Source organism: Bradyrhizobium sp. U87765 SZCCT0048 (genome assembly GCF_018131225.1).
In the GTDB taxonomy this organism is placed as follows: domain Bacteria; phylum Pseudomonadota; class Alphaproteobacteria; order Rhizobiales; family Xanthobacteraceae; genus Bradyrhizobium_A.
In genome coordinates this window covers 1545840-1658196 of the sequence record NZ_JAFCMM010000001.1, presented here as the reverse complement: position 1 = coordinate 1658196, position 112357 = coordinate 1545840, and the positions used below count along the sequence as shown (strand labels likewise).

Sequence of the window (112357 nt, the reverse complement as noted above, 5' to 3'; positions counted from 1 at the left end):
TGCCGGATGGAAAATCGCGCGGCTTCACCTGGGCGATCGACGCCAAGTCGGTCATCACCTTCCCGTGCCCCGAAAAGCCGCTGAGTGGCCCAGGGCTCTATGAGATCCGTGGTCTCGCGTGGACCGGCGCCGGCAAGGTGCGCGAGGTGCATGTCTCCGTCGACGGCGGCGTCAACTGGCAGAAGGCGGAGCTCAAGGAGCCGGTGCTGTCCAAGGCGCTGACGCGCTTCACGTTGCCGTGGCGCTGGGATGGCCGGCCGGCGCTGCTCGAGTCCCGCGTCATCGATGAGACCGGCTATGTGCAGCCGACCATCGCGGAGCTGCGCAAGGTGCGCGGCGTCAATTCGGTCTACCACAACAATGCGATCCAGACCTGGCAGGTCAAGGCGGACGGGAGCGTGTTCGATGTCCAGACCGCGTGAGCTGTCCTTGCGCCTGTTCGCCGGTGCGGCCATCGCCGGTGTGCTGCTGGCCGGCGGCGCGGCGAGGGCGGGTGAGCCGCAGCCGTTCGGCTACGGCCGCGCGCCGACCGCTGCCGAGATCGCCGGCTGGGACATCGACGCCCGTGGCGACGACGGCAAGGGGCTGCCGCCCGGCAAGGGCAGCGCGACACGTGGTGCCGATGTCTTCGCCGAGCAGTGCGCGGTGTGCCATGGCACGTTCGGCGAGGGCGAGGGGCGTTTCCCCAAGCTTGTCGGCGGCAATGGAACATTGACCGGCGAGAGGCCGGAGCCCACGGTCGGTAGCTACTGGCCGTTCGCGGTCACGTTGTGGGACTACATCAACCGCGCCATGCCGATGCCGACGCCGCACACCTTGTCCGCCGACGATGTCTATGCGCTCACGGCGTACATCCTCAGCCTCAACAACATCGTTCCCGACGACTTCGTGGCGGACAAGGACAGCCTGCCGCGGGTGAAGATGCCGAACCACGACAGCTTCACCTGGACCGATCCGCGTCCGGATACGCAGACCGCGCCGTGCATGACGAAGTGCGTCGATCCGAAGACCGTCACCGTCGTCTCGACCGCCGAGGGGCGCAACCTGACACCGCGCACCACCGGGCCGCTTGACGACATGCAGCCAAAGTGATCCGAACAGGGCCGACGATCGTGAAAGGCGGGTGGACATGAAGGGGATGCGGATATTGGTCATCGCAGCGGCGTTCGTGGCGACGACAGTCGCGCACGGCCAGTCGTCGGCCCAGCCGCAGGCGGCGAGCAAGATGCCGGCCTGGGTCGAGCCGTCGGCCGCCGAGGGGCGCGCGCTGGCGTTCGACCGCGGCAAGGGCAATTGCCTGTCCTGCCACGAGATCAAGGGCGGCGAGCTGCCCGGCACCATCGCACCGCCGCTCAGCGACATGAAGGCGCGCTTTCCGGATCGCAACGAACTCGTTGGCATCGTCACCGACGAGACACGGCGCAACCCGCAGACAGTGATGCCGCCGTTCGGACGCAACCTCATCCTCACCGACAAAGAGATATCGGCGGTGGTCGATTTTCTCTACACACTCTAGGCCAGACAAACCGCAACCAGGGATCGCATACCGGCCGTAAGCCGGGATCGAACAACTCACCGGGAGAGAACCGATGTCCACCCTGAGATCCAGCCTGACAAGGACGCTGTCCGGGGGCGGCGCGCGCGCCTCCCGCCGCACGGTGCTGCGTGGCGCGGCACTCGCCGCGTTGTTCGGTATCGGACTGAACGCGATGAGGGCCGTCGCCGCTTTTGCGGCCAACGCGGCCGGCTGGCCGGCTGATGCGTTCAAGCAGAAGTCCGACGCCGACGCGCTGAAGTCGCTGTACGGCAAGGCCGCCGAAGTGTCCGACAAGGTCAAGCTGGAAGCGCCGGAGATCGCCGAGAACGGCGCGGTGGTGCCGATCAGCGTGTCGACCTCGCTGCCGAATGTCACGTCGATCGCGATCCTCGTCGCCGAGAATCCGAATGCGCTGGCGGCCTCCTACAGGATTCCCGAGGGAACAACGCCCGCAGTGTCCAACCGCCTGAAGATGGCCAAGACCAGCAACGTGATCGCGGTGGTCGAGTCCGGTGGCAAGCTGTTCAGCGCCACCAAGGAAGTCAAGGTCACCGTCGGCGGCTGCGGCGGCTGAGCAGGGGAGAGACATCATGGCATCGACCATCCGCGTACGCGCCACCGCCGGCACCGAGACCACCGAAGTCCAGGCGCTGATCCAGCATCCGATGGATTCCGGATTCGTCAAGGACGCCAAGGGCGACTTGATCCCGCCGCACCACATCGAGACGGTGACCTTCGAGACCGGCGGCAAGGTGGTGTTCACCGCCCTGTGGGGCCCGGCGGTGTCGAAAGATCCGTTCGTCAAGTTCGCCTTCAAGGGCGGTGCCAAGGGCGACGATCTCAAGATCACCTGGGTCGACAACAAGGGCGCGACCGACACGCTGACGGCCAAGATCGGCTGACGAGCCGGCGTGCCCGCGGCCGCTGCATGCCAGCGGCCGCGGGCGAGCCTTCCTCCTCAGGGTGAGAGGGCGCGTCGGCGCCGTTTCGAACCAGGAGGCCTCATCCTTCGTGGCGCGGGCTTTTCCCGCCGTTGCGGGACGGGGATCATGATCAGCGAAGGGAGAAACAATGGTGCGCAACGTCGCGATGCTCGCAACGATCGCCGCCGTGGTGGCCGGGTTGGCGGCAGGTCTCGTTCTGCGCCCGGCGATGGCGGTCGACAAAACGACGCCGGAGCAGGAGTCCAGGGCGTTCCGCGAGTTTTTCGTCAAGAAGTTTCCGAAGGTGCCGCTCGACGATTTCGTCAACGGCCCCTATTCGATGAACGAGGACATGCGCAAGCAGTGGATCGAGAAGGAGGACTTTCCGCCTTACGATTTCGCTGTCGACCGCGGCAAGGAGCTGCTGGCGCAGCCGTTCAGGAACGGCAAGTCGCTCGCCGACTGCTTTCCCAATAAGGGGCTCGGCATTCGCCAGGACTATCCTTATTTCGACAAGGACAAGGGCGAGGTGGTGACGCTCGAGCTTGCGGTCAACCGCTGCCTCGAGGCCAATGGCGAAGCGCCGTACTCCTATGTCAAGGACGACATGGCCGCCGTCACCGCCTACATGGCGATGACCTCGCGCGGCAAGCCGTTCGCAATCAAGATTCCGGACGATCCGCGCGCGCTCGAAGCCTACGAGGCCGGCAAGCAGTACTTCTACCAGCGCCGCGGCCAGCTCAACTTCTCCTGCGCGAGCTGTCACATCCAGAGCCCGGGCGAGCGCATTCGCGCCGAGGTGCTGGCGCCGGCGCTCGGCATTCTCAACGCCATGCCGATCTATCGCTCCGAATGGGGCGGCATGGGCACCATCAGTCGCCGCTTCACCACCTGCAACAGCCAGGTGCGGGGAACGCCGCTGGAGCCCCAGGCGCCGGAATACCGCAACCTCGAATACTACCTGTCCTATCTCGCCAACGGCCTGCCGATCTCCGGCCCCGGAGCGCGGCCATGAGGTGTGCGGCCAAGAGCTATGTGCCTCATCCTGAGGAGCGGCCGTTTGGCCGCGTCTCGAAGGATGAGGCCCGGGCCTCATGGTTCGAGACGGCGCTGGCGCGCCTCCTCACCATGAGGAGGGGAGCACGTGCAGGAGGGGGCGGGCGCATCGATGCCTTCACCGGGAGAAACACCGCCATGCTGCGATCCGCTGTCGTGATCCTCACCGTCGCGCTCGGCCTCGGGCTGTCGCCGCTGCATGCGCAGGCGCCCGACGCCGCGTACAAGGCGGCGCTTGCGGATGCCGTCGCCACCAACAAGCGTGCCGGCGAGCTGCGCAACCAGTGGACGCCGACCGACGCCGCGCTCAACGCCGCCCGCAAGGCCGGCGAGGCCGGGGACTTCGACAAGGCGACTGCGCTTGCGAAGGAAGCCAAGGCCCTCGCCGAGGCCTCCATCGCCCAGGCGCTGCGCGAGAAGGATGCCTGGCGTGACGCGGTGGTGCGTTGAGTTTTGATGGCGCCGTTCGTCGCTTGAAGCGTCGGGCGATGCAGCAGCCTGATCACGGCCATGCGTCTCCCTACATGGAGCGTCATCACCGGGCTTGACCCGGTGATCCATCTGATTGGCCGTGCGTCGAGGACGACGCTGGAGGGCCGGGTCGAGCCCGGCCATGAGGAAGAGCGGACTTAGCTTCTGGTGAGGCTCTTGATCCGTCACCCTGTGGTGGTCCCGCGGAGCGGGACCCTCGAAGGGCGACGGCCCGGGTTTCCTGGACATTGGCCGTTCATCCTTCGAGGCTCGCGGAGCCTGTCATCGGGCCGCGCTTTGCGCGGACCCGTTGGCTCGCACCTCAGGATGACGGGGAGGGCGTGGTGGTCGAGGACGACGAATGACTGACAACCCAAAGGCTATCGGATCAACGAGGACCCCCATGCCGCTTCACCGACGTGATCTTCTGAAGGCCGCGCTGGCTACGCCGGCGGTGATCGGGTTGCCGCGCTTCGCCGCTGCCGCGGACGGCAGCGACATCTACGATCTCGCGCCGTTCGGCTCGGCGCGCATCCTGCACATGACCGACACCCATGCGCAGCTCGTGCCGGTGTATTTCCGCGAACCGTCGATCAACATCGGCGTCGGCGCCATGCGCGGCCGCCCGCCGCATCTCGTCGGCGAGGCCTTTCTCAAGCAGTTCGGCGTGGCGTCCGGCAGTGCGGACGCCTACGCCTTCACCTTCCTCGACTTTGCGGGCAGTGCGAAGCGCTTCGGCCGCATGGGCGGCTTCGCCCATCTCAAGACGCTCGTCGATCGCCTGCGCGCGGCGGTGCCGGCGGGACGCTCGCTGCTGCTGGACGGCGGCGATCTCTGGCAGGGCAGCGGCCTCGCCAACGCCATGCAGGGCGCCGATATGGTGCAGGCCGCCAACCTCCTCGGCATCGACGCGATGACCGGCCACTGGGAGTTCACCTACGGCGAGAAGGTGCTGCGCGACAATCTCAAGGCCTTCAAGGGCGAGTTTCTGGCGCAGAACGTGTTCCTCACGGAGGAAGCGGCGTTCAACGACGCCGAGGCTTTCGACAAGGATACCGGCCGCGTCTTCAAGCCGTATATCATCCGCGAGATGGGCGATCACCGCGTCGCCATCATCGGCCAGGCCTTTCCCTATGTGCCGATCGCCCATCCCAGGCGCTTCACGCCGGACTGGACGTTCGGCGTGCGCGACGACGAGCTGCAGAAGCTGGTCAATCGCCTGCGCGACTCCGAGAAGGTCGATGCCGTGGTGCTGCTGTCCCACAACGGCATGGATGTCGATCTCAAGCTCGCCAGCCGCATCACCGGCATCGACGTCATTCTTGGCGGCCACACCCACGACGCCGTGCCGCAGCCGGTCGCGATCAGCAATGCTGCGGGCCGGACGCTGGTCACCAATGCCGGCTCCAACGGCAAGTTTGTCGGTGTGCTCGATCTCGACCTGCGCAAGGGCGGCGTCAAGGACGTGCGCTATCGCCTGCTGCCGGTGTTCAGCGAGCGGCTGAAGGCCGATGCCGATATGGCGGCGCTGATCGCGAAACTGCGCGCCCCCCATGCGGCGGCATTCGACACGCAGCTCGCCACCGCTGACCGCCTGCTGTTCCGCCGCGGCAACTTCAACGGTTCGATGGACGAACTCATCTGCGACGCGCTGCGGACGGGCCTCGATGCCGAGATCGCGCTGTCGCCGGGCTTCCGCTGGGGGCCGACGGTGCTCGCGGGGGCGCCGCTCACCATGGGCGATCTGCTCGGTCAGACGGCGATGACCTATCCCGAAGTCTACGTGCAGCCGATGACCGGCGAGCAGCTCAGGGCGGTGATGGAGGATGTCTGCGACAACCTCTTCAATCTCGATCCGTATTACCAGCAGGGCGGCGACATGGTGCGTCTCGGCGGCCTTGCCTACAGCTGCGCGCCGGCGGAGACCGTCGGTCGGCGCATTTCCGACCTCAGGCTTGCGAGCGGCGCGGCGGTCGAAGCCGGCAAGACTTACAAGGTCGCCGGCTGGGCATCGGTCAACGAGCAGAAGGGCGCTGCGGTGTGGGACACCGTCGCGGCCTATCTGTGCGCCGGCAAGCCGTCGGCGCCGGCCGGCAAGCCCTCCGTGACCATCAGCGGTGTGGCCGACAATCCCGGCTATGCGGCGCAAGGGTGAGAGGGACGGGGCGGGTTCACAGGCGGTCGATTACGCTTGAAGCGACAAATTCGTGTGGGGGCAAGATGCGTGCGATCTCCCTCTGCGTCATCACCGGGCCGGCGCGGAGCGCCGAGACCCGGTGATCCAGCTCTCGTGTGTTCGGCGCAAGCTGGATTGCCGGGTCAAGCCCGGCAATGACGAGGAGAGTGTGAAACGCTCTGCCATGGCACTGCAGGCCGAAACACCGTAACCTGTTTCGAGCAGGTGCGCGGACGGTGACGATAAAATGCAGGTGACGTTCATGTTCGATGTGACAACCAGTGCCCACCTTCTGCTCCGGCAGACGCTTGTCGATCTGCGATCCGGCCTCGCACCGGCGGCGGTCGTCTTCGCGCTGGGCCTCGCGACAGTGATGCCCGCTGCCGCCCAGAACGTGCCGCCCCTCGACAAGCCGTTCGCCGAGCACAAGCTCGCGCTGCAGCTCTCCGACAGCGATCCGAAGAAGGAAGGCCTCGTCATCAGCGTCGCCTACAACCTTCTGAAGTTCTACGGGCCGGACAAGGTGGCGATCGAGGTCGTGACCTTCGGTCCGGGCATCGATCTCCTGAAGGTCGACAACGCCAACCGCACGCTGGTCGACAGCCTGGTGGCGCAGGGCGTACGCTTCGATGTCTGCGGCAACACGCTGGACACCATTGCGCGCGACAGCGGCAAGCGCCCGGACATCAATCCGCATGCGGTGGAGGTCGAGGCCGGCGTCGCCCAGCTTCTCACATTGGCCGAAACCGGCTACACGGTGGTGCGCCCCTGACGAACGAAGCACGGGCCACGGGGAGGAGAGAGCGATGGGAAGACTGATCAGGGCTGCGGCCGGCCTGCTCGCGCTGTGCGGCCTTGCGCTGGCGGCCTCCGGCGCGCTGGCAGCCGGCGAGGCGAAGAGCGAAGGCAAGACCCACCGTGTCGCGATCCAGGTTGATCAGAGCGATCCGGCGGTGATGAACCTGGCGCTCAACAACGCTGCCAACATCATGGAATACTACAAGGGTAAGGGTGAGGACGTGCAGATCGAGGTCGTCGCCTACGGTCCCGGCCTCAACATGTTCCGCGACGACACCTCGCCGGTAAAGGACCGCCTTCGCGAAATGTCGGAGTTCGCCTTTCCCTCCCAGGTGAAATTCTCCGCCTGCAACAACACCAAGGAAGGCATGGAGAAGCGCGAGGGTCATCCCATCGCCATCGTGCCGCAGGCGAGCCTCGTTCCGTCGGGCGCGGTACGCCTGATGGAGCTGCAGGAACAAGGCTGGACGTATCTCAAGCCGTGAGAGCGCTGCTTCCGTCATCCTGAGGTGCGAGCAGACTCGAGCCTCGAAGGATGAACGGCCGAGGAGTCGCCTGGGAATACGGACTTGTGGCGAGTGGAGTGCTCGATGATCGCCAGTGCGGGCCGTCGCCATTCGAGGGCCGCGCCATGCGCGGCCACCTCAGGGGACGGATCGCGAGATTCTGTTCCGCTCTTCGAGCCTGATATCAAGGACGCTCTGATGAAAGCTCCGCTGTTCGCCGCCGCTCTGGTCTTCACCGCTTCGCTTGCCCCTGCGCGCGCCGAAGACGCCACCGTTACTTACAAGTCGCTGTCACCGGACGTGGCGCTCGAAGCCGCGCAGGCGGCGCTGAAGCGCTGCCGCACCGATGGCTATCAGGTGGCGGTGGTGGTGCTCGATCGTTTCGGCGAACCGCAGGTGTTGCTGCGCGATCGCTTTGCCGGCCTGCCCGCATCGCGCACGGCGACCGACAAGGCCTGGACCGCGCTCGGCTTCCGCGCCGACACCGCCGTGCTGTCGAAATCGGTCCGGGATGGCCAGCTCGATGCGCGGCTCGGCAGCCTGCCGCGTGTCACCTTCCTTGGCGGCGGCCTGATCGTCGAGGCCGGCGGTACGCTGCTCGGCGCGATCGGCGTGTCCGGCGCGCCAGGGGGCGACAAGGACGAGGCCTGTGCCCGCGCCGGCCTCGACGCGATCCGCGACAGGCTCGACTTCTAGCCCGCTCGCTTTCCGTCCCGTCGCTGCGGCCGGCCTTGCGCAAGGCTGGCGTATGCACGGCCGCGTGCCCGGATTGCGCCGCATCCATTAGCCGGGATTTAACGACTGATCCTTACAAATTTACCAGAAGTTTAACGACCCTGTCGGCCTCAACTGGAACTTGTGATGCGCATCAGGACTCTCTTCACGCTCTGCATGTCGGCACTTGCGGTGACCACCGCGGCGCTCGGTCTCTACCTGCTGGCCGAGGCCGTGACCCAGTACCGGACGGCTGGACGCATTGCCGAGGTGGTCGAGGTTCGCAGCCGCCTGCTGTCGCTGATGGAGAAGATCGCCGCCGAGCGCGTCGCCATGCTCGACAGCCTGGTCGCACCGGAGCCGGTCAACGATCAGGGCAAGGCACGTATCCGCACCGCCGCGGAGGCGACCGACGGGGTGCTTGCCGCGGTCGAGCAGAACATCGCTGCCGCGGCGTCACCGACCACCGCACGGCAGCTCGACATCCTGCGTAAGCTGCGTGCATCGCTTGTCAATTGGCGCGGCAAGGTCGCCGATACCAACATCAAGCCGCCGGCGGAGCGCGATAGCCAGTTGTTCCCGACCGTGCTTACCGCGCTCGGCGCCAAGGCCTCCGCCGACCTCGACGAGGCGATGGATCTCGGCGACACCACCGCGCTGCTGCAGGATGCGGCGGTGCTCGACCTCACCGAGCTGGCGCGCCGCGCCTGGCAGATGCGGGTGTTCACTGCCGGCCGCACCGGCCCGCTGCTGGTGGTGATGAACGCCAGGAAGCCGTTCAGCCCGGCGCTGCTCGAAAGCATCAACGGTGTCGATACCTCGATCAATCTCAACTGGAATGCGGTCGACTCCATCGTTCGCCGCCTCGCCGGCACGGCCGACCTGTCGGCGATCGCCGCCCAGGCGCGCAAGGCGATGGACGACACCATGCCGATGTACCGCGAGGTCGTCGATGCCGGCCGCAAGGGCGGCAGCTACACCATGGAGCCGGTCGTGTTCGGCAATCGCCTGGTCGATGGCGCGTTGGCATCGCTCAAGCTGCGCGATGCCGCGCTGCAGTTCGCCCGCGACCATGCCGCGGCGAACGCGCGCTCGGCGGCGATCAGCATCGCGGTGATGTCGGCGCTGGTGGTCCTGCTGCTGCTCGGCACGGTGTTCGCGCTGAGCCTGCTGACCCGCCGCATCGTCTCGCCGGTGGTTGCGATGACCGGCGCGATCGAGCGCATCGCCCGCCACGACTACGCCGTCGAGGTGCCGGCGCGCGACCGCAGCGACGAGATCGGCCGTATGGCGGTGGCGATGGAAGCGCTCAAGCAGGGGGCGATCGAGGCCGAGGCGATGGCTCGCGCCCAGGAGAGCGAGCGCGGCGCCAAGGAACGTCGCACCGCGAAGCTCGACGCGCTGCTGACCGATTTCGAAAGCCGCGTCGGCAGTCTTGTCGAGCGTCTTGCGGCGTCATCGACATCGCTGGAGACGACCGCGCGGGGCATGAGCTCCAACGCCGCCGAGAACGGCCGCCAGGCCGAGGCCGTCGCCGGCGCCGCGGCGCAGGCCAGCGCCAACGTCGAATCGCTTGCCGCCGGCGCCGAGGAACTCAGCGCGTCGATCGGCAACATCTCCAGCCAGGTGGCGCAGACTGCGCAGATGGCCGGTACTGCGGCGAGCGAAGCCAGCCGTACCGACCACACCGTGCGGGCGCTCGCCGATGGCGCGCAGCGCATCGGCGACGTGGTTGGTCTGATCACCAGCATCGCGGCGCAGACCAACCTGCTGGCGCTCAACGCCACCATCGAGGCCGCGCGCGCCGGCGACGCCGGACGCGGCTTCGCGGTGGTCGCCGCCGAAGTCAAAACGCTGGCGCAGCAGACCAGCAAGGCCACCGATGACATCACGGCACAGGTCGCGCAGATCCAGGATGCGACGCGCGATGCAGTCGCCGCGATCCAGAGCATCACCTCGGCGATCGGCGAGGTCAGCTCGACAGCCAGCAACATCGCCCATTCCGTCGAGCAACAGGGCGAGGCGACGGCAGAGATCGCGCGCAACACCCAGCAGACTTTTGACGCCGTGCACAAGGTGACCAGCACGATCGGCGGCGTCAGCCAGATCGCCGGCAGCACCGGCGCGGCGGCCCAACATGTTCTCGATGCCGCCGGCGACCTGTCACGTCAGGCCGAGGATCTCGCCGAGCGCTTCAAGGGCTTTGTCGTCGAAGTCCGCGCCGCCTGACGACAGCGAGCCGCGTGCGCCCCGTCGTCGAGGACCGCTCCATCGGAGGCGTCATGGTCGGGCTTGTTCCGGCCATTTTCGTTTCGCGCGTCTGCGGCGACAGGCCGTGGTGGCGCTATTTGACCGCGGACGCCTGAACTTCGAGATGCGGATCGCTGGCAGGCTCGCGGGCGGCGGTCATCGCTGCGTCGCCGTCGAACCGCACGCGGTAGACCTGCAGGTTTTCCATCACCCGCTGGACGTAGTTGCGGGTCTCGGCGAAGGGAATGCGCTCCACCCAGTCGACCGCATCGACATTCGGGTCGCGCGGGTCGCCGTACTGCTTGATCCACTGCTGTACCCGTCCGCGCCCGGCGTTGTAGCCGGCGAACGTCATGATATGGCAGCCGCGATATTCGCGCAGCAAGGCGGCGAGTTCAGCCGCTCCCATCTGGGTGTTGTAGACGGGATCCGTCACCAGCTTGTTCCAGTCATAAGCGACGCCGAACCGCTTGGCGGTATCGCGACCGGCGTCCGGCGTGACCTGCATCAAGCCGACCGCCTTGGCCGGCGACTTGTCGCGCTGGTCGAAGGCGCTTTCGGTGCGCGCGACCGAAAAGATCACGCTGCGTCCGATATCCGGTCCGATCGGACGATGCGCCGGGATGCCGATGTCGGGAAACGCGTAGTGGTCGAGCGCAAGCCCGCGGGCGAGTGCGGCCTTGCCGATCTCGAGCATCGCCCGGGCGTCGTTGCGCCGGGCGGTGAGGTCGCCGAGTGCTGCCAGGGTCGTGATGTTGCCGTTCTGCTCCGCAAGATCGCTGACGAATCCGAGCACCAGGTCGCGCTCGCCAATGGCATAGAGCATGTCGGCAGCGCGGACGCGGTCGTCCGCGGGCGCCGGGCTCAGATCCGGTTCGATCGGCGGCAGCTGCCGCAGCGCGAGGCGGTCGATGCCGAGCTTCACGCGCGCGAGCTGGCCGTAATAGGCGGTCGGGTGGCTGGCGGCAGTCTCGAAGTAGGCGTGCGACGAATCGGTGTCGCCGAGCGCCTCGGCGGCGCGGCCGCGCCAGTAGTTGGCCCGCGCCAGCACGATCGGGTTGCGCGAGCCGTCGTCGATGTGCGCGAATTGTTCGCGCGCCGTCGCCGGATCGTTGCGATAGCGCAGCGCGATCCAGCCGGCCATGAAGCGGGCCTCGGCGCGATAGTTGTCGTTGGCCGGCGGCGCGGCGTCGCGCACCACGCCATAGGCGGCCTCGGCGTCGCCGAGATCGAGCAGCTTGCGGGCGAGCACGCGCCGCTCGCGCCACCACTGGTCGGTGTCCTGCAGCGCCATCTCCTGCTGTGGTGCGGCGATCATCACCTTGCCGGCGTCGGCAAAACGCTCCCTGCGCATCAGCCACTGCGCGCGGCACAGCACGTAGCCGAGATCCTGGCGCAGATCGGTGGCTACAGCGTCGAGCAGGGCGGCTGCATTGTTCGCGCCGCCGCTGACGGCCGCGCAGGCCTTGACCAGCGCCTGGGCGTCGCCGCCGAGCCGCCTGGCGGCGCGCATCGCGCCGGCGAAATCCTTGGCGCCGATGCGCCGGTCCATGCGCAGGCGATGGTCGTCGCGGGAGAGCAGGGGCTCGAACGCCGCGTATGCGTCGCTCTCGAGCCGCTCCGACAGCTCCTGTGCACGCCACACTGCACGAACCTGCTGCAGTGCATTGTCACGCTCGCCTTCCGCGAGAAGAACGCGGGCGAGGGCCAGTCGCCCCTTGCTGCTGACGGGCTGGTCACCGGTGAAGCGATGCACCGCCGCGGCGTTGCCGCGCTCCTGCCACAGCAGGCCTTCGGCGCGGCCGCGCAACTGGCGCAGGCCCGGCCACTCCGGATTGTCGCCGACGAATGCAGCGATGCGGGCGACGCTCGCCTCGCCGTCGACATTGCGCAGGATCAGCCATTCGACCAGGGTCTGCGCGACGGGATCGCCGAGCGATGCCTTCAATGCCGTCGCGTCGCGCGTTCTGCCCTTGCGGATGAGGTCGAGCGCCTGCTTCACCACGGCAAGGTCGCCGGACAGCGCCGTCGCCGCGGCCACCGGTGGTGCAGCCGGCGCTGGCGCGGTGTCGTCGAGTGATGGCCGTGATCGCGGCAGCGGGATGGACGAGGTGGCGACGTGCGCTGCGTGGCGTGTCCGGCCCGCTTTCGTGGCCGCGTGCGCGACCTTCGCGCGCGTGGTGTGGATGGAGGCGTGAGATTGTCGGGCGCGGGCGCTCGCGTCGTGTGGCGTCGCCGTGATCGCGAGCACAGTGAGCGTGACGGCGCTGGTCACCGTTCGCATGCGTTGGTTCATTGCGTGTTCCCCCACGGGAGACCCCGGCACCAACCATCAGACGGCACGACTCCATGCCGCACGAACTGACATCGAGCGTATCACGCAGCCGTTTAAGAACTGTCACGCATCCGCAACACGACCCGGAAAACGCCGCCCTCATGGATATACCGTGCCGGGTAATGCTGCCGGGGAACCCGAGGGAACCGCGACACCCGTCATCTGAGAGCCGTCCGCTCGCTCAGGCGAGATGCCTGCGAAATAGGTCGACCACGCCATGCGGTGCGGTCTCGTCGAAGAACCGCGCGAGGTTCCGCGCAGTTTCATCCGCCACCGCGGTGCTGCGCGAGAAGAGATCGTTTTCATAGGCGGCGAGCGCGGCCTCGATGTCGTCGGGATGGGCGATGAGCGCCCGTGCGAGTTCGGCGCCGTCGTAGAGAGCGAGGTTTGCTCCTTCCCCGGCGAAGGGCGACATCAGGTGCGCCGCGTCGCCGAGCAATGTGACGCCTGGCGTGCGCTTCCACTGGTGTCCGACGGGCAGCGCGTGGATCGGACGCAGCACGGGCGTGGTGTCGCTGTTCGTGATGAGGCTGGTGAGGTGCGGCGCCCATCCGCTGAACTGTTCGGCGATGCCGGCGAGAGAAGCTCTCGGGTCGCTGAGGTCGAGGGATTTGATCCAGTCCTCCGGCCTGTTGAGGGCTGCATAGGTATGCAGCGTTCCGTCTGCGCAGCGGTGCGCCAGGATGCCTTTGCCCGGAGCGACAGCCATCAGCGTGCCGCTGCCGATCGCGTCGGCGCTGGCCTTGTGGCGGGTGTCGCCGTCGAACAGGAACGTTTCGATGAACGAGGTGCCGGTGTAGATCGGCCTGGCATCTGAAAGAAGCGGCCGGACCCTGGACCACGCGCCATCGGCGCCCACGAGGACACTGCAAGTGATCCTCGATCCATCGGCGAAGATGATGTCGTGCCGTCCATCCCCGTGCGCTACTGCCGAGGCGACCTTGTGACCCCACCTGATCGTGTCGGGTGGAAGCGCGTGAATGAGCATGCGCCTGAGGTCGCCCCGGTCGATTTCCGGGCGCTGGCCCGTGTCGCTGCCGGGGTGATCGAACAGAACGGTGCCGTGGCGATCGACAATGCGTTTGGCATCCTCGCCGGGGCGAACCAGACCCAGGAATGTGTCGAACAGCCCTGCAGCCTTGAGGGCGATCTGGCCGTTATACGGGTGAATGTCGAGCAGGCCTCCCTGAGCCCGCTCGCTCGCCGAGGCTTCGGCTTCGTAGATCGTTGCCGGGATGCCATGAAGATGGAGGACACGCGCGAGCGTGAGGCCACCGAGGCCGGCGCCATTAATCGTGATCGGATGTTGCATGGTTGCGCTCCAGTAACCGCGATCATGCCGCGCCTGTCGACGCTGATGACTGCGATGGCCTGATGGTCGTCAGGCGGTTGCTTTCGGAGACGCTGGCCGAACCGCGCAGGGCGCGCGGCTGACGTGTACGCGACGGCCAGGAAGCTGGCGGTCGTTTTTCGCGACGGCCGGGACACTATAGCCGCCTGCCGGGCAAAGCAAGATCGATGCTCGCTTCATCGGGGCAGCGGGGTCAGCGGCCCGGGATACGACGCCGTCCGGAGCAGGCCCGGTGTTCCGATGCTTCAGTTCGAGCGTCTGCGGCCCGAAGCCTTATCGCCTGCGCTTTTCCCTGGCGCGATGGTGCGCGACGGATCCCGCGCCACCGCGTGCGGCGTCTGTCCGAACGCGGCCTTGAAGGCGCGGCTGAAATGCGAGGGATCGCTGAAGCCGAAGCTGAGCGCGGCGTCGATCACCTGGGTGATGTGCCCCTCCGCCAGCGCCTTGTAGCTCGCGGCCAGTCGCTGTTGCCACAGCCAGCGGATCGGCGTGGTGCCTTCGGCCGCGAACAGGCGGTTGAGCGTTCGCGGCGCCATGCTCTGGCTGCTGGCGATGCGCGCGATATCGAGATCGGCGTCGTCGAGATGGGCCATCAGGTAGCGCTTGACCTGCTCGAGTTGCCGGGCCCTGTGTGGTATCGGCGTCGATGTGTCCTTCAACTCGGCTTCGATGGTGGTGGCCAGAATGTCGAGCGCCGACGCGCCGATCCGCAGCGCGACGTCCGGATCGGTCGTCGCGGCCATCCGGCTGATCTGTCCGATCATCGAGGCGGCGAGCGCGCCGACCGGCGTTCCCGCCGCGATGCGACGCGCCACGCATCGCCGCGCCGTCGGCATGCGCGAGATCAGCAGCGGCCGCGGGATGGTCACCATGATCGCGCAGTGGTTCTCGCGGAATTCGAGTTCGAAGGGCTGGGTCTGGTCGTGCAGGACGAGATCGCCCGGGCGCATCTGCGCGGCGCGCCCGTCCTGCGCAATGGTCGCGGAGCCTTCCAGCGTCAGCCACAGCATGATGTCGTCGCGCGCATCCTTGCGGATGTGCGCGCCATGCCGGCTGACATGGAGCGGCTCGTCGGGCACGGTGGAGCACACCATGTCGCTGACCAGCAGCGGGCCGAACGACTTGACTTCGATACGCGCGCCGAAATGCGCGTCGCTGGTCAGCTTGCAATCGGTGGTCGAGTAATTCCGGCAGGTCGCTTCGTGCCAGAGCTCGAAGCTGTCGCTCGGCTTCACCGCGGCAAGGTCCGCGCCATGCATCCGACATCACTCCAGTGCTGTACCGTGAAACGGGCGCTCTGCGCGTTCTCGCGAGGCACGCAAAGGCTACCCGCGGTACTCAGTTCTGGCAAGCCGAGTCCATGGTCTGGCACGCCGAGGCAGGCCGGTCCGCGGCATCTGCCGCTACAGTCGAGCGATATCGTCGGTGCAGTCCGCACGGGCGCGTCAGTGCGCAGCCGGCAGGATCGGCTGCGCTGCCACACGCACGGCCAGGCTACCTGCAATCAGAAACGGTGAGCATGCGCCGCGTGGCGGCTGGCAACACCTGGGTGAGGAAACGTATGACCATGTCCGAGCGGGGCCAGCACGATGCCGTCGCCATCGCTGAATTGACGGCAACAGAAGCGGTTGCGCACTTTCGCGATGGCAGCCTGACGGCTGAGGCCTACGCATCCGCGCTGCTGACGGTCTGCCGCGCCAATCAGGATCTCAATGCCTTCACTTATCGCGACGATGCGCGGGTGCTGGAAGCCGCGCGCGACGCCGATCGCGCCCGCAGCCGTGGCGATGTCCCGCGAGACCTCGCCGGCATTCCCGTGGTGGTCAAGGACAACATCGATACGGAGGGTTTTCCCACCTCGGCCTCGACGGCTGCGCTGAAAGGTCACAATCCCGGATGCGACGCGCCGGTGGTCGCTGCGCTGCAGCGTCGGGGGGCCTATGTGTTCGCCAAGGCGAACATGCATGAGCTCGCTGGCGGCGGCACCTCGTCCAATCCGACGTTCGGCGCCGTCGGCAATCCCTATGACCGCGCCCGCGTTGCCGGTGGATCGAGCGGCGGCACGGCGGCGGCGATCGCTGCCCGCATGGCGCCGCTGGGACTGGGCACCGATACCGCGGGATCGGTGCGCATTCCCTCGGCCTTCTGCGGCACGGTGGCGCTGCGGCCGACCTCGGTGGGCGGCACGCGCTATGCGCTCGACGGCGTGGTGCCGCTGGCCGCCGATCTCGATACCGTCGGCCCGATGGCGCGCAGCGTCGCGGATCTCGCGCTGATGCACTCCGCGATCGCCGGCGCGCCATCGCCGACGCCGGCCCGTCTTGCGGATGTGCGCATCGGCATCCCGCGGCAGCACTATTGGGAGGGCCTCGATACGGAGGTCGAACGGGTGACGCGGGCGGCACTCACCCGCCTGCAGGAGGCCGGTGCGACATTGGTCGATGTCGATGTCAGCTCGTATCTGCCGGACACGGACGCGACATTCTGGACGCTGATCAATGCCGGCATGCGCGAGGACCTCGCCGCCTATTTCCGGCGCCATGCCATCGATCTCGACGCCACCGTGGTGATCGATGCCATCGCCAGCAAGGACACCCGCCGCCTGTTCCACCTCGCGCGTGAGGCCTCGTTGACCGGCGCGGAGGTGGCTACCGCCCGCGGTGCCGGGCGCGCCCGGATCGGCGCGGCCTACAGCGCGATGTTTCGCGCGCACGGTCTCTCGGCGATCGCGTTTCCGACCGAGCCGCTGGTCGCGCCGCTGATCAGCGCCGCCGGCGATACCTTCGAGGACGAGGTCGAGGTCGGCGGCAAGCCCGTCAGCAAGCTCGAGAGCCTGATCCGTCAGACGCGCTTCACATGTGCGCTTGGCGTGCCCGGACTGAGCCTCGCGGCGGGGGTGACCGCCGCAGGGTTGCCCGTCGGCCTTGAGTTCGACGGCCTTGCCGGTGGCGATGTCGATCTGCTGGGACTGGGTCTCGCCGCCGAGGCCGAACTCGGGCGGCTGCCGCCGCCGGATCTGCGGCTCGGATCGTAGAGACAACGGACGGGGCGAACCGTCGCCGTTCCGAAGCAACAGCAAGCGCCTTTCGCGCGCAGGGGGAGGGATCATGATCAGCAGACGCGACGTATTGAAGACGGTGACGACCGGGGCCGCTGCCGCCGGCTTTGCGCAGGTCCTGCCGATGCGCACAGGGTATGCTGCCGACAGCATCAAGGTCGGCTGCCTGATGGACCTGTCGGGGCCGTTCCAGGTGTTCGGCCAGCCCAAGCTTCATGCGCTGCAGCTCGCGGTCGACGAGATCAACGGACGCGGCGGTCTGCTCGGCCGGTCCGTCGAGCTCGTGCATTACGACACCCAGTCGGACAACAAGCTGTATGCGCAGTTCGGCCAGCAGCTCGCGCTCAAGGACCGCGTCGTCGCCGTGCACGGCGCTATCACCAGCGCGGCCCGGGAGGTGGTCCGGCCGATCTTCGGCCGTGCCAAAATTCCGTACTTCTACGACATGATCTACGAGGGCGGTGTCTGCGATCGCAACACCATCGTCACCGGGCCGACGCCGCCGCAGTTGCTCGCCAAGATGATCCCCTATGTGATCCAGAAGGCCGGGCGCCGGATCTATACGGTCGCCGCCGATTACAACTTCGGTCATTACTCGGCCAAGTGGGCGGAGCAGATCGCCGCCGCCAATGGTGGGCAGGTCGTCGGCGCCGATTTCGTTCCGCTCGACGTCAACAATTTCGGCGCCATCATCAGCAAGATCCAGCAGGCCAGGGCCGACGTGGTCTACGGAGTGTTCGTGGGCCCGGCACATGAGGCGTTCTATGGCCAGTGGGCCGCGGCGGGACTGAACAAGACCATCCGTCTCGCCGGCCACACCTTCGGCGACGCCGGCGAGAATCTGCGCCTTCCCAGGGACGTGACCGAAGGCATCATCGCCTGCAAGAACCTGTTCGACGAGGTCGATACACCAGCGAATCGTGCGTTCCAGGCGCGCTGGAAAGCGAAGTTTCCGTCGGATGCGTTCATCGGCACGCTGGCGCCGGCCGACTATCAGGGCATGCTGCTGTGGGCCGAAGCGGTCAGGACGGCGCAGTCGACCGATCGCGACGCCATCCTCAAGGCGCTCGCCGGCGGTGCTGCGATCGATGGTCCGAGCGGCAAGGTGCGGCTCGATGCGAAGACCAACCACTGCCTGCTCGACATGTATCTCGCCGAGGTCAAGGACGGCGCCTTCGTCGTGCAGCAGAGCTGGCAGCAGGTCGCCCCTGTCATCGACGACGAGCGCTGCGATCTCGTGAAGACGCCCGGCACCAACCAGCAGTTCGGTCCGAAGAGCTGAGCGCGCGGCGATGGAGCTGACCCTCATCACGGCGATCCACGTGCTGTACGCGGTCGCCAGCCTGTTCCTCATGACCGCAGGGCTTGCCGTCATCTTCGGCATGATGGGCGTCATCAATTTCGCCCATGGCGAATTCCTGATGGTCGGCGGCTTCGCCTTCATTCTGGCGGTGCGCACCGGGGTCAATATCTGGCTCGCGATGTTCGTGGTCGCGCCGCTGGTATGCGTGATCCTCGGGGCGGTAGTGGAGCGGCTGATCATCCGCCGCCTGTACGGGCGCACCGTGGATACCATTCTCGCCACCTGGGGCCTCAGCCTGCTGCTGATCGGGATCGCGTCGGTGACGCTGGGCTACGATCAGCGCGGCGTCAGCCAGCCGTTCGGCTCGATTGCGATCGGATCCTATCGCGAGGGCGGCTACACCTTCTTCGTCATTGCCGTTGCAGCGGTGGTGATGGTGGGGCTCTACGCACTGTTGCGCTGGACCAGCTTCGGTCTGGTGGCGCGCGGCACCATGGAGAATGCGGCGATGGCCGGGGCGCTCGGCACCCATGTGCCACGGGTCTATGCGCTGACCTTTGCCCTCGGCGCCGCCCTGTCCGGAATCGCCGGCGCGGTGTTCGCCCCGGTCGCCGGCGTAATGCCGGTGTCCGGCACGATCTATATCGGCAAGGCGTTCATTACGGTGATTTCCGGCGGCCCGCTGCCGCTCGCCGGCTCGGCGCTGGCGGCGAGCTTGCTTGGCACGGTCAGCGAGTTGACCACGATCGTCTCGACGCCGGTGGTCGGACAGGTGGCGCTGCTCGCCACGGCTGTCGTCCTGCTGCGCATCCTGCCGTCCGGGATCACCGGGCGCTTCTTTCGGGGCGGCGTGTGATGGTGCGTAAGCTCGCTGCCGGGGCGCTCATCGGCCTCGTCCTGCTGTGCGGGATTCCGCTGCTCGTCGAAACCTACACGCTGTTCAACCTGACCGTGTTCGCGATCATGGCGATCTTCGCGCTCAGCCTCGCGCTGGTGTGGGGCTTCGCCGGCATCCTCAGCCTTGGCCAGTCGGTGTTCTTCGGTCTCGGCGCCTACGCCTATGCGATCACCGCGATCAATTTCGCCGACAGCACGCCGGCGCTCGTGGCCGCGATCATCGTGCCGGTTCTGCTCGCCGCGCTGATCGGTTACTTCGCGTTCTTCGGCCGGGTGACGGATGTCTACTTCGGGGTGATTTCGCTGACCGTGTCGCTGATCTTCTACAGCCTGGTCAACAGCACCTCGGGACAGTCCTTCACCATCGGCAACGCGCCGCTCGGCGGCTACAACGGCATTCCGTCGGTGCCGCCGGTGAACTGGCCGTTCGCGCCCGACGCAGCATTCGGCTTCCATGGCATGTACTATCTCTCCGGAGCGGTCCTGCTGGCAGTCTATCTCGGGCTGCGTCTGCTGCTGGCGTCGCCGTTCGGGCGGATCTGCATCGGCGTGCGCGAGAGCGAGGCGCGGGCCGAACTGCTCGGCTACGACGTGCGCATGTACAAGCTCGGCATGTTCTGCATCGGCGCTGGCGTCGCGGGCCTCGCGGGGGCGCTGTTCGCGGCGTGGGGATCGTTCGTCGGGCCGGATTCGTTTTCGGTCGGCTTCGCGGCGCAGGCCATCATCTGGGTGATGTTCGGCGGGCTCGGTACGCTGATCGGGCCGGTGGTCGGGTGCATCATTCTGCAGGCGGTCACGACCTGGCTCGGCCAGGCCAAGCTGACGGATCCCAACATCGTGCTCGGCATCATCTTCATCGCCGCGGTGCTGTTGTTGCCGCAGGGCGTCGTTCCGGCGCTCGATGCCGCCTGCCGACGGCTGCTGCGGCGTGAGCCGAAGCGGGGGACGCGATGATTCTGGAAGCGCGTCAGCTCTGGCGCCGGTTCGGTGGCGTCGCCGCCGTCGCGGGCGTGGATTTTCAGCTCGCGGAGGGCGAGGTCCGCTGCCTGATCGGCGCCAATGGCGCCGGCAAGAGCACCTTCTTCAAGATGCTGACCGGGCAACTGCGGCCGACCAGCGGCTCGATCTCGCTGATGGGGCGGGACAGCACGCGGATTGCGCCGTTCGAGATCGCGCGCCTCGGGGTCGGCATCAAGATGCAGGTACCCTCGCTGTTCAATGGCCTCACCGTGCGCGAAAGCCTCACGCTCGCCGCGCACCGCTCGCTGGGGCGGCGACGGGCCGCCGCCGCGGCGGAGGCGATGCTGGCGGAGATCGATCTGGAAGCGGAGGCGGGGACGGAGGTCGAACTGCTGTCTCACGGCCAGCGCCAGTGGGTGGAGCTCGGCATGGTCCTGACGTCCGATCCGAAACTCGTTCTGCTCGACGAGCCGGCGGCGGGAATGACCCATGGCGAGGTTGAAAAGACCATCGCGCTGATCGGCCGGCTGCGCGGCCGTCGCACCGTGGTGGTCGTCGAGCACGACATGCACTTTGTCGGCCGCATCGCCGAGAAGGTCACGGTGTTTCATCGCGGCCAGGTGCTCGCGGAAGGCTCCATGGAGATGATGCTGCGCGACCCGCGCGTGCGCGAGGTCTATCTCGGACGAAAGGCCGGCGGACACCATGACTGATCCGGTGCTCGACGTGGCCGATCTGCGGGCGGGCTATGGCCGCGTGCCGGTGCTGCTCGGCGTGACCTTTGCGGTCGAGGCGGGCGAGATCGTCGGCATCCTCGGCCACAACGGCATGGGCAAGACGACGCTACTGAAAACGGTTGTCGGCCTTGTACCGGTGACCGGCGGGCGCATCACCGTCGCCGGCGATGATGTCACCATGCAGCCGGTGCACCGGCGCGTGCGTCAGCGCATCGGCTACGTGCCGCAGGGGCGCGAGATCTTTGGCAAGCTCACGGTACGCGAAAACCTGTTGTTGGCAGCGCGCGTTGCCGGGCTGCCTCCGCAACCGGCCGTTGCGGTCGCGGTGCGGGACTTTCCGATGCTCGAGGAATTGCTCGAGCGCAAGGGAGGGGCGCTGAGCGGCGGCCAGCAGCAGGTCCTGGCGCTGGCCCGCGCGCTGTGCGGCAAGCCCGATCTGCTGCTGCTCGACGAGCCGACCGAAGGCATCCAGCCGTCCATCGTCGAGGAGATGGAAGGCCATCTGCTGCGTCTCGCCGCCGGCGGCCTTGGCATTGTCGTGGTCGAGCAGGATCTCGACTTCATCGCCTCGGTCGCAGGCCGGGTGCTGATGCTGCAGAAGGGCGCGATCGTGCGCGAGGTGGCGCCGTCGGCGCTGCGCGATCCGGCAATGATCGACGCGTTCATGGGAATCCGGCCGTAGCGATCACGCGACCGCCGGCTAGCCGGCGGCGCGGAGGTCTGTGACCTAGCCTTCGCAGGGCTGCATCAGGTTGAGCGATTGCAGCAGTCCGGTGAATGGATTGCCGGACGGCTGGCACGAGCGGTTGCTGGCGACGGTCCGCTGCGGGGCCGGTTTGGCGGCGACACGGTGCGGCGACGGCGGCGCATGACGGACATCGGCCGGCGGCCGCAGTTCCTGACGGGCCGCGACAATGGTCGGCTTCGGCGGGGCCGGCGGGTGTGCGGCGAGCGGCGCGGGCTTCGGATGTGTCGGGGTGTGTGTGGCGGCCGTGACCGGCTTGTGGACCGCAGGCGCGGCGGCGGGCTTGCCCTCGACCGCGCGGGCATTGGCATTGTCCCAGCGCGCCGCGACGGCGGCTTGGCCTGGTCGCGCCGGGGGCGGGACAGGCGCGTTCGCGGCGGCGACGCCGCCTGTGGTGGCCGGTGCGGCAGCGGGGGCCGGCGCCGGCTGCGCGTCAGTGGCGCGCTCGGCGATGTCGAGGCGATCCGTCTTGCTCAGCGCGTTGCTGTCCGGAGCCGGGACAGGGACCGGAGGAGTGGCGGTGCGCGCCACCATGGCGAGCTGGTCGGGCTTGGCCGGCGGGCGCGGTGTTCCCTGGCTCGGGTCGGTCGTCATACCGACCATGACGCCGAGACCGGTGAGGAACGCGATCGCAAACCACGCGGCCGTGAACTTGCCGGTCGTGAAGAAAGCAGGCGTGAAGATGTCAGATCGGATCATCATCGCTCGTCCCCATCGTCGGTCTCGCGCCGGAGGCACGTGTCCCGGCCGACCGTGAGGTCGTCCATCCCGGATGAAAAGCGTTGCGATCAATTCGGGCGGACTTTCGGCATCGTGCCGAAACCTGGCGCCTCGCGGGGAAATTCAATGAATCGAAGTTAATGAAAATTACCAGGGTCCCGCTTTGCGGAACCCCGGATGCCGGAGCCCGTCATGTCCCACAGAAGGTCTGCAGCACACGCTCGTCCGGCTGCGGCGGCTCGGCGTAGCCGGCGAAGGCCGGCTGGTCGTCATAGGGGCGTGCCAGCACGGTGGCGAGAGTCTCGAACGGGCCGTAGTCGCCGCGCGTTGCCGCAGCGATCACCGCCTCGATGCGGTGGTTGCGCGGGATGAAGGCCGGATTGATGGCGCGCAACGCCGCAGCGTCCGGCGCCTGCGGGCCGCGCTGCGCCCGCCAGCGCGCCAGCCAGTCGTCGAGCGCGGCGGGCTCGGCGACCATGGCGCGCAACTCCGATGCGTCGCCATCGGCGGCAGTGCTGAGCCGGCGGAACGTCAGTGTGAAGTCCATCTCGTGCTGCGCCATCAGTTGCAGGAAGTCGCCGATCAGTTCGTCGTCGCCGTCATAGCCGGCGAGGCCGAACTTGGCGCGCATGCCCTGCGTGTAGGCGGTGTCGAACGCCGGCGAGAAGCCGGCGAGGATGTCCTTGGCGATTTCGATGGCGGTGTCCTGATTGTCATCGAACAGCGACAGCAGGCATTCGGCGAGGCGGGTCAGGTTCCACAGCGCGATGCGGGGCTGGTTGGCGTAGGCGTAGCGGCCGTTCTGGTCGATCGACGAGAACACCGTGGCGGGGTCGTAGGCGTCCATGAATGCGCACGGGCCGTAGTCGATGGTCTCGCCGGCGATCGACATGTTGTCGGTGTTCATCACGCCATGGATGAAGCCGATCAGCATCCAGCGTGCGACGAGATCGGCCTGACGGGCGATCACCTGCGCCAGCAGCGCGCGGGCCGGATGCGCATCGCCGGCGATGGCCGGATAATGCCGCGCGATGACATGGTCGACGAGCCGGCGGATGGCGTCACGGTCGTCGCGCGCGGCGAAGAACTGGAAGGTGCCGATGCGGATGTGGCTCGCCGCGACGCGGGTCAGCACGGCGCCGGGCAAGAGGGTCTCGCGCTGCACGCGGTCGCCGCTCAGCACTGCCGCGAGCGCCCGCGTGGTCGGGACGCCAAGCGCAGCCATTGCCTCGCTGACCAGATACTCCCGCAGCACCGGGCCGAGCGCGGCGCGGCCGTCGCCGCGGCGCGAGAACGGGGTGGGGCCGGCGCCCTTGAGCTGGAGGTCGCGACGGCGGCCGTGACGGTCGATCACCTCGCCGAGCAGAATGGCGCGGCCATCGCCGAGCTGCGGCACGAACTGCCCGAACTGGTGGCCGGCATAGGCGGTGGCGATCGGGTCGGCGCCGCCCGGCAGGCTGGTGCCGGCGAGCATGGCGATCCCCGCGGACGAGGCCAGCCATGCGGCATCGAGGTTGAGTTCATCGGCGAGGGCGACATTGAGCTTGATCAGCCGCGGCTCCGCCACCGGCGTCGGCGCGACGCGGGCATAGAAGCGGTCGGGCAGGGCGGCATAGCTGTTGTCGAAGCGGATCTGCATCGTCCGGATATAGGGCCGGTCGGATGCGCGGGCAATCGGACCGGGGGCGCGGTGGGCGGGTTTTCGGCCGCATGGCACCGCGGCAGGTGCGTGCGAGTGCGATCGGGAACGGTATCCCGTGGCGCATGGCGTGGGGAACTGTCATGATAATGGCCGGCCGGTATCGCGGCCAGCTGCGAACGGCGGCGGCAGGGCCGCGGGGCGCGCGCGTTGATCCATTGCAGGCCGGCCGACGCCGGAGCCATGTAATTTGAGACCAACCGATTTTCAGACCATCGAAGGCCGACCATGCCATTGCGTCATGCGGGCCACCCCCGTTCCAGCCGTATCCTGGCCGCTGTCGCGGCGCTGACATGTGCCGCCGCGCTTGTCGGCCTCATCGTTCCCGCTCGCCCGCAGGCGCCGACCGCGCCGGCCCAGGCCTCCGCCGCCGGCTTCTCCACCCTGGCGTTCAGCGACGAGTTCACGGCCGACACCTACACCGGCGCGGCGACCACGCGGCTGTGGTGGGGCAACTTCTGGTTCTTTCCGCCGCCGGTCGGCAGCGCCGCGATGCTGTCAAGCACCGATATCGTGCGTATTACCACGCCCGGCACGACGCCGGGGACTCATCTGGTCAATCACCCCATCAACAGCGATCCTTATGGCCCGAACTATGTGTTCGGCTATTTCGAGGCGCGCATGCGCTTCTCGGCCGGGCCGGGTGGCGACGTGAAGAATTCCTGGGGCGCGTTCTGGCTGCTGTCGAAGCCGGCGATCGAGAACCAGGTCACCGACGCCAGCGGCAACAAGGCGTGGTGCGAGATCGACGTCGCCGAAATGTTCGGCCACGGCCTGCTCAACACCACCATTCATTCCTGGGTGCAGATCGGCAGCGGCACCCCGACGGACACCATCAATCCAGCGCACCTCAATACGGTGACCGCTGATCCCATCGACGGCAACTGGCACACCTTCGGGGTGCTGTGGCAGGAGGGGGTGGTGACCTGGTTCCTCGACGATGTTCAGGTCGCGACCTATTCGCACTCGTTTTCGGTCTGCAACACCCAGGCCATGACGCCGATACTGTCGTCGCAGAGTCTTGCCGGCGATTCCCAAATCGCCGACGTCGACTGGGTCCGCGTGTGGCAGTAGAGCCCCGGCGAACCGGTATTTCGAAAAGCGTTAATCTTGCCAATGGCTTAAACACGCCAAGTTTGTTGCGTAAATGTCACACGCGGGTTCCAATTCGCCGGGATAACGATCGCAATGATTGCCAGCGGGAACCGGACGTGGTGATAGACCGCCATTGACGTTTCTTTTTCCGGGAATACACGCAAATGAAGAAGTTTCTGCTTGCCAGCGCCGCCATTGTCGCGCTCGCGTCGTCCGCCTCGGCCGCTGACCTGCCGGCTCGCGCCTACACCAAGGCTCCGGTCGCTCCGATTGCTCCGATCACCAACTGGTCCGGCTTCTACGTCGGCGGCTTCGGCGGCTACGGCTGGAGCGGCAGCAGCAACAACAACCTCGACCTGAAGGGCGGCTTCGGCGGCGGTACCGTCGGCTACAACTTCCAGACCCCGGGCAGCCCGTTCGTGTGGGGCATCGAAGTCGACGCCGCTGGCGCCAGCATCCGTCAGTCGGCCGGCGTGATCGGCCTCGTGACCGCTGAGGACAAGATCCGCGCGTTCGGCACCGTGACCGGCCGCGTCGGCTACGCGTTCGACTCGGCGCTGCTGTACGTCAAGGGCGGTTACGCCTGGGCCGACAACCGCTTCTCGGTGAACGTCGCCGGCGTGAACTTCTCGGACAGCAAGCTGCACTCCGGTTGGACCATCGGCGGCGGCCTCGAGTACATGTTCCTGCCGAGCTGGTCGGCCAAGGTCGAGTACCAGTACATGGACTTCGGCAGCCAGACCTACTTCGCCAACCTCGGTGGCATCAGCTCGGGCAACCAGCAGATCCACACCATCAAGGGCGGCATCAACTACCACTTCAACTGGGGTGGTCCGATCGTCGCGAAGTACTGATCGCGCCGTATTCTCCATCTGACATCCGACTTGAGCCCGGCACGCATGTGCCGGGCTTTTTTCGTGTCGCGCGAAGAGACTTCTACTGGCCCGTCTGCCGCCGCCACGCGGCTGGCGTGATGCCGGTCACGCGCTTGAAGATCCGGGTGAAGTGGGCGTGGTCGGCGAAGCCGACTGCTTGTGCGATAGCCGCGATCGACAGCCGTGCATCGTGCAGCAATGCACGTGCCCGGCGCAGGCGCGCGCGCACCAGCCACTGATGGGGCGTCGTGCCCGTGGAGTCGCGGAACGCGCGGATAAAATAGGGCCGCGACAGGCGGTTGAGCTGAGCCAGCTCGATCACCGAGACACTCTCGGTCATGTGCGTCATCAGATAATCGACGGTCTGCGCCAGTTGCCGCGGGCTCAGGCCGCCGCGGCGTGGCGCCCTGTCGGGCGTGCCGGCGAAGCGCTGCAGCAGTGCCAGCGCCAGGGTATCGCCCTGCAGCGTGTCGGTGGTTGCGTCCGACAGGCATTCCAGCTCGAACAGCCGCGCGAGTTGCAGGATCACCGGATCGAAGAACATCAGCCGCGGCGCGAGGAAGCGGTCGACGCAGATGTCGTCGTCGATCAGCGAGGCGATCGTCTCATGGTCGAAGGTGAACGAGATGACGCGAAAATACTCGGTGTCGTTGGACGCTGCCCAGACCGCCGAGCGCGCCGGCGCGTAGTTCATCTGGTGGATGGTGTCGAAGGCGATTGGCGTCGGCCGCGCGATGCTGTCCCGCGCGTCGGGTTGGCCGCCGGAGAGGTCGAGCACGATGCTCAGCCGTGCGCAATCATGGGTGATGTCGGTGCAGAACGGCGCGAAGAAGCGCACGCCCTTGACATAGACGCCGACGCCGCTCCACGACCGCGCCGCCAGCGCGACCGGCGCGGCGCCGGCGTAGTCCGGCATGAACGGGCGCGTCCAGGCGGGCGGGATTGCGGGCAGTGGCAGTGTCTGCCCCATGGTCAGCGTCGGGGTCGGTCGGTGGGGCGGGGTCGGAGGCAGGAGGCGAGGACAGTGGGCGCGGGCATGGTCGTCGTCACGTGGCTGCAGCGCTCCTCTGGCGCGGGACTGTTTCGGGCCGCCGCATATGACAGCCTAGCAAAACCGGAACCCGGGTAAAGCACAGCGCCCATTCCCCAATGGTCGTAGATCGCAGAGCTTGCGGCGGCCTGCAACGCAGCGGCGATTCGACTGTCGCTCTCGCGTCGGTCCACGGTGCGCGAAACAGGCCGAAATCGCTTTCCCTGCCGCTCCGTATCCCCTAAACACGCGGCAAATTTCCTCATTTTGCGCGTGCCATGATCCGTCTCGACACCATCAGCAAGCAGAACGGCCACCAGATCCTGTTCATCGAAGCCGCCGCGGCGCTTCAGCGCGGCGAGAAGGTCGGCCTCGTCGGCCCCAACGGCTCCGGCAAGACCACGCTGTTCCGCATGATCACCGGACAGGAGCTGCCCGACGAGGGCCAGGTGTCGGTCGATCGCGGCGTCACCATCGGTTATTTCAGCCAGGATGTCGGCGAGATGGCCGGCCGCAGCGCGGTCGCCGAGGTGATGGACGGCGCCGGTCCCGTCAGTGAAGTTGCGGCCGAGCTCAAAGAGCTCGAGGTCGCGATGGCCGATCCCGAGAGCGCCGACGAGATGGACGACATCATCGCGCGCTACGGCGAGGTGCAGGCGCGCTTCGAGGAGCTCGACGGCTACGCCCTCGAAGGCCGCGCGCGCGAAGTGCTCGACGGCCTCGGCTTCAGCGCCGAGATGATGGACGGCGACGTCGGCTCTCTCTCCGGCGGCTGGAAGATGCGTGTCGCGCTCGCCCGCATCCTGTTGATGCGACCCGACGCCATGCTGCTCGACGAGCCGAGCAACCATCTCGACCTCGAGAGCCTGATCTGGCTGGAGCAGTTCCTCAAGGGTTATGAGGGCACGCTGCTGATGACCTCGCACGACCGCGAGTTCATGAACCGCATCGTCGGCAAGATTCTGGAGATCGACGCCGGCTCGCTCACCACCTATTCCGGCAACTACGAGTTCTACGAGCAGCAGCGCGCCGTCAACGAGAAGCAGCAGCAGGCGCAGTTCGAGCGCCAGCAGGCGATGCTGGCCAAGGAAATCAAGTTCATCGAGCGCTTCAAGGCGCGTGCCTCCCATGCCGCGCAGGTGCAGAGCCGCGTCAAGAAGCTGGAGAAGATCGAGCGCGTCGAGCCGCCGCGCCGCCGCCAGGCGATTGCGTTCGACTTCCCGACCGCGCCGCGCTCGGGCGAGGACGTCGTCAGCCTCAAGGGCGTGCACAAGGGCTATGGCAGCCGTCGCATCTATGATGATCTCGACTTCATGATCCGTCGCCGCGAGCGCTGGTGCGTGATGGGCGTCAACGGCGCCGGCAAGTCGACCCTGCTCAAGCTCGTCGCCGGCGCATCCGAGCCGGACCAGGGCTCGGTCACCGTCGGCGGCAGTGTCAAGATGGGCTATTTCGCCCAGCACGCGATGGAGCTGCTCGACGGCGAGCGCACGGTGTTCGAGGCGCTGGAAGACGCGTTCCCGCAGGCCGGCCAGGGTTCGCTGCGCACGCTCGCCGGCTGCTTCGGCTTTTCCGGCGACGATGTCGAAAAGCGCTGCCGCGTGCTGTCCGGTGGCGAGAAGGCGCGGCTCGTGATGGCCAAGATGCTGTACGATCCGCCGAACTTCCTGGTGCTCGACGAGCCGACCAACCACTTGGACATGGCGACCAAGGAAATGCTGATCGCAGCGCTCGCCGACTATGAGGGCACCATGCTGTTCGTGTCCCACGACCGGCACTTCCTCGCGGCGCTGTCGAACCGCGTGCTCGAGCTGACGCCCGAAGGCATTCACCAGTACGGCGGCGGCTACACCGAATACGTCGCCAGCATCGGCCACGAGGCGCCGGGCCTGCGCAGTTGAGGACGGAGCGCGCAGTCAAGGCAGGGCTGCGCAGTTGAAGCAGGCCGCGCAGTTGAAGCGGACTGCTCGGCAGAAGCAGGGTTTCGCCTCTCGTTAGAATATGCCCGGCCTCGTGCCGGGCATTTTTACGTCTCGGGTCGGTCGCCCGATTGGGGGGCGGCGAATCTGGCGCGCGCCGCACCCACCGCGTCATTGCCGGGCTCGACCCGGCAATCCAGCTGTCTCGCGCCGCCGCGGGTGTCTTCAAGCTGGATCACCGGGTCTCGACGCTTGGCGTCGGCCCGGTGATGACGCAGAGAATGAGGCGGTGCTTTGGTTCGTCATGGCGAGGAGCGCGGCATGACGTGGTGAGCGTGCGTTGACGGCACACCGAGCCTCGTTCGCGCCGCCCCGCCCGCTCACCCCTTCTTTCCCGCCTGCTCCTTCTTCAGCGTCGTCTCGAAATCCGCTTTCGCCTTGCTGACGAGGCGGCCGAGCAGGGCGGGGTCGACGAAGGCGTCCTTGTCGCCCGCCTTGAGTTTTGCCGCGCGGCCGAACACGTCGACCACCTCGGGATGGCCGGTCAGCACCACGTCGGCTTTCATCGCACCGAGCCGCGCGAAACTCTTGTCGAAATCGGCGACGATGCCAGGATAGCTCTTGTTGCCGACGAGTACGTTGCCCGCCACCGAAATACTGCAGGGAAACACGACCTGCAGCGTGCGGCCGCCGTCGGTCACCGGCATCGCGAACGACGTGCAGCCCCTGGTGTGGCCCGGCGTCAGCGTCGCGGTGAGGCGGATGTCGCCGAGGCTGATGGTCTCGCCGTCGGTGATGACGCGGTCGACCGCGACCGGCGGGAAGGTCAGGTGCTCGTATTCGCTGTCGCCTTCATGGTGGCCGTGCTCCAGCGCCGAACGGTCCTCGGCGCTGGCGTAGACGGCTGCGCCGCTGTCGCGCTTGAGCTGGGCGATCGCGCCGGCATGATCGAGATGGGCATGGTTGTTGAGGATGATCTTGATCTCGTCCATCCGGTAGCCGAGGGCCTTGATGCTGGCCTCGATCCGCTGCGCGTTTTCCGGCATCGTGCCGTCGAGCAGGATCGCCTGGCGCCCGGACGTGATGAGGTAGGCGCCGAGGCCCTGCGTGCCGACATAGTAGACGCCCCCGATAATGCGGAACGGCGCCACTGGCGCAAACCATGCCTGCGGCGCGGCAAACGGCTCGGCCTGCGCGCAGGGTGAGGCGGCGATCAGCAGCGCGGCGACGGCGGCGCGCGCGGGCAGGGAACTCATCGTCATCTCCTGAGACAATCGGAATGCTGCGAGCGTTAGCGGCGCGTCGCCGCGGCCACAAACGATCAATGTTGGGCCGAGCCATGAGAAAAATTTGCAGCAGCGCACCCTGGCGCCGCCATCATCGCTTCTCGCGGCGTGACGGCGTCGCGTCGGCCAAACCACAGGTTTCGCGGGTGTGACGTTGCGGCGTGACGGAAAATCGGCGACAATGCGCATGCTCCCGCGCATCATGAACATGCCCGGCGTCGCCGCTGTGCGCGGCGTGCGCGATGCATGCCGTTGGCTGGCAACGCGCTGACCGCGCGGATATTTTTCGGCGAGCATGCGGCGGCTCGAGCAACGTTTCGGCCGCCGTTGCGGCAACACCCCCAGCGTCAAAACAGATTCGGAACAGAGGCAGAGCAGGCGTCGGAAACGGCTGGGGTCGCGCCATGCGCCGGAGAGCAAGCCATGAAAGATCCATCCCGCTACCGCCGGACCGTTCTCGACCGCATCAGCTTAGGCATCAGCCGCGGCCGCACGCTGGAGAGCCTGTGTGGCGCCGACGGCGTGCCGTCGCTTGCGACGCTGCTGCGCTGGGCCCGGCTCGACCCCGGGGGCTTCGGCGCGGCGTTCCGGCGCGGCCGCGCCTTCGACCTGCAGGCGCGGCTCGATGATCTCGTGGAGATCGCCGACGACAGCCGCGACGACTGGCGGCCACGCGCCGCGCCTGCCGGCGCTGAAGCCGTGTTCGATCCGGATAGCGTCACGCGGGCGCGCCTGCGCATCCGCGCCCATGGCGCCGATCTCGCGCGGGCGCTCGCCAAGACGGACGACCTGGCGGTCGACGATCTCGCCGAGCTGCTGCGCACGATTGCGGCACGCTCCGCGCCGCGGGATGATGCCTAGCGGCGCGGAGCGATGTCCGCGGTGCGCCGGCCGTGTCGTCCGTCGTCTGGTGAGGGCCGGCCTTTCGCGGCGAAATAGCCGCAGAACATATCGCCGAGGATGGCCGCCTTGCGGGCCACGTCGGCATCCGAATGATCGGTGGTCACGCTGTCGCCGACCGCGCCCATGACGGTGGTGATCATCTCGGCCATCACCGCGCGCTCGCGCCGCGGCGCGTCCGGCATCAGCTCGCCGAGGAAGGTGGTGAACATCCGCGTGCCGTGTGTCTCCATCGCCACCGCCTCCGGCGCGTCGCGGTACAGCGGTGCGGCGTCGTCGAGCGCGGCGCGCAGCGAGGCCTCCTCGCGCTCGGTGCGCAGGAAGGTGTCGACCAGTGTCCGCAGCCGCTGCTCCGGTGGATGGCTGCGGTCGGTGAGGATGGCGCGCAGCACGGCGCTGGTGCGCGTCCACTCGTCGACCTGCAGGCGGAACAGGATCGCCTCCTTGTTGGGAAAGTACTGATAGACCGAGCCGACGCTGACGCCGGCCCGCTCGGCGACGCGGGCGGTGGTGAAACGCCGTGCGCCATCGCGCGTCAGAACGTGAATCGCGGCCTCCAGGATGTCGGCGACGAGTTGTGCGGAGCGCGCCTGTTGTGGTGCTTTTCGCAGGGAAATGCGGGGTTTCGTGCGTGCGGGCATGGCGGCTTCCGAATGCGAATGGCGAATGCGACGAATTATTCGTATTTTATCCCGGCGCGTCGATGACGTCACGCCTTTCATGACCACGGAGTTTCTCATGACCACACTGACCACGGCGCCGCTGGCGCCGATCCTCGCCCGCCTGCTCGATGATGCCGACGTCTCCAGCGCCGCGCTGAACGTCGAGTTCGCGAGCATGACGGAGCAGGAGCGCGCCCAGCTGCATGATCCGGGGCAATACCGCGCGCTCTATCACCGCGCCCGTGACCATCACCTCGCGGTGTCGCGCGACACCGGCAGGCTGCTGTACATGCAGGCCCGTGCGGTGCGGGCGCGCAACATCGTCGAGTTCGGCACCTCGTTCGGCGTCTCGACGCTGCATCTTGCCGCGGCGCTGCGCGACAATGGCGGCGGCCGGCTGATCGGCAGCGAGTTCGAGCCCGCCAAGGTCGCCCGCGCCAGCGACACCGTCGCGGCGGCCGGCCTCGCCGATCTCGTCGAGATCCGCGAGGGCGATGCGCTGGAGACGCTGGCGCACCACATGCCGGAGCCGATCGATCTCGTGCTGCTCGATGGCGCCAAGCCGCTCTATCCGGCGGTGCTGGCGCTGCTCGCGCCGCGGCTGCGCCCGGGCGCCGTGATCATTGCCGACAACGCGGACTGGAGCGAGGAGTATCTCGCGATCGTGCGCGACCCGGTCGGCCGCTACACGTCGCTGGCGTTCGGCGAGGACGTCGAGCTGTCGGTGTTCACCGGCTGATGCGGCTTCCTCAGGCCTCCTCGCCGTCGAGCGGCGGGTTCATCCATTTGCGGTGCTCGGCGAAGCGCTCGGCGAGGAGGTCGATGAAGGCGCGGACCTTGCTGGAGAGGTGATGACGATGCTGATAGATCGCGTTGATGATGAACTCGACCGGGCGGTGGTTCGCGAGCAGCCGCACCAGCCGGCCGTTCTTCAGGTCATCGGCGATCATGAAGCTAGGCGCCAGGAAGATGCCATGGCCGCCGAGCGCCAGCATGCGCAGCATTTCGCCGGAATGAGTGACGACGTTGCCGCCGACCTTGACCATCAGCGGCTGGCCGTCGCCGTCCTCGAACCGCCACTCATTACCATAGGGGTAATGGGCGTAACGCAGGCAGTTGTGCGCGGCGAGGTCGGCCAGTTCCTGCGGGGCGCCATGACGCTCCAGATAGGCCGGCGCGCAGCAGACGAGATGACGCCATGGTGTCAGCTTGCGCGTCACCAGGGAGGAATCCTCGGAAGGAATCATGGTCATGATCGCCAGATCGATGCCCGTCTCGACCAGATCGATCATGCGCTCGCCCCCGGACGACTCCACCGAGACCGACGGGTAGAGCGCGAGGTACTCGGCAATCACCGGCGTCAGGAACCGCACCAGCGACGGGTTGGCGTAGATCCGCAGCGTGCCGCGCGGCGTCGCGTTCATGGCGTCGGCGATGCGGTCCGCCTCGTCGAGATCGCCAAGGATCTGCCGCGTGCGCTCGTAATAGGCCTGGCCGATCTCCGTCAGGCTGACCTTGCGGGTGGTGCGGTTGAGCAGCCGCACGCCGAGATGATCCTCCAGCGACTGGACGTGGTTGCTCACCATGGTGACGGACATGTTGAGCCGGCGTCCCGCGGCAGAAAAGCCGCCGCTTTCGACCACCTGGCCGAACACGGTCAAACTGGTGAGGCGATCCATAAGTGGCTCGATTGCTTGGTGAATTCCAAAAGTCCGGGGAAGGATTATCCAGCCTGAGCGGATAATCCTTCCCATCCTTCCGAGATTATCAGATCGAGCGGGAAATCGCATGTTCCCCCACGACGAATTGATGGGCCGGCCCGGCCGGCCACAGGAGACGACAATGGTTGAAATGCCCCGCCCCGAGAGTTTTGCCACGGCCACCGAAGGCTCGGCCGCTGCATCCGCCGCCCCGGTGTCCCGTCGCCAGATGCTCCGCCGTGGCGTGCTCGCGGTCGTGCTGATGGCCGGCACGGCGCTCGCCGGCGTCTATGGCTACGACTACTGGACCAGCGGACGCTTCCTGCAGTCCACCGACGACGCCTATGTGAAGGCCGACTCGACGATCATCGCGCCCAGGATCGCCGGCTACATCGCCGACGTGCTGGTGCAGGACAATGCCGAGGTCGCCGCCGGCCAGGTGCTGGCGCGCATCGACGATCGCGACTATCGCACGGCGCTCGCCCAGGCCAGGGCCGATGTTGCCGCCACCGGCGCGACCATCCGCAATCTCGATGCCCAGATCGTGCTGCAGCAGTCGCTGGTCGATCAGGCCAGGGCGTCGATCGAGGCGACTCAGGCCTCGCTCGATTTCGCGGTGTCGGACGCCGCGCGCTATCGCGACCTGATGCAGACGGGCTCGGGCACCATCCAGCGGGCGCAGCAGACCGAGGCCGTTCGCGCCCAGACCGCGGCGCAGCTGCAGCGTGACAACGCCGGTCTCGTCGCCGCGCAGAAGAAGGTGGCGGTGCTGACCACCGAGCGCGAGCAGGCGCAGGCCCAGCTTGCCAAGAGCGAGGCTGCCGCGCGCCAGGCCGAACTCAATCTGTCCTACACCACCATCACCGCGCCGGTGGCCGGCCAGGTCGGTGCGCGCACGCTGCGTGTCGGCCAGTTCGTCACCGCGGGCACCCAGCTCATGGCCGTGGTGCCGCTGCACGCCGCCTATGTGGTGGCGAATTTCAAGGAGACGCAACTGACCTATGTGCGCGACGGCCAGCCGGTCGAGGTGCGCATCGACAGCTTCCCGGATCTGCGCCTCAAGGGCCATGTCGACAGCCTGTCGCCGGCCAGCGGCCTCGAGTTCGCGCTGCTGCCGCCGGACAACGCCACCGGCAACTTCACCAAGATCGTGCAGCGCATTCCCGTCAAGATCGTGCTCGACGATCCCGCCGACGCGGGCCTTCTGCGCGCCGGCATGTCGGTCGAGCCGACGGTGGACACCAAGGCCACGGTGCTGGCCGCGCGCAACGCCCCGACGGGCACCGCCACCGCTGGGCGCCGTGTGCTCCGTCCCACCCGCAATGCCGCCAACGACGCCGGCGGCATGATGTAGCGGCGACGGCGGTGGCTCGCCCGACCTCCGCGAGCCATCGTCTTGCCGCGACGACAGGCGGCGACGCTTTGACCCCCACTGCGTCCCCGTCGCGGCCCGGCGATCCGGCACAAGAGCTCGGCGTTGTGTTGCCACGAGCCGGCCGGATCGCCGGGTTGAATTCATTTGCCGAGCGGCGTCGAACGTCTCGAACTCATGGTTCGCGAAGCGGCCCGCTGGGCCGCTCCTCACCATGAGGAGGCTGATCGCGGAAGTGGATGCCGAAAATGTAAAGGCGCCTTTGCCTCTTCTCTGCGTCATCACCGGGCCGGCGCGCCGGCGCCGTGACAGCCCGAGCCCGATGTTTCGGTTTTGGGTCATCAAAGAACGCAACTCGGTATCGCCGAGTTGCTATGGATCCAGATTCAAGCGTTGCGACACGCGGCGCGCAAGCTGGATGCGCGGGTCTGGCCCGCGCATGACGCCGAATGTGATGGCCCGCTTTTGGTTCGCAATCGAAGCCTCGCCTGCTTCACACCTTCCACTCCCGCGGGATGATCCTTTCCACCTTTCCGCGATTATCGCTGCGCAGATCCTGCGGCATGGTCATCGCAACACACCGATGGAGTCCGGTCATGTCGACCCTCACGCTTACCCCCCCGCCCAACGCGCCGTCCGCGCCTGCGGCCGCGCCGGCGGCGCCGGGCACGCTGAAGATGTGGACGGCGGTTGCCGGCTCGACGCTCGGCGCCTTCATGGCGGTGCTCAACATCCAGATCGTCAACGCTTCGCTCGCCGACATCCAGGGTGCGATCGGCGCGGGCATCGACGACGGCGGCTGGATTTCGACGTCCTACCTGATCGCCGAGATCGTGGTCATTCCATTGTCGGCCTGGCTTGCGAGAGCGTTCTCGATCCGCGTCTACCTGCTCACCAACGCGATCCTGTTCCTGGTGTTCTCGGCGGCGTGCGCACTGGCGCAGAACCTGCCGCAAATGATTGCGCTGCGGGCCGTGCAGGGCTTCTGCGGCGGCGTCCTGATCCCGATGGCGTTCACCATCATCATCACCATGCTGCCCAAGGCCAAGCAGCCGATCGGCCTCGCGCTGTTCGCCATCTCCGCGACCTTTGCACCGGCGATCGGCCCGACCATCGGCGGCTATCTCACCGAGAACTGGGGCTGGCAGTACATCTTCTACGTCAACCTCGTGCCGGGCGCGATCATGGTCGCGATGCTGTGGGCCTCGCTCGACGCCAGGCCGATGCAGCTCCATGTGCTGCGCCAGGGCGACTGGCCGGGCATCGCCACCATGGCGATCGGCCTGGCCGCGCTGCAGACGGTGCTGGAAGAAGGCAACAAGGACGACTGGTTCGGCTCGACCTTCATCGTACGGCTGTCGATCATTGCCGCGGTGGCGCTGACGCTGTTCGTCATCGTCGAGCTGCGGAGCGATCGGCCGCTGCTCAACCTCCGGCTGCTCCTGCGGCGCAACTTCGGCTTCGGCGTGCTCGCCAATTTCCTGCTGGGCGTTGCGCTCTACGGCTCGGTGTTCGTGCTGCCGCTCTATCTCTCCCGCATCCAGGGCTACAATTCCGAGCAGATCGGCTTCGTTCTGGCCTGGACCGGCCTGCCGCAACTGGTGCTGATCCCGCTGGTGCCGCGGCTGATGAAGCTGATCGACGTGCGGCTCCTGATCGCGTTTGGTCTCGCTCTGTTCGCTGTCAGCAACTTCATGAACATCTACATGACGGTGGACTATGCCGCCGACCAGCTGCTGTGGCCGAATATCGTGCGGGCGGTCGGGCAGGCGCTGTGCTTCGCGCCGCTGTCGGCGGTGGCGACCGCAGGCATCGAGCCGGAGAACGCCGGCTCCGCCTCGGCGCTGTTCAACATGATGCGCAACCTCGGCGGCGCCATCGGCATCGCCATGCTGCAGACGTTCCAGACCAAGCGCGAACAGTTTCACTCCAGCATCCTGAGCCAGCCGGTGTCGCTGCTCGGCGAGGCGACGCGGGCGCGGCTCAGCCAGCTGACCAACTATTTCCTCAGCCATGGCGTGTCCGATGTCGCCGCCGCCCAGCACAAGGCGATCGTCGCGATGGCGCTGCGGGTGCGCCAGCAGGCCAACATCATGGCGTTCAGCGACACCTTCTATCTGCTCGGTGCAGCGCTGATCGTCGCCATGGTGGCGGCGCTGCTGCTCAAGCCACCGGCCCAGCTGTCCGGCGGTGGGGGGCACTGACGGTCGTGTACGTTCCACTGGGAGAGACGGCAATGACCATGATCCTGAGCCATCCGCATGTCGCAGCCCGCACGCCCCTGGCGGCGGCGCTGCTCGGCTGCGTCGAATGGATGTCCGGGGACGAGTGCCATGATCTCGACGACGCCGGCCTTGTCGCCGGGCTCGGGCGGCGGCTGCGCGCAGCCGGGCTGCCGGTCGATCGTCTTGCGCTTCACCTGCGTACGCTGCATCCGGAAATTCTCGGCCGCACGCTGGCATGGTCGCCAAACAGCTCCGTCGAGATCTACGACCGCTCCCATGGCATCGAGACGTCAACGGATTTCGTGCACAGTCCGGCGCGTTTTGTCATGGACCATGGCGAGCCGCTCGACGTGCGGCTCGATCGCCGCGAGGCCCGCAACTGGACCCTGATCGACGTCTACCGCGATCGCGGCCTTGTCGATATGATGGTTCGTCCGCTCAACACGACTGACGGGCCGGTCAGTGCGGTGACGTTCTGTACCGCGCGCCCCGGCGGCTTTACCGCCAGCGAGCGCGTGGCGATCGAGCGTATCGTGCCGGCGCTGCGCAACCTGTGCGAGCTGCGCACCCTGCGCAAGGTCGAATTGACCCTGCTCGACACCTATGTCGGCCCGATCACCGCGCAGCGTATTCTCGGCGGCCGCATCCGGCGCGGGCAGGTCGAGACGCTGGAGGCGGCGTTGCTGCTGTGCGACCTGCGCGGCTTCACGGCATGGTCCGGTGCGCAACCCTGCGCCCAGGTGATTGCGATGCTCAACGGCTATTTCGACCGTGTCGTGCCGGCGATCACCGACGCCGGCGGCGAGGTGGTCAAGTTCATGGGCGACGCCGTGCTGGCGTTCTTCCATCACGAGGATGCAGCTGCGGCCTGCGCCGCTGCACATGACGCGGCGCAGGCGGCGCTCGGCAACCTTGCTGGCGGCATCGGCGGCGTCGCCGTCGAGGCCGGAATCGCGCTGCATTACGGCGAGGTTAGCTACGGCAACATCGGCTCCGGCCGGCGCATGGATTTCACGGTGATCGGCCGCGACGTCAATCTCATCAGCCGCATCCAGTCGGTATGCGCCGACGGCGGCCATCCGCTGCTCGCCTCGCCCCGCTTCGCCGGGCTGCTGCCGGACGCGCGCGCCGCCAGCATCGGCCCGTCGCAACTCAAGGGGTTTGCCGATCCCGTCGAGCTGTTCCGCCTGCCGGTGGGGTGACGGCGACAGGTTCGTCGAGGACCTGCGCCTTGGGCATGGCCGGGCTGGCTCGATCTCCACGACGACATTGCGGCGCGCTTCCATACGAGACGGCGCGTCGATCGGGGAGGCGCACAAGAAGCCGGATCACCGGGTCTCGGCGCTGCGCGCCGGCCCGGTGATGACGCGGGAGAGGGACGGACGGGGCATCTATCTCTATATTTATATATCTCTACCTCTACCTCTCTATCTCTCCAACTCTATCCAGCGATCTCTTTCTCTCAATCAAACCATCTTCTTTCCCGATGCGCTCCCACACCCGCTGCGTCATGGCCGGGCTTGACCCGGCCATCCAGCTTCGCGCGATCGTGTGTGCAAGGCTTTCATTGTGCGCGGCAAGAATCTGTAACTGCCGGTCTGCCGCCGGTCGCCAGCCACACCCACTGCGTCATGGCCGGGCCTGACCCGGCCATCCAGCTTTGCGCGATGGGCGTGCGCAGCTTCATTACTCACTGCGAGAATTGGTGCTTGCGCCGCGCACGAGATGGTTCAAGATATCCGCATGAGCTATTGGGTCTACATGCTCGCGAGCGCGCCTGGTGGCACGTTGTATGTCGGCGTGACGAACGATCTCGTTCGTCGCGTCTACGAGCATCGCGAGGATGCCATCGATGGCTTCACCAGGCGCTATGATGTCAAATCTCTCGTCTACTTCGAGGCCCACGACACTGCGGTTGCGGCGATCCAGCGCGAGAAGAACATCAAGCACTGGCCGCGTCGCTGGAAGGTCGATCTGATCGCTAGGGACAATCCGGGCTGGATCGATCTCTACGACGATATTGCGGCATGATCCCCTGCGAGGCGACATGTCGATCCCGCAGAGTTGCAGAAGAAAGCTGGATCACCGGGTCTCGGCGCTGCGCGCCGGCCCGGTGATGACGCGGGAGAGGGACGGACGGGGCATCTATCTCTATATTTATATATCTCTACCTCTACCTCTCTATCTCTCCAACTCTATCCAGCGATCTCTTTCTCTCAATCAAACCATCTTCTTTCCCGATGCGCTCTCAGACCCGCTGCGTCATGGCCGGGCTTGACCCGGCCATCCAGCTTGACGACGCTTTCGCGTCGACGGCACTGAGCTTGAACCCGTGGGCGCGCTGCGTTGACACACGATCGTCACTGGCGAAGATGCGCTTTCACGGGACCTCGATCATGATGGAACGCAGGACTATGTTGCTCACCCTGTTGGCGGCGACGGCAACGGCAACGGCGGCCGTGATCGCCGGCATCGGTGGCGCCTGCGCCGACGACCTGCCCGAAACAGTCCGCTTCGCCGGGCCCGATGGCGTCACGCTCACGGGCTATCTGTTTCATCCGCGTGGAAGCGCCCGCCGCACGCCCGGGATGGTGATGATGCATGGCCGTGCCGGGCCGTACTCCAGTCTGGCCGATGGTCGCTTCGATGCCACGACGCTGTCGCAGCGTCACCGCGCCTGGGGCTGGCACTGGGCCGATCTCGGTATCGCCGCACTGCTGGTCGACGGCTTCGGGCCGCGCGGCTTTCCAGCCGGATTCCCGGTGCATTCCTACGACGATCGTCCCGACGCGGTGAACGAGGTGACGGTGCGGCCGCGCGACGCCTATGCCGCGCTCGCCTGGCTGCGTGGCCGTGCCGAGATCGACGGTCGCCACATCGGGCTGCAGGGCTGGTCGAACGGCGGCAGCGCCACGCTCGCGACCATGGCCGACGTCACGCTGCGCCAGCAAGGCCTCGCGCCGCAGGACGGCTTCGTCGGCGCGGTCGCGTTCTACCCGGCCTGCGGGCTGCACGGCGTGTTCGAGGCAGGTTATCGGCCCTACGCGCCGGTGCGGGTGTTCAGCGGCGATGCCGACGAGGAGGTGTCCGCGAAACGTTGCGCTGCGCTGGTCAACAGGAGCCGCGCCGACGGTGGCGATATCGCCATCACCGTCTATCCCGACGCCACCCATGATTTCGACGATCCCGGCCGTCGCCGTCAGGGCGTCCCCGCCAACGTCGCCGCCCGCACCGATGCGGTGCCCCGCGCGACCGACTTCATCATGGGGCTGTTCGCGGCCAAGCGATGAGGGACGTTCGCTTTTGCGGCTGACGATCGCGCGTCGTTCGCTGTCTTGCGCCCCATCCTTGCCCTCGTCGTTCGGGGCAAGCTGGATTCAAAGCAACCGGGCTGCGCCGATGGGCGTTCTTTCGGGCTCCGACCCGGAAACATCCGGCCTGGTCTGTCTCGGCGCCTGCGCGTCAGCCTGTTGCTGACGTTGAAGAACGGCGTCTCCCTTCATTCCACGTCATGGCCGGGCTCGACCCGGCCATCCAGCTTGCGCGACGACGTGCATCTCGGGATGTGAAAGCCACCCGCGATAGCGCCCGCCAGTCGCAGGCGAAACCTCTACGTCTTCGCTTGCGCGCGCAGCAGCGCCTCGGTCTCCGCGCGGTGCGGCATCGCCGTGGCGGCGCCGGGGCGGGTGACAGAGATGCCGGCAGCGGCGGCGCCGAAGCGTGCGGCGTCGAGCGGATCCTCACCGCGTGCCAGCGCCGCGGCGAAACTGCCGACGAAGGCGTCACCGGCGCCCACGGTGGCGACGACCGCGCCGGCGCTGACCGGCGGAATGTGCACCGAACGCGTTTGGGTGTGGAACAGCGACCCGCGCTCGCCCAGCGTGATCAACGCGGTGCCGGCGCCCTTGGCCAGCAGCGCGTCGCCCGCACGGCGGGCGCCGTCGAGATCGGTGACGGCGATGCCGGTCAGGGCCTGCGCCTCGCTCTCGTTCGGAACGACATAGTCGCTGAGGGCGTAGAGCGCGTCGTCGAACGGGCCCGCGGGCGCCGGATTGAACACCGTGATCGCGCCAGCCTCGCGGGCGATCGCAAGGCCGCGCGCCGCCGCCGCCGCCGGCTGCTCGAGCTGGGTGACGAACACGCCGGCGCCACGGATGGCATCGGCCGCGGCATCGACGTCGGCGGCGCTGAGCTCGCCGGCCGCGCCGGGCACCACCAGCACGGCGTTGTCGCCGCGGCTCTCGTGAATATAGATGAAGGCTGCGCCGGTCGGCGTCTTGGTCTCGATCACCCGCGGGTTGATGCCTTCGGCCTTCCACATCGTCAGCGCGAGTTCGCCGAACGGATCGTGCGCCAGACGCGAGATGAAGCTGACCCCGGCGCCGGCGCGGGCCGCCGCCACCGCCTGGTTCGAGCCCTTGCCGCCGGGGCCGATGGCGAAGCCCGAGCCGATCAGCGTCTCCCCGACTGCCGGCATCCTGCTGGCGAGGAAATTGAGGTCGGCGACGAAGATGCCGAGGATGGCAACGCGACCCGTGGTCATCGGCGGATCTCGCAGGCGAGGGGGGCACACGGGCGATGTTGCGGCCGGATCTCGATCGTCATGGTCATCGTGGACTAGGCTTCCTCTGCGTAGCGGCGAAGGCGGGTGGCCAATATACCCAACATTTCGTCGCGGGTGGCATCCCGCGTGCCGCGGACCCACGCCGCGGCAAGGGGGAGAATATCGCGGCCGCCCCCGCCCGGGGTCCGCAGGGGGATATAGCGCACGCCGGGCACAGCCATCCGCGAGGTCCAGCGTGGCACCAGCGCGATCCCGAGCCCGGCGGCGACCAGGCTGACGATGGTCTGCTTCTCGGCGGCAATCTGGGCGATCTGCGGCGGCAGGCCAGCGCGCGCGAACAGCTTGATGGTGAGGTCATGGCTGTGCGGCCGTGAGCGGCGATCGGGCACGATCAGGGCTTCGTCGGCCAGTGCGGCGATCGTGAGGGTCTTGCGCCGGGCCAGGGCATGGCGCGCCGGCAGCGCCACCACCACGCTTTCGTGGAACAGCGGCCGCATCTGTAGCTGGCGTGCGGGATGCTCCGGCGGGCGCACGATGGCGAGGTCGAGGCGGCCGGAGATCAGCCGCGGCAGCAGGCGGATGGTCTTGTCCTCGACCAGTTCGACCGTGACCCCGGGAAGGCGGTCGCGGAAGTCGTGCAGCAGCATCGGCACGAGGCCCGCGGCGGCGGTATCGATGGCGCCGAGCCGCAGCGTTCGCCGGTTCTGGCGGCCGCGCTGGCGGAACCGGGTCGCCAGCGCGTCGGCGGTTGCGATCAGGTCGCGGGCTTGCGTCAGCAGGGCGGCGCCATCCTCGGTCAGGGCGACGTTGCGCGTCGTCCGTGTCAGTAACTGCAGGCCGAGGTCGTCCTCGAGCTGGCGCACGTAACGCCCGAGCGCGGCTGGCAGGATCTCGAGCCGGCGCGCGGCGCGGCCGAAATGCAGGTCTTCCGCGACCGCGACGAAGCAGCGGAGATGATTGAGATCCATCGGTTGGTCGGCGCCTTCTTGCTCGCGGCGAGATTATATCAATATTTTATATAATCCAGTGTCGATTGAGCGCTGGCCCATACCACCCCTAGGTTGCCCAACGCACGGCGCTGCGCTGCGCCGGCCAAACGAGCTCGTCCGAACGGGCTCCATCAATCAGGCTCAAGGCCGATGCAGGGGAGACGTCGATGGACAACAGGCTCGAACGGCGGGTGATGCGCAAGGTGTCGTGGCGCATCGTGCCCTTTGTCATGCTGCTGTACTTCGTCGCCTACATCGACCGCGTCAACATCGGTTTCGCGGCGCTGACCATGAACAAGGATCTCGGCTTCACGTCCGCGGTGTTCGGTTTTGGCGCGGGCATCTTCTTCTGGGGCTACTTTCTGTTCGAGGTGCCGTCCAATATCTTGCTCGACAAGGTCGGCGCACGCATCTGGATCGCGCGTGTCATGATCACCTGGGGCCTCGTGTCGGGTGCGATGGCCTTCGTCTGGAGCCCGGCCAGCTTCTATGCGCTGCGCTTCTTGCTCGGTGCGGCCGAGGCCGGCTTCTTTCCCGGCATCATCCTGTACCTCAGCTACTGGTTTCCGGCGCGCCGCCGGGCCGCCGTCACCTCGCTGTTCATGGCGGCCGCGCCGCTGTCGGTGGTGCTGGGCTCGCCGGTATCGAGTGCGCTGCTCGAGATGCATGGCCTCGGCGGCCTCAGGGGCTGGCAGTGGCTGTTCATCATCGAGGCGCTGCCGGCCGTGCTGCTCGGCTTTGTCGTTCTCGCCTTCATGACCGATCGGCCGGAGAAGGCGCACTGGCTCGGTGATGACGAGCGCGCCTGGCTGGTCCACGCCATGGCTGCGGAGCGCGCCGGCGCGGTGGGCGCATCCCACGGCAGCATCTGGCGCGGCCTCGCCGACATTCGCGTGCTGGCCCTCGCACTGGTTTATTTTGGCACGTCCGCCGGCCTCTACACGCTCGGGATCTGGGCGCCGCAGATCATCAAGAGCTTTGGCCTGTCCAATCTCGAGGTCGGCCTGCTCAACGCCGTGCCGCCGACCGTGGCGGTCGTCGCCATGTATCTTTGGTCGTGGCATTCCGACCGCACCGCCGAGCGCACCTGGCACGTGGTGCTGCCGTGCCTCGTCGCCGCGTTCGGCCTGCTGCTCGCGGGTGTTTCCGGCACGGTGCTCGCCGTGGTCGCGGCGTTGACGCTGGTCAACGTCGGCATCAGCGCGGCCAAGCCGCCGCTGTGGAGCATGCCGACACTGTTTCTCGCCGGACCTGCCGCTGCGACCGGCATCGCAACCATCAACTCGATCGGCAATCTCGGTGGTTTCGCCGGGCCGGCGATGATCGGCTGGATCAAGGACCAGACCGGCAGCTACGCCGGCGGTCTTTATTTCGTCGGCGGGCTGCTGATGCTGTCCGCGGTGCTCACGCTCGTTCTGTCCCGATCATTGCTGCGGCCGGCGGCCACGAATGTCGTGAAGGCCTGAAAATTCGTTCCCTATACGGAGAGATTGTGATGAAGACCTACAGGATCGCGGCTATTCCCGGTGACGGCATCGGTGGCGAGGTGATTTCCGCGGGCGTCGAGGTGCTGCAAGCGCTGGCGCAACGCGAGGGCCGTTTCGGCGTCACGGTCGATACCTTCGACTGGGGCGGCGAGTATTACAAGGCCCACGGCCGGATGATGCCGGAGAACGGCCGCGATCTCATCCGCCACCACAATGCCATCCTGTTCGGCTCGGCTGGCCATCCCGAGATCCCGGATCATGTGACGCTGTGGGGCCTGCGGCTCGCGATCTGCCAGCCGTTCGACCAGTACGCCAATGTGCGGCCGACCCGCGTGCTGCCCGGCATCACCTCGCCGCTGCGCAATGTCGCGGGCGGTGAGCTTGACTGGGTCATCGTCCGCGAGAATTCCGAAGGCGAGTATGCCGGCGTCGGCGGACGCGTGCACCAGGGGCTGCCGATCGAGGCGGCGACGGACGTCTCGATGTTCACCCGCGCCGGCGTCGAGCGCATCATGCGCTTTGCCTTCCGTCTCGCGCAGTCGCGCCCGCGCAAGCTGCTCACCGTCGTCACCAAGTCCAACGCCCAGCGTCACGCCATGGTGATGTGGGACGAGATCGCGACCGCGGTTGCCGCCGAGTTTCCGGATGTCGCCTGGGACAAGATGCTGGTCGACGCCATGACGGTGCGGATGGTGATGAAGCCGCAGACGCTCGACACCATCGTCGCCACCAACCTGCACGCCGACATCCTGTCGGACCTCGCCGCGGCGCTCGCCGGCTCGCTCGGCATCGCGCCGACCGCCAACATCAATCCCGAGGGCGCGTTTCCCTCGATGTTCGAGCCCATTCACGGCTCGGCCTTCGATATCACGGGCAAGGGCATCGCCAATCCCATCGGCACGTTCTGGTCGTCGGTGATGCTGCTCGACCATCTCGGCGAAGCCGCCGCCGCGCGCCGCCTGATGGCTGCGATCGAGCGCGTCACCGGCGATACCCGCTTCCACACCCCCGATCTCGGCGGCCGCGCCCGCACCGCCGACGTCACCGCTGCCGTGATCGACGCGATCCAGGGCGCGAACGACTGAGGGGCGGGGGGCACGGGCGTCCCGATCTGTCCTCCTCATCCAGGTCTTTCCCCGCATCCGGGTCTGTCCCTCATCCGGGTCGCCCCCCTCGTCCTGAGCAGCCCGCGCAGCGCTCATCCCCTCATCCTTGTAACTGTCGATTTGTCTCCGTCATGCCCGGCCTTGTGCCGGGCATCCACGTCTTTACAGCCTGTCAGCAGGGAAGACGTGGATGGCTGGGACAGGCCCGGCCATGACGAGTGCAACGAAGGCCGAATTTCATTGGCTTCTTTTGGAGTTAGGCTCCGAGGAGCCCGCGCAGCGGGCGTTTCGAAGGATGAGGCCCGGAACGGTCTTGCAAGGAAGCGAGCGTCTCGGCCTCATGGTTCGAGACGCGGCCCGCTGGGCCGCTCCTCACCATGAGGCGTAGAGGCGGGCGTTGCCGTAACCATGAGGAAAAACCGCCGGTCTGCAGTGCCCGCCGGGCCGCCCACGACGTTTGTCATCGCTCCGCCGCGGTCGCTGTGGCAATGTCGGCGCCGCCGCGTCGGGTCGGCGGCCATACAGATACAGGTGGGGCAATGAACGGCGAAAATTGTCTGTTTTGTCGGATTGCGCGCGGTGAGCTGGCGTGCCATGCGGTGCATGAGGACGACGACATCGTCGCCTTTCTCGACATCCATCCGGTCCGCCCCGGTCACACCCTGATCATCCCGCGGGCGCACTATCCCTGGTTCGAGGACCTGCCCGCCGATCTCGCGACGCGGATCACCACCGTGGCGCAGCGCCTCGCACGCGAGATGAAGGCGCTCTATGGCGTCGAGCGCGTGGCGATGGCCTATACCGGCATTCATGTCGCGCACGCCCATGCCCATGTCCTGCCGATGCACCAGCCCCATGACGTGACGTCGGCGGTCTATCTGCGCAACGGCCTCGACAGCTTCGCCATGCCGCCGCAGGCGAGCGCGCAGGAACTCGGCGAGACGGCGAGCGTTTTGCGGCAGCGGCTGGTGCAATAGCGGCGGAGGAGGGCGGCTCTGTTCCGCGTCATTGCCGGGCGGACGTGCTTGCCGCGATGGGCGACGCTGCTTGCGGCGACCTTCGGCTCATCTCCTCATCCTGAGGAGCCCGCGCAGCGGGCGTCTCGAAGGATGAGGCCCGGAGCGGCCGTGCAACGGAGGCGAGTGCCTCGGCCTCATGGTTCGAGACGGCGCTGGCGCGCCTCCTCACCATGAGGAAAGCCGCGCTACCCTTTTCCGCGTCGCCAGCCTCACCGCCGCTCGCCGCGTATTGACGCGCGGCCGGCCGGCGCCGCGTTGCCATGACGAAACGTTTCGGCCTGCGTCTGCAGCCAGCCGCGAAATGACGTCAGCAGCGCGTCGCCGGTCTTCTCCTCGGGATAGGCGAAGTAGTATGCGCCCTCGCTCAGCACCGACAGGTTCGACAGCACCTTGAGCTGGCCGGCACGCAACTGGTTGGCGACCAGGAAGCGCGGCAGCAGCGCGACGCCGAGGCCGGAGCAGGCGGCGCTGATCAACATCGACTGGATGTCGAAGCGCGGTCCGCGCAGCACGTTGACGTCACCGATTTCGGCGTCGTTGCACCAGCGTCGCCATGCTTCCGGACGCGTCACCAGATGCAGCAGGCGCTGGCGTCCGATCATGTCCGGCGTCATGCGGCTGAGACGGCCGAGCAGTGACGGACTGCCCATCGGAAACAGCACCTCGTCGAACAGATAGTCCGCGCGTGCGCCGGGCCAATCCGGCTGGCCGAAATACAGTGCGCCGTCGAGCGCGCTTTCGCTGAAGAAGAAACGCCGGTTGCGCGCGCTGACATGTACGGTGACGCCGGCCTGGCGCCCATAGAAGTCGGGCAGTCGCGGGATCAGCCATTCCGCGCCGACGGTCGGCAGTGCGGCGACCTCCAGCATCGAGCCGTCGGCCTCATAACCCATCACCTCTTGGGTGTCGCGTTCGATGCGCTCGATCATCTGCACCACGCGGGTGCGATAGGCCGCGCCGGCGCGCGTCAGAGTGATACGCTTCTTGATGCGGTGGAACAGCCGCACGCCGAGCTGGTCCTCGAGCTGCGAGATCTGGCGCGACACGGCGCTTTCCGTCAACGCCAGCTCGTCGGCCGCGCGGGTGATGCTGAGATGGCGGGCTGCCGCGTTGAACGCCGTCAGTGCCGAAATGCTGGGCAGTTTGCGTCGCACGGGTTCATCCCGGAAACGAGTTCATTCCAAAAACTCAAGATGTCTCCAGAATATATCGTTTGCGGGCATGGTCACAAGCCGCCATTGATCGGACCCGGCCGATCGAGGCGGCAGGTGGCAGTGGCGGATAGTTCGCCGGAGCCGTCCAAACGCACTGTCCTCGTGGCTGCGAAGAGGCGTCCGACTGCGCGGCGCCGTCTGTCGGCAATGTCATGAAAGACTGCGGCGGCGTCGCTTGGTGACGGGCCGCTTCCCGGATTTTGCGAGAGGATTGTCGTGGCCATCAACAAATTGCACGATGAGTTTCACACGCTGGACATGTCCGGCGGCTGGCAGCTTCCCGAAGGGTACGATCCAAAGTCCGGCGCGCTGGAAAAAATCCTGTCCGGCTCGCTCGACCTGGTGAACAAGCGCGGCAGCCGCACGCGTCTCCTCAAGTTCCCGCCGGGACTTTTCACCACACAGGCCATCGTCCACGACTTCTGGGAAGAGGTTTTCCTGGTGTCCGGCGATCTGACCGTCGGCAACGACGCCAATGGCGAGGGCGGTACGGCCTTCTCAGGCCATACCTACGCGGTGCGCCCGCCCGGCGCCTGGCATGGTCCGTTCAAGTCGACCGGCGGCTGCCTGCTGCTCGAGATCCACTACTACGATCCTGCCTGATCGGATCATCAGTCCGTCTCCGGCGCGGCTGCCCGCACCGCGCGATCGCCGTCCTGCCGGCGGCGCGGTCGTTCGCCTTCCACACGTCTGAAGCTTGAGGTTTGATATGAGCAGTGCAAAGCATCCGGTGATCGTCGCGGGCGCGGGACCCGTCGGGATGGTTGCGGCGGCGAGCCTGGTGCGCCAGGGCATTCCGGTCCTGGTGCTGGAGAAGAGTGGCGATCTCAGCCGCGAATCGCGAGCGTCGACTTTCCATCCGCCGACGCTCGACATGCTCGACGATCTCGGCTTCGCGCAGGCGCTGATCGCCCAGGGCCTCAAGGCGCCGACGGTGCAGTACTCTTCGACCGCCGACGGCCTGCTCGGCACCTTCGACTTCTCCGCGATTTCCGATCTGACCCGCCATCCGTTCCGTCTCCAGGCCGAGCAGTTCAAGCTGACGCGCATCGTCCTCGAGGCGCTGCGCGACAATCCGTTGTTCGCGATCGAATTCGAATGCGAGGTGACCGGCATCGCCCAGACCGCCGATGGCGTGAAGATGACGGCGACCCAGGCCGGCCTCGAAGTGGTGTTCGAATGCGATTGGCTGATCGGCGCCGACGGCGCCAACAGCATCGTGCGCCGTGCGCAGGACATTCCCTTCGAGGGCTTCACCTGGCCGGAGCGTTTCCTGGTCATGACCACGCCGGTCGATTTCACCGCGCTGCGGCCCGGCGTGTCGTCGGTCAGTTATGTCGCCGATCCCGAGCGCTGGCACTTCCTGCTGCGCATCATCGGCGCCTGGCGCGTCATGATGCCGGTGCCGAACGACATGAGCGACGAGACCGCGTTGTCGCCGGCCTACGTCGAGGAATCGATCCGCCGCGTGGTGCCGCCGCAGATCGATGCCGCGATCCAGCACACCACGCTCTATCGTGTCCATCAGCGTGTTGCGACTTCATTCCAGAAGGGGCGCACATTCCTGGTCGGCGATGCCGCCCACATCAACAATCCGCTCGGCGGCATGGGCATGAATGGCGGCATCCACGATGCGCTCAATCTGACCGGGAAGCTCGGTCCGGTGATCAACGGCAGCGCCGACGCGAGCCTGCTTGCGGACTATGATCTGCAGCGCCGCACCGTGACGATGCAGGCGATCCAGGGCGACACCATCCGCAACAAGCGCAATCTTGAGGCGAAAGATGAGGCAGATCGCGCCCGCTTTCGCGATGAGATCCGCGCCGCCGCGGCGGATGGCGAGAAGGGGCGTCAGTTGCTGCGCCGGATTGCAATGCTGGATTCGCTGGCGCGCGCAGCGTCATTGCACGCGGCCTGAGCCCTGCGAATTGCTGGCATGCGCGGTGCGCGTAGCGGACACTGGAGCGATCAATTCGGCGGCAAGAGGTGACCACGACTTCGTCTTGACCTCATTTCCGGCCGCGGACTATCTGAAAATTCAGAGATACGAGGAGAACGTCGATGACCGCCAGCCATGTGTCCCGCAGGGCATTCACCGGAGCGCTTGGTCTGGGCGCTGCGTTCGCGACTGGGCTCTTGCGGCCGCAGTCTGCGTTTGCGCAGGTCAATCGTTCGGGCGCCGGCGGTCTCGCACCGCCATCCAACGGCTCGTTCCTGGTGCCGATCATTCGCAAGCTTGAGCTCGACAAGAAGGACGGCCTCGACTTCGACATCAACCTCTATAGCGATCCCTCGACGCTGTATTCGGATCTCGCCGCGGCGCGCACCAGCCACATCTTCGGCGCGATCTACAACTGCGCCAACTTCTATGTCCGCGGCGTGCCGCTGAAACTGCTGTTCACGATCTCGACCGCCAACCACGCCTTCATCGCCAGGGATCCGAAGATCATCCGGGCGGCTGATCTCGAAGGCAAGACCGTGGCGGCGACGACGAGCTCCGGATTTTATGGCATGGCGGTGCTGTTCCTGAAGCAGAACGGCCTCGACCCGCGCAAGAACCTCAATGTCATCAACTCGCCGCCGTCCGCGGTGCAGACCCAGCTGATGGCCGAGAAGGCCGATGCCGGCCTGCTGTTCGATCCCGCGCTGTCGAGCATGCTGACGCAGGGTTATCACCTCGTCGGCAACATGAACGACGGCATCCGCGATCATCTCAGGATGAAGCATGGCGCACCAGTCTGGTATCTTGGCGCCTACGCGCGCAAGGACTGGGTCGATGCCGATCCCAGGCGTGCGGCGGCGACCATGAGGATGTGGCAGGAGGCGGCGCAGTTTTACAACCAGAGCCCCGATGAAGCCGACAAGATGATCTCCGAGTTCACCCACGTGTCGCGTGAGGCGCTGGGACTGAGCCGCACCCTCGGTATCACTCAGTTCGAGGTCCAGCCGGCGATCGAGCAGAAGGCCAACCTCGACGCGCTGTTCGGCGGCTTCAAGGAGGTCGGCTTCCTCAACGACCTTCCTGATGACGGCATCTACCACCAGTGGGCGAGCTGACCATGGCGAGCGCGACCAGCCCCGCGCCGGGCAGCAACGGCGCTCTCTCGGCCGGATCCGTGAAACCCGCGGTGGTGGCGAAGCGTGGCCGCGGCCTCGTTGGCCGCGTACTGCGCGCGGTGCTGCCGTTCGTGGTCATCGCCATCATCTGGCAGATCGCCTCGCTCTATACCAAGCCCTACCTTTTTCCGGGCCTCGGCAGCGTTGCGAAGAGCTTCTGGACCATCCTGACCACCTGGGACCTGCTGTCCCAGGGCCTGGTCACCTGGGCGCGCCTCGTGGTGGCGGTCGCCGCGTCGCTGGTGATCGGCATTCCCATCGGCCTTGCTATCGGCCTGTCGCGGCGGGCAGACGAGTTTCTCCGGCCGATCGTCAAGTTCATCATGGGCGTGCCGGCGCTCAACTGGGTGATCATCGTCATCATCTGGTTCTCCAGCACCGAACTGCGCATCGGCTTCGTGCTGGTGGTGCTGTGCACCCCGGTGACGGTGTACTGCGTCTATGACGGCGTCCGCAGCATCGACCGCAAGCTCACCGACATGGTGCTGGCGTTCGGCGCCAACCCGATCCAGCACGTCCGGCTGCTGCTGTGGCCCTACGTCAAGGCGTCGGCGTTCACGGCGGCCAAGCTCAATGTCGGCAACGCAGTGCGCACCGTCATCGTCGCCGAGCTCGTCGGCGCGCCGCTCGGCATCGGCAAGGAGCTCGATCTCGCCAAGAACGTGTTCGACATGGCGACGGTGCTGGCCTGGACCATTGTCCTGGTGCTGATGGCGCTGATCATGACCCAGGGCATCGAGGTCGCCGAGCGCGTCACGCTGCGCTGGCGCGGCGAGAGCCAGGGCCGGGACTAAAGGGGAGAACAGGGATGACCATCGCAACGTCCACCGGCGCGATCGCCGCTGCCGCTCCCAAGCTCACGGTCGAGCACGCCCGCAAGAGCTTCCGCCAGGCCAATGGCGGCGATGTCGCCGCCATTGCCGATCTCAGCTTCACCGTGCGCGCGGGCGAATATGTCGCCATCGTCGGGCCGACCGGTGCCGGCAAGTCGGTGCTGCTCGATTGCCTGCTCGGTCTGAAGACCCTCGATGCCGGCCAGATCCTGATCGACGGTCGGCCCGTTCAGAATTTTGTTCGCGAGAAGAAGGGCCACATCACCCGCATCTTCCAGGAAGATCGCCTGCTGCCGTGGCTGTCGGCCACCGACAATGCCGCGTTCGGCCTGCAGATCCAGGGTGTGGCCGAGAAGGACCGCCGCGCCAGCGCGGCGAAGTGGCTGGAGGCTGTGGGGCTATCCGGCTTCAAGGAGGCGCTGCCGCGCGAACTCTCCGGCGGCATGCGCCAGCGCGTCAATATCGCCCGGGCGTTCGCGCCCAATCCCGAGCTGGTGCTGCTGGACGAGGCGTTCAGCGCCCTCGATGACGTCACCGCGACGCGGTTGCGGCAGGATTTCAAGACGCTGGCGCAGGCCCAGTCGACGACGTTCCTCATCGTCACCCACAGCATCGACGAGGCGATCTTCCTCGCCAATCGCATCCTGGTGTTCGGCGCGCCGGCCCGCCTGATGGCCGAAATCGCGGTCCCGCCCCACGCCCACGAGGACCGCGTTCTGTCGGACCGGATCAAGGACGAGGTGCGCACACTGATCGCGGCGGGCGCCCGGGTGCATTGACGCATCGATGGTGCGGGGGCCAGTGGACGGCGGTATCAGGGCAAGGGCGGTGGCATCCGGGTACGGTCGCCCGGCCGCCTCAGCGCGCCGCCGAGCGCGTTCCCGCAGATTTTCCCCCAATGTGGCACGCCTTTTTAATCGGCAGCGGGTATTTTCGATTCCGGCGCAGCCATGGCGCGTGCGCGCGGTCTGGTTGTTTTGGATTGTGGTGATTGTCGCGGTGTTGGTCGCGGACGTCATCCTTGTCGCGTGTCTCATCGCGGTGAGGTGAGGGAGGAGCGGCGGCCTCAAAGGCGGGATGGCGCTCGTTATCATGGGCAAGTTCTATACCGATGGGCAGCTTATGGAAGCGATCACTGCCTTAGAGAACCACTCTCCCGGTATTTGGGAGAGAATGAAGAAGATAGCCTCGGCTCCAGATGCTGTTAGCGAAGAGCAAAAGGACGAGGAGGAAATGGCATGGACGGCAATTACGCGCGTGTTTGATATCGTTTTTCCTAGGTTGTCTTTTATCGCGCACGCCGAAGACAAGTTATTTGCGAGACACGTGCTGAACCTGGAAATTGGGGAAGCCCCCGTGCTGCTGCCGCAACGCCAATATCTGAGCAAAAATAATTTCAGGGGGCATCACAATGTCGAAGCCGATTGTATTCATCGATACAAGTTGGCTGTTGCATGAGCTCTAGTACAAATCGACTTTGATCTGCGACCAGAGGCTTGCGGGCGACCTTTGCAGATCGATCGCTGCGTTGTGCGGTCGGGATACTTGTCCTGCTCGGTGCTCAGTGGGCTCACGCTACAGAGGTGGGGACAGGCGGAGCGGTTCGCGATGTCGCCACCCCCGCAACCGGGCCCTTACCAATGTATGTCGGTCAATCAACCTCAGTTGAAGCGAGGAAGGCAACTGCGAGCTATTCAGCCTATTTTTTGGATGAATTGCCGCGCGATCTTGCTTCGTCGGCAGGGCCCCCGGGAGCTACGCATGTTGTGATTGCTACGGTACTGCTCAAGGAGGCGCCGAGTTGGAATGGAGGTCGCGATGTCTCGGGAGCGCTCCCAAAAGACATCCCGCTCGATTTTCTTCACCCGAAGTCAATTACTAAAGGTTTGGAGCGGGAATGCCGCTGTAGGTAGCGTATTCAACATACAGTTTGGCTCTCGTGCCGATAGTAGCGCTTTATCTATCCTTTTGCCCCTGAGCAGCTTGCGCGTGAGTACTACGTAATCACGTTTGTCGATCAGAAGGATGGAATTCAGCGGCTGTTTCAACGCCCCATCTCCGAGACGCAATATCAAAATTGGCAGGCTGAAGCCTCAGCTTACAGTATCATGCGAAGCAAGCCCGGTTTTCATGATAAGAGGCTCTAGGAGGAAGTCTTTCTATGAGGCTGTGCGGTATGACGGGAAGCAGGTCATTCACGCCCGTGGTGTTGTGGTGGCGCATCGGATTTATCGTGGCGACACTCACGCTTTGGGTTGTTCCGCAGCGCGGAGGAAAGGAGGTCGGGGGCATTTCCTCTATGATTGCTCTGTCGTCTACAGCTGCCGAGCTGCAACAATTGGCGGAGATTGCTGGATACTTCACCTATTTTCTCGATGAAGTGCCAAGCGATGGTGATCTGTCGCCTCTCTATACAGAAGCTGGCGACGTTGTCATCGCCAAGGTGAAGCTCCAACGCCCTTTGGCTTATCTGATCGGGCGTGACGAGTCCGGTGCGGAGAATAGTCGCATGCCGCGCGACCGCTTTTTGGCGCATATCAAACTGTTGCAAGTTCTGCGTGGAGACGCGGTGACCGATCGTGTCGCCGAAGTGCGCTTCGCTGTCACAGGCGAGCTACGACGATTTATCTACCCCTATACGCCGGATCAGATTGAACGCGAGTATTTCGTAGTCCTCTGCCTGGATCGAGCGGATGGCGTTCAACGCTTAAAGCCGTTCGCGATATCGGAGGCCCGGTATTCGCAGTGGTGGTCGGAAAGCAATGCTTACAGAATCTTTGTCGAAACGAGAAAACCAAATCATTAGGTGGCGCATGACGTGGTTGGATGTCTCCGCAAAGATCCGATTCTATGGCGTTGGTGACGATGGCGCGCCTCTAACCGTAAGACGGCGTCCCTCAAAATGGGGAGCTCATATGTCAGAATTTCGCGGAAAAACCCGCGCCGTCTATCGGGTAGCTTGTTGATGGACGCGGGATTCTTTGCTGGAGTGTTGAATTGACACGCGCTTCACGAATTTTCTTTCTGTGCGCTACGATTTTGTGAAGCGCTGTTCAATCGGCGCGAGCGGAAACAGCTGAAGCGGACACTTTCGAGCTGCACTTCGGGTGTCGCCTCCATCCGTGCACTTCAATGCGCAAATCACCGGCGACCTTCGGATGGTTCTCGGGAGCAGCGCGAATTTCTTCGTTCCCGCCAGCGAAGCCTTCGCTATCCGCATGCTGAAGTTCATTCGTGATCGTATCGAGTTCAGCAAATAGTGGATCACTATTAGTGACGCAGCTCGGCCTGTAGGGCAGGGCGTTCAGGAAAAGGACCGCCGCGCCACGGCGGCGAAGTGGCTCGACGCCGTTGGCCTGTCCGGCTTCAAGGAGGCGCTGCCGCGCGAGCTGTTCGGCGGCATGCGCCAGCGCGTCAACATAGCGCGGGCGTTCGCGCCGAGCCCCGAGCTGGTGCTGCTCGATGAGGCCTTCAGCGCCCTCGACGACGTCACCGCGACGCGGCTACGGCAGGACTTCAAGACCCTGGCGCAGGCGCAGTCGACCACCTTCCTGATCGTCACCCACAGCATCGACGAGGCGATCTTCCTGTTGTTCGGCGCGCCGGCCCACCTGACGGCCGAGATCACCGTGCCGCCCCACGCCTTCGAGGACCGCGCGCTGTCCGACCAGATCAAGGACGAGGTGCGCACGCTGATCGCGGCGGGTGCCCGGGTGCATTGACGGTCTGGCGGTGCGGGGGCCAGAGGACGGCGGTGTCCCGGTGCGGGGAGTGGCATCCGGGAATCGTCACCCGGCCGCTTCGGCGCGCCGCCGCCTGCGGTCCCGCAGGTTTCCCTGCGAATGGTGCGCCTTTTCAATCGCCGGCGGGCGATGGCGATGCCGGCGCGGCCATCGCGTCAGCGCGCCGTGTGGCTGTTCTGGGGAGTGATCATCGCGGCGGTGCTGGTCCTCGATGTCATCCTCGTCGCGTTGCTCGTCGCCTCCGGCTGAGAGCCGTCCGGCCCGTGCGCGGATGCGCAGGTCCGTACCATCGCGCGCGATCGCCTTGTCGGCGGCATCTCGACGGCGCCCATGCCGATGTCGATCCCGATGATTGAGCGCCGTTGATCGCAGGGCTGCGCGAGGCTGCGCCCCGCGGGAAGGCGTGCGCCATCGCGCCGGCTGTCGCTTCAGTCCCCCAACATATGATACCGTTCCGGAATGTTGGCGGCAGGAGACTTTCCGTGAAGCTGAACGAAATCCGCACGTTTGTGGCAGTCGCGCAGACGGGATCGGTGCAGGCCGCTGCCCGGCAGCTCCATATGACTCAATCCGCGGTGTCGAGGCTGGTTCAGCGGCTGGAGCTCGAGCTCGGCGTGACATTGTTCGATCGGCAGACCAAGCCGTTGATCCTGACCCAAGACGGCCAGGCCGCTCTCCATCACGGTCGGCGGGTTCTCGATGCGGCGGAAGCATTTTTGGATGCTGTGTCGCCGGCCGCGCCGCCGACGGGGGTCCTGCGCATCGGCACTGCCCACGCGCTCGCTGAAATCGTGGCGGAGCGGCCTCTCGACCAACTGCGGTCCGGCTTCCCGGATGTCACGCTCCAGATCTCCATCGACTGGACCGCGCCGCTGCTGGAGCGGCTGCATGCCGGCAGTCTCGATGCCGCACTCATCACGCTGCTGACGGACGGCCCGCCCAGGACCGAGCTGCCGGCGCGCTGCCTCGGTCGCGAGAATGTACGGGTTATCGGCGGCGGCGCCCATGCATCGACACGCTGGCGTTCGCTGCGCGCGCTGAACGAGGTGGGGTGGGTGATCCAGCCGGAGAGTTGCGGCTACCGCGTGGCGCTGACGCAGGCGCTCGAACGCGCAGGCGCTGGGCCGCCGCGGGTGATCGTCGAGGCGTTCGGCAAGAACCTGCAGCTGTCCGTGGTGGCGCGCGGCGCGGGCTTTGGCCTGCTGCCGGCAAGCCAGGTGAAGAAGATCCCGGCCCGGCAGAAGATCAAGGCCTTCAACGTTCCTGATCTCCAGCTCACGGTCTCGACCTGGTTCATTCGCCGGCGCCAGCTCGGGCGCCTGGCGCGGCCGCTGGACGTGATGGAGCAGACGCTTTCGAACGCGCTGTACGAGTGACCATTTCGGAATATTGATGATGTCTATTATGAATTTGTAGACGAACCGTTTCCCGGCGTATGGAGGGAGCACCCGCAGCGCTGCGATCCCCACCGCATCAGGGGGGCGCGAGCCGCCATTTCGCTGCCGGGATCGACCAGGGAGTTTTCGATGACCGCCATTACCCGCGAACCGACGCCACTGTCCCGGCAGGGCAACGAGGCCGCCGCCACGGCAGCGCATCCCTGTGCTGCGGCCCTGACCCAGGCGGTGCAGACGTACTTCGACCTCATGTACGACTGCGATACCTCGCGCTTCGATCAGGTCTTCCGGTCCACGGCTCAGTTGCACGGCTTTCGGGACGGGCAGATGGTGGTGTGGCCCGCCGCGATCTACCGGGACATTCTCGACAAGCGCCAGTCCGCGAAGTCAGTGAATGCGCCGCGCGCGGACGACATTCTGCTGATGGACTTTGCGTCGGCCACCCTGGCGTTCGTGAAGGTACGCCTCAGGATGAACACGATGACCTACGTGGACTATCTGACCTGGCACTGCATCGACGGCCAGTGGCTGATCACGTCGAAGGGATATCATCTCGAATCCGATGGCGCTGCCGCTGTGGCATAGAGTGCGAGTGCGAATGGCGGCCGGAATGGCCCCTTGGGCCATCCCGGCGTCGCCGATATCTCTGCGATGCGGTTGCGGCTGGCCGTCACGACTGGCGCCGAGTTCCGGCACTTTCGATATTGTCAGCCCACGCGCCTGGCGCGCGAGATCGCCCTGTACCTGACGGCGACCGGCGCCGCGACCGGCAACGAACTGATGGAGTCGCAGATTTCAGCGGTGGCGTTGCTGCTGGATGTGATGTCGCCCGACGAAACCAAACAACCGGGAATGCGGATCCACGAACTGCTCGCAAGGCAGGACACGTCCGAGATGGATCGTTTCACCATCTGCCGGATGTGCGACGACAAGGCGTGCAGAAACTGTTCGCTGCCGATGACCAAGAGCACAGCCGTCGCTCGCCCCTGATGCGGCGCGTGAAGTGATTGCGACAGGCAGGGCGATCATCCGTGTCCGTCTCGTGGCGCGGGCCGCTCGCTCTGCGGCATCGGTCTCATTGCGGTCCGCGCGCGGCGTCGGTGATCCAGCGCCGCAACGCATTGATGCGGCGGTCGCGGGCTTGTTCGGGGCGGGACACCAGGTAGAAGCGGCCGCTCTCGGGCGTGGCGATGTCGAAGGGGGCCATGAGCCGGCTGCCGAAGCCGTCGCGGCGGCGGATCAGCGGCGCCATCGCCAGAGCGACGCCGAGGCCGCGTTCGGCGGCGTCGAGGATCGCGGGCATGCTGTCGAGCCAGAGATGGCCACGCGGCGACAGATCGCCGAGGCCGACGTCCGCGAGCCAGGTCTGCCATTCCTGCGGTCGGGTGATCAGATGCAGCAGCACTTCGCCTGTGAGATCGGCGGGGGTGCGCAAGCCGGCGGCGACGGCCGGCGCGCACACCGGCAGGCCGCTGACGCCGATCAGGGGCTCGAGCCGCAAGCCGCTGGCGTAGGCGCGGCCATAGCGCACGGCGACATCGACATGGGAGCCGTCGAAGTCGGCATACTGGTGGGTCGCCTCGATGCGCAGCGTCAACTCGGGATGGCGGCGCGCGAACGCCGGCAGGGCCGGCATCAGCACGGTGCTGGTAAAGAACGGCAGCGAGCTCACCCAGAGTTCGTTGCCGCCGGCGGGCTTGCTCTGCGCCAGTTCGCGGCCGGCATCGGCCAGCGTCGCGAGCGCCGCCGAGACCTGCGCGAGGTAGCGTTCGCCGGCCGGCGTCAGACGGATCGCGCGCGGCTCGCGCACGAACAGCTTTGTGCCGAAGCGCTCCTCGAGACCGCGGATCTGGTGGCTGATCGCCGACGGACTGAGGGCAAGATCGCGGGCGGCGAGACGAAAGCTCAGCCGTGCCGCGGCGCGTTCGAACGCCTGCAGCGCCGGCAGCGGCGGAATGTCCCGCAGCGGCGGCTCCGGCACGAGGGGCGGCTTCCTGGTCATTGCGGGCGGCGTCCGGCTCACGGAGGATCGATCGATGCCCATTTTACCGGCGTGGTGCAGCGACGCAATCGTGCGCGGCTGACGCAGTGCTGCCCATTGCGCTATAGAGAAACGACCAGCCGAAGGAGTCCACGCGTGAAAGCCGTCTATTCCGAGCAGCATCGCCGCCACGATCCGCAGTTCTTTCTGGTGCGCGGCGTCGTCACCCGCACCACCGAGCAGCCGGAGCGCGCCGATCGCCTGCTGGCCGGGTTGAAGGCTGGCCGTCATACGCTGGTGCCGCCGACGACATTCGGTGAGGGCCCGCGGGCGCAAATCCATAGCGCGGAATATCTTCGCTTTCTGGCCGAAGCCTGGGACGCCTGGGTGGCGCTCGGCGATGCCGGCCCGGAGATGATCGCCAACATTCACCCCGTCCGCCATGGCGCGACGTATCCGACGCATATCGTCGGCCGCCTCGGCTGGCACACCGCCGATACCGCGTGCCCGATCGGACCCGGAACCTGGGCCGGTGCCTGTGCGTCGAGCGATGTCGCGACCACGGCGGCGCAAATGGTGCTCGACGGCGAGGACGCCACGTACGCGCTGTGCCGCCCGCCGGGCCATCACGCGTTTCGCGACGTCGCCGGCGGCTTCTGTTTCCTCAACAACAGCGCCATCGCCGCGGCCCATCTGCGGCAGCGCCATGCGCGGGTCGCGATCCTCGACGTCGACGTCCATCACGGCAACGGCACGCAGGGGATCTTCTACGAACGCCCCGACGTGCTCACCGTATCGATCCACGCCGATCCCGCCTTCTTCTATCCGTTCGTGTGGGGGCATGCGCACGAGCGCGGCGCGGGCGCCGGCCTCGGCGCCAACCACAACATCCCGTTGCCGCGCGGCACCGGCGACGACGACTACCTCGTGGCGTTCGCCGAAGCGGAGAAGACCATCCGCGCCTTCGCGCCGGGCGCGCTGGTGGTCGCGCTCGGCCTCGACGCCTCGGTGCAAGATCCGCTTGCGGGCCTTGCGGTCACCACAGACGGCTTCCACCGCATCGGCGCCGCCATCGCCCGTCTCGGCCTGCCGACCGTGCTGGTGCAGGAGGGCGGCTATCTCTCCGATGCTCTCGGCCCGAACCTCACCGCGACGCTCGCGGGCTTCGAAGCCGCGCGGTAAAGGCGTCGCTGGCATTGCCATTCCGGGGCGTCGCGCAGCGACGAACCCGGAATCTCGATCGCTCCTCCTGCCGAATCATCGCGATTCCGGATCGCCGCTGTGCGGCGTCCGGAATGACCACGCGGATGAGGCCGGGGTCGGCGACGACCTTGCGTGTGCCAGAGTATTTCCGCTCACGCAGCGTCATCACCGGGCCGACGCGAAGCGTCGTGATCTGGTGATCCAGCTTCACTGGATATGCGTCGCATCGTGAGGAGCTGGATTGCCGGGTCAAGCCCGGCAATGACGGAGCGGGTGTGGTGGGCGCGTCATGACGTGGAAGGTATTGCGACGTTGCCGTTCTTCTCCGCGTCATCACCGGGCCGACGCGAAGCGTCGTGACGCGGTGATCCAGCTTCACTGGATATGCGTCGCATCGTGAGGAGCTGGATTGCCGGGTCAAGCCCGGCAATAACAGAGTGCGAGTGGTTGGTGCCTCATCCTGCGAGGGCAACGCATCGTTGCCAGCCATCGTGGCTGCATCGATCCTTGCGCTGCTCTTCATCGATGAAATCCATTCACCCGGGGTGACGAGATCTCTTTTGTCGGCGGCGAACGGATCGGCCAGTGTCGGCGCGATCCCGCAACGTTTCCGGAACACCGACCCATGCCGATCTTCACGCCGCTCGATGAACCCAACCACTGGCTGCCGGGGCCGCTCGCGGCAGGTCCCTTCACCGGGCTGCAAGGTGGTGCGGTGGCCGGGCTGCTGACGGCCGAGGTCGAGGCGCTCGCGGTGGAACGGCAATGGGGCACGGCGGTCGGCATGACGGCGCATTTCCTGCGGCCGACGCCGCTCGCGCCGCTGCGCACGCAGGCCCATGTCGTGACCGCTGGCGGCCGTGTCAGTGTGATCGACAACACGCTGTGGGCGATCGGCCGCGACGATCCCTGCGCCGTGGTGCGGGTGACGCTGGCGCGCGAGCGCGCCGTCGCGGTGCCCGGCTTCGCGCCGCCGCCGGTGACCGCGATCGATCCCGCGCGCTACCCCGAGCGCTATGTTTCCGCGGCCCATGACGGCCCGTGGTTCTGGCAGGCGATGGAAGCGCGCCACGGCAACGACGTCTTCTGGTTCCGCCTCAAGGACGACGTGATCGCCGGTGCAGGCGTGCTCGCGCGGGTGCTCGGCCCGGCGGACTGGTGTCATGGTATCGGCCGGCCGCTGCACAACGTCGCGCTCGATCCGAATCCGAACCTCAGTGTCCACCTGCTCCGTCCGCCAGTCGGCGAATGGATCGGCGTGCGCCCGCAGGCGTGGTGGCAGCCACAGGCCGGCATCGGTGCCGGGCAGGGGACGATCCACGACACCGACGGGGTGATCGGAGCCGTGGCGATGTCGGTGGTGCTGTTGCCTTGGCCGGCGCCTGTGGCGGCGCCGGTGTCGTGATGCCGGCCTGCCGCGCTCAGCGCAGCGTGGTCGCACCGGCGGCGAACGCCTGCTTGAACGCCAGCAGATCCTCGTGCGGCAGGTCCGAGACCGCGACATAGGTGAAGGTCGGATCGCTCCAGCTCAGCACATTGTAGCCGGCGACGCTGTCGCCGGGAACGCTGCGGCCCGCCGGCAGCGCGGTCAGGCTGACGACATGGGCGGCATGGCGATAGACGATGGTGGCGACCGGCGTGCGGCCGAGCACGTCGACCCGCCCGCCCGCGAGCACGAAGCCCTGCGCGCTGAGGTCGACCACCAGCGGCGATTCCGGGATGCGGGTGGTGAACCACGGCTTCACGGTGTGGCGGTCGGAAGACGCGACATCGAACGGCTGCGGCGCCAGCAGGGCGCGAATATGACCGGAGACGAGCTGGCGGGCGACGTCGTCGCGTGCGGCGTATTGATTGAGAGACATGGTCGCAGCGCCGGTGAGGACGGCGCCGGCGACGGCGGACGCGGCGAGCGCACGCCATGACCAGCTGCGCGCCGCCGGCTTTCTGTCCGCGGACGCAAGCCTGCTCTCGATGCCGGCGAGCAGGCTGGGCGGAGGCGTGTCCTGCGGCAGCGAACGCAGCACGCCGCGCAGCGCCATGATGCGGTCGCGCCGCGCACGCAGCGACGCATCTGTGGCGAGGCGCCGCTCGACGTCGGCCGCCGACGCCGGATCGAGCTCGCCGTCGCAGTAGGCCTGCAACTGCAGCTCCTCGTGATCGCGGTCGTCGTCGGTCATGGTGCGTTGTCTCTCAGTTCGTCCATCAGTTGCTTGCGGGCCCGTGACAGGCGCGACATCACTGTGCCGATCGGAATGCCCGTCACCTCGGCGATGTCGCGGTAGTTCAACTGGTGCAGCTCGCGCAGCACGATGATCTCGCGATACGGCGCCGGCAGCCTGTCGAGCGCACGCTGCACTTCGCCGGCCTCGGCCTTGTGCAGCACGACATCCTCCGGAGTGTCGTTGTGCGCAGTGTAAGGGCCTTCCTGTTCGAGCTGCTGCCGTTCCGGCTCGCTCAGGTCCTCGGTGAACACGACATGGCGCGACTTGTTCTTCAGCAGCCAGCTGTAGGCGGTGTTGCGCACGATGGTCAGCGACCACGCCCGCGCGTTCACCGCGCCAAAGCCGCGAATGCCGCGGAACGCGCGCAGCGCCGCATCCTGCACCACGTCTTCCGCGTCGGCGGCACTGCTGGTCAGCCAGCGCGCCAGCCGGTAGGCTTCCGCCAGATGGGGCAGAAAAACCTCATCGAAAAGCTCACGGTCACTCTTGTCCGTCAAGACGGTATCCGCAGGCGTTGGGGAACGATCCGAAGCGCGCGCGGACCTTAACACGATTTCTGACCGTCGGCACGGCGGCTGGAGGCCCACCGTGCCGACGGCTTCGGGACGTTGCCGGGGGGCCGTCCCGACGTTCACGGCTTGACCACGACCTTTCCGACCATGTGCGGATGCAGTCCGCAGAAATAATCGAAAGTGCCAGGGGTCGTGAACGTGAACGCGAAGGATTCGTCGGTGTCGAGCGCCTTCGAGCGGAAAGCCTTGCCGCCCGCCACCACCGAATGCGGGATGTCGTCGTGGTTCAGCCAGGTAACCGTGGTGCCGACGGCAACATCAATTTCCTGAGGTCCGAACGTGAAGTTGTCGATGGTGACGTTGGCCGGCGCCGCGCTGTGGGCGCGCGGCACCGCGACCAGCGAGAGGGCCAGCGCCATGCCGACGACCGGGCCCGACAGCGTGGCGAGGAGGAGGCGGTGGCCGGCAAGCCGGGCAAGGAGGGTACGCATCGTCATCTCCATCAGCCCGCCAGCGTCCTGTCGACGAAGGCAAGCGGCTTGTCGCCCTGCGCGACGGTGACGCTCGACAGCCCCAGCATCGAGCGCAGCCGTTCTGCGGGCACCACCATCGGGCCGGGCGACGGCGCCGTGCCCGGCGCGGGCTGCGGGAACGCGGTCGACATTGCGGTGTGGAAGGTCATGCTGCCTTCCACCTTCTGCGCCAGCTGGTGAATGTGACCGTTGAGGATGGTCACCGAGCCGAAGCGCTTGAGCATGGTCAGCGCGCGGGTGCCGTCCGAGGTGCCCCAGCCCCACTGCTCGTAGATCACCTGCAGCGGAATGTGGGCGAACACCACGATCGGGGTGCTGTTCGAGCGGTCCTTGAGGTCGGCCTCGAGCCACGCAAGCTGCTCTTCGCCGAGATTGCCGAGGCCGCCGCCCTTGAGGTCGACGACGTTGACGAGGCCGATGAAGTGCACGCCATGGTCGTCGAAGGAGTACCAGCCGGCGCCCTTGCTGCCCTTGCCGTAGCGGTCGAGGTAGGCCTTGCCGCGATCCTCGTCGATGATGTCGTGTTCGCCCGGCACATAGTGGATCTGCACGCCGGTCTCGCCGAACACCTTGTCGGCATTGTCGAACTCGGCCGGCTTCGACAGGTGGGTGATGTCGCCGGTGTGGATGATGAAGGACGGCTTGGTCTGCATCGCCTTCACCTTCGCCACTGCCTCGCGCAACGTGGCCAGCGCGTCGGGATTGGCGGCCTTGTCGAAGCCGATGTGGCTGTCGCTCATCTGCAGGAAGGTGAAGCCCTTCACTGGTTCGGCCGCGCGGGCCTCGCCGATCAGGCCGATCGAGCGCGGCACGCCGCCGCTCAGGGTCCACAGCACGCCGGTGCCGGCCCAGACCATGCATTCGAGGGCATGGCGGCGGTCGATGGGGTGTTCAGGGTCGATAAGCGGTGTCTTGGCCATGACGGTCTCCTTGCGGGCAGGCATCGGGCGCTGCTCGGAAAGGGAGACTCGGGGGCAGAGCGGGTTATTCCCGGATTTGTCTCGCGGGGGCGAAAAAGTCGTCGGGTGCCCCCCGGGGCGGGGGATTTCACAACTTCGTGTCCGGGGGGCGTTCGTGCTGGACCCTCATGGTGAGGAGGCGCGCAGGCGCCGTCGTACCATGAGACCACGGCGTATCCGTTTTCTCTGCGTCATCACCGGGCCGGCGCGTAGCGCCGAGACCCGGTGATCCAGCTTCAGGGGTTACGTTGTGGGCGAAACAAGCTGAATGGCCGGATCAAGTCCGGCCATGACGCAGCGCCGCCTCACTCACCGCAGCGCCGGCACCACCAGGAACGGCAGCATGCCGAGGATCACGGCGACGAGGGCGAAGGCGAGCAGCGCGTCGTAGCTGCCGGTGAAGTCATGAATCAGGCCGCCGCACCACGAGCCCATGGCGGAGCCGAGGCCACTGCCGATCGAGATGGTGCCGTAGATGGTGCCGACGCGCCGGCCACGAAAAATCTTCATCGCGGTTGCGGTGATCAGCGGGCCGCGCGAGCCGATCATGCTGCCGAAACAGATGACGAAGCCGGTGAGCAGGGCGTAGCTCGGATAGCTCTTGAGCAGCCACAGCATGGCGATGCCGACGATCGACAGGGCGTAGCTGAACAGCACCGAGCGGCGGCGGCCGATGACACCGTCGAGCCAGGTGATCGACAGCATGCCGAATAGCAGCACTACGCCGGAAAAGCCCCAGGCGGTGGCCGCGGTCAGCGGCGGAAAGCCGGCGTCGATGAGATAGGCGACGACCTGCGCCGAAATCGCGAACATGCCGATAGCGGTAAAGAAGAATGTGGCGAACAGCGCCCAGAATGCGTGGTGGCGCATCGCGTTCGGCAGCGTCCAGTGATCGTCGTCATGGGCTGTGTTTGCGGCCGGCCGCACCACTTCGGGAGAGCCGACGGCCAGCCGTCGCCACGGCAGCAGCAGCAGCGGCACCAGCAGGACCAGCATGGCGATGCCATAGGCGCGGTAGGCGCCGCGCCAGCCGATGTGATCGATCAGCAGTTGCGACAGCGGCAGCATCACCAGCACGCCCGCACCGGTGGCGGAATAGACCACCGACATCGCCGTCGGCAGGCCCTTGCCGAACCAGCGGCCGAGCAGGATCGAGTTCGGCACGTTGCCGATGCTGGCGATGCCGAGACCGACGCACAGGCCGAGGCTGAGCTGGAACTGCCAGAGACGCTCGGCATAGGCGGCAACGAGGAACGCGCCACCGAGCGCGACGAGGCCGAGCGCGTAGGTCGCGCGCGGGCCGGAGCGGTCGAACAGCCGGCCGACGAACGGGGCGACGAGGCCGCCGGTCAACGCGGCCAGCGAGTAGATCGAGATCACCTGGCCGCGGTCCCAGCCGAAGCTGTCGGAGATCGGCAGCAGGAAGACGGTGAAGCTTTCGCCGAGCCCGCGCCCGACCACCGAGAGCACGAAGCACAGCGCCAGCACCGCGAGCGCGATCATGACGGTGCGGCTGAGCCCGCTGACGGGCGGCATGGTGGTGGCGTGATGGTCCATGACGCTCATGGAGCCTGATCCGCTTGCGAAACACACGCGCGCTTTGCGAATGCCCCCATGCGGGCGCAACGGTGCGGTGCGGGAGAGACACGAGCGGGCGCAGCCCGGTCCATGCGGGAGTCTTGGGCGCTGCCGTCTCTCTCTGCTTCATCACCGGGCCGACGCGCCAGCGCCGAGACCTGGTGCTCCAGCTTGCAGAACGTGTTGTCCGGGCGAAGGAAGCTGGATGCGCGGGTCAAGCCCGCGCATGACGCTGGGGTGGAATGGCGGCGCACCTATGACGATCGCTTCACAGGTGAGGCTCCATCTTCTCGGTCATCACCGGGCCGGCGCGTCAGCGCCGAGCCCCGGTGATCCAGCTTGCAGAACGTGTTGTCCGGCCAAGGAAGCTGGATGCGCGGGTCAAGCCCGCGCATGACGCTGGGGTGGAATGGCGGCGCGCCTATGACGCCGCTTCACAGGTGGGGCTCCATCTTCAGCGTCATCACCGGGCCAATGCGTCGGCGCCGAGACCTGGTGATCCAGCTTGCAGAACGTGTTGCCCGGGCCAAGGAAGCTGGATGCGCGGGTCAAGCCCACGCATGACGCTGGGGTGGAATGGCGGCGCACCTATGACGACCGCTTCACAGGTGAGGCTCCATCTTCTGCGTCATCACCGGGCCGGCGCGTCAGCGCCGAGACCCGGTGATCCAGCTTGCGGCGGCCTATGCGACTGGAAGGACGATGGATACACGGATCACCTTGGCCGTGGCGATCCTTCGTGGGCACATCGTGTTCGCGCACGCATGATGCGGAAGGGGAGCATGTGCGCGGTCGCTGCGCCGTAGCCCCCCCGATGAGCGCAGCGATATCCGGAAGGCCAGACGCCCAAGCTGCTCCGCGCTCAGAACAGCAGCGGCTGGGCTGCGGCCGCGGCGCTCTTCAGCGGCGGCAGGAAGCGGTCGATCATCTCGCCGGTCGAGATGCGGTCGACATGGGCACCGACATTGATCGCGGCCACGATCAGGCCGTCGTAGCGGTGCACCGGCACGGCGATGGAGCGGAAGCCATCCTCGGCCTCCTGGTCGACCAGCGAATAGCCCTTGCTGCGGTCGGTGATGATGGTGGCGAGCAGCACGTCCTTGTCGACGACGGTGAACGGCGTCTGCGCCTTCAGCGGCATGCGCGCGATGGCGGCGGCGAGTTCCTCGTTGCTGAACCGTCCCAGCAGGGCCCGGCCGACCGACGTGCAGAACGACGGCAACCGATAGCCGATGTCGATGCCGGCGGAGAACACGCGCGCCGGGCTGGCGCGTGCAATGAAGATCGCCTCGTCGCCGTCGAGGATCGCGAGCGAGCACACTTCCTTGGTTTCGGACGCGACGCGGTCGATCATCGGCTGCATCACCGCGACCGTCTGGCTCGAGGACAGGTAGGCCGACGCCAGCGCGAGCACCTTCGGGGTCAGCGAGAACAGCTTGCCGTCGCCGGCGACGAAGCCGCCGCGTTCGAGGGTGATCAGCACACGGCGGGCCGTGGCGCGCGGGAGATTGGCGGCCTTGGCGATGTCGCTCAGGGTCATCGGCCGATGGTCGGCGCCGAACAGCTGCAGCACGCGCAGGCCACGGTCGAGGCTCTCGATGAACTCGGGGCCTTCGCGCCGTGCGTCCTCTTCCGCGGCTGTCCGCTTCACTCTGGGCATTGCTCGCCTGTCCGTGCCGGGGCGGAGATTCGCCTCCCCGTTGGACGGGAGCATATTTTTCATGGCCGTGCACGCTCTGCGGCCGGTCCCGCCAGCAGCGCCTTGAGGTCGAAGGCGGGATCGGCGACCTGGGTTGGCGTCGGAGAGACCGCGGCCGCGAGCAGGCGGCGGGCGAGCAGTTGCTCGCCGGGACGGTTGATGCTGTCGACCGCGACGAGACGGGGGCCGCGATAGGCGAACACCGAGAACGCGCCATCGGCAGGCCGGCCGCGAATCACTTGGAGATCCGCGCCTTCGGACAGGCCGACGATCTGCAGCTTGGCGTCGTACTGGTCGGACCAGAACCGGGGCACGCTCATATAGGGCGCGGGCCGGCCGGCGATCGCTGCGCCCACCGTCTTGCCCTGGTCCTGGGCGTGCTGCACCGATTCGAGCCGGATGCGCCGGCCGATGAAGGCGTTGTGGTGGTCGCTGCAGTCGCCGGCGGCGAAGATATCGGGATCGGCGGTGCGGCCGTGGTCGTCGACGATGATGCCGTTGCCGCAGGGCAGGCCTGCCATGGCCGCGAGTTCGGCGTTCGGCACCCCGCCGACGCCGACCAGCACGCGGTCGCCTTCGAGGCGGGCGCCGCTGGTGCAGATCACCGTGAGCGAGCCGCTCGCCGAACGCTCGATGGCTGTCACGCTGTCGTCGAGACGGATGTCGACACCATGGCTGCGATGGAGATCGAGCAGCGCCTGCGACACCGCCGGCGACACCGCACGGCCAAGCAACCGCGGCGCCGTCTCGATGACGGCGACCGTCTTGCCGAGTTTGCTTGCGGAGGCTGCGACCTCGAGGCCGATAAAGCCGCCGCCGATGACGACGAGGCGCGACAGGGCGCCGAGCTCGGCCTTGAGATGATGCGCGTCCGCGAGCGTCCGCAGGGTGAGCACGCCGGGCAGGTTGGCGCCGGGCACGTCGAGCCGCCGCGCCCGCGAGCCTGTGGCGATGACGAGCTTGTCGAAGGGCATACGGTCGCTATTGGCGAGCCCGACCGTGCGGGCCTCGCGGTCGATCGCGGCGACGGCGACCCCGAGCACGAGATCGATGCCGCGGTCGCGGAAGAACTTGTCGTCGCGCAGCACCAGGCTGTCCTCGGATGCGGTGCCGAGCAGGAACGCCTTCGACAGCGGCGGCCGCTGATAGGGCAGCGCGGTCTCGTCGGCGACGATGCGGATCGGCGCGCTGTAGCCTTCGTCGCGCGCGGTGAGGGCGGCCTGCACGCCGGCATAGGACGCGCCGATGATGACAAGGCCGCTCACAGCTGGCGCTCCGGCACATGCACCGTGAGTGTCACGTCGCCCGCCGGCGCGATCACCTGGCAGCCGAGCCGGCTGGTTGGCCGCCGTTCGGCGGCGACGGCCGCGAGCAGGGCTTCTTCCTGGTCGCTCGGCGGCGGCAGCGCCGCCATGGTCGGTTCATCGAGATAGACATGGCACGTCGCGCAGTCGAGACAGCCGCCGCATTCAGCCTCGATGCCGCGCACGCCATTGCGGATCGCCGCCAGCATCACGCTGGTCCCGGCAGGGACGTCGATGATTTCGGCCGCGCCAGACGGCTGCACGTAGCGGATCTGCGGCATCTGCCTCTCCGGTCAAGTTCGATGATCGAACGTATGTTCATTCTAAGAACAGATCAAGCTGGCGTATTAGGGTGAGTCTTCGCCGCGAAAACGACCGCGTCGCACAATGTTTGTGCGGATAGCGCTGATCTTTTGAGCGGTTCTAAGGGGCTTGCGTTCTCAAGCCGAGTAGCTATTATCGGACAAAAGTTCGTTAGACGAACATCGTGTTTTCTCAGAGCGCGGTCGATCGAGGCCGTACGGGAGGCGCCAGCCATGATGAGCCAGGAACAGAACGATCTGATCACCCGCGTGGGTCCGAAGGACCCTGCCGGCAAGCTGATGCGGATGTACTGGCAGCCCGCGGCGCTGGTCGACGAATTGCAGGGCGAGCGTCCGATCAAGGCCGTGCGGCTTCTCGGCGAGAACTTCGTGCTCTTTCGCGACGAGGCCGGCCGCTACGGCATGATGGATCGCGACTGTCCGCACCGCGGTGCGGACCTTGCGTTTGGTCGTCTCGAGGGTGGTGGACTGCGCTGCGCCTTCCATGGCTGGCTGTTCGACGTCGATGGCAACTGCCTGGAGACCCCGGCCGAGCCGGCCGACTCACCGCTGTGCAAGAACATCAAGCAGCGCGCCTATCCGGTGGTCGAGAAGAGCGGCATCCTCTGGGCCTATCTCGGTGAGGGCGAGCCGCCGGCGTTCGCGGAGCTCGACTGCTTTGTCGCCCCCGACGCCTACACCTTCGCGTTCAAGGGCCTGATGGAATGCAACTGGCTGCAGGCGCTCGAGGTCGGCATCGACCCGGCGCATGCCTCGTTCCTGCATCGCTTCTTCGAGGATGAGGACACCGCTGCGTCCTATGGCAAGCAATTTCGCGGTGCGTCCGCCGACAGCGACCTGCCGATGACGCGTATCCTGCGCGAGTACGATCGCCCGATCATCAACGTCGAGCGCACCGAATACGGCCTGCGTCTCGTCGCGCTGCGTGAAATCGACGCGGAGCGCACCCATGTGCGCGTCACCAACCAGCTGTTCCCGCACGGCTTTGTCATTCCGATGAGCACGGAGATGACGATCACCCAGTGGCACGTGCCGGTCGACGACACCCACTGTTATTGGTATGCGATCTTCACCAGCTACACCAAGCCGGTGGACAAGCAGAAGATGCGCGATCAAAGGCTGGAGCTGTACGAGCTGCCGGACTACATCTCGCGGCGGAACAAGACCAACGACTACGGTTTCGATCCGCACGAGCAGGAGACGTCGACCTACACTGGCATGGGGCTGGATATCAACGTGCACGACCAGTGGGCCGTCGAATCGATGGGGCCGATCCAGGATCGCACCCGCGAGCACCTCGGCCAGTCGGACAAGGCGATCATCCAGTATCGCCGCCTGCTGCGGCAGGAGATCGAGAAGGCGGTGGCCGGCGGCAAGCCGCTGCTGCATCTCGATGCGCCGCATGCCCGCAGCATCCAGGGCCCGGCGACCATGGACGGTATCGGCCCGACCCGCGGCTGGGAGACCTACTGGATGGAAGTCGACGTCAAGCGGCGGCGCGGTGCGCCATGGACCGCGCCGGTGCCGACCGACATCGCGGACAAGGTGCCGCATCTGATCACGGCCGCAGAATAGTCCGGGTCAGGCGATGTCAGGGAGGAAACCGTTGAGCTTCGTCGCACGGCACGACCTGTGGTCCGATGAGCAGAAGGAAGCCGCGATCCGCATGCGCCGGATCGCCGAGGAGCACAAGCTCGACAGTATCCGTCTGTCGTTTCCCGACCAGCACGGCCTGCTGCGCGGCAAAACGCTGATCGCGAGCGAGGCGCTGTCCTCGCTCGAAGGCGGCTGCTCGATCACCACCACGATGCTGGCGAAGGATACCTCGCACCGCACGGTGTTCCCGGTGTTCACCGCCGGTGGCGGTTTCGGCATGCAGGAGATGCAGGGCGCGGCCGACGTGCTGATGGTCGCCGATCCCTCGACATTCCGTGTACTGCCATGGGCGCCGACCACCGGCTGGGTGCTGTGCGATCTGTATTTCGCCGACGGCCGGCCCGTGCCGTTCGCGACGCGCGGGCTCTATCGCAAGGTGCTCGATCGCCTGACGCAGCGCGGCTACGATTTCATGGCCGGCCTCGAGGTCGAATTCCATGTCTTCAAGATTGAGGATCCGCGCCTGTCGCCGCGCGATGCCGGTTCGCCGGGCTTTCCGGGTGAGCCGCCGGCGGTCAGCCTGCTGTCGCAGGGCTACCAGTATCTCACCGAGCAGCGCTACGACCAGATCGAGCCGGTGCTTGAGCTGATCCGTCGCGATATCATCGCGCTCGGTCTGCCGCTGCGCTCGATGGAGGTCGAGTACGGCCCGAGCCAGTGCGAGTTCGTGTTCCAGCCGACCGTCGGCCTCGCGCCCGCGGACATCATGGTGCTGTTCCGCAGTGCCGTGAAACAGATCTGCCGCCGTCACGGCTATCACGCCACCTTCATGTGTCGGCCGCGCATCCCCAACGTGATGTCGTCGGGCTGGCATCTGCATCAGTCGCTGGTGTCGCGTGCGAGCGGCGATAATGCCTTCATGCCGACGGAGAACGGTCCGCTGTCGCCGCTCGGCAACGCCTACATGGCCGGCCTGCTCGAGCACGCGCGGGCATCCGCCGTGTTCTCGACGCCGACCATCAACGGCTACAAGCGCTATCGCTCCTATTCGCTGGCCCCTGACCGGGCCATCTGGGGCCGTGACAATCGTGGCGTCATGATCCGCGTGCTCGGCGGCCCGAACGATCCGGCGACGCGGCTCGAGAACCGTATCGGCGAGCCGGCGGCCAACCCCTACCTGTATATGGCGTCGCAGATTCTCGCCGGCCTCGACGGCGTCGATCGCTCGCTCGATCCCGGCCCGTCGGCTGATACGCCCTACGAGACCAAGGCAAGCCTGCTACCCAAGTCGTTGCGCGAGGCGGTGTTCGCCTTGCAGGAAGATCCGTTCTTCCGCGAGGCGATGGGGGCGGACTTCGTCGATTACTACGTCTATATCAAGAACGCGGAAATCGAGCGCTTCCAGGCCGAAGTCACCGAATGGGAGCAGCGCGAATATTTCGAGATGTTCTGAGGCTAACGTCGTCTAGAGGGGACTGAACGCAATGAAGAAGACCGCAAGACTGGGCTCCATCCTGGCCATCCTCGGCCTCACCACGACGGCCGCATCGGCTGATGTCATCAAGGTCGGCGTGATCGGTACGATGTCCGGTCCCTATGCGCTGTTCGGCCAGAACTTCAAGATGGGCATCGACGCCTGGGTCGCCCAGAACGGCAACAAGGTCGGCGAGCACCAAATCGAGTTCGTCTACCGCGATGAGGAATCGCCCAATCCGGCGAAGTCCAAGGCGCTGGCCCAGGAACTGCTGGTCAAAGAGAAGGTGCAGTATCTCGCCGGCCTCTACTTCACGCCGGACGCGCTCGCAGTGGCGCCGCTGCTGGAGGAGGCCAAGGTGCCGCTGGTGGTGATGAACGCCGCCACCTCGATGATCGTCGAAAAGAGCCCTTACATCGTTCGCACCTCGTTCACCATGTGGCAGAACACGGTGCCGGCGGCCAAGGTCGCCAAGAAGAACGGCTCCAAGAAGGTGGCCATCGCGGTCAGCGACTATGGCCCGGGCATCGATGCGGAGACCGCGTTCCGCAAGACCTTCGAAGGTGAGGGCGGCGCGGTGGCCGAAGCGATCCGCATGCCGCTGAACACCACGGACTTCGGTCCGATCATGCAGCGGATCAAGGATTCCGGCGCCGACACCATCTTCACCTTCCTGCCGGCGGGGCCGCCGACCCTCGGCTTCGTCAAGGCGTACATCGATAACGGCCTCAAGGCATCGGGCGTCAAGCTGATGTCGACCGGCGATGTCGTCACCGAGCCGGATCTGCCGAACATCGGTGATAACGGCATCGGCATCCTGTCGAGCTATCACTATGCGGTGTCGCATCCGTCGGCGGAGAACAAGGCGTTTCTCGACCAGCTCGTCAAAGGTGGCGGCAAGCTCGATGAAGTGACCATGACCTCAGTCGCCGCATATGACGGCGCCCGCCTGATCTACAAGATGATCGAGGCCACCGGTGGCCAGCGTGATCCGGAGAAGGCGATCGCAGCCGTCAAGGGCATGAGCTGGGTCAGCCCCCGCGGCCCGGTGTCGATCGATCCGGCCACCCGCCACATCCGCCAGAACGTCTATCTGCGCGAAGTGACCAAGGAAGGCGGCAAGCTGATCAACAAGGAAATCGAGACCTTCAAGGACCAGCCCGACTGGGCGATGAGCTCGAACTAAGACGATGGCACGGGAGCTGCATGGCGCCGGGCCGTGCAGCTTCCGCTCCTCGCCCTCGACATCTGTCCCAACCTTGCGAGACCTTCGACGATGACCTCCAGCCCGGCGCCTGTTCATCCGGCGATCGGCCCGCGTGGCCGTTTCGCCGAAGGCTGCTGTCGGGCGGTGGCCTTTGTCGTCTATAACGGCGGGGACGCGGAGCCCGCCGGCACGACAGGATGACCCCTTGCGCACGATACTGAGCATCGGCCTCGACGCCGTTTCCTACGGCATGGTGCTGTTCACGATCTCGATCGGTCTGTCGATCATGATGGGCCTGATGCGGGTGGTGAACCTTGCCCATGGCGCGTTTGCGATGATCGGGGGCTATCTGGCATCCTATGCATTGCGCACCCTCGGCGTGAACTATGCCGTCGCGATCGTGATCGCGGTCGTCGGCACCATCCTGATCTCGATCCCGTTCGAGGTGCTGCTCTATCGCCGCATCTATCGCAAGTCCGACGCGCTAAGCCAGTTGCTGCTGACCATCGGCATCACCTTCATCATCATCGGCGTCGCCAATTTCGTGCTGGGCCCGACGTCCAAGGCCATTCCGCTGCCGTCGCTGCTGAGCGGCCCGATGGATATCGGCTTCCGGATGATTCCGACGCATCGTGTCTTCGTCATCGCTTGTGGCGGTCTGACGGCGCTGGCGTTGTGGCTGCTGCTGGAGCGCACAGACTTCGGCGTGCGGTTGCGGGCGGCGGTCGACAATGGCGACATGGCCGAGGCGCTCGGCATCCGCACCGAAGTAATCTACGCGGCGACCTTCGCGCTGGCCGTCGGTCTCGGCGCGTTCGGCGGCGTCGTGGGGGCGGAGCTGCTGCCGATCGAGCCGTTTTATGCGCTGCGCTACATGGTGACGTTCCTGGTGGTGGTCTCCGTCGGCGGTGCCGGCTCGATCGTCGGGGCGCTATCGGCGTCGCTGCTGCTCGGGCTCGCCGACACCACCGGCAAGTATCTCGCGCCCGAATTCGGCGAATTCTTCTTCTATCTGGCGGTGATCGTGATCGTGTTCCTGTTCCCGCATGGCCTGTTCGGACGGGCGCACTGAGATGCGGACGCCCTCCGACCAGATGTCGCTCGCGACGCGCTCTTTCCCGGTCGAACTCGCCGGCCTTGGCGTCGTGGCCGTGCTCGGTTTGATCGGCTATCTGCTGTTCCCCGATGATCTGGCCTTCCTGACCCGGCTGATCAGCCTCACCTTGCTGGTGCTGTCGCTGGATCTCGTCACCGGCTATTGCGGTGTCGCGACCCTCGGTCAGGCAGCGCTGTTCGGGGTCAGTGCCTACGTCGTCGGCAACGCCTGCCTCGCCGGCATCACCAATCCGATCGTGCTGCTCGTCATCGGCCTCGTGTCCGGCACCTTTACCGGTCTGGTGTCGGGCGCGCTGATCACGCGCTTTCGCGGCCTGCCGCAGCTCGTACTGTCGATCGCCTTCGGCCAGCTCATTGCCGCGCTGTGCAACAAGCTTTCCGCATGGACTGGCGGCAGTGATGGCCTGTCGGGAATCTCGCCCGCGCCAGTGCTCGGCTTGTTCTCGTTCGATATGTATAGCCGCACCGCCTATGTGTTCTCTGTCGTCGTGCTCGCGGTGGTGCTGACGGTGCTGCTGCGGTTCGTGCGTTCACCATTCGGCCTGCTGTGCCGCGGTATCCGTGACGACGATTTGCGGGCCCGGGCGCTCGGGGTCTCGGTCTATCCGCGTCTCGTCGCGATGTACGGCGTGTCCGGAGCCGTCGCCGGCATCGGCGGCGCGCTGATGGCCATCACCACCGGCGTGGTCGGCCTGGACAGCGTCGGTTTTGAGCGTTCGGCCGAGACGTTGGTGATGCTGGTGCTCGGCGGCGCCGGACATCTGTGGGGCGCGCTGGTCGGTGCGGTGATCTTCCAGATCTTCGAGCACATCGTCTCTGCGACCAATCCGTTCCACTGGATGACGCTGGTCGGGCTGCTGCTGGTGCTGATCGTGGTGTTCGCGCCGAAGGGGCTGGTGCACGGCGTCGCCGTCGCCTGGTCGAGGCTGCGCAGCCGGGGAGAGCAGGCGTGAGCGATCTTCTCGAACTCCATCAGGTGGCGCGCTCGTTCGGCGGGCTGCATGTCAATCGCGACGTGTCGTTCACGCTCCGCAGCGGCGACCGCGTCGCGCTGATCGGTCCCAACGGGGCCGGCAAGACCACGCTGGTCAACGTGATGTCCGGCGAGCTGGCGCCATCTGGCGGTCGTGTCGTGTTCTGTGGTGAGGACGTCAGCAAGCTGCCGATGGCGCAGCGCGTGCGGCGCGGGTTGGTCAGGACGTTCCAGATCACGCGGCTGTTCGTCACGCTGACAGCGGCGGACAACGTCATGCTGGCGATCATGCAGCGCCGCGGCATGACACGCCGCGTGTTCTCCGTGGCGGCGCATGCCCGTGACGTGCGGGACGAATGCCAGGGCCTGCTCGATATGCTCGGCATCGGCGCGCTCGCTGATCTGCCGGTGGCACAGCTCGCCTACGGGCAGCAGCGTCTGCTGGAACTGGCGATCGGTCTCGCCCTCAATCCCAGGGTCCTGTTGCTGGACGAGCCGGCGGCCGGCGTGCCGCATGACGAGGCGCCGCGCATCCTCGAGGCGATCGATCGCATGCCCGCCGACATTGCCGTGCTGATGATCGAGCACGACATGGACCTCGTGTTCCGTTTCGCCAAGCGCGTGCTGGTGCTCGCCGGCGGGCGACTGATTTTCGAAGGCACGCCGGAAGCGGTCGCAAGCGATGACGGCGTGCGCCGTGCCTATCTCGGGAGCTATGCCCATGACCGCCGCACGGCTTGAGGTCGCGCATCTCAGCGCGGGCTACGGCCCGACGCAGATCGTCTCCGATCTTTCGTTCTCGATCGATGCGGGCCATCGCCTCGCCATCCTCGGGCGCAACGGCGTCGGCAAGACCACGCTGCTGGCAACCCTGATGGGGCTGACCACCCGTCACCACGGCCAGATCCGCGTTGATGGTCAAGATCTCGCCGATCGTCGTGCGTCGGCGCGGGCGCGCTCCGGCATCGGTTACGTGCCACAGACCCGCGATATCTTCCGCTCGCTCTCGGTCGAGGAAAATCTCGTCGCCGGCCTCAAGGGCCGACCACGCACGGCACTTGCCGAAGCCTATGAGATGTTTCCCCGGCTCGGCGAACGGCGCCGTCATCTTGGTCAGCAACTTTCGGGCGGCGAGCAGCAAATGCTGTCGATGGCCCGCACGCTGCTCGGCCAACCGTCGATCCTGCTGCTGGACGAACCCCTGGAGGGCCTTGCGCCGGTGATCTGCGACGAGCTGATGGCGATGATCGCGCGACTGGCGGCCTCCGGCGACATGACAGTGGTGCTGGTCGAGCAGCAGATCGAGCGGGCGCTCGATTTCGCCGACACGGTCATCGTCATCGAACGCGGCCGCGCGGCGTGGACGGGTGCGGCGAAGGAACTGCAGGACGACCGCGTCCTGGTCGAGCGTCTGCTCGGTGTCGGCATCCACTGACGCCGGCGGCGTGTTGCGCCGGCCCGGTCATCCCGTCGTGATGGCGTAGAGATCCGCCGCGGCCTTGGCACCACGCATCTTCGTCAGAACATCGGCAGCCTTGAGCCTGCGCGCGACCAGCGCAAGCGGGACAAGCTGCTCTTTCTCGGCCGAAGCCGGCAGCAGCAGCAGAAAGACGAGGTCGACCGCCTGGCGGTCGATGGCGTCGAACTCGATCGGCTGCTTGAGGCGGGCCAGGACACCGAACGGGTGCGTCACCGCACCGAGCCGGGTGTGGGGAATGGCGACGCCGCCGCCAACCCCCGTCGAGCCCAGTTCCTCGCGCTTGAGCAGCTCACTGAGAATGGTGTCCGCGGACAGCTGAACGCCGTCTGCGGCCTTCCTCGACAGGTCCTGCAGCAGCTGGCGCTTGTTGGTCGCGCGCACGCCGACCAGCGTGTCGTCCGGCGCGAGAAAATCGGAAATCTTCATGATACAGCGATCCGCTCGAGGCTGCTGAGCTAGTCCGGTGCCCGCAGCCGGTAGCCGATACCGGCTTCGGTCAGGATGTACTGCGGTTGTTCCGCGTCGCCCTCGATCTTCTGACGCAACTGCCGGATGTAGACACGCAGGTATTGCGCATCGGTGAGGTCGTCCCACAGCTCGCCGAGCAGGAAGCGGTGAGTCAGGACCTTGCCGGCATGCTGCACCAGGATGCGCAGCAGGTCGTATTCCTTCGGCGACAGCTTCACCTCGCGGTCGCCGACCTTGACGATGCGCCGGACGAGATCGACCGACAGGTCGCCGGCGCGAAAGATCGGCCGCTCGCCCTGGACCTGGAGCTGGTGGCGCAGCGCGGCGCGGATGCGCGCCAGCAGTTCGTCCATGCCGAACGGCTTGGTGACATAATCGTCGGCGCCGAGATCGAGCGCTTGCACCTTGCCGGCCTCGTCGCCGCGGCTCGAAAGCACGACGACGGGAATGCTGTCGTTGCGCGCACGGATCATGCGCAGCAGCTCATGGCCTTGGATGTCGGGCAGGCCGAGGTCGAGGATGACGAGGTCCGGCGATTTGCCCAGCAGCTCCAGTGCGGTCTTGCCGTTGGGCGCATCCAGAATCTCGTAGCCCTGTGTGCTCAGACCCATGCGCAGCAGTTTGCGGATCGGCGGCTCGTCGTCGACGACGAGGATCTTGATCGGAGCGGCACTCATGCGGCGGTATCCAATGCTCGGCTAGTCTTGGGGATCGGCAGGCGAATGGTCAGCACCGCGCCGTGTCGGTCGGTGCGGTTCGCCGCGGTGATCGTCCCATGCATCGCTTCGACGAAGCCGCGCGAAATGGCAAGGCCAAGACCGGTGCCGGCACGGACGTGGTCGCCCTTCTGGGCGCGGTAGAACTTGTCGAAGATTCTGGGCAGATCGTCGGCGGGAATGCCGTCGCCCTGGTCGAGAATCTGCAGGCAGACGCTGTCCATCTCGCGCCAGCTCCGCAGCTCGATGGTGCTGTCGGAGGGGGCATATTTGGCCGCGTTGTCGAGCAGGTTGAAGAGTACCTGCTCGAACAGAACGGCGTCGAGTTCGAGCATCGGCAGGTCGTGTTGCAACGACAGCTCGACGCGATGCTGGGTCAGAATCTTGCTCGCCCGGCGCAGCGCGCTGCCGACGATGTCGCCGAGATCGTGCAGGGCGAAGTTCGGCGTCACGGCTCCCGACTCCAGCTTGGTCATGTCGAGGAGGTTGGCGATGAAGCGGTTGAGACGCTCGGATTCGTCGATGATGGTGGCGAGCAGATCCGCCTTCTCGGCGTCACCGAGCTTTGCGGAGAAGTCACGCAGCGCGCTCGCCGATCCCAGCACGGACGCGAGCGGCGTCTTGAGGTCGTGCGAAATCGACGTCAACAGCGCCGAGCGCAGACGGTCGGTTTCAACCGTGCGCTTGACGCGGTCGATGTCCTCGACGAGATGCACGCGCTCGATCGCGAGCGCGGCCTGATCCATCAGTGCATCGAGCAGGCGGCGCTGGTCGGGCGTGAGGATCGGGCCGGTGCGGTCGTCGTCGATGCCGACGACACCGATCGGGCCGCGACCGGTCCGGATCGGCAGGAACAGCCGTTTGGCGCCCGGCAGTGTGTCGGAACCGCGTCCGGCAGGGCGGTCATGGTTCCAGGTCCAGTTGGCGGCGGCGAGATCGGCCTGGTCAAGTTCGTCTTCGGGCGGATAGCCGGTGCGGACGGTGAGCAGGCCGTTCTCCGGCAGCAGCAGCACGACGCGAACCTTCAGCATCAGCGCGGTCTGGTATGCGGTCGCCCACAGCACGTCGTCGAGCGCGGCGGTTCCGGCGAGCTTGCGGCTGAACGAATAGAGGTATTCGGTCGTGCGCGCACGATCGGTCGCGGCATCGGCCTGACTGCGTACGCGGGCGGCGACGTTCGAGACCAGCACCGCGATCAGCATGAAGAAGAAGAATGCGACGACGTTGGTCGGATCGGTGATCGTGAAGGTGTAAACCGGTGGCAGAAAGAAGAAATTGTAGCACAGCGAGGCGACGAGGCTGGCTGCGAGCGACGGCAGCAGGCCATAGCGCACGGCGGTTGCGACCACGGCGGTGAGGAACACGAGGTCGATGTTCTCGATGCCCATCAGCGGCTGGATCAGCAGGCCGATGCCGAGTGCGATCGTGACCATGACAAGGGCCATGGCGTACGGCCACGGCTTGAACGGCTCCGAACGGTCGGCGGTGCGGACACCGGGGGCAGGAGTGGCATCGGCGTCGAGCTTGTCGCCGGCGATGACATGCACGCTGATGTTGCCGGCGCTGCGCACCAGTTCGTGCACCACCGAGCCGCGCATCAGCTCGAACCACCACGACCGGCTGGCCTTGCCGACGACGATCTGTGTGACGTTATTGGCACGGGCGAAGCTCAGCACGTCGTCGGCGATGCGCCGGCTGACGGACGGGATGGTGAGGGCTTCGCCGCCGAGCGTTTCGGCAAGGCGCATCAGGTCGGCGAGGCGGTCGCGCTCGGCTTGGGAAAGCTGCAGCGTTCGGCGCGTCTCGATGCAGATCGCGGTCCATGGCGCGTGCAGGCGATCAGCGAGGCGCTTGGTGTAGCGGATCAGTCCCGCGGAGCGTGGATCCTCGCTCAGGCAGACCAGGATACGTTCGCCCGCGGCCCACGGGCCGGGGATGGCGTTGGCCTGCATATGGGTGAGGAGCTGCTCGTCGACACGTTCGGCGGTGCGGCGCAGCGCCAGCTCGCGCAAGGCGGTGAGGTTGCCCGGAGAGAAATAGTGTTCGAGGGCGCGCTCGGCTTGCCGGGGAACGTAGACCTTGCCTTCCTTCAGGCGCTGGATCAGGTCGTCGGGCGTGAGGTCGATCAGCTCGACCGCGTCGGCGAGATCGAACACCGAGTCGGGGACCGTCTCGCGCACCCGCACGCGGGTGATCTGGGCGATGACGTCGTTGAGACTCTCGATGTGCTGGATGTTGACGGCGGAATAGACGTCGATGCCGTTGGCGAGCAGTTCCTCGACATCGAGATAGCGCTTCGGGTGCCGGCTGCCCGGCGCGTTGGTATGGGCGAGTTCGTCGACAATGGCGAGCTGCGGGTGACGGGCGAGCAGGCCATCGAGATCAAACTCCTCCAGCACCTGTCCGCGGTACTCGATCTGGCGGCGGGGCAGTACCTCCAGGCCGTCCAGCAGCGCCTGGGTCTCCAGACGGCCATGGGTCTCGACGATGCCGACGACGACGTCGGTGCCGGCGCGGATGCGGGCATGAGCGCTCTGCAGCATCTCGTAGGTCTTGCCCACCCCTGGGGCCGCGCCGAGGAAGATCTTCAGGCGGCCACGGTGCTGGTCTTCTCGCCGGGCGGCCTCGAGAAGGGCGTCCGGCGATGGTCGTTGATCAGAATCGCGGGTGCTGATGGCCATCAGGCACTCTGGTCCTCAAGCGCCCTGAGCAGGGCGGTCTTCACGCGGAGCGGCTCAGTGCGACTCGCCCGCCGCGGCACGGTCGAGCGCCAGGTTCAGCGCCAGCACGTTCACCCGCGGCTCGCCGAGCAGGCCGGCGAGACGGCCCTCGATTCGGTCGGTGACAAGTTTGCGCACCGCATCCTCCGGCATTTTGCGGGCTTTCGCAACACGAGGCACCTGGAAGTAGGCCGCGTCCGGAGAGATGTTCGGATCGAGGCCGCTGGCCGACGTGGTGACGAGGTCCGCAGGCACCGGCGAGGACGCATTCTCCGCCTTGAGCTTGTCGACGTCTTCCTTGACGCGATCGATCAGCGCCTTGCTGGTCGGACCGAGGTTGGAGCCGCCGGAGTTGGCGGCATTATAGGGCGCGGACACGGTCTTGCTCGCATCGGCCGGGTCGGGCGCGGTGGTGGCCGACGGACGGCCATGGAAGTACCGCTCGCCCTTGAACTCCTGGCCGATCAGGGCCGAGCCGACGACCTTGCCGTCGCGCTCGATCAGGCTGCCCTGCGCCTGGGAGGGGAAGATGGTCCCGGCGATTCCGGTGACGACCAGGGGATAGGCGAGGCCGGTGATCGCCGTCAGCAGGACGACGATCACGATAGCCGGACGGATCTCTTTCAACATGATGGTTCTCCTCAGGCGAGGTGCAGCGCGGCGACGATGAGGTCGATCGCCTTGATGCCGATAAACGGAACGATGATGCCGCCGAGGCCGTAGATCAGCAGGTTGCGCTTGAGCAGCGCACCGGCGCCGATCGGGCGATAGGCGACGCCTTTCAGGGCAAGCGGGATCAGCGCGATGATGATCAGCGCGTTGAAGATGATCGCCGACAGGATGGCGCTCTGCGGGCTGGCGAGCTGCATCACATTGAGCACGCCGAGCTGGGGATAGAACGCCAGGAACATCGCCGGGATGATGGCGAAGTACTTGGCGACGTCGTTGGCGATCGAGAACGTCGTCAGCGCGCCGCGGGTCATCAGCAACTGCTTGCCGATCTCCACCACCTCGATCAGCTTGGTCGGGTTGGAGTCGAGGTCGACCATGTTGCCGGCCTCGCGGGCAGCTTGGGTACCAGTGTTCATGGCGACACCGACGTCGGCCTGCGCGAGCGCTGGCGCGTCATTGGTGCCGTCGCCGCACATGGCCACCAGCTTGCCCTTGGCCTGCTCGTCGCGGATCAGCTTGAGCTTGTCCTCGGGCGTCGCCTGGGCCAGGAAGTCGTCGACGCCGGCCTCGGCAGCAATGGCCGCCGCGGTCATCGGATTGTCGCCGGTGATCATGACGGTGCGGATGCCCATGCGCCGCAGTTCGGCGAAACGCTCGCGGATGCCGCCCTTGACGATGTCCTTGAGCTGGATGACGCCGAGCAGGCGGCCGTCGAGCGCCACTGCCAGCGGCGTGCCGCCGGATTTGGCGATATCGTCGGAGATCGCCTGGACCTCGCGTGCGAGTTCGGGATTGACCGCGGTCTGGAACGTGCGCACGGCACCGGAGCCGGCCGCGACCGCACGTGGCGCACCGCCGCCGTCGAGGTATTTCAGGATGGCGTCGACCGCGCCCTTACGGACAGAGGAACTGCCGGTGTCGACACCGCTCATGCGCGTCTGGGCCGTGAACGGCACGAACGTCGCGCCGAGCTCGGACATGTCACGGCTGCGGATGCCGTACTTCTCCTTGGCCAGCACGACGATGGAGCGGCCTTCCGGCGTCTCGTCGGCGAGTGAGGCGAGCTGGGCGGCGTCGGCCAGTTCCTGCTCGGTCACGCCACGCACCGGGCGGAACGACGTGGCCTGGCGGTTGCCGAGCGTGATGGTGCCGGTCTTGTCGAGCAGCAGCGTATCGACGTCGCCGGCAGCCTCGACCGCGCGGCCGGACATCGCAAGCACGTTGAACCGCACCAGGCGGTCCATGCCGGCGATGCCGATGGCGGACAGCAGCGCGCCGATCGTGGTCGGGATCAGCGTCACGAACAGTGCCACCAGCACGATGACCGAGATCTGGCCGCCGGCATAGGCGGCATAGCTCGGGATGGTCACGGTAGCGAACACGAACACGATGGTCAGGCCGGCGAGCAGGATATTCAGCGCGATCTCGTTCGGCGTCTTCTGGCGCTCGGCACCCTCGACCAGCTTGATCATGCGGTCGATGAAGGTCGAACCCTGGGCTGCGGTGATCCGCACCTTGATCCAGTCGGACAGCACCTGGGTGCCGCCGGTGACCGCCGAGCGGTCGCCGCCGGATTCCCGGATCACCGGCGCGGATTCACCGGTGATCGCGGCTTCGTTGACCGAGGCGACGCCTTCGATCACTTCGCCGTCGGACGGAATGTTGTCACCGGCTTCCACCAGCACGATGTCGCCGACCTTGAGGCTGGTGCCCGACACCATGTTGAAGGTGCGGTCGCTGCCCGATCCGGTGAGCAGCTTGGCCTTGCTTTCGGTGCGGGTCTTGCGCAGCGATTCCGCCTGGGCCTTGCCGCGGCCTTCGGCGACGGCCTCGGCGAAGTTCGCGAACAGTACCGTGAACCACAGCCACAGGATGATCTGGAAGGCGAAGCCGTGGTCGGAGCTGCCAGCGATGAGCGAGCGGATGAAGATGACCGTGGTGAGTGCGGCGACCACCTCGACCACGAACATCACGGGATTCTTCACCATCATACGCGGATCGAGTTTGGCGAAGGCGGAGCCGATGGCCGGCATCATGATCTTCGGATCGAAGATCGTCGACGCGGCGGCCTTTTTGGGCTGTTTCAACGTTTCCATGAACGTCACTCCAGAGAATTCGATCAGAACAGGGTGTTGTTGATCATGGCGAGGTGCTCGACGATCGGCCCCAGCGCCAGCGCCGGGAAGAACGTCAGGCCACCGATGATCAGGATCACGCCGACGACGAGGCCGACGAACAGTCCGCCGGTGGTCGGGAACGTGCCCGCCGATGCCGGATGGGACTTCTTCTCGGCCAGCGAGCCGGCGAGCGCCATGGCGGGAATGATCATGAAGAAGCGGCCGATGAACATCGAGCTCGCCAGCGTCAGGTTGTAGAACAGCGTGTTGCCGCTCAGGCCTGCGAAGGCGGAGCCGTTGTTGCCGGTCGCCGAAGTGTAGGCATAGAGCACTTCAGTGAAGCCGTGCGGGCCGGCGTTAGCCATCGACGCCACCGCCGAGGGCAGCACCACGGCGACAGCGGTCCAGCCGAGATAGCTCAGCGGCAGGATCAGGATGGCGAGCATGGCCATCTTGACTTCACGCGCCTCGATCTTCTTGCCGACATACTCCGGTGTCCGGCCGACCATCAGGCCGGCGACGAAGATCGCCAGCACGACGAACAGCAGCATGCCGTAGAGACCTGCGCCGACGCCGCCGATGATGATCTCGCCAAGCTGCATATTGATCAGCGGGATCATGCCGCCCAGTGCCGTCAGCGAGTCGTGCATGGCGTTGACCGCGCCGCAGGACGCCGCGGTGGTCACCACGGCGAACAGTGCCGATCCGATGATGCCGAAGCGAACCTCCTTGCCTTCCATGTTGCCGCCGGTGAGGCCGAGGGCGTTCAGGCCGGTGGTGCCATAGGCTTCGGCCCAGTAGGTGACGGCGACGCCGACGATGAACAGCACGCCCATCACCGCGAAGATCGCCCAGCCCTGGCGCTCGTTGCCGACCATGCGGCCGAACACGTTGGTCAGCGCCGCGCCGAGCAGGAAGATCGACAGCATCTGCACGAAGTTCGACAGCGCGGTCGGATTTTCGAACGGGTGGGCAGCGTTGGCATTGAAGAAGCCGCCGCCGTTGGTGCCGAGCATCTTGATGGCGACCTGCGAGGCGACCGGCCCGACCGCGATGGTCTGTTTGGCACCTTCCAGCGTCGTGGCGTCGACATAGGCGCCGAGGGTCTGCGGCATGCCCTGCCACACCAGGAACAGCGCGTAGACGAGGCAGATCGGCAGCAGCACGTAGAGGGTCGTACGGGTGACGTCGACCCAGAAGTTGCCGATGGTGCGGGCCGATGAGCGGACGAAGCCGCGGATCAGGGCCACCGCAAGGGCGATGCCGGTGGCGCCAGACAGGAAGTTCTGGTGCGTCAGGCCAAGCATCTGGGTGAGATACGACATCGTGCTCTCACCGCCGTAGTTCTGCCAGTTGGTATTGGTGATGAAGCTGATGGCGGTATTGAAGGCGAGGTCGGGCGCCACCGCCGACTGCTCGGCGGGATTGAACGGCAGCACGGCCTGCAGGCGCATCACGGCATACAGGATGACGAAGCCGCCGACGTGGAAGAACAGCATGGCGACGGTGTAGGTCAGCCAGTGCTGCTCACGCTTCTCGTCGACGCCGCCGAGCCAGTAGATGGCGGCCTCGACGGGGCGCAGAACCGGCGAGAGGAATGTACGCTCGCCGTTGAACACACGGGTCATGTAGCCGCCGAGCGGCCGCACCAGCGCGACGAGGATCGCGCAAAAGAGGATGATCTGGATCCAGCCAATCATGGTCATGGGAATGCGCCCTTCAGAAACGCTCTGGCCGCAGCAAGGCGTAGGTCAGGTAGAAGAGCAGGCCGGCGGAGACGAGGCCTGCGAGTGCGTAGTCGAAAACCATGGTCGTTCTCCTCAGAGCCGATCGCAGGCGTAGGCGTAGCCGATCGACAAGGCGAAGAAGCCGAAGCCGAGGGCCAGCACGATGATGTCCAACATGGAAAACTCCTTGCAGCATGACGTGGAGGCGGCGGCCGGCGGCCAACCGTTGGCCGCGGCGCGGAGCGCGCGGATTCCCCGTGCATGTGCATGATGGGATGGCAGCCGCGGCATAGGTTTTCGAGATGAGCGGCGGCGGAACGTTATAGGAATTTCATAAAGACCAGCGTTAGGGATGCCCACTCGGGGCAGCGCCGCTGCAGCGCTATCGATCTGTTTGCGTTGATGTTTTTGCGGAGCTCTGGCGTCGTCGCACGACCGGCCGCTCGGTGGTTTCCGCATAAAGCCGCAGCTATTCCTATGAGCGGGCGGGCGGCTGCCGGCAACCGTCATCTTTATGGAATCCCTATATATTTCGCGTTGCGTTCGTCTCGCTTTCGCGCGCGCGCCGGATCACCTTCGCAGACGGAGGGCGGTGTCCTGATCGTCCCGATGACGAAAGGAGGCGGCCATGACCCACATCAGCAACGACATGGCGCTGCGCGATCCGTCGCAACTCGCGATGTTGAAGGAGCGGCTGATCAGTCAGTCGGTGATGTCAGCGGAGATCCTGCGCCTGCTGGGCGCGACAGCGGACGCCCGGCAGGGAATGGCGCCGACGATGCGTCGGCGTTTCGATGCGCTGGTGGAGGCGGGAGCCGCGACCGATGCGGCGCTGGCGCTGATCGATGGCGCGTTGCCCGGCTGGAAGCTGCGGCGGCTGGTTTATGACGATGGCGAGTGGCACTGTGCGCTGTCGCAGCGGCGTGAATTGCCGGACTGGCTCGACGAGGCCGCCGAGGGGTGCCATGCGAGCCGCTCCATCGCGCTTATGCTGGCGGTCGTCGAGGCGCTCGGGCAGGCGTCAGCGCTGCGGCGCGGGGCCGGCGGCGCGGTGCCGCGTGTCATGCCGGTTCATGACGGCCTGATCTGCTGCGAGAACTACACCTGACGATCGCGATTGGACGAAGAAAAAGGCCCGGATCGAGATCCGGGCCCGGATCTTTCGCTGTCCTCTGCGGCTACTTGCCGGGCAGCTTGTCGTCGATGCCTTTGACGTAGAAGTTCATGCCGAGCAACTGGCCATCGGCGAGATGGTCGCCGCCCTTGCACTCGACCTCCTTGCCGTCCTGGGCGAACACCGGGCACTTGAAGGGATGCAGCGTACCCTTGGTAAGGGCGGCTTCGGTGTCCTCGGCGAGCTTCTTCACGTCATCAGGCATGTTGGTGTAGGGCGCCATCACGAACATCTTGGTCTCGAGGCCGCCCCAGGTATCTTCCGACTTCCAGGTGCCGTCGAGTTCGGCCTTGACGCGGGTGATATAGTAGGGGGCCCAGTTGTCGATGATCGCGGTGAGCTGCGTCTTGGGCCCGAACTTGATCATGTCGGAGTCCTGGCCAAACGCGAGCGCACCGCGCTCCGAGGCGATCTGGACCGCGGCCGGGCTGTCGGTGTGCTGCATGATGATGTCGACGCCCTGGTCGAGCAGCGCCTTGGCGGCGTCGGCCTCCTTGGCAGGATCGAACCACGAGTTCGCCCAGATGATCTTGACCTTGATATTGGGATTGATGCTCTGGGCGCCGAGGATGGTGGCGTTGATGCCGGACACGACCTCGGGGACGGGGAACGAGGCGATATAGCCGAGCACCCCCTTCTTCGACATCTTGGCGGCGATCTGGCCCTGGATATAGCGACCCTGATACCAGCGTCCCGAATAGGTCGCCATGTTCTTGTCGCGCTTGTAGCCGGTGGCATGCTCGAAGTGCACGTTCGGATACTTCTTGGCGACCTTCAGCGTCGGGTCCATATAGCCGAACGATGTGGTGAAGATCAGCTTGTTGCCGGCGCGGACGAGCTGTTCGATAGCGCGCTCGGAATCCGGGCCTTCGCTGACATTCTCCAGATACGTCGTCTCGATCTTGTCGCCGAGCGCCTTGACGAGCTCTTGGCGGCCGACCTCGTGTTGATAGGTCCAGCCGAAGTCTCCGACCGGGCCGATGTAGATGAAGCCGACCTTGAGCTTGTCGGCAGCGCTGGCGCTCTGGAAGGTCACGGCGGCGGCGACCAGTGCCGCCGCAGCCAGAAGGGTTTTTCGCATCGGTTTTCTCCACACAAACAGGCGACGGGCAGGCAGATTGCTCCGGAGCGCGGCCCCCGCCGCGCGCCCCGAAACGGTATCAGCGATCCGGCACGAACACGGTGCCGAGCGCAGCCGGCGCTGTCGAGCCGCCGCTGCGCGCGCGCGAAATCAGCACCAGCACGATCACGGTCGCCAGATAAGGCAGCGCCGACATCAATTGAGGCGGAATGCCGATACCCGCGCCCTGGGCGTGCAACTGCAGGATGCTGACCGCGCCGAACAGGTAGGCGCCGATCACCAGCCGGCCTGGCCGCCATGACGAGAATACAACGAGGGCGAGGGCAATCCAGCCCCGGCCCGCCGTCATCCCTGAAATGAAGAACGGCGTGTAGGCAAGCGGCAGATAAGCGCCGCCGAGGCCGGCACACGCACCGCCGAACAGCACGGCGAGGGTGCGGATCCGCAGCACCGGATAGCCGAGTGCATGGGCCGAGACATGGTTGTCGCCGATGGCGCGCAGCGCAAGGCCGGCGCGGCTGCGGTAGAGGAAAAACCATACCGCGACGATCAGCGCGACCGAGAGATAGACGAAGGCATCCTCGCCGAACAGGATGCGGCCGATCACTGGCAGGTCGGTAAGACCGGCAATGTTGAGCCGCGGCGCGGTGACGATGCGCTCGCCGACGAAGCCGGCGCCGATCAGGCCGGACAGGCCGACGCCGAGAATGGTGAGCGCAAGGCCGGTGGCGACCTGGTTGACGGCGAGGCCGAGCGCCATCGCGGCGAACACCAGCGACAGCGCCATGCCCGCAGCGATGCCGCAGAGCGCGCCGATGAACGTCGAGCCGGTCAGGTAGGCGCCGGCGAAACCGCAGGCTGCGCCCATGATCATCATGCCCTCGACACCGAGGTTGAGGACGCCGGAACGTTCGACCAGCATCTCGCCGGTCGCCGCCAGCAGCAGCGGCGTCGATGCGGCGATCACCGCGAGGATGATGGCTTCAACGAGCGCCATCGGCCACCGTCCGTTGCGGAGCGATCCACCGGATCCGGTACAGGATCAGCGAGTCGCAGGCGAGCACGTAGAACAGCAGAATGCCCTGAAAGACCTTGGTCATGTCGAGCGGAATTTTCATCGCGATCTGGGCCTGTTCGCCGCCGATGAAGGTCAGGGCGAGAAAAAGCCCTGCAATAAGTATTCCAATCGGATTGAGACGTCCGAGGAAGGCGACGATGATTGCGGTAAAGCCGTAGCCCGGCGAAATGCCGGGCTGGAGATGTCCGACAGGGCCGGCGACCTCGATGATGCCGGCAAGGCCGGCGAGGGCTCCCGACACCGCGAACGTGAAGATGATCAACCGATCGGCATTGAAGCCGCCAAAGCGGGCAGCGCGTGGCGCCGCGCCGACCACGCGAATCTCGAAGCCCTTCAGGGTACGGCCGAGCAGCACGAACGCGACGGCAACCACCACGAGGGTGAGCAGCACTCCGACATGCAGGCGGGTGCCCTCGATCAGCAGCGGCACGGTCGCCACCGCGTCGAACTCGGCGGTGGTCGGAAAGTTGAAGCCATTGGGATCGCGCCAGGGGCCGCGCACAAGGTAGTCGAGCAGCAGGTCGGCGATATAGACCAGCATGAGGCTGGTGAGAATCTCGCTGGCGCCGAAGCGGACACGGCAGATCGCCGGGATCAGGGCGTAGAGTGCACCCGCCACGGCCGCACAGACGAGCATCGCCGGCAGCACCCAGGCGCCGGCGTCGGTGCCCTGGGTCGTCACCGCAATCCAGCTGCCGGCGACCGCGCCGACCAGGAACTGGCCTTCCGCGCCGATGTTCCAGGCGTTGGCGAGGTAGCACAGCGCCAGTCCGATCGCGATCAGCACCAGCGGCGAAGCCTTGACTGCAATTTCCTGCAGCGAATAGGCGTCGGTCAGCGGCGCGATGAAATAGGCTGAGAGGGCCGCCAGCGGGTTCTTGCCGATAAGGGCGAACAGCACGCCCATGGTGCCGAGCGTCAGGGCAATCGCGATCAGTGGCGAGGTCAGCGCGATCGCGGTCGAGCGCTCGGCGCGCTTCTCAAGCACCAGCGGCATGGCGCGCCTCCTCCGTCTTTCGGTAAGGCGTCGCGCCGCCCATCAGCAGGCCGATGGTCTCGCGATCGGTCGCAGCGGTGGCGAGCGCCTCCGACAGGCCGCCATGGAACATCACCGCGATACGGTCGGAGATCTCCAGCAGTTCGTCGAGGTCCTGGCTGATCACCATGACAGCGGCGCCGCGCGCGGCGAGATCGAGCAGCGCCTGGCGGATCACGGCGGCGGCGCCGGCGTCGACGCCCCAGGTCGGCTGGCTGACGACAAGCACACCGGGATCGCGCAGGATTTCGCGGCCAACGATGAATTTCTGAAGGTTGCCGCCGGACAGGCTGGCGGCCTCGGGGTCGCGCCTCGCCTTGCGCACATCGAAGGTATCGGTGGCGCGGTCGACGGTCGACAGCGTTGCGGCGGTGTTGATGAAGCCGCGCCGCACCATCGTGCCGATGGCATGGCCGGTGAGCAGGGCGTTCTCCGACAGCCGCATCCGTGGCGCCGCACCGTGGCCCAGCCGCTCCTCGGGTACGAAGGCGGCGCCGAGCTTGCGGCGCCGGGTGATCGAAAGATGTCCGGCGGCCTGGCCATCGATCACGATCGTTGCGGGATCGGGCAGCCGCCGCTCACCGGAGAGGAGGGCGAACAGCTCGTCCTGGCCATTGCCGGCGACGCCGGCGATGCCAAGAAGCTCGCCGCCTCGGAGCTCGATAGAAATCCCGTTCAGGCGGACGCCATGCGCATCGTCCGGGATGGCGCTGAGGTCGTTGACGACAAGGCGGGGCACGCCGACCGGGCGCGATGCAGGCGGCTTCACCTCGCGGATGTCGCTGCCGACCATCATGCGGGCGAGGGACGCGGCGGTCTCGACACGCGGATTACAGGCGGCAACCTTTCTGCCGGCGCGGAGGATGGTGGCCGTGTCGCACAGCCGCTTCACCTCGTCGAGCTTGTGGCTGATATAGAGCACCGCGCGGCCTTCGCTTCTGAGGCGCTCGAGCACGACGAACAGCTGATCGGCTTCCTGGGGCGTCAGCACTGCCGTGGGTTCGTCGAGGATGAGGAAGCGCGGATTTTGCATCAACAGCCGCACGATCTCGATGCGCTGGCGTTCGCCGACCGAGAGCTGCCAGACCTCGCGATCGGGATCGAGCGGCAGGCCGTAGGTTCGCGACACCTCGGCGAGCCGCGCAGACATCTGCCGAAACGTTTCATCCCCCGAGAGGCCCAGCGCGACGTTCTCGGCAACCGTCAGGTTGTCGAACAGTGAGAAATGCTGAAACACCATGCCGATGCCAAGCGCACGGGCGGCGGCCGGACCGACCAGCTCGATCCGCCGGCCGCACCAGCGCAGTTCGCCCGCCGTCGGCTGGATGAGCCCGTAGATCACCTTCACGAGGGTCGACTTGCCGGCGCCGTTCTCGCCGAGCAGGGCGTGAATCTGGCCGGCATGAATATCGAGATCAATGGAATCGTTGGCGGCAAAACTGCCGTAGAGCTTGGTGATGCCGATGGCCTGCAGCAGCGGCGCATCGCCGTCGGAGGGCGGGAGGGGAGGGGCGTCGGACATCGATCGGAAACGGCTCTCGCGGCAAGGGCTGGCAATGCAGGGTCTGACAATACTGTGACAAATCGGCAGGCAACGTAAGTGGTGAAAAGGCGTCATCACCTGCTTAGTCCGACGGCATGTCAATTGCGGCGCAGGGGATGGAGCGCCGGTGCTCCGGGGGCGGAGAGTGTTGCAGAATTGTGACGTTCGCCATGAATTGCGCTGCGATGAAATCGTGTGCGCTTTGTTTTTGAGCAGAGCCCTCGTGGTCGGATGGCGAGAGGCTGTGGTCGTCGGCTGCATGGTTGGCCAGGCGATGCCTGCGCCAGTTTGCCGCAAGAAAACCGGCCTTGGCGTTGGGCGCCAGCGAAGCCGGGCGGCAGGCTCGCCAGCGTCACGGCGACCACGTGGCGTCAAGCTGTCTGCTGATGTATTTGGCTCGTCATACAAGAAAGAGGCATGTGCTGCAGAACATTCGGGCTTTGTGGTTGGCCGCTCCTGCGCAAACTGGCGGCGACAGATTTCACGCACGTCGCGCCTCTGTCGTTTATTTGGGGGTCATTCAATGTCCTGGAAATCATTCGCGCTCGCGGCGGGTCTCGCCGCGGCAACGCTGAGCTCTGCCTTCGCCGCCGATATGGATATGCCGACCAAGGCGCCGAAGTCGGTGCTCGACCTGACATGGTTCATCGTCAACGACAACCGCCTGACTTACGCCTATCAGTTCACCGCGACGTCACCGGGCGCGGCTGATCGCACCGCCAAGCAGGTGTTTGCCTTCACTCACTTCGACGTCTGGGCCTACGGCACCAACTTCATCAACCTCGAGCTGCTGAAGTCCGACAGCCGCGATCCGGCGTCACCCTGCCTGCCGACCGTCGGCGTCGCCAACAACTGCGCCGGCGCCATGGAGTTCTACGGCCTGTTCCGCAGCACCTTCGGCTGGAATCAGATCTTCAACACCAAGGCGTTCTCGGTCGGCCCGCTCAGCAACATCTCGTTCATCGTCGGCGCCGACGGCGAGACCGAGAACCAGTTCCTGGCGCCGAACAAGAAGGACGTCGTCGCCGGCCTGCAGTTCGCCTTCGACCTGCCGTACAAGGGCTTCTTCAACGTCTCGCCGCTGTATTACCAGGAGTGGAATCACAACGCCTTCCTGACGCCGGGCTTCGTGCCGGCGGGCTTCACCGGCCTGCCCGACGGCAACACCCACTTCCATCCGACCTGGGCGGTGGAGATCAACTACTACATGGATCTCGGCTTCCTGCCGGAGAGCCTGCGGTACTTCGCGGTCAGCGGTCGCGCCGGCTTCTACGGGCCCAAGGGCACCGGCGCCTACGGCAACTACACCATCCCCGCGACCAACGCGACCAAGATGGAGATCAACAGCGAGCCGATCCGCCTGACCTTCGATGCCAGCAAGGCGTTCTGGGGACCGAAATACACCCACTTCGTCGATGTCTGGGTCGCCTACCGCTACTGGGAGAACAAGTTCGGTCTCGACGACGGCAATCCCGCCAACGGCGTCTGCTTCTTTGCCAATGGCGTCAACAACAAGAGCTGTACCGAGAAGTCGCTGTACTCCGGCGTGTCCGTCAAGTTCTGAACAGCGAATGACGGCGCGGCGGCAGACGGCGGCGCATCTCCAGTGGTGCCGTCGCCTGCCGTCTACCACACGCCATGGTGCTGGGCCGCGGCCTCGTCCTCGAGCTGCGGTCCGACCACTTCGGTCGGGCGCTGCCCCGCGCGGAAGACATCGCGGCACGGCAGGTCGAGCGTCGGATTCTCCGGATGGTTGCCGGTGAGCGCGCGCAGCCGATGCTCGCTGAGGCCGTAGACGACGCGGCCGATACCGGCCCAGTAGATCGCGCCGGCGCACATTGCGCAGGGTTCGGCCGAGGAATACAGCGTGGCGCGCGCCAGCACCTGTGGCGGCAACGTCGTGCAGGCACGGGTCGCAAGCAGTCGTTCGGCATGCGCGGTACCATCGCGCGCAGGCAAATAGCCGTTCTCCTGTTCGAGCAGAACGGTGCCGGAGGCATCGACCAGAATGGCGCCGAAGGGATGATTGCCATGGGCACGGGCGCGTGCCGCGACCTCAAAGGTCCGCCGCAGGAACGCGTCGTCAGTCGGCGTGTCGTCAGCAGGGATATTGTCGCCAGGCATGATTGCAGGTCCTTTCGCTCCGCAGTCGCGGTGGCCGTGCCGTTGCCGGCAAGGAGGGAGGCTGCGATACTCCGCCTGCGACGTTTGTCGAAAGCACGGGCTATTGCAAGCCCGTCGTCGTGGTGGTGCGGCCGGAGCCACCTTGCAGCAGGTCCCAACGACCACAGGAGACTTTCATGAAGCGATCCGATCTCACCGAGAAGCTGCTCGATATCAAGCGTGACAACGGCTGGAGCTGGAAATTCATCTGCGAGAAGATCGGGGGCTATTCCGAAGTGCTGATCGTCGGTGCCATTCTCGGCCAGATGAAGCTGACCAAGCCGCAGGCAGCGAATGCCGGCGAGCTGTTCGGGCTGTCGACGTCGGAGATTGCGATGCTCAACGAGACGCCGATGCGCGGCTCGCCGATGCCGCCGACCGACCCCCTGATCTACCGCTTCTACGAGCTGGTGATGATCAACGGTCCGGCATGGAAGGCGCTGATCGAGGAAGAGTATGGCGACGGCATCATGTCGGCGATCGACTTCGACATGGTGATGGAGCGCCTGCCCAACCCGAAGGGCGACCGCGTCAAGATCACCATGTCCGGCAAATTCCTGCCGTACAAATATTATGGCGCGAGCGGCAACGTGCCGGAATACGGCTTCAAGGAATCCTGAACGCGTTCAGCGGGTGACGCTGGCGGGAGTCTGCGTCATCTGCTGCGGCAGCACGAATGGCAGGCCTTCGGGCGTCGTGCCGACCTGTGCCTCGACCTCGAAGACCCGGCCGAGCAGGTCGTCGGTGATCGTCGCAGCGGGGGCGCCGTCGGCGACGAGCTTTCCCTGGCGTACCACGAGGACGCGATCGGCGAAGCGCGCAGCGAGATTGAGATCGTGCAGCACCGCGACGACCGCCGTGCCCTGGCGCGCCCGTCGCCGCGCCGATTCCAGCAGGTTGATCTGGTGGCGCATGTCGAGGCTCGACGTCGGCTCGTCGAGCAGCAGCACGCCGGGTCCGTGGCTGGCTTCGCCGCAGGCCAGCTGCACCAGCACGCGGGCGAAGTGCGCGCGCTGCTGTTCACCGCCGGACAGGGTCGGCAGTTCGCGCGAGGTAAAGCCGTCGAGCTCGGCCTCCGCCAGCGCCGCGACGGCCAGCGGCTCGACGACGGCGCGCGGCTGACGCCCGCCGCCCATGCGCACGACTTCGGCGACGGTGAAAGGAAAGTTGACCTGCACGTGCTGCGACAGCACGGCACGATTGGCGGCGAGCTCTTCGGCGCGATAGCAGGTAATAGGCTGTCCCTTCAGCATCACCATGCCGCTGGTGGCGGCGAGATCGGCGGAAAGGATGCGCATCAGCGTCGACTTGCCGGCGCCGTTGGGGCCGACGATGGCGACCGTCTCGCCCGCGGTGATCCGGAGCGAGACCGCGTCGAGCAGTATTGCGCTGCGAATGCGCACCCCGACGCCGGACAGATCGTAGACGGCGGTCATGCCAGCACCGTGGCGCGTTGGCGCAGCAGGATGGCGAGGAAAAACGGCGCGCCGATCGCCGCGGTGAGCACGCCGATCGGAACCTCGGCGGGGGCAGCGAGGATGCGGGCGAGGGTGTCGGCGCCGGTCACCAGTGCCGCGCCGAACAGCGCGGAAGCCGGCAGCAGCAGGCGGTGCCCGGGGCCGACGACAAGGCGCAGCAGGTGCGGCACGACGATGCCGACGAAACCGATGACGCCGGCAACGGCAACCGCAGCGCCGGTCATGGCCGAGATCAGCACGATACAGATTGCTTTGAGGCGCTGAACATTGACACCGCTGTGAAACGCCTCGGCCTCGCCGAGTACCAGCACGTCGAGCTGGCGGCCGACCAGCACGCTGGCCAGCAGCACGGCTGCCATCACCGGTGTGATCAACGCCGCTTTCGACCAGGTCGAGCCGGCGAACGAGCCGAGCATCCAGAAGGTGATGTCGCGCAGCTGGCGGTCGTCGGCGACGAACACGAGAAGGCCGATCCCGGCATTGGCAAGCGCTGCGATGGCGATGCCCGACAGCAGGAAGATCGCCACCGATGTCCGACCGTTGCGGCTGGCGATGCGGTACAGAATCGAGGTGGTGGCGAGCGAGCCGACAAATGCGGCGATCGGCAGCAGATCGAAGTGCGGCAGGCCCGACCGGATGTACCAGGCGCTATCGGTGATCACGATCGCGGTGGCGGCGGCGAACGCACCGCCGCTGGACACGCCGACCAGCGCAGGATCAGCGAGCGGATTGCGGAACAGGCCCTGCATGATGGCGCCTGCAACGGCGAGCATCGCGCCGACCATGGCCGTGACGACAATGCGCGGGATGCGGATCGACCACAGCACCAGGGCATCGCGGGCGTGGGCGGTGTTGTCGGCGGCGGGGGCGACGAGGCCCAGCGCCGCGGGCAGGCGGGAGAGTGGAATGCCGGCCGCGCCAATGCTGGCTGCGGCGATGCCGACCAGGACGAGGCCGAGCGTGAGCAGCAGCAGCACGGGCACGGCGCGCGGTCGAATGCGCCCGGTGCCCACCGCAGGGGTGATCCGGACCGGGCTGGTCTCCACGGCGGTCATCAGTGGCGGCAGTCGGCGCTGAGGACCCGCGACGTCCAGGGCGACTGGGCGGACAGCGACGGATAGAGCTTGCCCGCGAGATCGTGGGCGGCGGCGGCGGTGCGCGGCCCGAAGCCGAGCAGATAGAGGCCGTCCATGGCGATGAACGACTTCGCCTGCGCCGCGGGCGTCACGGCGAAGGCCGGGTTGCCGAACACGGCCTCTGGCGTGACGGCGTCGGCACCGCGCTGCATGGTGAGGATGACATCGGGCTTCGCGGCGACGATCGCTTCTTCGCTGATCGGCTTGTAGCCATCAAACTCGCTGATGGCGTTGACGCCGCCGGCGAGATCGATGATCGCATCCGCGGCGGTATGCCGTCCCGCGACCATGGCGCGGCCGTTAACCAGCGACATCACGAACATCACGCGGCGCTTGTCCGTGATCTTGTCGCGCAGCGCGTGCATCGCGGTGAGGTCGGCGGATACCGCCTCGCCAAGGCAGGCTCCCCGTGGTCCGATGTTCATGCGCTCGGCGATGAAGCTGATTTTTTCGAGAATACCCTGCTCGGAAAAGACCTCGGGCACGCTGAGGACAGGAACCCTGGCCTCGTTCACGACCGCCAGTGTTTCCTTCGGACCGGAGCCCGCGATTGCGATGATGAGTTGCGGATTGAGACCGAGGATACCTTCCGCCGACAACTGGCGCATGTAGCCGACGTTGGGTTTGGTCCGCAGCGCGTCGACCGGATAGAGGCTCGTGGAATCGACGCCGACGATGCGATCGTCGAGGCCAAGCGCATAGAGAATTTCGGTGACCGCGCCGCCGACGGACACGATCCGTGCCGGCGCCGCCGCGGCGGCATTGGCGGCGTCGACGGCATGGGAGGCGCGGGGCACGCAGAGTGCTGCAGCGGCGAGACCTGCGGCAAACAGCGCGGCGAACGGACGCAGGAACGTGCGGCGATGCATGAAGGGGACTGTCATTTGGTCAGGATCAGCTTGTTCTGGGACGTCAGGCGCAGGCGATAGGTCTCGTCGCCATGGGCGATGGTGATCTCGCGCGTCGCAACGAAAAGATCGCGTGCATCCAGGCGGTTGCCTGTCAGCGCGATCTGACGGCTGTGGGGCGCCGCATCGGTGTCCTGTGTGTGTCGATCCATCGTCTCGTGCCGATCCTCAATCGGCATCGATATACGGTTTGAAGAAGACGTCCTCCAAGCGCGGCATTTTACAATCGATATAAACTGCCGGGCGCGCTGCTTGACCGGTCTTCGTGCGCGCCTTACGGAACATTCATCTTTGGTTCAGCGCTCGCGACTCGAGCGCGTCAGCCAGCCAGCTGCCGCAGCAATTTCCGGCCGCCCGCCAGCCACGACCAGGTCGACAATCTGTTTTGGTTTTGGGGGCAAGATGCGAAATCGGGCCGGGGGCACGCGTGTGCTCGTCTGGGGCGTCTCGGTGCTGGCGCTGAGTTTGGGTGGTGCGTCGTTTGGTCGCGCGCAGGATGCGGCGTCGGCGCAGGGCGTCGCGCAGGATCACGCGAAGCAGCTCGACAAGCGCAAGAGCGCCAGGCGCCGCGCCGTGCAGCAACAGACAGCTCCGCAGCCGTTGAACGCGAATGCACAGGCGCCGGCCGCGCAAGGCGTTCAGACGCTCGATACGATCACCGTTGCGGCGAGCAAGACCGAGGAGCGTGCGATCGATGCGCTGGCGCCGGTCAGCGTGGTCACCGGCGAGCAGATCCAGGGCATGCAGCCGACGCGCGTCGGCGATGTGCTGCGCACCGTTCCCGGCGTGACGATGCAGGACCGCGGCGACGAACCTTCGACCGCGGTCAACGTTCGTGGTCTGCAGGATTTCGGCCGTGTTGCGGTGCTTGTCGACGGTGCTCGGCAAAACTACCAGCGTACCGGCCACAACGCCAACGGCTCGTTCTTTCTCGATCCGGAGCTGATCGGCGGCATCGATGTCGTGCGTGGTCCAATCGCGAACATCTACGGCTCGGGGGCGATCGGCGGTCTGGTCGCGTTCCGCACCAAGGACATCGAGGACGTCGTGCGGCCCGGCGAGCGCTGGGGTGTCGATCTCAGCGGCACGGTGCAGTCGAACGGCTTCGGCGGCGTCGGCTCGGTGTTCGGCGGCATGCGCGTCGATCCGACACTCGACGTGTTCGGCGGCGCCGTTTACCGTAACCAGGGTAACTACAAGGACGGCAGCGGCACCGAGATCGGCAACACCGGCAACGATCTTGCCGCCGGCATGCTGAAGGTAACGACGCGTCCGGCCGACGGTCACACGGTCAAGATTGGCGGCACATTCCAGGACTTCAACTACAGCATCGGCCAGTTCAACCGCGGGCCAACGACCACCGCAGCGCCGCTCGCGGCGATTGCCGGCACGTCGGTCTACGATTCCAACGTCAAGAACTACACGGGTACGGTCAACTGGCGCTACTACAAGCCGGACGACGACCTGTTCGACTGGAACGCGACGCTCTACGCCAATCGCACCGAGAACAATCAGGTCAAGACCTACAATAACCGCATTACCAGCGGTGGCGGCTTCTGCTCGCTGGCCAATCCCGGCAACAACATCTCCGGCTGCGTCGGCGACGCGCGTGGCTATGCGCTGAATACGGTCGGTATCGACGTCAACAACACCTCGAAGTTCGCGTTCGGCGACTGGCGCAATGCGCTGACCTACGGTGTCGATGCATTCCAGGACAACGTCACGACCTTCGACAAGAGCGGCAATTCCAACGTCACGACGCCAAGCGGCCGTCGCACGGTGTCCGGCGGGTTCGTGCAGCTCAAGACCAATTACTCGACCTGGCTCGAGGTGGTGAGCGCTGCGCGCTACGACCATTATGAGCTCAGCGGCGGCGGGACGAGTTCAAGCGGCGACCGCGTGTCGCCAAAGATCACGGTCGGCATCACGCCGTTCGCCGGCTTCACGCCTTATGTGAGCTATGCGGAGGGCTATCGCGCGCCGTCGATCACCGAAACGCTGATCGCTGGCTCGCATGCCACCGGCGGCGGCCCCGTGCTGTTCAACTGCCCGGACGGCAGCGGCGGGCTGTTCTGCTTCCAGCAGAACCCGAACCTGCGGCCGGAGATCGGCAAGAACAAGGAGATCGGCGTCAATCTGAAGTATGACGGCATCTTCTCGGCGAGCGATACCTTCCGTGCCAAGTTCAACGTCTTCCGCAACGATATCGAGGACTACATCGATCTCGTCGCCTCGACGCCGCAACCCTCGATCCTCGGGGCGCGGTTCGGCAACTACAGCAAGTTCTACCAGTACCAGAATATCGCCAGCGCGCGCATCCAGGGCTTCGAGGGCGAGGTCGCCTACGATGCCGGCAACTGGTTCGCGAGCGTCGCGGGCAACGTGATGGAGGGCAAGAACAACACGACCAACGTCGGCCTTGCCACGATGATCATGCCCAAGAAGGTCGTGACCACCGCGGGCTTGCGCTTCCTCGACCGGCGGCTCACGGTATCGGCGCAGTGGGTGTCGTTCGCAGCGAACACCGACGTGCCGGCCGGCTATCTGCCGGCGACCTCGGGCGATCTCGTCAATCTCTACCTGGCGTATCAGCCGACCAAGGACATCACGCTCAATTTCTCGGTCGACAACATCGCCAACCGTTACTACCGGCCCTATGCCATTCCCGGCTCCTCCACGGACGGCACCACGCAGAACGACGTGCTGTTCTCGAGCCCGGGTCCCGGCATCACCTACAAGGGAGGCCTGAAGATCCATTTCGGTGGCGCCTGACCTCCAACGCCCATCGAGCATCCTGGCGAACCGTGCATGTTGCGCGGTTCGCCTTGCTGCGTTCGAAGCGACCTTCGAACGCAGTGCCGTTTCACCCCGGACGACACTACCGTTCTCACGACGGACGGGATGTCGCCATTTTGATATGTTGACGTGAGCCAAAGGAGAGCCAGCCATGTTTATCGCCATGAACCGTTTCCAGGTCCGCAAGGGCGCCGAGGAGGCATTCGAGAAGATCTGGGCAACGCGTGAGACCTACCTCGACCGCATGGAGGGGTTCATCGAGTTCAACCTGCTGCGTGGTCCCGAGGCCGAGGATCATCGCCTGTACTCGACCCACACTCTGTGGGCCAGCAAGGCGGCGTTCGAGGCGTGGACACGCTCGGAAGAGTTCCGCGTTGCCCATGCACGCGCCGGCAACCCGACCGGCGAGAGCCTCTATCTCGGCCATCCCAAGTTCGAGGGATTCGAGATCATCCAGAGCGAACGCAAGTCCAGCGTGGCGGCGTGAGCGTCATGAGCGACGGACAGGCGACGGCCGCGGGTGATCTCAAGGCCCACATGGCCGCCAACGCCGGCGCGGTGATCGAGGACGTCGCGCGCGAGCGCGGCGTCACCGCCCGCGCGGTGCTGGAGGCGCTGCCGGACGGCATGGCACGCTTCGGAGCGGGCGAGGCGTTCGCGCAAGTGATGCAGGACATCGCCCAATGGGGCGAGGTGACGCTGATCGTGCACACGGACGACGGCATCTTCGAGTTCACCGGGCCGCTGCCCAACGGCGAGGTCGGCCGCGGCTACTTCAACCTGATGCAGCCCAAGGGTCTGCATGGCCATCTGCGTCATACCCGCTGTGGCGGCGTGGCGTTCGTGGAGCGGCCGTTCATGAACAAGAGCTCGGCGTTCGTCGCGTTCCTGAACGTCGACGGCGGCATCATGTTCAAGGTGTTCGTCGGCCGCGACGAAGAGCGCCAGCTCAAGGCCGATCAGCTCGAGCGCTTCCGCGCGCTCGCGACCTCACTGTCGGTCTGACGGATCAGGGCTGCGGGCGTGGCTTGCGTGCGGGCACCTTGTCCGTCACGGCTATCGCCTGCAGCTTCTCCCGCATGAAGTCCTCGAAGCGCGGGTCCTGCAGGTAGGCGATGTTCAGCCGCATCGCGGGGCGCGCCTTGCTGCTGCCGGGATGAAAGGCCGAGCCGGGCGCGAGCAGGATGCCGCGCTCCGCCGCCTGCCGCGAAAGCTCCTCGTCGTCGATGTGCGACGGCAGTTCGCACCACATGTAGAAGCCGCCGGACGGCTCGCCGAGGCATGGCAGGCCGACCCGCGCCAGCGCCTCGTGGGCGCGATGGGTGGCTTCGCGGATGCGGCCGCTGAGGCGCTTGACGTGGCCGCGGTAGCGGCCGCTCACGATCAGGTCGTGGACGATCTGCTCGACATAGCCCGACGAGTTGGTTCGCGTGATCATCTTGAGGTCGGCGAGCGCGGCGGCAATGTCGGCGCGCGCGGCGATGTAGCCCGAGCGCAGGCTCGCCGACAGCGTCTTGGCGAAGGTGCCGACCAGGATGACACGGTCGAGGCCATCGAGGGCGGCGAGCCGTGGCTGGCTCGCCGGCATGACGTCGGCGAATGGATCGCTGTCGACGACGACGAGATTGTGTTCGGTGGCGACCCGCATCACGCGGTAGGCCACCGGCAGGCTGATCGAGCAGCCGGTCGGATTATGCGCCAGCGACTGGGTGAAAAACAGCCGCGCTCCGCTGGCGGCGGCCTGTGCCGCGAGGTCGTCGGGATCTGGTCCGTCGGCGAGGCGCCGGACGCCGACGAGGCGGGCCTTCGCCAGCCGCAGCTTGCCGAACAGCGGATAATAGCCGGGATCATCGACCAGCACGGCGTCGCCGGGTTCGACGAAGTGGCGCACGATCATGTCGAGCGCGTCGTTGGCGCCGTGGGTCATCAGCACCTGCGCCGGCGTGGCGGTGATGGCGCGTTCCGCGAGCAGCCCGGCAAGGCGAGCGCGCAGCGGCAGCAGGCCGTAAGGGCTGCCATAGCTCTCGGGAATGGTGCGCTGGCCGGGCTTGTTGACCGGGCGCAGGTAGCGCCCGACCTCCGAGCCTTCCGTCCAGGCCGGCGGCGGCCGGCCGTCGCCGACGCGCACGGCATAGCGTTTCTCGAGCTGCTCGCGCAGCAGCCAGACGCTGTCGACGGCGTCCACGGCCTCCGCCGTCGGGACAGCGGCCGCCTTGGTGCGGCGCTGGCTGACATAGAAGCCGGAGCCGGGGCGGCTCTCGATCAGCCCGGTCGCGACGAGGCGCTCATAGGCATCCACCATGGTGTTCTTGGAGACACCGAATGCCTGGGCGGCGCTGCGGATCGACGGCAGCCGCTCGCCGCCGCGCATTTGCCCGCGCTCGATGCGTTCGGAAAACGTATCGATCACCGTCTCGACACGGGATTTGGCCTGTCCGGAACGGCCTGTGGCGCTAACTGTACCCATCATCGGGATGGTACGGGGCTTCGGATAAATGTGCAAAGCGTTCCTTGAACTGTACCCATCGGCGCTTCAAGTTGCGGGCATCACAAACGTTCGCCGCGACCATGCGGGACGACCGGGGGAGGACGCGCCGCACGCCACAGCGAGCGCGGCATGCACGCGATGGCCGCCAGCCGGCGCGGGCCTCGATCCCGTGCGATCCCGCTGGCGCGGCCGGCACCGCCAGGGATCGCGCGATGAATTCCACAGTTTCCGGTCGCAACCGCAGCTCGCGGATCGGCGGCTTCCACCGCAAGTCGCCGCTGGAGCGCCTCGACCTCGTCGCGGCATTCGCTGAACTCGACGACGCGGCGAAGAGCCATCTCGCCGACATGGGCAACCTGCCGGTGCCGCTCGCCGACAAGCTGATCGAGAACGCCATCGCGACCATGAATGTGCCGATTGGCATCGCCACCAACATGAAGGTGGACGGCGAGGATGTGCTGGTGCCGATGGCGACGGAGGAGTCCTCCGTGGTTGCCGCGGTGTGCAATGCCGCGCGACAGAACCACGACAGCGGCTTCACGACCTCGCTGTCGGGCACGCTGATGATCGCGCAGGTGCAGGCGGTCGACGTGCCTGATCCACACGCGGCGCGGCTGCGACTGCTGGAGCGGCGCGACGACATCAAGGCGATCTGCGACGCCTGCGATCCGGTGCTGGTCAAGCTTGGCGGTGGCTTCCGCGACCTCGAGGTGCGCCTGCTGGAGACCCGCGGCGGCGTGATGCTGATCACCCATCTCATCGTCGATACCCGTGACGCCATGGGGGCGAACGCGGTCAACACCATGGCCGAGAAGGTGGCGCCGCAGATCGCGGCGTGGAGCGGCGGGCGGGTGTATCTGCGCATCCTGTCGAATCTCGCCGACCGGCGTCTGGCACGGGCACACGCGGTGTGGAAGCTCACCGAGATCGGTGGCGCCGACGTGCGCGACGGCATGATTTCGGCCTATCAGTTTGCCGCGGCCGATCCCTATCGCGCCGCGACCCACAACAAGGGCATCATGAACGGCATCAGCGCCGTGGTGCTGGCGACCGGCAACGACACCCGCGCGGTCGAGGCCGGTGCGCACGCCTATGCGGCGCGCGGCGGCCACTACAGCAGCCTGACCCACTACGAAGTGACGCGTGAAGGGGATCTCAGCGCCTCGATCGAACTGCCGATGGCCGTCGGTCTGATCGGTGGCGCCACCCGGCTGCACCCGACCGCGCAGGCGTGCCTGAAGATTCTCGGCGTGCGCACGGCCGAGCGGCTGGCGCGGATCATTGCCGCGGTCGGTCTCGCCCAGAACTTCTCCGCCCTGAAGGCGCTGGCGACGGTGGGCATCCAAAAGGGCCACATGGACTTGCACGCGCAGAACATCGCGATGATGGCCGGCGCGGTCGGCGAGGAGATCGACAAGGTGGCGCGGGCGCTGGTGGCGAAGGGCACCGTGCGCGTCGACGTCGCCGAGCAGGTGCTGCAGGAATTGCGGCGCGCCTGAGCACGCCGCGATCACGACAATTCCAACGACACAAAACCGAAGGAGGAGACATGTCCCGTCACATCAAGCGTGCGCTCGCGGGCGCCGCCGTCATGCTGCTCGCCGCGTCCGCGGCGCAAGCCGAAATCTCCAACAACATCCTCAAGGTCGGCGTGCTGACCGACCTCAGCGGCTTTGCGGCTGACTCCACCGGGCCCGGTTCGGTGGTGGCGGCGAAGCTCGCGGTGGAGGATTTCAAGGCCGAGAAGCCGGGTCTCACTGTCGAGGTCATCCAGGCCGATCACCAGAACAAGCCTGACATCGGCGCCGCGCTGGCCCGCCGCTGGCTCGACGTCGACAAGGTCGACGCCATTCTCGACGTGCCGTTCTCGTCGGTGGCGCTCGCGGTGCAGGAGACCGTGCGCGGCAGCAAGGCGGCGTTCGTCGCATCGGGGCCGGGCACGGCGGTGCTGACCGGCGAGAAGTGCTCGGCCAACACTGTGCACTGGACCTATGACACCTGGGCGCTCGCCCATGGCACGGCGCTGGCGCTGCTGCGCGCCAAGAAGGACAGCTGGTTCTTCGTCACCGCCGACTACGCCTTCGGCCATGCGCTGGAGAGCGACGCCGCGGCGGTGGTGAAGGCGGAGGGCGGCAAGGTGCTGGGCACGGTGCGGCATCCGACCGGCACCTCGGACTTTTCCTCGTTCCTGCTGCAGGCGCAGGCGAGCAAGGCCAAGGTCGTGGCGCTGGCGAACGCGGTCGGCGATACCATCAACTCGGTCAAGCAGGCGAACGAGTTCGGACTCACCGCGGGCGGCCAGTATCTCGCGGCGCTGCTGATGCAGCTCACCGACGTCAATGCCATTGGCCTCAACAGCGCCAAGGGGCTCTATCTCACCGAGGGCTTCTACTGGGACATGAACGACGGCACCCGCAAGTTCGCTGATCGCTTCGCCGCACAGATGAACGGCAAGCGGCCGACCGCGAACCAGGCCGGTGTCTATGCCGGCACGCTGCACTACCTGCGTGCGGCTGCCGCGGCCAATAGCAACGATGGCCAGGTCGTGGTCGCGAAGATGAAGGAGATGCCGTCGAAGGATCCTCTGTTCGGCGAGGGCGAAGTGCGCGCCGACGGGCGGCACATCCACAACATGTACCTGTTCCAGGTGAAGACACCGGCGGAATCGAAGGGGCCGTGGGACTACTACAAGCTGATCCAGACCATTCCCGCCGCCGAAGCGTTCCGGCCGCTCGCCGAAGGCGGCTGCCCGCTGGTGGCGAAGAAGTAAGGGGCTGCGTCATTCCCGGCCGTCGCGCAGCGACGGGCCCGGAATCTCGGTTGATCTTGTTGAGGCGTCGAGATTCCGGATCGCCGCTGTGTGGCGTCCGGAAGGACGTTATGGAGGGCGCCGCGCGGTCCGCCCGGCGGTTGCGCGATCAGGTCGCCGCGGACTTCCCGCCGAGGATTTCCGCCAGCGCCGCCAGCAGGCGTTCGATCTGCTCGTCGGTGCCGACCGTGATCCGCAGATAGTCGGAAATGCGCGGCGCGGCGAAATGGCGGACGATTACCGCGCGCTGGCGCAGCGCAGCGGCAAGCGCCGCACCATCATGGCCAGGGTGACGCGCGAACACGAAGTTGGCGGCGGACGGCAGGATGTCGAAGCCGAGCCGCGCCAGCCCCTCGTTCATTCGCGTGCGGCCATCGATCACGCGCGCCACGCTGTGGCAGAAATAGGAGTCGTCATCCAGCGAGGCGATGGCACCGGCCTGGGCGGGGCGGCCGAGCGGATAGGAGTTGAAGCTGTCCTTCACCCGCGTCAGCGCCTCGATCAGGTCGGCATTGCCGATGGCGTAGCCGATCCGCAGGCCGGCCAGCGCCCGCGACTTGGACATGGTCTGGACGACCAGCAGGTTCGGATGCGAGGCGACCAGCGGGATCGCGCTCTCGGCGCCGAAATCGACATACGCTTCGTCGATCACCACGGGCGCGTCGGGATGATCGGCCAGCAGCGTCGCGATCTCCGCCCGCGACAGTGCGACGCCCGTCGGAGCATTGGGGTTGGGAATGATGATCGCGCCGGCCGGCCGGCGATAATCGGCGAGGCTGATCCGCATGGCATCGTCGAGCGGCACGGCATCATAGGCGATGCCGAACAGGCGGCAGTACACCGTGTAGAAGCTGTAGGTGATGTCCGGGAACAGCAGCGGGGCATCATGCTTCAGCAGCGCGGCGAAGGTGTGCGCCAGCACCTCGTCGGAGCCATTGCCGACGAACACCTGCTCGGGCGCGACACCATGATACGCGGCGAGCTTCGTGCGCAGCGCGAGGGCCTGCGGGTCCGGATAGAGGCGCAAGGCATCGCTCGCCTCATTGCGGACGGCGTCGAGCGCGCGCGGCGAGGGGCCGAACGGACTTTCATTGGTGTTGAGCTTGACGAGGCCCGCCATGCGGGGCTGCTCGCCCGGCACATAGGGTTTGAGGTCGTGCGTCAGGGGGCTCCAGAAACGGCTCATCGTGAAGGTCCAGGTCTCATCGAAACGGCGCGGCGGAGCGAACGGCCGCAGCGCGAGGGAAAAGGGAGAACGGCGGAGTAGCGGTGAGAGGCGTCCTTGTCAGGACGCCGCTGCCACCAGCTTCTTCAGCCACACCTTGTTGTCGTGGAAGGCGGCGCCGCCGAACGGCGCCACCGCGTCGGCGCTGGTCAGTGTATTGATGCCGCGGCCGCCCGCATGGGTGCGGTTGGGGTGGATCGATTCCGCGACCAGCACACCCGGGCGCAGGCCGTCAAAGATCTTCGCCTTGAGCGTCGTCTCGCCGCGCGGGCTGCCGAGCGTCACCATCTCGCCGTCGGCGATGGCGAGCTTGTCGGCGTCGACCGGATGAATCATCACGGTCGGCTCACCCTCGCGCGCCTGCGACGACGGCGTCTCGGTGAAGCTAGTGTTGAGATAGCTGCGCGCCGGGCTGGTGGCGAGGCGGAAGGGATAGGCCTCGTCGGCGTTCTCGATGATCGCCCAGTGGTCGGGCAGGGACGGCATGTCGCTGAGCGGGCCCATCGGCCGGTTGCGCGGCACCTTCACGCTGGCCCAGTCGGCCTTGAAATGGAATTTGCCGTCGGCATGGCCGAAGCCGTCGAGGAAGTGCGCGGCGCGGAAATCCGGCTGCACGTCGCGCCAGGTCTCGGCCTCGAGCGCGGCGAGTTCACCATGGCCGCTGGTCTTCAGCGTCTCGTCGATGATCGCGCGCGAGGTCATGCCGAAGGCGCGGTGTTCGGCGCCGACGCGCTGCGCGATACCCTGGATCACCTCGTGGTTGGAGCGGCACTCGCCGGGCGGATCGATCAGCTTCATGCCCAGCGAGATATACTGATGGCCGCTGCCGTAATAGATGTCGTCATGCTCCATGAACATGGTCGCCGGCAGGACGATGTCGGCCATCTGCGCCGTCTCGGTCATGAACTGCTCGTGCACGGCGACGAACAGATCCTCGCGCGCAAATCCCTGCCGCACCAAGGTCTGCTCCGGCGCCACCGTCACCGGGTTGGTGCTCTGGATCAGCATCGCCTTGACCGGTGGCCCGTGCGCCAGCGCCTCGGCATCGCCGGTGAGCACGCGGCCGATCTTGGACTGGTCGAGCTGGCGGGTGGTGAGGCCGATGGTTGCGTCCTTGCCCTCGATCAGCGTGGTGTTGAAGCCCCAGATCGCGCCATTGTTGAAGAACGCGCCGCCGCCTTCGTGCTGCCAGGCGCCGGTCACCGCCGGCACGCACAGCGCGGCATGCATCTGCGCCGCGCCGTTGCGGCTGCGGGTGAAGCCGTAGCCGAGGCGGAAGAAGGTGCGCGGGGTCGTGCCGATGAGCCGCGCGAACGCCTCGATCTCGGCGACCGGCACGCCACAGATTGCGGAGGCCCATTCCGGCGTTCGGCTGGCGAGATGAGCTTCCAGTTCGTCCGGGCAGTCGGTGTAGGCGGCGAGATAGGCGCGATCCGCGAGGTTGTCGCGAAACAGCACATGCATCACGCCACAGGCGAAGGCGCCGTCGGTGCCTGGCCGCACGATGATCTTGATATCGGCCTGCTTCATCGTCTCGTTGTCGTAGACGTCGATGACGGCGACCTGCGCGCCGCGTTCCTTGCGGGCGCGGGAGGCGTGGGTCATGACGTTGACCTGGGTCGACACCGGGTTGGTGCCCCAGATCACGATCAGATCCGACTTCACCATCTCGCGGGGATCGACGCCGGAGACGCGACCGGTGCCGGCGGCATAGCCGGCCCAGGCGATGGTCGAGCAGATCGTCGAGTAGAAGCGCGAATACTTCTTCACATGGGCGAGGCGGTTGATGCCGTCGCGCATCACCAGGCCCATGGTGCCGGCATAGTAATAGGGCCACACCGACTCGGCGCCGAACGCGCGCTCGGCGGCATCGAAGCGCTGTGCGATTTCGTCGAGCGCCTCGTCCCAGGAGATGCGGGCGAACTGGCCGGAGCCCTTCGGGCCGGTGCGGCGCAGCGGGTGCATCAGCCGCTCGGGATGATGGATGCGCTCGGCATAGCGCGCGACCTTGGCGCAGACCACGCCGGATGTGTAGGTCTGGCGTTTCGAGCCGCGGACGCGGCCGATGGTCGAGCCATCGATCACCTCGACGTCGAGCCCACAGGCGGACGGGCAGTCATGCGGGCAGGTGGAGTGCCGGATGGCGATCTTGGCGGTTGCGTTCATGACGGAGGGATAGCACGGGTCAGGCGGGCTGTTGAGGCTCAGTTCTGCAGGGCGGCTATCGGTCACGGCGCGGCCCGGCTGTTCCGGCGGTCAGCCCCGGCCTGTCACCGGGATAAGGGCGCCGTTGACCGCGGCGGCCTCGTCCGAGCCAAGGAAACGGATCACGGCGGCGAGGTCCGCCGGCTTGACCCACCCCGATGGATCGGCCTTCGGCATCGCCTTGCGGTTCTCAGGCGTGTCGATCACGCTCGGCAGCACGCCATTGACGTTGATCCCTTTTGGGCCGAGTTCGGCGGCCATCGCCTCGGTCAGTCGCATCACGGTGCTCTTGGCGGCGGTATAGGCGCCCATGGCGGCGACACCCTGACGCGCCGACGCCGCGCCGACAGTGACGATGCGCCCGCGCCCCTGAGCGAGCATGGCCGGCACCGCCGCCTGCACGGTGTTCAGCAGGGTCTGGACGTTGACCTCCATCATCTGGTTCCAGGTTTCGGCGGACATCTCGTGGACGGCCTCGCCCATGTGGAAGCCGCCGGCAATCGCACACAGCGCATCGAGACGGCCGGCGTTGGCGATGGTCTCGCCGAGGCGCTGCCGTGTGGCGTCCCGGTCGGTCAGGTCGACGTCGACGAGCTGCCAGTCGCCGGGGGCATCGGGAAAGGCGTGCGCGAGGCTCGACCGGTGGCCTCCGACCAGGATCAGGCGCGCGCCTTGCGCGGCGAAGGCCTCCGCGACCGCGCGGCCGAGATTTCCTGCCGCGCCGGTGATCATCACCACGGATCCACTGCCGCTCATGCCGCTGTCCTCCCGCCGTCGCGCCCTTTACGTCCGGCAAGTCTAGGGACCGGCACGGTGGCTGTCTCCAAGTATTTCGCGTATCGCGCGAGGGTGAAATTATCTATTCACGATCAATCGATTTGGGACTAGATTTATTCAATGGACTTGTCCGAGCCGGATCGCCGTCTGCTTCGTGAAATCCAGCGCGATGCCACATTGTCGCTGAAGGATCTCGCCGAGCGCCTGGCGATGTCGCAGTCGACGGTCTGGCGCCGCATCCAGGAGTTCGAGGCGCAGGGGCTGATCACTTCTCGCGTCACCTTGCTCAATCCGGAGCGCCTTGGTCTCGGTGTCTGCGTGTTCGTGCACGCCAACCTGCGCGATCATTCGACGGAGTCGCGCGAGGCGTTCGAGCGCTTCATCGCCGACCAGCCCAATGTGCTCGAGTGCTTCTCGGTCACCGGCCCGCACGACTACGTGCTGCTGATCCGCGCCGAGGACGTCGCCGCATATGAAGACTTCCTGATGCACAAGCTGCTGGCGCATCCGCGTGTGGCATCCGCGCAGTCGGACTTCGCGCTGCGCCAGCTCAAGTACAGCACCATGCTGCCGATCTAGAGTGTCTCGAGCAGAGCGGTTAGCGGTTCGCGTGAAGAAAGCGCGTCAGAACACAAAGCCAGTGCCGCTGCTCTGAGACGTACATCGCCGGTGAATTCCGCGTCGCGGCACGGGGGGGCTGCATCATGGCAGCAATGATTTGCTGCGCCCATGGACAAGCGTTCGGTGAGGCTCGAATATCCGTGCGAGGAAACCGCGCGACGATGTCGCGCTGCCTATGAGGATGCACATGCAATTCAAACACGTAACGCTGGAGATCGACGGGGCCGTGGCCATCCTTCGCCTCGATCATCAGGAGGTGATGAACGCCGTCTCCGTCCACATGCTGCAGGGGCTCGGCGAAGCCCTCGACGTCATCGACGAGAAGCGCAACGATGTACGCTGCATCGTGCTGACCGGCGCAGGCCGCGCGTTCTGCACCGGCGCCAACCTGCAGGGCCGCAACATGCAGGCGGGTTCGCGGCGCAACGCCGGCGTTACGCTGGAGACCGCGTTCCATCCGTTCCTGCGTCGCCTGCGCGAGTTGCATTGTCCGCTGGTGACGGCGGTGAACGGTCCGGCCGCCGGTGCCGGCATGAGCTTCGCGCTGATGGGCGACATCATTCTCGCCGCGCGCTCGTCGTATTTCCTCCAGGCGTTCCGCCGCATCGGTCTCGTGCCCGATTGCGGCTCGACCTGGCTGCTGCCCCGCCTGATCGGCAAGGCGCGCGCCATCGAGCTGTCGCTGCTCGGTGAGCGGCTGCCGGCGGAGACGGCGCTGGCCTGGGGACTGATCAATCGCGTGCATGACGATGGCGTGCTGATGAGCGAGGCGCTCAAGCTTGCGCACGAGCTCGCCAACGGTCCGACCGTGGCACTGTCACTGATCCGCCGGCTGTACTGGGAAAGCCCGGAAAACTCGTTCGAAGAGCAGATCGATCTGGAGCGCCAGTGCCAGCAGAAGGCCGGCGCCGCCGAGGACTTCAAGGAAGGCGTCACTGCGTTCCTGGAGAAGCGCCCGGCGAAGTTCACCGGGCGGTAGTCTCGCGGCGGTGGTCTTGCGTGGCTCCTCACGTCCCATGGTCAGGAGCTGCGCGAAGCCGTCTGCGGTTCAGTGAGACGTTGGCCGCTCCGAATGCGTCATCGCCGAACTTGATCCAGCTTCAACTGGCTCACAACATCACGAGGGATCCTGAAGCTGGATTGCCGGGGCGCGGCGTGGAGCCTGTCATCGGGCCGCGCTGCGCGCGGGCCCGTTGGCGCCGGCCCGGTGATGACGCAGAGAACGTGGGAGTGCGCTGTCTCACTTCCCCTGCCAGCGCGGCGGACGCTTTTCGGCGAACGCCTTCGGGCCTTCGATGTAGTCCTGCGACGCGACCATTGCCTTGACCGCCGGATACTCGATCTGCTCGGCGATGGCCTGCTCCAGCGACACCTTCATGCCGCGGGTGATGGTCTGCTTGGACGCGCGGATCGACATCGGACTGTTCTGGCAGATCAGTTCGGCCCAGCGTTCGGCGGCCTGCAGCGCTTCACCCTTGGGCACGACCTCGTTGACGAAGCCGAGTTCGAGGCCTTCGCGGGCTCCGACATGACGGCCGGTCAGGATCATGCCCATGGCCTGCTTGAGGCCGATCTGGCGCGGCAGCCGGTGCAGGCCGCCGGCGAGCGCGGCAAGGCCGACGCGCGGCTCGGGCAGGGCGAAGGTGGCATTCTCGGCGGCAATGATCAGGTCGCAGGCGAGCGCGGTCTCGAAGCCGCCGCCCATGGCGACGCCGTTGACCGCCGCGATGATCGGCTTGTCGCAGTCGAAGCGCGAGGTCAGGCCGGCAAAGCCGCTGGTGTTCCAGCCACGCTTGCCGCCGGCGGCCTGCCACTTCAGGTCGTTGCCGGCGGAGAACGCGCGATCGCCGGCGCCGGTGATGATCGCCACCCATTGCTCGGGATCGGCGGCAAAGGCGTTGAAGACGTCGTGCAGCTCGTTGTGTGCGTCGGTGTGCAGGGCGTTCATCACCTCGGGACGGTTCATGGTCACGATGGTGATGCGGCCCTTGCGCGCCACGGTCACGTATTGATGGCTGGTTTCTCCCGACACGGAATTTCCTCCTTGAGCGGCTTCTTGTCGTCGCGGCCATTGTGGCAGCGTGGCGCGCGGACGCAACCGCGCGCGCGGCACAAAACCGGATGGCTGTGTTGTCGGTCGATGGTCGCCGTCGTCGATCAGGCCGGGACGTTGTCGCCGAGCCAGGCGGTTGCGGCCTGTACGCCGCCACGGCCGTGGGGGATGCGCAACGCATTGAGGCCGACCTCGACGACGCCGAGCGTGCCGAGGATCATCGGCGCGTTGATGTGGCCCATATGGGCGATGCGGAAAGCCTGGCCGGTCAGCGCGCCGATGCCGTTGCCGAGCACGACGCCACACTTGTCGCGGCAGTAGTCCTTGAGCCGTTCGGCGAGGCCCTCACCGTTGACGCGGATCGTGGTGACGGTGTCCGCTCGCTCGGAGGGATCGAGAATGTTGAAGCCGAGCACGCCGCCCTCGGCCCACACCTC

General features: G+C 66.4%; 108 protein-coding genes (2 of these 108 only partly in view). 63 read left to right on the top strand and 45 right to left on the bottom strand.

The window, feature by feature from the left end; genetic code table 11:
* The 12 genes from soxC to JQ639_RS07130 all read left to right on the top strand — a co-directional run.
* Positions 1-422 carry the end of a sulfite dehydrogenase gene (soxC, locus tag JQ639_RS07185; RefSeq protein ID WP_211966506.1) on the top strand. The gene continues 853 nt to the left of window position 1, outside the view, so only the last 422 of its 1275 coding nucleotides appear in the window; the start codon falls outside the window, past its left edge; its stop codon occupies positions 420-422.
* Positions 406-1092, top strand: a complete 687-nt coding sequence (locus tag JQ639_RS07180; protein ID WP_211965369.1) for a c-type cytochrome — start codon at positions 406-408, stop codon at positions 1090-1092. The genes soxC and JQ639_RS07180 overlap by 17 nt, the downstream gene beginning before the upstream one ends.
* A 133-nt stretch (positions 1093-1225) precedes the next feature.
* Positions 1226-1516, top strand: a complete 291-nt coding sequence (gene soxX / locus JQ639_RS07175) for a sulfur oxidation c-type cytochrome SoxX (RefSeq protein ID WP_249123076.1) — start codon at positions 1226-1228, stop codon at positions 1514-1516.
* Between the two features lie 73 nt (positions 1517-1589).
* Positions 1590-2111, top strand: coding sequence for a thiosulfate oxidation carrier protein SoxY (gene soxY, locus JQ639_RS07170; protein WP_211965365.1), 522 nt, complete (start codon positions 1590-1592; stop codon positions 2109-2111).
* Positions 2112-2127: 16 nt separating this feature from the next.
* Positions 2128-2439 carry a thiosulfate oxidation carrier complex protein SoxZ gene (gene soxZ, locus JQ639_RS07165; protein ID WP_211965363.1) on the top strand — a complete coding sequence of 104 codons (312 nt, stop codon included), beginning with the start codon at positions 2128-2130 and terminating at the stop codon, positions 2437-2439.
* A gap of 250 nt (positions 2440-2689) precedes the next feature.
* Positions 2690-3475: a sulfur oxidation c-type cytochrome SoxA gene (soxA, locus tag JQ639_RS07160; protein WP_249123075.1), complete on the top strand. Its 786-nt coding sequence runs from the start codon at positions 2690-2692 to the stop codon at positions 3473-3475.
* Positions 3476-3654: 179 nt separating this feature from the next.
* Positions 3655-3966 (top strand): hypothetical protein, encoded by a 312-nt coding sequence (locus JQ639_RS07155; protein WP_211965359.1) that lies wholly within the window; start codon positions 3655-3657, stop codon positions 3964-3966.
* Positions 3967-4390: 424 nt separating this feature from the next.
* Positions 4391-6142 (top strand): thiosulfohydrolase SoxB, encoded by a 1752-nt coding sequence (gene soxB, locus JQ639_RS07150; protein WP_211965357.1) that lies wholly within the window; start codon positions 4391-4393, stop codon positions 6140-6142.
* A 394-nt stretch (positions 6143-6536) separates the two neighbouring features.
* Entirely contained in the window at positions 6537-6935 is a 399-nt protein-coding gene (locus JQ639_RS07145; protein WP_211966505.1) for a DsrE family protein, read from the top strand.
* A 34-nt stretch (positions 6936-6969) separates the two neighbouring features.
* Positions 6970-7446, top strand: a complete 477-nt coding sequence (locus JQ639_RS07140; RefSeq protein WP_211965355.1) for a DsrE family protein — start codon at positions 6970-6972, stop codon at positions 7444-7446.
* A 219-nt stretch (positions 7447-7665) separates the two neighbouring features.
* Positions 7666-8163: a GlcG/HbpS family heme-binding protein gene (locus JQ639_RS07135; RefSeq protein ID WP_211965353.1), complete on the top strand. Its 498-nt coding sequence runs from the start codon at positions 7666-7668 to the stop codon at positions 8161-8163.
* 165 nt (positions 8164-8328) lie between these two features.
* Positions 8329-10410: a methyl-accepting chemotaxis protein gene (locus tag JQ639_RS07130; protein WP_211965351.1), complete on the top strand. Its 2082-nt coding sequence runs from the start codon at positions 8329-8331 to the stop codon at positions 10408-10410.
* Positions 10411-10525: 115 nt separating this feature from the next.
* Here JQ639_RS07130 and JQ639_RS07125 read toward each other — a convergent pair whose 3' ends face one another.
* The 3 genes from JQ639_RS07125 to JQ639_RS07115 all read right to left on the bottom strand — a co-directional run bounded on the left by JQ639_RS07125 (position 10526) and on the right by JQ639_RS07115 (position 15376).
* Positions 10526-12727: a lytic transglycosylase domain-containing protein gene (locus JQ639_RS07125; protein ID WP_249122996.1), complete on the bottom strand. Its 2202-nt coding sequence runs from the start codon at positions 12725-12727 to the stop codon at positions 10526-10528.
* Positions 12728-12947: 220 nt separating this feature from the next.
* Positions 12948-14078, bottom strand: a complete 1131-nt coding sequence (locus JQ639_RS07120; RefSeq protein WP_211965349.1) for an FAD-dependent oxidoreductase — start codon at positions 14076-14078, stop codon at positions 12948-12950.
* Positions 14079-14362: 284 nt separating this feature from the next.
* Complete coding sequence (locus JQ639_RS07115) at positions 14363-15376, bottom strand: AraC-like ligand-binding domain-containing protein (RefSeq protein WP_211965347.1); 1014 nt, start codon at positions 15374-15376, stop codon at positions 14363-14365.
* Positions 15377-15684: 308 nt separating this feature from the next.
* On the opposite strand from JQ639_RS07115, the gene JQ639_RS07110 reads away from it, so the two are divergent.
* The 6 genes from JQ639_RS07110 (at position 15685) to JQ639_RS07085 (ending at position 21754) form a co-directional block, all read left to right on the top strand.
* Positions 15685-17151, top strand: coding sequence for an amidase family protein (locus tag JQ639_RS07110; RefSeq protein ID WP_211965345.1), 1467 nt, complete (start codon positions 15685-15687; stop codon positions 17149-17151).
* A gap of 73 nt (positions 17152-17224) precedes the next feature.
* A complete protein-coding gene (locus tag JQ639_RS07105) occupies positions 17225-18457 on the top strand; it encodes an ABC transporter substrate-binding protein (RefSeq protein ID WP_211966503.1) in 1233 nt (410 codons plus the stop codon).
* Positions 18458-18467: 10 nt separating this feature from the next.
* Positions 18468-19334: an ABC transporter permease subunit gene (locus JQ639_RS07100; RefSeq protein ID WP_211965343.1), complete on the top strand. Its 867-nt coding sequence runs from the start codon at positions 18468-18470 to the stop codon at positions 19332-19334.
* Positions 19334-20329 carry a branched-chain amino acid ABC transporter permease gene (locus tag JQ639_RS07095; protein WP_211965341.1) on the top strand — a complete coding sequence of 332 codons (996 nt, stop codon included), beginning with the start codon at positions 19334-19336 and terminating at the stop codon, positions 20327-20329. Before JQ639_RS07100 ends, JQ639_RS07095 begins: the two co-directional genes overlap by 1 nt.
* Positions 20326-21048 carry an ATP-binding cassette domain-containing protein gene (locus JQ639_RS07090; protein WP_211965339.1) on the top strand — a complete coding sequence of 241 codons (723 nt, stop codon included), beginning with the start codon at positions 20326-20328 and terminating at the stop codon, positions 21046-21048. The genes JQ639_RS07095 and JQ639_RS07090 overlap by 4 nt, the downstream gene beginning before the upstream one ends.
* The gene (locus tag JQ639_RS07085) at positions 21041-21754 is read left to right on the top strand and encodes an ABC transporter ATP-binding protein (RefSeq protein WP_211965337.1); all 714 of its coding nucleotides are present in this window, start codon (positions 21041-21043) and stop codon (positions 21752-21754) included. Before JQ639_RS07090 ends, JQ639_RS07085 begins: the two co-directional genes overlap by 8 nt.
* Before the next feature lie 45 nt (positions 21755-21799).
* Here JQ639_RS07085 and JQ639_RS07080 read toward each other — a convergent pair whose 3' ends face one another.
* On the bottom strand, positions 21800-22516 hold the full coding sequence (locus tag JQ639_RS07080; RefSeq protein WP_211965335.1) for a hypothetical protein: 717 nt from the start codon (positions 22514-22516) through the stop codon (positions 21800-21802).
* Positions 22517-22727: 211 nt separating this feature from the next.
* Entirely contained in the window at positions 22728-24176 is a 1449-nt protein-coding gene (locus tag JQ639_RS07075; RefSeq protein WP_211965333.1) for a protein adenylyltransferase SelO, read from the bottom strand.
* A gap of 288 nt (positions 24177-24464) precedes the next feature.
* On the opposite strand from JQ639_RS07075, the gene JQ639_RS07070 reads away from it, so the two are divergent.
* Together JQ639_RS07070 and JQ639_RS07065 are read left to right on the top strand one after the other, a co-directional pair.
* Positions 24465-25310: a glycoside hydrolase family 16 protein gene (locus JQ639_RS07070; protein ID WP_211965331.1), complete on the top strand. Its 846-nt coding sequence runs from the start codon at positions 24465-24467 to the stop codon at positions 25308-25310.
* A 185-nt stretch (positions 25311-25495) separates the two neighbouring features.
* Positions 25496-26185, top strand: a complete 690-nt coding sequence (locus JQ639_RS07065; protein ID WP_211965329.1) for an outer membrane protein — start codon at positions 25496-25498, stop codon at positions 26183-26185.
* Between the two features lie 82 nt (positions 26186-26267).
* On the opposite strand, the gene JQ639_RS07060 is transcribed toward JQ639_RS07065, so the two are convergent.
* The gene (locus JQ639_RS07060) at positions 26268-27122 is read right to left on the bottom strand and encodes a helix-turn-helix domain-containing protein (protein WP_211965327.1); all 855 of its coding nucleotides are present in this window, start codon (positions 27120-27122) and stop codon (positions 26268-26270) included.
* Between the two features lie 392 nt (positions 27123-27514).
* Here JQ639_RS07060 and JQ639_RS07055 point away from each other — a divergent pair, with 392 nt between their 5' ends.
* Positions 27515-29137, top strand: a complete 1623-nt coding sequence (locus JQ639_RS07055; protein ID WP_211965325.1) for an ABC-F family ATP-binding cassette domain-containing protein — start codon at positions 27515-27517, stop codon at positions 29135-29137.
* Between the two features lie 398 nt (positions 29138-29535).
* On the opposite strand, the gene bla is transcribed toward JQ639_RS07055, so the two are convergent.
* Positions 29536-30411, bottom strand: coding sequence for a subclass B3 metallo-beta-lactamase (gene bla, locus JQ639_RS07050; protein ID WP_211965323.1), 876 nt, complete (start codon positions 30409-30411; stop codon positions 29536-29538).
* Between the two features lie 453 nt (positions 30412-30864).
* Between bla and JQ639_RS07045 the strand changes: the two genes are divergently transcribed.
* Positions 30865-31302: a terminase small subunit-like protein gene (locus JQ639_RS07045; protein ID WP_211965321.1), complete on the top strand. Its 438-nt coding sequence runs from the start codon at positions 30865-30867 to the stop codon at positions 31300-31302.
* Here the strand turns inward: JQ639_RS07045 and JQ639_RS07040 are convergent.
* The gene (locus JQ639_RS07040) at positions 31299-31982 is read right to left on the bottom strand and encodes a TetR/AcrR family transcriptional regulator (RefSeq protein WP_211965319.1); all 684 of its coding nucleotides are present in this window, start codon (positions 31980-31982) and stop codon (positions 31299-31301) included. The two genes, JQ639_RS07045 and JQ639_RS07040, sit on opposite strands and share 4 nt — an antisense overlap.
* A gap of 97 nt (positions 31983-32079) precedes the next feature.
* Between JQ639_RS07040 and JQ639_RS07035 the strand changes: the two genes are divergently transcribed.
* Positions 32080-32742: an O-methyltransferase gene (locus JQ639_RS07035; RefSeq protein WP_211965317.1), complete on the top strand. Its 663-nt coding sequence runs from the start codon at positions 32080-32082 to the stop codon at positions 32740-32742.
* A 10-nt stretch (positions 32743-32752) separates the two neighbouring features.
* Here JQ639_RS07035 and JQ639_RS07030 read toward each other — a convergent pair whose 3' ends face one another.
* Positions 32753-33682 (bottom strand): LysR family transcriptional regulator, encoded by a 930-nt coding sequence (locus JQ639_RS07030; RefSeq protein ID WP_211965315.1) that lies wholly within the window; start codon positions 33680-33682, stop codon positions 32753-32755.
* A gap of 163 nt (positions 33683-33845) precedes the next feature.
* Here JQ639_RS07030 and JQ639_RS07025 point away from each other — a divergent pair, with 163 nt between their 5' ends.
* The 6 genes from JQ639_RS07025 (at position 33846) to JQ639_RS07000 (ending at position 40590) form a co-directional block, all read left to right on the top strand.
* Positions 33846-35057 carry an HlyD family secretion protein gene (locus tag JQ639_RS07025; RefSeq protein WP_211965307.1) on the top strand — a complete coding sequence of 404 codons (1212 nt, stop codon included), beginning with the start codon at positions 33846-33848 and terminating at the stop codon, positions 35055-35057.
* Positions 35058-35671: 614 nt separating this feature from the next.
* Positions 35672-37279: an MDR family MFS transporter gene (locus tag JQ639_RS07020; RefSeq protein WP_211965299.1), complete on the top strand. Its 1608-nt coding sequence runs from the start codon at positions 35672-35674 to the stop codon at positions 37277-37279.
* A gap of 32 nt (positions 37280-37311) precedes the next feature.
* On the top strand, positions 37312-38502 hold the full coding sequence (locus JQ639_RS07015; RefSeq protein ID WP_211965297.1) for an adenylate/guanylate cyclase domain-containing protein: 1191 nt from the start codon (positions 37312-37314) through the stop codon (positions 38500-38502).
* A gap of 541 nt (positions 38503-39043) precedes the next feature.
* Entirely contained in the window at positions 39044-39331 is a 288-nt protein-coding gene (locus JQ639_RS07010) for a GIY-YIG nuclease family protein (protein ID WP_211976403.1), read from the top strand.
* 16 nt (positions 39332-39347) lie between these two features.
* On the top strand, positions 39348-39578 hold the full coding sequence (locus tag JQ639_RS07005; RefSeq protein ID WP_211990901.1) for a hypothetical protein: 231 nt from the start codon (positions 39348-39350) through the stop codon (positions 39576-39578).
* A gap of 136 nt (positions 39579-39714) precedes the next feature.
* Complete coding sequence (locus JQ639_RS07000) at positions 39715-40590, top strand: dienelactone hydrolase family protein (protein ID WP_211965296.1); 876 nt, start codon at positions 39715-39717, stop codon at positions 40588-40590.
* A gap of 320 nt (positions 40591-40910) precedes the next feature.
* Here the strand turns inward: JQ639_RS07000 and JQ639_RS06995 are convergent, their stop codons facing one another.
* Together JQ639_RS06995 and JQ639_RS06990 are read right to left on the bottom strand one after the other, a co-directional pair.
* Positions 40911-41843 carry a ribokinase gene (locus JQ639_RS06995; protein WP_211965295.1) on the bottom strand — a complete coding sequence of 311 codons (933 nt, stop codon included), beginning with the start codon at positions 41841-41843 and terminating at the stop codon, positions 40911-40913.
* A gap of 74 nt (positions 41844-41917) precedes the next feature.
* Positions 41918-42832: a LysR family transcriptional regulator gene (locus tag JQ639_RS06990; RefSeq protein ID WP_211965293.1), complete on the bottom strand. Its 915-nt coding sequence runs from the start codon at positions 42830-42832 to the stop codon at positions 41918-41920.
* 188 nt (positions 42833-43020) lie between these two features.
* Between JQ639_RS06990 and JQ639_RS06985 the strand changes: the two genes are divergently transcribed.
* From JQ639_RS06985 to JQ639_RS35800, 3 genes are all read left to right on the top strand, one after another.
* Positions 43021-44319, top strand: coding sequence for an MFS transporter (locus tag JQ639_RS06985; protein ID WP_211965283.1), 1299 nt, complete (start codon positions 43021-43023; stop codon positions 44317-44319).
* Positions 44320-44348: 29 nt separating this feature from the next.
* On the top strand, positions 44349-45425 hold the full coding sequence (locus tag JQ639_RS06980) for a tartrate dehydrogenase (protein WP_211965281.1): 1077 nt from the start codon (positions 44349-44351) through the stop codon (positions 45423-45425).
* Positions 45426-46045: 620 nt separating this feature from the next.
* Positions 46046-46423 carry an HIT family protein gene (locus JQ639_RS35800; RefSeq protein ID WP_371745028.1) on the top strand — a complete coding sequence of 126 codons (378 nt, stop codon included), beginning with the start codon at positions 46046-46048 and terminating at the stop codon, positions 46421-46423.
* A gap of 251 nt (positions 46424-46674) precedes the next feature.
* On the opposite strand, the gene JQ639_RS06970 is transcribed toward JQ639_RS35800, so the two are convergent.
* Complete coding sequence (locus JQ639_RS06970; protein WP_211965277.1) at positions 46675-47619, bottom strand: LysR substrate-binding domain-containing protein; 945 nt, start codon at positions 47617-47619, stop codon at positions 46675-46677.
* Positions 47620-47895: 276 nt separating this feature from the next.
* Here JQ639_RS06970 and JQ639_RS06965 point away from each other — a divergent pair, with 276 nt between their 5' ends.
* The 12 genes from JQ639_RS06965 (at position 47896) to JQ639_RS06910 (ending at position 57759) form a co-directional block, all read left to right on the top strand.
* Positions 47896-48282, top strand: a complete 387-nt coding sequence (locus JQ639_RS06965) for a cupin domain-containing protein (protein WP_211965275.1) — start codon at positions 47896-47898, stop codon at positions 48280-48282.
* 106 nt (positions 48283-48388) lie between these two features.
* Positions 48389-49597, top strand: a complete 1209-nt coding sequence (locus JQ639_RS06960; RefSeq protein ID WP_211965273.1) for an FAD-dependent oxidoreductase — start codon at positions 48389-48391, stop codon at positions 49595-49597.
* Between the two features lie 143 nt (positions 49598-49740).
* Positions 49741-50736: an ABC transporter substrate-binding protein gene (locus tag JQ639_RS06955; RefSeq protein ID WP_211965270.1), complete on the top strand. Its 996-nt coding sequence runs from the start codon at positions 49741-49743 to the stop codon at positions 50734-50736.
* Positions 50737-50738: 2 nt separating this feature from the next.
* Positions 50739-51590, top strand: coding sequence for an ABC transporter permease (locus JQ639_RS06950; protein ID WP_211965261.1), 852 nt, complete (start codon positions 50739-50741; stop codon positions 51588-51590).
* Positions 51591-51604: 14 nt separating this feature from the next.
* Entirely contained in the window at positions 51605-52408 is an 804-nt protein-coding gene (locus JQ639_RS06945; RefSeq protein ID WP_211965259.1) for an ABC transporter ATP-binding protein, read from the top strand.
* Between the two features lie 313 nt (positions 52409-52721).
* Entirely contained in the window at positions 52722-53087 is a 366-nt protein-coding gene (locus tag JQ639_RS06940) for a hypothetical protein (RefSeq protein WP_211965257.1), read from the top strand.
* A gap of 718 nt (positions 53088-53805) precedes the next feature.
* Positions 53806-54435, top strand: a complete 630-nt coding sequence (locus JQ639_RS06935; RefSeq protein WP_211976437.1) for a hypothetical protein — start codon at positions 53806-53808, stop codon at positions 54433-54435.
* Positions 54436-54892: 457 nt separating this feature from the next.
* Entirely contained in the window at positions 54893-55351 is a 459-nt protein-coding gene (locus JQ639_RS35505) for an ATP-binding cassette domain-containing protein (RefSeq protein WP_211966502.1), read from the top strand.
* Positions 55352-55471: 120 nt separating this feature from the next.
* Entirely contained in the window at positions 55472-55621 is a 150-nt protein-coding gene (locus JQ639_RS06925) for a hypothetical protein (RefSeq protein ID WP_211965244.1), read from the top strand.
* A gap of 113 nt (positions 55622-55734) precedes the next feature.
* Positions 55735-56748, top strand: a complete 1014-nt coding sequence (locus JQ639_RS06920) for a LysR family transcriptional regulator (protein ID WP_211965241.1) — start codon at positions 55735-55737, stop codon at positions 56746-56748.
* A 150-nt stretch (positions 56749-56898) separates the two neighbouring features.
* Positions 56899-57354: a nuclear transport factor 2 family protein gene (locus JQ639_RS06915; protein WP_211965239.1), complete on the top strand. Its 456-nt coding sequence runs from the start codon at positions 56899-56901 to the stop codon at positions 57352-57354.
* A 33-nt stretch (positions 57355-57387) separates the two neighbouring features.
* On the top strand, positions 57388-57759 hold the full coding sequence (locus tag JQ639_RS06910; protein WP_249122995.1) for a hypothetical protein: 372 nt from the start codon (positions 57388-57390) through the stop codon (positions 57757-57759).
* Positions 57760-57844: 85 nt separating this feature from the next.
* Here JQ639_RS06910 and JQ639_RS06905 read toward each other — a convergent pair whose 3' ends face one another.
* Positions 57845-58771 carry a LysR substrate-binding domain-containing protein gene (locus tag JQ639_RS06905; RefSeq protein WP_211965230.1) on the bottom strand — a complete coding sequence of 309 codons (927 nt, stop codon included), beginning with the start codon at positions 58769-58771 and terminating at the stop codon, positions 57845-57847.
* A 135-nt stretch (positions 58772-58906) separates the two neighbouring features.
* Here JQ639_RS06905 and JQ639_RS06900 point away from each other — a divergent pair, with 135 nt between their 5' ends.
* Positions 58907-59932, top strand: a complete 1026-nt coding sequence (locus JQ639_RS06900) for a histone deacetylase family protein (RefSeq protein WP_211965228.1) — start codon at positions 58907-58909, stop codon at positions 59930-59932.
* On the opposite strand, the gene JQ639_RS06895 is transcribed toward JQ639_RS06900, so the two are convergent.
* A complete protein-coding gene (locus JQ639_RS06895) occupies positions 59895-60572 on the bottom strand; it encodes a hypothetical protein (protein WP_211965226.1) in 678 nt (225 codons plus the stop codon). The two genes, JQ639_RS06900 and JQ639_RS06895, sit on opposite strands and share 38 nt — an antisense overlap.
* 6 nt (positions 60573-60578) lie before the next feature.
* On the opposite strand from JQ639_RS06895, the gene JQ639_RS06890 reads away from it, so the two are divergent.
* Entirely contained in the window at positions 60579-61358 is a 780-nt protein-coding gene (locus JQ639_RS06890; protein WP_211965224.1) for an acyl-CoA thioesterase domain-containing protein, read from the top strand.
* A 16-nt stretch (positions 61359-61374) separates the two neighbouring features.
* Here the strand turns inward: JQ639_RS06890 and JQ639_RS06885 are convergent, their stop codons facing one another.
* From JQ639_RS06885 to JQ639_RS06850, 8 genes are all read right to left on the bottom strand, one after another.
* Complete coding sequence (locus tag JQ639_RS06885; RefSeq protein WP_211965222.1) at positions 61375-62130, bottom strand: anti-sigma factor family protein; 756 nt, start codon at positions 62128-62130, stop codon at positions 61375-61377.
* Complete coding sequence (locus JQ639_RS06880; RefSeq protein WP_211965220.1) at positions 62127-62672, bottom strand: sigma-70 family RNA polymerase sigma factor; 546 nt, start codon at positions 62670-62672, stop codon at positions 62127-62129. The genes JQ639_RS06885 and JQ639_RS06880 overlap by 4 nt, the downstream gene beginning before the upstream one ends.
* Before the next feature lie 134 nt (positions 62673-62806).
* The gene (locus tag JQ639_RS06875) at positions 62807-63106 is read right to left on the bottom strand and encodes a cupredoxin domain-containing protein (RefSeq protein ID WP_211966501.1); all 300 of its coding nucleotides are present in this window, start codon (positions 63104-63106) and stop codon (positions 62807-62809) included.
* Between the two features lie 83 nt (positions 63107-63189).
* Complete coding sequence (locus tag JQ639_RS06870; RefSeq protein ID WP_211965218.1) at positions 63190-64140, bottom strand: metallophosphoesterase family protein; 951 nt, start codon at positions 64138-64140, stop codon at positions 63190-63192.
* 348 nt (positions 64141-64488) lie between these two features.
* Positions 64489-65736, bottom strand: coding sequence for an MFS transporter (locus JQ639_RS06865; RefSeq protein WP_371745062.1), 1248 nt, complete (start codon positions 65734-65736; stop codon positions 64489-64491).
* Positions 65737-66619: 883 nt separating this feature from the next.
* Entirely contained in the window at positions 66620-67417 is a 798-nt protein-coding gene (locus tag JQ639_RS06860; RefSeq protein ID WP_211965209.1) for an IclR family transcriptional regulator domain-containing protein, read from the bottom strand.
* A gap of 59 nt (positions 67418-67476) precedes the next feature.
* A complete protein-coding gene (locus JQ639_RS06855) occupies positions 67477-68721 on the bottom strand; it encodes an NAD(P)/FAD-dependent oxidoreductase (RefSeq protein ID WP_211965207.1) in 1245 nt (414 codons plus the stop codon).
* A complete protein-coding gene (locus JQ639_RS06850) occupies positions 68718-69041 on the bottom strand; it encodes a 2Fe-2S iron-sulfur cluster-binding protein (protein WP_211965205.1) in 324 nt (107 codons plus the stop codon). The genes JQ639_RS06855 and JQ639_RS06850 overlap by 4 nt, the downstream gene beginning before the upstream one ends.
* A 255-nt stretch (positions 69042-69296) precedes the next feature.
* Between JQ639_RS06850 and JQ639_RS06845 the strand changes: the two genes are divergently transcribed.
* From JQ639_RS06845 to JQ639_RS06815, 7 genes are all read left to right on the top strand, one after another.
* On the top strand, positions 69297-70658 hold the full coding sequence (locus JQ639_RS06845) for an aromatic ring-hydroxylating dioxygenase subunit alpha (RefSeq protein WP_211965203.1): 1362 nt from the start codon (positions 69297-69299) through the stop codon (positions 70656-70658).
* Positions 70659-70689: 31 nt separating this feature from the next.
* The gene (locus tag JQ639_RS06840; RefSeq protein WP_211965201.1) at positions 70690-72132 is read left to right on the top strand and encodes a glutamine synthetase family protein; all 1443 of its coding nucleotides are present in this window, start codon (positions 70690-70692) and stop codon (positions 72130-72132) included.
* Between the two features lie 31 nt (positions 72133-72163).
* Positions 72164-73339 carry an ABC transporter substrate-binding protein gene (locus tag JQ639_RS06835; RefSeq protein ID WP_211965198.1) on the top strand — a complete coding sequence of 392 codons (1176 nt, stop codon included), beginning with the start codon at positions 72164-72166 and terminating at the stop codon, positions 73337-73339.
* A gap of 226 nt (positions 73340-73565) precedes the next feature.
* Positions 73566-74432, top strand: a complete 867-nt coding sequence (locus JQ639_RS06830) for a branched-chain amino acid ABC transporter permease (RefSeq protein ID WP_211965196.1) — start codon at positions 73566-73568, stop codon at positions 74430-74432.
* Between the two features lie 22 nt (positions 74433-74454).
* Positions 74455-75429, top strand: a complete 975-nt coding sequence (locus tag JQ639_RS06825; RefSeq protein WP_249123071.1) for a branched-chain amino acid ABC transporter permease — start codon at positions 74455-74457, stop codon at positions 75427-75429.
* Positions 75426-76190, top strand: coding sequence for an ABC transporter ATP-binding protein (locus JQ639_RS06820; protein WP_211965193.1), 765 nt, complete (start codon positions 75426-75428; stop codon positions 76188-76190). The genes JQ639_RS06825 and JQ639_RS06820 overlap by 4 nt, the downstream gene beginning before the upstream one ends.
* A complete protein-coding gene (locus tag JQ639_RS06815) occupies positions 76171-76884 on the top strand; it encodes an ABC transporter ATP-binding protein (protein WP_211965191.1) in 714 nt (237 codons plus the stop codon). Before JQ639_RS06820 ends, JQ639_RS06815 begins: the two co-directional genes overlap by 20 nt.
* A 27-nt stretch (positions 76885-76911) precedes the next feature.
* On the opposite strand, the gene JQ639_RS06810 is transcribed toward JQ639_RS06815, so the two are convergent.
* The 8 genes from JQ639_RS06810 to JQ639_RS06775 are packed head-to-tail and all read right to left on the bottom strand — an operon-like array spanning position 76912 to position 85640.
* A complete protein-coding gene (locus tag JQ639_RS06810; RefSeq protein ID WP_211965184.1) occupies positions 76912-77355 on the bottom strand; it encodes a PTS sugar transporter subunit IIA in 444 nt (147 codons plus the stop codon).
* Between the two features lie 29 nt (positions 77356-77384).
* On the bottom strand, positions 77385-78074 hold the full coding sequence (locus JQ639_RS06805) for a response regulator transcription factor (RefSeq protein WP_211965181.1): 690 nt from the start codon (positions 78072-78074) through the stop codon (positions 77385-77387).
* The gene (locus JQ639_RS06800) at positions 78071-80794 is read right to left on the bottom strand and encodes a DUF4118 domain-containing protein (RefSeq protein ID WP_211965160.1); all 2724 of its coding nucleotides are present in this window, start codon (positions 80792-80794) and stop codon (positions 78071-78073) included. The genes JQ639_RS06805 and JQ639_RS06800 overlap by 4 nt, the downstream gene beginning before the upstream one ends.
* 54 nt (positions 80795-80848) lie before the next feature.
* Complete coding sequence (locus JQ639_RS06795; RefSeq protein ID WP_211965155.1) at positions 80849-81463, bottom strand: K(+)-transporting ATPase subunit C; 615 nt, start codon at positions 81461-81463, stop codon at positions 80849-80851.
* 11 nt (positions 81464-81474) lie between these two features.
* Positions 81475-83601, bottom strand: a complete 2127-nt coding sequence (gene kdpB, locus JQ639_RS06790; RefSeq protein ID WP_211965153.1) for a potassium-transporting ATPase subunit KdpB — start codon at positions 83599-83601, stop codon at positions 81475-81477.
* Positions 83602-83624: 23 nt separating this feature from the next.
* Positions 83625-85328: a potassium-transporting ATPase subunit KdpA gene (kdpA, locus tag JQ639_RS06785; protein WP_211965151.1), complete on the bottom strand. Its 1704-nt coding sequence runs from the start codon at positions 85326-85328 to the stop codon at positions 83625-83627.
* Positions 85329-85341: 13 nt separating this feature from the next.
* Complete coding sequence (locus JQ639_RS06780) at positions 85342-85431, bottom strand: K(+)-transporting ATPase subunit F (RefSeq protein WP_211965149.1); 90 nt, start codon at positions 85429-85431, stop codon at positions 85342-85344.
* 11 nt (positions 85432-85442) lie between these two features.
* Positions 85443-85640, bottom strand: coding sequence for a hypothetical protein (locus tag JQ639_RS06775; RefSeq protein WP_211965147.1), 198 nt, complete (start codon positions 85638-85640; stop codon positions 85443-85445).
* A 337-nt stretch (positions 85641-85977) separates the two neighbouring features.
* Here JQ639_RS06775 and JQ639_RS06770 point away from each other — a divergent pair, with 337 nt between their 5' ends.
* Positions 85978-86457 (top strand): hypothetical protein, encoded by a 480-nt coding sequence (locus tag JQ639_RS06770; protein ID WP_211965145.1) that lies wholly within the window; start codon positions 85978-85980, stop codon positions 86455-86457.
* A gap of 70 nt (positions 86458-86527) precedes the next feature.
* Here JQ639_RS06770 and JQ639_RS06765 read toward each other — a convergent pair whose 3' ends face one another.
* From JQ639_RS06765 to JQ639_RS06750, 4 genes are all read right to left on the bottom strand, one after another.
* Complete coding sequence (locus JQ639_RS06765; RefSeq protein WP_211965143.1) at positions 86528-87604, bottom strand: BMP family ABC transporter substrate-binding protein; 1077 nt, start codon at positions 87602-87604, stop codon at positions 86528-86530.
* Between the two features lie 79 nt (positions 87605-87683).
* The gene (locus JQ639_RS06760; RefSeq protein ID WP_211965141.1) at positions 87684-88601 is read right to left on the bottom strand and encodes an ABC transporter permease; all 918 of its coding nucleotides are present in this window, start codon (positions 88599-88601) and stop codon (positions 87684-87686) included.
* Positions 88588-89679, bottom strand: coding sequence for an ABC transporter permease (locus JQ639_RS06755; RefSeq protein WP_211965139.1), 1092 nt, complete (start codon positions 89677-89679; stop codon positions 88588-88590). The genes JQ639_RS06760 and JQ639_RS06755 overlap by 14 nt, the downstream gene beginning before the upstream one ends.
* On the bottom strand, positions 89663-91240 hold the full coding sequence (locus tag JQ639_RS06750) for an ABC transporter ATP-binding protein (RefSeq protein WP_211966499.1): 1578 nt from the start codon (positions 91238-91240) through the stop codon (positions 89663-89665). The genes JQ639_RS06755 and JQ639_RS06750 overlap by 17 nt, the downstream gene beginning before the upstream one ends.
* Positions 91241-91784: 544 nt before the next feature.
* Between JQ639_RS06750 and JQ639_RS06745 the strand changes: the two genes are divergently transcribed.
* Positions 91785-92825 carry a hypothetical protein gene (locus tag JQ639_RS06745; protein ID WP_211974955.1) on the top strand — a complete coding sequence of 347 codons (1041 nt, stop codon included), beginning with the start codon at positions 91785-91787 and terminating at the stop codon, positions 92823-92825.
* A gap of 62 nt (positions 92826-92887) precedes the next feature.
* On the opposite strand, the gene JQ639_RS06740 is transcribed toward JQ639_RS06745, so the two are convergent.
* Entirely contained in the window at positions 92888-93385 is a 498-nt protein-coding gene (locus JQ639_RS06740) for a nucleoside deaminase (RefSeq protein WP_211970414.1), read from the bottom strand.
* Positions 93386-93561: 176 nt separating this feature from the next.
* On the opposite strand from JQ639_RS06740, the gene cynS reads away from it, so the two are divergent.
* Complete coding sequence (cynS, locus tag JQ639_RS06735) at positions 93562-94044, top strand: cyanase (protein WP_211970413.1); 483 nt, start codon at positions 93562-93564, stop codon at positions 94042-94044.
* Positions 94045-94050: 6 nt separating this feature from the next.
* Here cynS and JQ639_RS06730 read toward each other — a convergent pair whose 3' ends face one another.
* Genes JQ639_RS06730 through hemP form a run of 4 tightly spaced genes read right to left on the bottom strand, consistent with a single transcriptional unit; the run spans position 94051 to position 97098 of the window.
* On the bottom strand, positions 94051-94860 hold the full coding sequence (locus JQ639_RS06730; RefSeq protein ID WP_211970412.1) for a heme ABC transporter ATP-binding protein: 810 nt from the start codon (positions 94858-94860) through the stop codon (positions 94051-94053).
* Entirely contained in the window at positions 94857-95957 is a 1101-nt protein-coding gene (locus tag JQ639_RS06725) for a FecCD family ABC transporter permease (protein ID WP_211970411.1), read from the bottom strand. Before JQ639_RS06725 ends, JQ639_RS06730 begins: the two co-directional genes overlap by 4 nt.
* Entirely contained in the window at positions 95957-96922 is a 966-nt protein-coding gene (locus JQ639_RS06720; RefSeq protein WP_249123675.1) for a heme/hemin ABC transporter substrate-binding protein, read from the bottom strand. Before JQ639_RS06720 ends, JQ639_RS06725 begins: the two co-directional genes overlap by 1 nt.
* The gene (hemP, locus tag JQ639_RS06715; RefSeq protein WP_249123674.1) at positions 96919-97098 is read right to left on the bottom strand and encodes a hemin uptake protein HemP; all 180 of its coding nucleotides are present in this window, start codon (positions 97096-97098) and stop codon (positions 96919-96921) included. Before hemP ends, JQ639_RS06720 begins: the two co-directional genes overlap by 4 nt.
* Before the next feature lie 250 nt (positions 97099-97348).
* On the opposite strand from hemP, the gene JQ639_RS06710 reads away from it, so the two are divergent.
* From JQ639_RS06710 to hutX, 3 genes are all read left to right on the top strand, one after another.
* Positions 97349-99718 carry a TonB-dependent hemoglobin/transferrin/lactoferrin family receptor gene (locus JQ639_RS06710; RefSeq protein WP_211970409.1) on the top strand — a complete coding sequence of 790 codons (2370 nt, stop codon included), beginning with the start codon at positions 97349-97351 and terminating at the stop codon, positions 99716-99718.
* A 175-nt stretch (positions 99719-99893) separates the two neighbouring features.
* A complete protein-coding gene (hmuQ, locus tag JQ639_RS06705; RefSeq protein ID WP_211970408.1) occupies positions 99894-100229 on the top strand; it encodes a heme-degrading protein HmuQ in 336 nt (111 codons plus the stop codon).
* A gap of 5 nt (positions 100230-100234) precedes the next feature.
* Positions 100235-100747, top strand: coding sequence for a heme utilization cystosolic carrier protein HutX (hutX, locus tag JQ639_RS06700; RefSeq protein WP_211970407.1), 513 nt, complete (start codon positions 100235-100237; stop codon positions 100745-100747).
* 4 nt (positions 100748-100751) lie between these two features.
* On the opposite strand, the gene JQ639_RS06695 is transcribed toward hutX, so the two are convergent.
* Positions 100752-102209, bottom strand: a complete 1458-nt coding sequence (locus JQ639_RS06695) for an aminotransferase-like domain-containing protein (RefSeq protein WP_211970406.1) — start codon at positions 102207-102209, stop codon at positions 100752-100754.
* 233 nt (positions 102210-102442) lie between these two features.
* On the opposite strand from JQ639_RS06695, the gene JQ639_RS06690 reads away from it, so the two are divergent.
* Both JQ639_RS06690 and JQ639_RS06685 read left to right on the top strand, forming a co-directional pair.
* A complete protein-coding gene (locus JQ639_RS06690; protein WP_211970405.1) occupies positions 102443-103729 on the top strand; it encodes a hydroxymethylglutaryl-CoA reductase, degradative in 1287 nt (428 codons plus the stop codon).
* Between the two features lie 50 nt (positions 103730-103779).
* Positions 103780-105000, top strand: coding sequence for an ABC transporter substrate-binding protein (locus JQ639_RS06685; RefSeq protein ID WP_211970404.1), 1221 nt, complete (start codon positions 103780-103782; stop codon positions 104998-105000).
* Between the two features lie 148 nt (positions 105001-105148).
* Here JQ639_RS06685 and hisC read toward each other — a convergent pair whose 3' ends face one another.
* The 3 genes from hisC to JQ639_RS06670 all read right to left on the bottom strand — a co-directional run bounded on the left by hisC (position 105149) and on the right by JQ639_RS06670 (position 109225).
* Positions 105149-106225 carry a histidinol-phosphate transaminase gene (gene hisC, locus JQ639_RS06680; RefSeq protein ID WP_211970403.1) on the bottom strand — a complete coding sequence of 359 codons (1077 nt, stop codon included), beginning with the start codon at positions 106223-106225 and terminating at the stop codon, positions 105149-105151.
* A gap of 99 nt (positions 106226-106324) precedes the next feature.
* Entirely contained in the window at positions 106325-108430 is a 2106-nt protein-coding gene (locus tag JQ639_RS06675) for a molybdopterin oxidoreductase family protein (protein WP_211970402.1), read from the bottom strand.
* A gap of 90 nt (positions 108431-108520) precedes the next feature.
* Positions 108521-109225: an SDR family NAD(P)-dependent oxidoreductase gene (locus JQ639_RS06670; protein WP_211970401.1), complete on the bottom strand. Its 705-nt coding sequence runs from the start codon at positions 109223-109225 to the stop codon at positions 108521-108523.
* A 141-nt stretch (positions 109226-109366) separates the two neighbouring features.
* On the opposite strand from JQ639_RS06670, the gene JQ639_RS06665 reads away from it, so the two are divergent.
* Both JQ639_RS06665 and JQ639_RS06660 read left to right on the top strand, forming a co-directional pair.
* The gene (locus tag JQ639_RS06665; protein WP_211970400.1) at positions 109367-109825 is read left to right on the top strand and encodes an Lrp/AsnC family transcriptional regulator; all 459 of its coding nucleotides are present in this window, start codon (positions 109367-109369) and stop codon (positions 109823-109825) included.
* A gap of 229 nt (positions 109826-110054) precedes the next feature.
* Positions 110055-110846, top strand: coding sequence for an enoyl-CoA hydratase/isomerase (locus tag JQ639_RS06660; RefSeq protein WP_211970399.1), 792 nt, complete (start codon positions 110055-110057; stop codon positions 110844-110846).
* A gap of 261 nt (positions 110847-111107) precedes the next feature.
* Here JQ639_RS06660 and JQ639_RS06655 read toward each other — a convergent pair whose 3' ends face one another.
* Both JQ639_RS06655 and JQ639_RS06650 read right to left on the bottom strand, forming a co-directional pair.
* Positions 111108-111899 (bottom strand): enoyl-CoA hydratase-related protein, encoded by a 792-nt coding sequence (locus JQ639_RS06655; RefSeq protein ID WP_349644751.1) that lies wholly within the window; start codon positions 111897-111899, stop codon positions 111108-111110.
* A gap of 125 nt (positions 111900-112024) precedes the next feature.
* Positions 112025-112357: the 3' end of a pyridoxal-phosphate-dependent aminotransferase family protein gene (locus tag JQ639_RS06650; RefSeq protein ID WP_211970398.1), read on the bottom strand. 855 nt of this gene lie beyond the right edge of the window; 333 of the gene's 1188 nt are visible here — the last part of the coding sequence; its start codon lies beyond the right edge, outside the window; it ends in the stop codon at positions 112025-112027.

Coding starts and splice junctions, on each gene's coding strand:
- JQ639_RS06745 (WP_211974955.1), top strand. CDS start 91,785: ATGTCCTGGAAATCATTCGCGCTCGCGGCGGGTCTCGCCGCGGCAACG.
- JQ639_RS06950 (WP_211965261.1), top strand. CDS start 50,739: ATGGCGAGCGCGACCAGCCCCGCGCCGGGCAGCAACGGCGCTCTCTCG.
- JQ639_RS07130 (WP_211965351.1), top strand. CDS start 8,329: ATGCGCATCAGGACTCTCTTCACGCTCTGCATGTCGGCACTTGCGGTG.
- JQ639_RS07065 (WP_211965329.1), top strand. CDS start 25,496: ATGAAGAAGTTTCTGCTTGCCAGCGCCGCCATTGTCGCGCTCGCGTCG.
- JQ639_RS07055 (WP_211965325.1), top strand. CDS start 27,515: ATGATCCGTCTCGACACCATCAGCAAGCAGAACGGCCACCAGATCCTG.
- JQ639_RS06870 (WP_211965218.1), bottom strand. CDS start 64,140: ATGGCCAAGACACCGCTTATCGACCCTGAACACCCCATCGACCGCCGC.
- JQ639_RS07145 (WP_211966505.1), top strand. CDS start 6,537: ATGCCCGCTGCCGCCCAGAACGTGCCGCCCCTCGACAAGCCGTTCGCC.
- JQ639_RS06660 (WP_211970399.1), top strand. CDS start 110,055: ATGCAATTCAAACACGTAACGCTGGAGATCGACGGGGCCGTGGCCATC.
- JQ639_RS06740 (WP_211970414.1), bottom strand. CDS start 93,385: ATGCCTGGCGACAATATCCCTGCTGACGACACGCCGACTGACGACGCG.
- JQ639_RS06995 (WP_211965295.1), bottom strand. CDS start 41,843: ATGACCACGGGTCGCGTTGCCATCCTCGGCATCTTCGTCGCCGACCTC.
- JQ639_RS07075 (WP_211965333.1), bottom strand. CDS start 24,176: ATGCAGATCCGCTTCGACAACAGCTATGCCGCCCTGCCCGACCGCTTC.
- JQ639_RS06915 (WP_211965239.1), top strand. CDS start 56,899: ATGACCGCCATTACCCGCGAACCGACGCCACTGTCCCGGCAGGGCAAC.
- JQ639_RS07070 (WP_211965331.1), top strand. CDS start 24,465: ATGCCATTGCGTCATGCGGGCCACCCCCGTTCCAGCCGTATCCTGGCC.
- JQ639_RS06670 (WP_211970401.1), bottom strand. CDS start 109,225: ATGAGCGGCAGTGGATCCGTGGTGATGATCACCGGCGCGGCAGGAAAT.
- JQ639_RS07120 (WP_211965349.1), bottom strand. CDS start 14,078: ATGCAACATCCGATCACGATTAATGGCGCCGGCCTCGGTGGCCTCACG.
- bla (WP_211965323.1), bottom strand. CDS start 30,411: ATGAGTTCCCTGCCCGCGCGCGCCGCCGTCGCCGCGCTGCTGATCGCC.
- soxZ (WP_211965363.1), top strand. CDS start 2,128: ATGGCATCGACCATCCGCGTACGCGCCACCGCCGGCACCGAGACCACC.
- JQ639_RS06770 (WP_211965145.1), top strand. CDS start 85,978: ATGACCCACATCAGCAACGACATGGCGCTGCGCGATCCGTCGCAACTC.
- hutX (WP_211970407.1), top strand. CDS start 100,235: ATGAGCGACGGACAGGCGACGGCCGCGGGTGATCTCAAGGCCCACATG.
- JQ639_RS06805 (WP_211965181.1), bottom strand. CDS start 78,074: ATGAGTGCCGCTCCGATCAAGATCCTCGTCGTCGACGACGAGCCGCCG.
- JQ639_RS06935 (WP_211976437.1), top strand. CDS start 53,806: ATGACGGGAAGCAGGTCATTCACGCCCGTGGTGTTGTGGTGGCGCATC.
- soxY (WP_211965365.1), top strand. CDS start 1,590: ATGTCCACCCTGAGATCCAGCCTGACAAGGACGCTGTCCGGGGGCGGC.
- JQ639_RS06750 (WP_211966499.1), bottom strand. CDS start 91,240: ATGTCCGACGCCCCTCCCCTCCCGCCCTCCGACGGCGATGCGCCGCTG.
- JQ639_RS06810 (WP_211965184.1), bottom strand. CDS start 77,355: ATGAAGATTTCCGATTTTCTCGCGCCGGACGACACGCTGGTCGGCGTG.
- JQ639_RS06710 (WP_211970409.1), top strand. CDS start 97,349: ATGCGAAATCGGGCCGGGGGCACGCGTGTGCTCGTCTGGGGCGTCTCG.
- JQ639_RS07125 (WP_249122996.1), bottom strand. CDS start 12,727: ATGAACCAACGCATGCGAACGGTGACCAGCGCCGTCACGCTCACTGTG.
- JQ639_RS07005 (WP_211990901.1), top strand. CDS start 39,348: ATGTCGATCCCGCAGAGTTGCAGAAGAAAGCTGGATCACCGGGTCTCG.
- JQ639_RS07015 (WP_211965297.1), top strand. CDS start 37,312: ATGACCATGATCCTGAGCCATCCGCATGTCGCAGCCCGCACGCCCCTG.
- JQ639_RS06945 (WP_211965259.1), top strand. CDS start 51,605: ATGACCATCGCAACGTCCACCGGCGCGATCGCCGCTGCCGCTCCCAAG.
- JQ639_RS06925 (WP_211965244.1), top strand. CDS start 55,472: ATGGTGCGCCTTTTCAATCGCCGGCGGGCGATGGCGATGCCGGCGCGG.
- soxA (WP_249123075.1), top strand. CDS start 2,690: ATGGCGGTCGACAAAACGACGCCGGAGCAGGAGTCCAGGGCGTTCCGC.
- JQ639_RS06725 (WP_211970411.1), bottom strand. CDS start 95,957: ATGACCGCCGTGGAGACCAGCCCGGTCCGGATCACCCCTGCGGTGGGC.
- JQ639_RS06890 (WP_211965224.1), top strand. CDS start 60,579: ATGCCGATCTTCACGCCGCTCGATGAACCCAACCACTGGCTGCCGGGG.
- hemP (WP_249123674.1), bottom strand. CDS start 97,098: ATGGATCGACACACACAGGACACCGATGCGGCGCCCCACAGCCGTCAG.
- JQ639_RS06835 (WP_211965198.1), top strand. CDS start 72,164: ATGAAGAAGACCGCAAGACTGGGCTCCATCCTGGCCATCCTCGGCCTC.
- JQ639_RS06780 (WP_211965149.1), bottom strand. CDS start 85,431: ATGGTTTTCGACTACGCACTCGCAGGCCTCGTCTCCGCCGGCCTGCTC.
- JQ639_RS07025 (WP_211965307.1), top strand. CDS start 33,846: ATGGTTGAAATGCCCCGCCCCGAGAGTTTTGCCACGGCCACCGAAGGC.
- hisC (WP_211970403.1), bottom strand. CDS start 106,225: ATGAGCCGTTTCTGGAGCCCCCTGACGCACGACCTCAAACCCTATGTG.
- JQ639_RS07000 (WP_211965296.1), top strand. CDS start 39,715: ATGTTGCTCACCCTGTTGGCGGCGACGGCAACGGCAACGGCGGCCGTG.
- JQ639_RS06905 (WP_211965230.1), bottom strand. CDS start 58,771: ATGACCAGGAAGCCGCCCCTCGTGCCGGAGCCGCCGCTGCGGGACATT.
- JQ639_RS06665 (WP_211970400.1), top strand. CDS start 109,367: ATGGACTTGTCCGAGCCGGATCGCCGTCTGCTTCGTGAAATCCAGCGC.
- JQ639_RS06795 (WP_211965155.1), bottom strand. CDS start 81,463: ATGTTGAAAGAGATCCGTCCGGCTATCGTGATCGTCGTCCTGCTGACG.
- JQ639_RS06960 (WP_211965273.1), top strand. CDS start 48,389: ATGAGCAGTGCAAAGCATCCGGTGATCGTCGCGGGCGCGGGACCCGTC.
- JQ639_RS07080 (WP_211965335.1), bottom strand. CDS start 22,516: ATGATCCGATCTGACATCTTCACGCCTGCTTTCTTCACGACCGGCAAG.
- cynS (WP_211970413.1), top strand. CDS start 93,562: ATGAAGCGATCCGATCTCACCGAGAAGCTGCTCGATATCAAGCGTGAC.
- JQ639_RS06850 (WP_211965205.1), bottom strand. CDS start 69,041: ATGCCGCAGATCCGCTACGTGCAGCCGTCTGGCGCGGCCGAAATCATC.
- JQ639_RS06980 (WP_211965281.1), top strand. CDS start 44,349: ATGAAGACCTACAGGATCGCGGCTATTCCCGGTGACGGCATCGGTGGC.
- JQ639_RS06675 (WP_211970402.1), bottom strand. CDS start 108,430: ATGAACGCAACCGCCAAGATCGCCATCCGGCACTCCACCTGCCCGCAT.
- JQ639_RS06885 (WP_211965222.1), bottom strand. CDS start 62,130: ATGACCGACGACGACCGCGATCACGAGGAGCTGCAGTTGCAGGCCTAC.
- JQ639_RS07020 (WP_211965299.1), top strand. CDS start 35,672: ATGTCGACCCTCACGCTTACCCCCCCGCCCAACGCGCCGTCCGCGCCT.
- soxB (WP_211965357.1), top strand. CDS start 4,391: ATGCCGCTTCACCGACGTGATCTTCTGAAGGCCGCGCTGGCTACGCCG.
- hmuQ (WP_211970408.1), top strand. CDS start 99,894: ATGTTTATCGCCATGAACCGTTTCCAGGTCCGCAAGGGCGCCGAGGAG.
- JQ639_RS06815 (WP_211965191.1), top strand. CDS start 76,171: ATGACCGCCGCACGGCTTGAGGTCGCGCATCTCAGCGCGGGCTACGGC.
- JQ639_RS07090 (WP_211965339.1), top strand. CDS start 20,326: ATGATTCTGGAAGCGCGTCAGCTCTGGCGCCGGTTCGGTGGCGTCGCC.
- JQ639_RS07030 (WP_211965315.1), bottom strand. CDS start 33,682: ATGGATCGCCTCACCAGTTTGACCGTGTTCGGCCAGGTGGTCGAAAGC.
- JQ639_RS07035 (WP_211965317.1), top strand. CDS start 32,080: ATGACCACACTGACCACGGCGCCGCTGGCGCCGATCCTCGCCCGCCTG.
- JQ639_RS07135 (WP_211965353.1), top strand. CDS start 7,666: ATGAAAGCTCCGCTGTTCGCCGCCGCTCTGGTCTTCACCGCTTCGCTT.
- JQ639_RS07045 (WP_211965321.1), top strand. CDS start 30,865: ATGAAAGATCCATCCCGCTACCGCCGGACCGTTCTCGACCGCATCAGC.
- JQ639_RS06765 (WP_211965143.1), bottom strand. CDS start 87,604: ATGCGAAAAACCCTTCTGGCTGCGGCGGCACTGGTCGCCGCCGCCGTG.
- JQ639_RS06985 (WP_211965283.1), top strand. CDS start 43,021: ATGGACAACAGGCTCGAACGGCGGGTGATGCGCAAGGTGTCGTGGCGC.
- JQ639_RS06865 (WP_371745062.1), bottom strand. CDS start 65,736: ATGGACCATCACGCCACCACCATGCCGCCCGTCAGCGGGCTCAGCCGC.
- JQ639_RS06760 (WP_211965141.1), bottom strand. CDS start 88,601: ATGGCGCTCGTTGAAGCCATCATCCTCGCGGTGATCGCCGCATCGACG.
- JQ639_RS07180 (WP_211965369.1), top strand. CDS start 406: ATGTCCAGACCGCGTGAGCTGTCCTTGCGCCTGTTCGCCGGTGCGGCC.
- JQ639_RS06990 (WP_211965293.1), bottom strand. CDS start 42,832: ATGGATCTCAATCATCTCCGCTGCTTCGTCGCGGTCGCGGAAGACCTG.
- JQ639_RS07140 (WP_211965355.1), top strand. CDS start 6,970: ATGGGAAGACTGATCAGGGCTGCGGCCGGCCTGCTCGCGCTGTGCGGC.
- JQ639_RS07040 (WP_211965319.1), bottom strand. CDS start 31,982: ATGCCCGCACGCACGAAACCCCGCATTTCCCTGCGAAAAGCACCACAA.
- JQ639_RS07010 (WP_211976403.1), top strand. CDS start 39,044: ATGAGCTATTGGGTCTACATGCTCGCGAGCGCGCCTGGTGGCACGTTG.
- JQ639_RS07155 (WP_211965359.1), top strand. CDS start 3,655: ATGCTGCGATCCGCTGTCGTGATCCTCACCGTCGCGCTCGGCCTCGGG.
- soxX (WP_249123076.1), top strand. CDS start 1,226: ATGCCGGCCTGGGTCGAGCCGTCGGCCGCCGAGGGGCGCGCGCTGGCG.
- JQ639_RS06685 (WP_211970404.1), top strand. CDS start 103,780: ATGTCCCGTCACATCAAGCGTGCGCTCGCGGGCGCCGCCGTCATGCTG.
- JQ639_RS06825 (WP_249123071.1), top strand. CDS start 74,455: ATGTCGCTCGCGACGCGCTCTTTCCCGGTCGAACTCGCCGGCCTTGGC.
- JQ639_RS07095 (WP_211965341.1), top strand. CDS start 19,334: ATGGTGCGTAAGCTCGCTGCCGGGGCGCTCATCGGCCTCGTCCTGCTG.
- JQ639_RS06845 (WP_211965203.1), top strand. CDS start 69,297: ATGATGAGCCAGGAACAGAACGATCTGATCACCCGCGTGGGTCCGAAG.
- JQ639_RS06800 (WP_211965160.1), bottom strand. CDS start 80,794: ATGGCCATCAGCACCCGCGATTCTGATCAACGACCATCGCCGGACGCC.
- kdpB (WP_211965153.1), bottom strand. CDS start 83,601: ATGGAAACGTTGAAACAGCCCAAAAAGGCCGCCGCGTCGACGATCTTC.
- JQ639_RS07060 (WP_211965327.1), bottom strand. CDS start 27,122: ATGCCGGACTACGCCGGCGCCGCGCCGGTCGCGCTGGCGGCGCGGTCG.
- JQ639_RS06755 (WP_211965139.1), bottom strand. CDS start 89,679: ATGCCGCTGGTGCTTGAGAAGCGCGCCGAGCGCTCGACCGCGATCGCG.
- JQ639_RS06875 (WP_211966501.1), bottom strand. CDS start 63,106: ATGGCGCTGGCCCTCTCGCTGGTCGCGGTGCCGCGCGCCCACAGCGCG.
- JQ639_RS06955 (WP_211965270.1), top strand. CDS start 49,741: ATGACCGCCAGCCATGTGTCCCGCAGGGCATTCACCGGAGCGCTTGGT.
- JQ639_RS07105 (WP_211966503.1), top strand. CDS start 17,225: ATGATCAGCAGACGCGACGTATTGAAGACGGTGACGACCGGGGCCGCT.
- JQ639_RS06860 (WP_211965209.1), bottom strand. CDS start 67,417: ATGCCCAGAGTGAAGCGGACAGCCGCGGAAGAGGACGCACGGCGCGAA.
- JQ639_RS07100 (WP_211965343.1), top strand. CDS start 18,468: ATGGAGCTGACCCTCATCACGGCGATCCACGTGCTGTACGCGGTCGCC.
- JQ639_RS07115 (WP_211965347.1), bottom strand. CDS start 15,376: ATGCATGGCGCGGACCTTGCCGCGGTGAAGCCGAGCGACAGCTTCGAG.
- JQ639_RS06690 (WP_211970405.1), top strand. CDS start 102,443: ATGAATTCCACAGTTTCCGGTCGCAACCGCAGCTCGCGGATCGGCGGC.
- JQ639_RS06775 (WP_211965147.1), bottom strand. CDS start 85,640: ATGCCGCGGCTGCCATCCCATCATGCACATGCACGGGGAATCCGCGCG.
- JQ639_RS07085 (WP_211965337.1), top strand. CDS start 21,041: ATGACTGATCCGGTGCTCGACGTGGCCGATCTGCGGGCGGGCTATGGC.
- JQ639_RS06720 (WP_249123675.1), bottom strand. CDS start 96,922: ATGACAGTCCCCTTCATGCATCGCCGCACGTTCCTGCGTCCGTTCGCC.
- JQ639_RS06940 (WP_211965257.1), top strand. CDS start 52,722: ATGGGCAAGTTCTATACCGATGGGCAGCTTATGGAAGCGATCACTGCC.
- JQ639_RS07110 (WP_211965345.1), top strand. CDS start 15,685: ATGTCCGAGCGGGGCCAGCACGATGCCGTCGCCATCGCTGAATTGACG.
- kdpA (WP_211965151.1), bottom strand. CDS start 85,328: ATGACCATGATTGGCTGGATCCAGATCATCCTCTTTTGCGCGATCCTC.
- JQ639_RS06695 (WP_211970406.1), bottom strand. CDS start 102,209: ATGGGTACAGTTAGCGCCACAGGCCGTTCCGGACAGGCCAAATCCCGT.
- JQ639_RS06730 (WP_211970412.1), bottom strand. CDS start 94,860: ATGACCGCCGTCTACGATCTGTCCGGCGTCGGGGTGCGCATTCGCAGC.